104 protein-coding genes (1 of these 104 running past the window's edge) are annotated in these 113464 nt (G+C 73.5%); 49 read left to right on the top strand and 55 right to left on the bottom strand.

Annotated features, from left to right (window positions below; genetic code table 11):
• The 9 genes in view from ACA514_RS09295 to ACA514_RS09255 are tightly spaced (at most 9 nt apart) and all read left to right on the top strand, a layout consistent with a single transcriptional unit that may run on beyond the window.
• Positions 1–864: the 3' portion of an HAD-IIIA family hydrolase gene (locus tag ACA514_RS09295; RefSeq protein WP_375040618.1), read on the top strand. Its footprint begins 654 nt before the window's first position; only the last 864 of its 1518 coding nucleotides appear in the window; its start codon lies off the left edge, out of view; the stop codon is at positions 862–864.
• A complete protein-coding gene (locus tag ACA514_RS09290) occupies positions 861–1889 on the top strand; it encodes a glycosyltransferase family 9 protein (protein WP_375040617.1) in 1029 nt (342 codons plus the stop codon). Before ACA514_RS09295 ends, ACA514_RS09290 begins: the two co-directional genes overlap by 4 nt.
• Positions 1886–2881 carry a glycosyltransferase family 4 protein gene (locus ACA514_RS09285; RefSeq protein ID WP_375040616.1) on the top strand — a complete coding sequence of 332 codons (996 nt, stop codon included), beginning with the start codon at positions 1886–1888 and terminating at the stop codon, positions 2879–2881. Before ACA514_RS09290 ends, ACA514_RS09285 begins: the two co-directional genes overlap by 4 nt.
• Before the next feature lie 8 nt (positions 2882–2889).
• Positions 2890–4095, top strand: a complete 1206-nt coding sequence (locus ACA514_RS09280) for a glycosyltransferase (protein ID WP_375040615.1) — start codon at positions 2890–2892, stop codon at positions 4093–4095.
• Entirely contained in the window at positions 4095–4703 is a 609-nt protein-coding gene (locus ACA514_RS09275) for an SIS domain-containing protein (protein WP_375040614.1), read from the top strand. Before ACA514_RS09280 ends, ACA514_RS09275 begins: the two co-directional genes overlap by 1 nt.
• Positions 4700–6097 carry a PfkB family carbohydrate kinase gene (locus ACA514_RS09270; RefSeq protein ID WP_375040613.1) on the top strand — a complete coding sequence of 466 codons (1398 nt, stop codon included), beginning with the start codon at positions 4700–4702 and terminating at the stop codon, positions 6095–6097. The genes ACA514_RS09275 and ACA514_RS09270 overlap by 4 nt, the downstream gene beginning before the upstream one ends.
• The gene (locus tag ACA514_RS09265) at positions 6094–6771 is read left to right on the top strand and encodes an SDR family oxidoreductase (RefSeq protein ID WP_375040612.1); all 678 of its coding nucleotides are present in this window, start codon (positions 6094–6096) and stop codon (positions 6769–6771) included. The genes ACA514_RS09270 and ACA514_RS09265 overlap by 4 nt, the downstream gene beginning before the upstream one ends.
• Positions 6762–7706, top strand: a complete 945-nt coding sequence (locus ACA514_RS09260) for a glycosyltransferase family 9 protein (RefSeq protein WP_375040611.1) — start codon at positions 6762–6764, stop codon at positions 7704–7706. The genes ACA514_RS09265 and ACA514_RS09260 overlap by 10 nt, the downstream gene beginning before the upstream one ends.
• 9 nt (positions 7707–7715) lie before the next feature.
• The gene (locus tag ACA514_RS09255) at positions 7716–8672 is read left to right on the top strand and encodes an NAD-dependent epimerase/dehydratase family protein (protein WP_375040610.1); all 957 of its coding nucleotides are present in this window, start codon (positions 7716–7718) and stop codon (positions 8670–8672) included.
• Between the two features lie 22 nt (positions 8673–8694).
• On the opposite strand, the gene ACA514_RS09250 is transcribed toward ACA514_RS09255, so the two are convergent.
• The 6 genes from ACA514_RS09250 to ACA514_RS09225 form a co-directional block, all read right to left on the bottom strand.
• Positions 8695–9582: a polysaccharide pyruvyl transferase family protein gene (locus tag ACA514_RS09250; protein WP_375040609.1), complete on the bottom strand. Its 888-nt coding sequence runs from the start codon at positions 9580–9582 to the stop codon at positions 8695–8697.
• A gap of 7 nt (positions 9583–9589) precedes the next feature.
• A complete protein-coding gene (locus ACA514_RS09245; RefSeq protein WP_375040608.1) occupies positions 9590–10177 on the bottom strand; it encodes a DUF4142 domain-containing protein in 588 nt (195 codons plus the stop codon).
• 198 nt (positions 10178–10375) lie between these two features.
• Positions 10376–10738 carry a fluoride efflux transporter FluC gene (locus tag ACA514_RS09240; protein WP_375040607.1) on the bottom strand — a complete coding sequence of 121 codons (363 nt, stop codon included), beginning with the start codon at positions 10736–10738 and terminating at the stop codon, positions 10376–10378.
• A 70-nt stretch (positions 10739–10808) separates the two neighbouring features.
• Positions 10809–11294 carry a fluoride efflux transporter FluC gene (locus ACA514_RS09235; protein ID WP_375040606.1) on the bottom strand — a complete coding sequence of 162 codons (486 nt, stop codon included), beginning with the start codon at positions 11292–11294 and terminating at the stop codon, positions 10809–10811.
• A 184-nt stretch (positions 11295–11478) separates the two neighbouring features.
• Positions 11479–11940: an SRPBCC family protein gene (locus ACA514_RS09230; RefSeq protein WP_375040605.1), complete on the bottom strand. Its 462-nt coding sequence runs from the start codon at positions 11938–11940 to the stop codon at positions 11479–11481.
• Between the two features lie 148 nt (positions 11941–12088).
• Positions 12089–12529, bottom strand: coding sequence for a DUF6098 family protein (locus ACA514_RS09225; protein WP_375040604.1), 441 nt, complete (start codon positions 12527–12529; stop codon positions 12089–12091).
• Between the two features lie 159 nt (positions 12530–12688).
• Between ACA514_RS09225 and ACA514_RS09220 the strand changes: the two genes are divergently transcribed.
• Positions 12689–13504 (top strand): SigB/SigF/SigG family RNA polymerase sigma factor, encoded by an 816-nt coding sequence (locus ACA514_RS09220; RefSeq protein ID WP_375040603.1) that lies wholly within the window; start codon positions 12689–12691, stop codon positions 13502–13504.
• 6 nt (positions 13505–13510) lie between these two features.
• On the opposite strand, the gene ACA514_RS09215 is transcribed toward ACA514_RS09220, so the two are convergent.
• Positions 13511–14386 carry a serine protease gene (locus ACA514_RS09215; protein WP_375040602.1) on the bottom strand — a complete coding sequence of 292 codons (876 nt, stop codon included), beginning with the start codon at positions 14384–14386 and terminating at the stop codon, positions 13511–13513.
• A gap of 118 nt (positions 14387–14504) precedes the next feature.
• Here ACA514_RS09215 and ACA514_RS09210 point away from each other — a divergent pair, with 118 nt between their 5' ends.
• Positions 14505–15494: a Gfo/Idh/MocA family protein gene (locus ACA514_RS09210; protein ID WP_375040601.1), complete on the top strand. Its 990-nt coding sequence runs from the start codon at positions 14505–14507 to the stop codon at positions 15492–15494.
• On the opposite strand, the gene glpK is transcribed toward ACA514_RS09210, so the two are convergent.
• The 5 genes from glpK to ACA514_RS09185 form a co-directional block, all read right to left on the bottom strand.
• Positions 15470–16987, bottom strand: a complete 1518-nt coding sequence (gene glpK / locus ACA514_RS09205) for a glycerol kinase GlpK (protein WP_375040600.1) — start codon at positions 16985–16987, stop codon at positions 15470–15472. The genes ACA514_RS09210 and glpK overlap by 25 nt on opposite strands.
• Positions 16988–17026: 39 nt before the next feature.
• Entirely contained in the window at positions 17027–17875 is an 849-nt protein-coding gene (locus ACA514_RS09200; protein ID WP_375040599.1) for an MIP/aquaporin family protein, read from the bottom strand.
• A 155-nt stretch (positions 17876–18030) separates the two neighbouring features.
• The gene (locus ACA514_RS09195; protein ID WP_375040598.1) at positions 18031–18534 is read right to left on the bottom strand and encodes a MarR family winged helix-turn-helix transcriptional regulator; all 504 of its coding nucleotides are present in this window, start codon (positions 18532–18534) and stop codon (positions 18031–18033) included.
• A gap of 58 nt (positions 18535–18592) precedes the next feature.
• Positions 18593–20275: an FUSC family protein gene (locus ACA514_RS09190; RefSeq protein ID WP_375040597.1), complete on the bottom strand. Its 1683-nt coding sequence runs from the start codon at positions 20273–20275 to the stop codon at positions 18593–18595.
• Between the two features lie 77 nt (positions 20276–20352).
• The gene (locus tag ACA514_RS09185; protein WP_375040596.1) at positions 20353–20793 is read right to left on the bottom strand and encodes a nuclear transport factor 2 family protein; all 441 of its coding nucleotides are present in this window, start codon (positions 20791–20793) and stop codon (positions 20353–20355) included.
• Positions 20794–20991: 198 nt separating this feature from the next.
• Between ACA514_RS09185 and ACA514_RS09180 the strand changes: the two genes are divergently transcribed.
• Entirely contained in the window at positions 20992–21837 is an 846-nt protein-coding gene (locus ACA514_RS09180) for a siderophore-interacting protein (protein ID WP_375040595.1), read from the top strand.
• 66 nt (positions 21838–21903) lie between these two features.
• On the opposite strand, the gene ACA514_RS09175 is transcribed toward ACA514_RS09180, so the two are convergent.
• Both ACA514_RS09175 and ACA514_RS09170 read right to left on the bottom strand, forming a co-directional pair.
• On the bottom strand, positions 21904–23262 hold the full coding sequence (locus tag ACA514_RS09175) for an ABC1 kinase family protein (protein WP_375040594.1): 1359 nt from the start codon (positions 23260–23262) through the stop codon (positions 21904–21906).
• A 100-nt stretch (positions 23263–23362) separates the two neighbouring features.
• A complete protein-coding gene (locus ACA514_RS09170) occupies positions 23363–24031 on the bottom strand; it encodes a QsdR family transcriptional regulator (protein WP_375040593.1) in 669 nt (222 codons plus the stop codon).
• Between the two features lie 124 nt (positions 24032–24155).
• On the opposite strand from ACA514_RS09170, the gene ACA514_RS09165 reads away from it, so the two are divergent.
• Together ACA514_RS09165 and cphA are read left to right on the top strand one after the other, a co-directional pair.
• A complete protein-coding gene (locus ACA514_RS09165) occupies positions 24156–24989 on the top strand; it encodes a cyanophycinase (protein ID WP_375040592.1) in 834 nt (277 codons plus the stop codon).
• A 2-nt stretch (positions 24990–24991) separates the two neighbouring features.
• Positions 24992–27649, top strand: a complete 2658-nt coding sequence (cphA, locus tag ACA514_RS09160) for a cyanophycin synthetase (protein WP_375040591.1) — start codon at positions 24992–24994, stop codon at positions 27647–27649.
• Positions 27650–27659: 10 nt separating this feature from the next.
• Here cphA and ACA514_RS09155 read toward each other — a convergent pair whose 3' ends face one another.
• The 13 genes from ACA514_RS09155 to ACA514_RS09095 all read right to left on the bottom strand — a co-directional run bounded on the left by ACA514_RS09155 (position 27660) and on the right by ACA514_RS09095 (position 40068).
• A complete protein-coding gene (locus ACA514_RS09155; RefSeq protein WP_375040590.1) occupies positions 27660–28466 on the bottom strand; it encodes a phosphatase PAP2 family protein in 807 nt (268 codons plus the stop codon).
• Positions 28467–28567: 101 nt separating this feature from the next.
• Positions 28568–30808 carry an MMPL family transporter gene (locus ACA514_RS09150; protein ID WP_375040589.1) on the bottom strand — a complete coding sequence of 747 codons (2241 nt, stop codon included), beginning with the start codon at positions 30806–30808 and terminating at the stop codon, positions 28568–28570.
• A gap of 160 nt (positions 30809–30968) precedes the next feature.
• Entirely contained in the window at positions 30969–31562 is a 594-nt protein-coding gene (locus ACA514_RS09145) for a TetR family transcriptional regulator (protein WP_375040588.1), read from the bottom strand.
• Between the two features lie 138 nt (positions 31563–31700).
• Positions 31701–32861 (bottom strand): 4-hydroxybenzoate 3-monooxygenase, encoded by a 1161-nt coding sequence (locus ACA514_RS09140; RefSeq protein WP_375040587.1) that lies wholly within the window; start codon positions 32859–32861, stop codon positions 31701–31703.
• A gap of 65 nt (positions 32862–32926) precedes the next feature.
• On the bottom strand, positions 32927–33727 hold the full coding sequence (locus tag ACA514_RS09135) for an IclR family transcriptional regulator (protein WP_375040586.1): 801 nt from the start codon (positions 33725–33727) through the stop codon (positions 32927–32929).
• Positions 33728–33741: 14 nt separating this feature from the next.
• Positions 33742–34131, bottom strand: coding sequence for a 4-carboxymuconolactone decarboxylase (pcaC, locus tag ACA514_RS09130; protein WP_375040585.1), 390 nt, complete (start codon positions 34129–34131; stop codon positions 33742–33744).
• A complete protein-coding gene (gene pcaD, locus ACA514_RS09125) occupies positions 34128–34907 on the bottom strand; it encodes a 3-oxoadipate enol-lactonase (protein ID WP_375040584.1) in 780 nt (259 codons plus the stop codon). Before pcaD ends, pcaC begins: the two co-directional genes overlap by 4 nt.
• Positions 34904–36100: a 3-carboxy-cis,cis-muconate cycloisomerase gene (gene pcaB, locus ACA514_RS09120; RefSeq protein ID WP_375040583.1), complete on the bottom strand. Its 1197-nt coding sequence runs from the start codon at positions 36098–36100 to the stop codon at positions 34904–34906. Before pcaB ends, pcaD begins: the two co-directional genes overlap by 4 nt.
• Positions 36090–36641 carry a protocatechuate 3,4-dioxygenase subunit alpha gene (pcaG, locus tag ACA514_RS09115; protein WP_375040582.1) on the bottom strand — a complete coding sequence of 184 codons (552 nt, stop codon included), beginning with the start codon at positions 36639–36641 and terminating at the stop codon, positions 36090–36092. Before pcaG ends, pcaB begins: the two co-directional genes overlap by 11 nt.
• Positions 36641–37306 carry a protocatechuate 3,4-dioxygenase subunit beta gene (gene pcaH, locus ACA514_RS09110; protein ID WP_344276653.1) on the bottom strand — a complete coding sequence of 222 codons (666 nt, stop codon included), beginning with the start codon at positions 37304–37306 and terminating at the stop codon, positions 36641–36643. Before pcaH ends, pcaG begins: the two co-directional genes overlap by 1 nt.
• A gap of 145 nt (positions 37307–37451) precedes the next feature.
• The gene (locus tag ACA514_RS09105; protein ID WP_375040581.1) at positions 37452–38441 is read right to left on the bottom strand and encodes a sigma-70 family RNA polymerase sigma factor; all 990 of its coding nucleotides are present in this window, start codon (positions 38439–38441) and stop codon (positions 37452–37454) included.
• 143 nt (positions 38442–38584) lie between these two features.
• Positions 38585–38824 carry a DUF397 domain-containing protein gene (locus ACA514_RS09100; RefSeq protein ID WP_375040580.1) on the bottom strand — a complete coding sequence of 80 codons (240 nt, stop codon included), beginning with the start codon at positions 38822–38824 and terminating at the stop codon, positions 38585–38587.
• A 362-nt stretch (positions 38825–39186) separates the two neighbouring features.
• Positions 39187–40068, bottom strand: a complete 882-nt coding sequence (locus ACA514_RS09095) for a helix-turn-helix domain-containing protein (RefSeq protein WP_375040579.1) — start codon at positions 40066–40068, stop codon at positions 39187–39189.
• A 785-nt stretch (positions 40069–40853) separates the two neighbouring features.
• Here ACA514_RS09095 and ACA514_RS09090 point away from each other — a divergent pair.
• The 5 genes from ACA514_RS09090 (at position 40854) to ACA514_RS09070 (ending at position 45038) form a co-directional block, all read left to right on the top strand.
• Positions 40854–41360 carry a hypothetical protein gene (locus tag ACA514_RS09090; RefSeq protein WP_375040578.1) on the top strand — a complete coding sequence of 169 codons (507 nt, stop codon included), beginning with the start codon at positions 40854–40856 and terminating at the stop codon, positions 41358–41360.
• Positions 41361–41434: 74 nt separating this feature from the next.
• On the top strand, positions 41435–42868 hold the full coding sequence (locus ACA514_RS09085) for a B12-binding domain-containing radical SAM protein (RefSeq protein ID WP_375040577.1): 1434 nt from the start codon (positions 41435–41437) through the stop codon (positions 42866–42868).
• Between the two features lie 76 nt (positions 42869–42944).
• Positions 42945–43499, top strand: a complete 555-nt coding sequence (locus ACA514_RS09080) for a universal stress protein (protein ID WP_375040576.1) — start codon at positions 42945–42947, stop codon at positions 43497–43499.
• Positions 43500–43542: 43 nt separating this feature from the next.
• Positions 43543–44187 carry an adenylate kinase family protein gene (locus ACA514_RS09075; RefSeq protein ID WP_375040575.1) on the top strand — a complete coding sequence of 215 codons (645 nt, stop codon included), beginning with the start codon at positions 43543–43545 and terminating at the stop codon, positions 44185–44187.
• The gene (locus ACA514_RS09070) at positions 44184–45038 is read left to right on the top strand and encodes a 1-aminocyclopropane-1-carboxylate deaminase/D-cysteine desulfhydrase (protein WP_375040574.1); all 855 of its coding nucleotides are present in this window, start codon (positions 44184–44186) and stop codon (positions 45036–45038) included. Before ACA514_RS09075 ends, ACA514_RS09070 begins: the two co-directional genes overlap by 4 nt.
• A 55-nt stretch (positions 45039–45093) precedes the next feature.
• Here the strand turns inward: ACA514_RS09070 and ACA514_RS09065 are convergent, their stop codons facing one another.
• The 4 genes from ACA514_RS09065 to ACA514_RS09050 all read right to left on the bottom strand — a co-directional run bounded on the left by ACA514_RS09065 (position 45094) and on the right by ACA514_RS09050 (position 48317).
• Positions 45094–46167, bottom strand: a complete 1074-nt coding sequence (locus tag ACA514_RS09065) for an acyl-CoA dehydrogenase family protein (protein WP_375040573.1) — start codon at positions 46165–46167, stop codon at positions 45094–45096.
• On the bottom strand, positions 46164–47357 hold the full coding sequence (locus ACA514_RS09060; protein WP_375040572.1) for an acyl-CoA dehydrogenase family protein: 1194 nt from the start codon (positions 47355–47357) through the stop codon (positions 46164–46166). The genes ACA514_RS09065 and ACA514_RS09060 overlap by 4 nt, the downstream gene beginning before the upstream one ends.
• A gap of 124 nt (positions 47358–47481) precedes the next feature.
• Complete coding sequence (locus ACA514_RS09055; protein ID WP_375040571.1) at positions 47482–47922, bottom strand: nuclear transport factor 2 family protein; 441 nt, start codon at positions 47920–47922, stop codon at positions 47482–47484.
• Positions 47919–48317 (bottom strand): nuclear transport factor 2 family protein, encoded by a 399-nt coding sequence (locus ACA514_RS09050; protein ID WP_375040570.1) that lies wholly within the window; start codon positions 48315–48317, stop codon positions 47919–47921. The genes ACA514_RS09055 and ACA514_RS09050 overlap by 4 nt, the downstream gene beginning before the upstream one ends.
• A gap of 82 nt (positions 48318–48399) precedes the next feature.
• Between ACA514_RS09050 and ACA514_RS09045 the strand changes: the two genes are divergently transcribed.
• The gene (locus ACA514_RS09045) at positions 48400–49005 is read left to right on the top strand and encodes a TetR/AcrR family transcriptional regulator (RefSeq protein WP_375040569.1); all 606 of its coding nucleotides are present in this window, start codon (positions 48400–48402) and stop codon (positions 49003–49005) included.
• On the opposite strand, the gene ACA514_RS09040 is transcribed toward ACA514_RS09045, so the two are convergent.
• The 3 genes from ACA514_RS09040 to ACA514_RS09030 all read right to left on the bottom strand — a co-directional run bounded on the left by ACA514_RS09040 (position 48984) and on the right by ACA514_RS09030 (position 53009).
• Positions 48984–49874 carry a DNA-3-methyladenine glycosylase family protein gene (locus ACA514_RS09040; RefSeq protein ID WP_375040568.1) on the bottom strand — a complete coding sequence of 297 codons (891 nt, stop codon included), beginning with the start codon at positions 49872–49874 and terminating at the stop codon, positions 48984–48986. The genes ACA514_RS09045 and ACA514_RS09040 overlap by 22 nt on opposite strands.
• A 32-nt stretch (positions 49875–49906) precedes the next feature.
• Positions 49907–51910 carry a HelD family protein gene (locus tag ACA514_RS09035; RefSeq protein ID WP_375040567.1) on the bottom strand — a complete coding sequence of 668 codons (2004 nt, stop codon included), beginning with the start codon at positions 51908–51910 and terminating at the stop codon, positions 49907–49909.
• A 64-nt stretch (positions 51911–51974) separates the two neighbouring features.
• On the bottom strand, positions 51975–53009 hold the full coding sequence (locus ACA514_RS09030; protein ID WP_375040566.1) for a LacI family DNA-binding transcriptional regulator: 1035 nt from the start codon (positions 53007–53009) through the stop codon (positions 51975–51977).
• Between the two features lie 153 nt (positions 53010–53162).
• Here ACA514_RS09030 and ACA514_RS09025 point away from each other — a divergent pair, with 153 nt between their 5' ends.
• From ACA514_RS09025 to ACA514_RS09015, 3 genes are all read left to right on the top strand, one after another.
• Positions 53163–54443, top strand: coding sequence for an MFS transporter (locus ACA514_RS09025; RefSeq protein ID WP_375040565.1), 1281 nt, complete (start codon positions 53163–53165; stop codon positions 54441–54443).
• Between the two features lie 22 nt (positions 54444–54465).
• Complete coding sequence (locus ACA514_RS09020) at positions 54466–55161, top strand: alpha/beta fold hydrolase (RefSeq protein WP_375040564.1); 696 nt, start codon at positions 54466–54468, stop codon at positions 55159–55161.
• Positions 55162–55260: 99 nt separating this feature from the next.
• Positions 55261–56070, top strand: a complete 810-nt coding sequence (locus ACA514_RS09015; RefSeq protein WP_375040563.1) for an SDR family NAD(P)-dependent oxidoreductase — start codon at positions 55261–55263, stop codon at positions 56068–56070.
• Positions 56071–56076: 6 nt separating this feature from the next.
• On the opposite strand, the gene ACA514_RS09010 is transcribed toward ACA514_RS09015, so the two are convergent.
• Positions 56077–57435: an NAD(P)/FAD-dependent oxidoreductase gene (locus tag ACA514_RS09010; RefSeq protein WP_375040562.1), complete on the bottom strand. Its 1359-nt coding sequence runs from the start codon at positions 57433–57435 to the stop codon at positions 56077–56079.
• Positions 57436–57578: 143 nt separating this feature from the next.
• Here ACA514_RS09010 and ACA514_RS09005 point away from each other — a divergent pair, with 143 nt between their 5' ends.
• Positions 57579–58430, top strand: a complete 852-nt coding sequence (locus ACA514_RS09005) for an ATP-binding cassette domain-containing protein (RefSeq protein WP_375040561.1) — start codon at positions 57579–57581, stop codon at positions 58428–58430.
• On the opposite strand, the gene ACA514_RS09000 is transcribed toward ACA514_RS09005, so the two are convergent.
• From ACA514_RS09000 to ACA514_RS08980, 5 genes are all read right to left on the bottom strand, one after another.
• Positions 58363–61575, bottom strand: a complete 3213-nt coding sequence (locus ACA514_RS09000) for a carboxyl transferase domain-containing protein (protein WP_375040560.1) — start codon at positions 61573–61575, stop codon at positions 58363–58365. The genes ACA514_RS09005 and ACA514_RS09000 overlap by 68 nt on opposite strands.
• A 140-nt stretch (positions 61576–61715) precedes the next feature.
• Positions 61716–63089: a GH1 family beta-glucosidase gene (locus ACA514_RS08995; protein ID WP_375040559.1), complete on the bottom strand. Its 1374-nt coding sequence runs from the start codon at positions 63087–63089 to the stop codon at positions 61716–61718.
• Positions 63090–63162: 73 nt separating this feature from the next.
• The gene (locus ACA514_RS08990; RefSeq protein ID WP_375040558.1) at positions 63163–64047 is read right to left on the bottom strand and encodes a carbohydrate ABC transporter permease; all 885 of its coding nucleotides are present in this window, start codon (positions 64045–64047) and stop codon (positions 63163–63165) included.
• The gene (locus tag ACA514_RS08985; protein ID WP_375040557.1) at positions 64040–65083 is read right to left on the bottom strand and encodes a carbohydrate ABC transporter permease; all 1044 of its coding nucleotides are present in this window, start codon (positions 65081–65083) and stop codon (positions 64040–64042) included. Before ACA514_RS08985 ends, ACA514_RS08990 begins: the two co-directional genes overlap by 8 nt.
• A gap of 7 nt (positions 65084–65090) precedes the next feature.
• Complete coding sequence (locus ACA514_RS08980; RefSeq protein WP_375040556.1) at positions 65091–66503, bottom strand: ABC transporter substrate-binding protein; 1413 nt, start codon at positions 66501–66503, stop codon at positions 65091–65093.
• A 157-nt stretch (positions 66504–66660) separates the two neighbouring features.
• Here ACA514_RS08980 and ACA514_RS08975 point away from each other — a divergent pair, with 157 nt between their 5' ends.
• The 3 genes from ACA514_RS08975 to ACA514_RS08965 all read left to right on the top strand — a co-directional run bounded on the left by ACA514_RS08975 (position 66661) and on the right by ACA514_RS08965 (position 70320).
• Positions 66661–67980 (top strand): ROK family protein, encoded by a 1320-nt coding sequence (locus tag ACA514_RS08975; protein ID WP_375040555.1) that lies wholly within the window; start codon positions 66661–66663, stop codon positions 67978–67980.
• 84 nt (positions 67981–68064) lie between these two features.
• Positions 68065–68673, top strand: coding sequence for a TetR family transcriptional regulator (locus tag ACA514_RS08970; protein WP_375040554.1), 609 nt, complete (start codon positions 68065–68067; stop codon positions 68671–68673).
• 138 nt (positions 68674–68811) lie between these two features.
• The gene (locus tag ACA514_RS08965) at positions 68812–70320 is read left to right on the top strand and encodes an RtcB family protein (RefSeq protein WP_375040553.1); all 1509 of its coding nucleotides are present in this window, start codon (positions 68812–68814) and stop codon (positions 70318–70320) included.
• Between the two features lie 3 nt (positions 70321–70323).
• Here the strand turns inward: ACA514_RS08965 and ACA514_RS08960 are convergent, their stop codons facing one another.
• Positions 70324–71757 (bottom strand): aldehyde dehydrogenase family protein, encoded by a 1434-nt coding sequence (locus ACA514_RS08960; protein WP_375040552.1) that lies wholly within the window; start codon positions 71755–71757, stop codon positions 70324–70326.
• Positions 71758–71901: 144 nt separating this feature from the next.
• Here ACA514_RS08960 and ACA514_RS08955 point away from each other — a divergent pair, with 144 nt between their 5' ends.
• Positions 71902–73083, top strand: a complete 1182-nt coding sequence (locus tag ACA514_RS08955) for an acyl-CoA dehydrogenase family protein (protein ID WP_375040551.1) — start codon at positions 71902–71904, stop codon at positions 73081–73083.
• A gap of 58 nt (positions 73084–73141) precedes the next feature.
• Here ACA514_RS08955 and ACA514_RS08950 read toward each other — a convergent pair whose 3' ends face one another.
• The gene (locus ACA514_RS08950; protein WP_375040550.1) at positions 73142–74608 is read right to left on the bottom strand and encodes a class I adenylate-forming enzyme family protein; all 1467 of its coding nucleotides are present in this window, start codon (positions 74606–74608) and stop codon (positions 73142–73144) included.
• A 122-nt stretch (positions 74609–74730) separates the two neighbouring features.
• Between ACA514_RS08950 and ACA514_RS08945 the strand changes: the two genes are divergently transcribed.
• Positions 74731–75183, top strand: coding sequence for an SRPBCC family protein (locus ACA514_RS08945; protein WP_375040549.1), 453 nt, complete (start codon positions 74731–74733; stop codon positions 75181–75183).
• Positions 75184–75202: 19 nt separating this feature from the next.
• Here the strand turns inward: ACA514_RS08945 and ACA514_RS08940 are convergent, their stop codons facing one another.
• From ACA514_RS08940 to ACA514_RS08930, 3 genes are all read right to left on the bottom strand, one after another.
• On the bottom strand, positions 75203–76006 hold the full coding sequence (locus tag ACA514_RS08940) for an enoyl-CoA hydratase/isomerase family protein (RefSeq protein ID WP_375040548.1): 804 nt from the start codon (positions 76004–76006) through the stop codon (positions 75203–75205).
• Positions 76003–76977, bottom strand: coding sequence for an alpha/beta hydrolase (locus ACA514_RS08935; RefSeq protein ID WP_375040547.1), 975 nt, complete (start codon positions 76975–76977; stop codon positions 76003–76005). The genes ACA514_RS08940 and ACA514_RS08935 overlap by 4 nt, the downstream gene beginning before the upstream one ends.
• Before the next feature lie 76 nt (positions 76978–77053).
• Positions 77054–77803, bottom strand: coding sequence for a gamma-glutamyl-gamma-aminobutyrate hydrolase family protein (locus ACA514_RS08930; RefSeq protein WP_375040546.1), 750 nt, complete (start codon positions 77801–77803; stop codon positions 77054–77056).
• Between the two features lie 650 nt (positions 77804–78453).
• Between ACA514_RS08930 and ACA514_RS08925 the strand changes: the two genes are divergently transcribed.
• A complete protein-coding gene (locus ACA514_RS08925; RefSeq protein ID WP_375040545.1) occupies positions 78454–79566 on the top strand; it encodes a globin domain-containing protein in 1113 nt (370 codons plus the stop codon).
• Positions 79567–79575: 9 nt separating this feature from the next.
• On the opposite strand, the gene ACA514_RS08920 is transcribed toward ACA514_RS08925, so the two are convergent.
• The gene (locus tag ACA514_RS08920; protein WP_375040701.1) at positions 79576–80376 is read right to left on the bottom strand and encodes a helix-turn-helix domain-containing protein; all 801 of its coding nucleotides are present in this window, start codon (positions 80374–80376) and stop codon (positions 79576–79578) included.
• 430 nt (positions 80377–80806) lie between these two features.
• Here ACA514_RS08920 and ACA514_RS08915 point away from each other — a divergent pair, with 430 nt between their 5' ends.
• The 4 genes from ACA514_RS08915 (at position 80807) to ACA514_RS08900 (ending at position 85834) form a co-directional block, all read left to right on the top strand.
• Positions 80807–82000 carry an acyl-CoA dehydrogenase family protein gene (locus ACA514_RS08915; protein ID WP_375040544.1) on the top strand — a complete coding sequence of 398 codons (1194 nt, stop codon included), beginning with the start codon at positions 80807–80809 and terminating at the stop codon, positions 81998–82000.
• A gap of 83 nt (positions 82001–82083) precedes the next feature.
• On the top strand, positions 82084–83316 hold the full coding sequence (locus ACA514_RS08910) for an aminotransferase class I/II-fold pyridoxal phosphate-dependent enzyme (protein WP_375040543.1): 1233 nt from the start codon (positions 82084–82086) through the stop codon (positions 83314–83316).
• On the top strand, positions 83313–84569 hold the full coding sequence (locus ACA514_RS08905; RefSeq protein ID WP_375040542.1) for an ATP-grasp domain-containing protein: 1257 nt from the start codon (positions 83313–83315) through the stop codon (positions 84567–84569). Before ACA514_RS08910 ends, ACA514_RS08905 begins: the two co-directional genes overlap by 4 nt.
• Positions 84569–85834, top strand: coding sequence for an MFS transporter (locus ACA514_RS08900; RefSeq protein WP_375040541.1), 1266 nt, complete (start codon positions 84569–84571; stop codon positions 85832–85834). Before ACA514_RS08905 ends, ACA514_RS08900 begins: the two co-directional genes overlap by 1 nt.
• Positions 85835–85862: 28 nt before the next feature.
• On the opposite strand, the gene ACA514_RS08895 is transcribed toward ACA514_RS08900, so the two are convergent.
• The 3 genes from ACA514_RS08895 to ACA514_RS08885 form a co-directional block, all read right to left on the bottom strand.
• Positions 85863–86684 carry an alpha/beta fold hydrolase gene (locus ACA514_RS08895; protein WP_375040540.1) on the bottom strand — a complete coding sequence of 274 codons (822 nt, stop codon included), beginning with the start codon at positions 86682–86684 and terminating at the stop codon, positions 85863–85865.
• Positions 86685–87092: 408 nt separating this feature from the next.
• Entirely contained in the window at positions 87093–89144 is a 2052-nt protein-coding gene (locus tag ACA514_RS08890; protein ID WP_375040539.1) for a right-handed parallel beta-helix repeat-containing protein, read from the bottom strand.
• A gap of 302 nt (positions 89145–89446) precedes the next feature.
• Entirely contained in the window at positions 89447–89935 is a 489-nt protein-coding gene (locus tag ACA514_RS08885; protein ID WP_375040538.1) for a TetR/AcrR family transcriptional regulator, read from the bottom strand.
• Between the two features lie 292 nt (positions 89936–90227).
• Between ACA514_RS08885 and ACA514_RS08880 the strand changes: the two genes are divergently transcribed.
• Positions 90228–91061 (top strand): SDR family oxidoreductase, encoded by an 834-nt coding sequence (locus ACA514_RS08880; RefSeq protein WP_375040537.1) that lies wholly within the window; start codon positions 90228–90230, stop codon positions 91059–91061.
• 114 nt (positions 91062–91175) lie between these two features.
• Here ACA514_RS08880 and ACA514_RS08875 read toward each other — a convergent pair whose 3' ends face one another.
• Positions 91176–94052: a GH116 family glycosyl-hydrolase gene (locus tag ACA514_RS08875; protein ID WP_375040536.1), complete on the bottom strand. Its 2877-nt coding sequence runs from the start codon at positions 94050–94052 to the stop codon at positions 91176–91178.
• Positions 94053–94261: 209 nt separating this feature from the next.
• Complete coding sequence (locus ACA514_RS08870; protein ID WP_375040535.1) at positions 94262–94798, bottom strand: GMC family oxidoreductase; 537 nt, start codon at positions 94796–94798, stop codon at positions 94262–94264.
• 65 nt (positions 94799–94863) lie between these two features.
• Here ACA514_RS08870 and ACA514_RS08865 point away from each other — a divergent pair, with 65 nt between their 5' ends.
• A complete protein-coding gene (locus tag ACA514_RS08865) occupies positions 94864–95871 on the top strand; it encodes a LacI family DNA-binding transcriptional regulator (protein ID WP_375040534.1) in 1008 nt (335 codons plus the stop codon).
• A 59-nt stretch (positions 95872–95930) separates the two neighbouring features.
• Here the strand turns inward: ACA514_RS08865 and ACA514_RS08860 are convergent, their stop codons facing one another.
• Complete coding sequence (locus ACA514_RS08860) at positions 95931–96833, bottom strand: helix-turn-helix transcriptional regulator (protein WP_375040700.1); 903 nt, start codon at positions 96831–96833, stop codon at positions 95931–95933.
• Between the two features lie 197 nt (positions 96834–97030).
• On the opposite strand from ACA514_RS08860, the gene ACA514_RS08855 reads away from it, so the two are divergent.
• From ACA514_RS08855 to ACA514_RS08810, 10 genes are all read left to right on the top strand, one after another.
• Positions 97031–98065, top strand: a complete 1035-nt coding sequence (locus tag ACA514_RS08855; RefSeq protein WP_375040533.1) for a zinc-dependent alcohol dehydrogenase family protein — start codon at positions 97031–97033, stop codon at positions 98063–98065.
• Positions 98066–98117: 52 nt separating this feature from the next.
• On the top strand, positions 98118–98996 hold the full coding sequence (locus ACA514_RS08850; RefSeq protein ID WP_375040532.1) for an aldo/keto reductase: 879 nt from the start codon (positions 98118–98120) through the stop codon (positions 98994–98996).
• Positions 98997–99122: 126 nt separating this feature from the next.
• Positions 99123–99440: a hypothetical protein gene (locus ACA514_RS08845; protein WP_375040531.1), complete on the top strand. Its 318-nt coding sequence runs from the start codon at positions 99123–99125 to the stop codon at positions 99438–99440.
• A gap of 49 nt (positions 99441–99489) precedes the next feature.
• On the top strand, positions 99490–100245 hold the full coding sequence (locus ACA514_RS08840; RefSeq protein WP_375040530.1) for a carboxymuconolactone decarboxylase family protein: 756 nt from the start codon (positions 99490–99492) through the stop codon (positions 100243–100245).
• 56 nt (positions 100246–100301) lie between these two features.
• Entirely contained in the window at positions 100302–101144 is an 843-nt protein-coding gene (locus ACA514_RS08835; RefSeq protein WP_375040529.1) for an SDR family oxidoreductase, read from the top strand.
• 3 nt (positions 101145–101147) lie between these two features.
• A complete protein-coding gene (locus tag ACA514_RS08830) occupies positions 101148–101474 on the top strand; it encodes an aldo/keto reductase (RefSeq protein WP_375040699.1) in 327 nt (108 codons plus the stop codon).
• Between the two features lie 157 nt (positions 101475–101631).
• A complete protein-coding gene (locus ACA514_RS08825) occupies positions 101632–102039 on the top strand; it encodes a DUF2255 family protein (protein WP_375040528.1) in 408 nt (135 codons plus the stop codon).
• 119 nt (positions 102040–102158) lie between these two features.
• Entirely contained in the window at positions 102159–103751 is a 1593-nt protein-coding gene (locus ACA514_RS08820) for a Na+/H+ antiporter (protein ID WP_375040527.1), read from the top strand.
• Positions 103752–104221: 470 nt separating this feature from the next.
• Positions 104222–105808, top strand: coding sequence for a carboxylesterase/lipase family protein (locus tag ACA514_RS08815; protein WP_375040526.1), 1587 nt, complete (start codon positions 104222–104224; stop codon positions 105806–105808).
• 180 nt (positions 105809–105988) lie between these two features.
• A complete protein-coding gene (locus ACA514_RS08810; RefSeq protein WP_375040525.1) occupies positions 105989–107518 on the top strand; it encodes an MFS transporter in 1530 nt (509 codons plus the stop codon).
• On the opposite strand, the gene ACA514_RS08805 is transcribed toward ACA514_RS08810, so the two are convergent.
• Entirely contained in the window at positions 107502–108572 is a 1071-nt protein-coding gene (locus ACA514_RS08805) for a glutamate--cysteine ligase (RefSeq protein WP_375040524.1), read from the bottom strand. The genes ACA514_RS08810 and ACA514_RS08805 overlap by 17 nt on opposite strands.
• 468 nt (positions 108573–109040) lie before the next feature.
• Here ACA514_RS08805 and ACA514_RS08800 point away from each other — a divergent pair, with 468 nt between their 5' ends.
• Positions 109041–109208 carry a hypothetical protein gene (locus ACA514_RS08800; RefSeq protein WP_375040523.1) on the top strand — a complete coding sequence of 56 codons (168 nt, stop codon included), beginning with the start codon at positions 109041–109043 and terminating at the stop codon, positions 109206–109208.
• Here ACA514_RS08800 and ACA514_RS08795 read toward each other — a convergent pair.
• Positions 109154–109573: a hypothetical protein gene (locus ACA514_RS08795; protein WP_375040522.1), complete on the bottom strand. Its 420-nt coding sequence runs from the start codon at positions 109571–109573 to the stop codon at positions 109154–109156. The two genes, ACA514_RS08800 and ACA514_RS08795, sit on opposite strands and share 55 nt — an antisense overlap.
• A 51-nt stretch (positions 109574–109624) precedes the next feature.
• Here ACA514_RS08795 and ACA514_RS08790 point away from each other — a divergent pair, with 51 nt between their 5' ends.
• Together ACA514_RS08790 and ACA514_RS08785 are read left to right on the top strand one after the other, a co-directional pair.
• Entirely contained in the window at positions 109625–110692 is a 1068-nt protein-coding gene (locus tag ACA514_RS08790) for an HEXXH motif-containing putative peptide modification protein (protein WP_375040521.1), read from the top strand.
• Between the two features lie 31 nt (positions 110693–110723).
• Complete coding sequence (locus tag ACA514_RS08785) at positions 110724–111575, top strand: hypothetical protein (protein ID WP_375040520.1); 852 nt, start codon at positions 110724–110726, stop codon at positions 111573–111575.
• Positions 111576–111583: 8 nt separating this feature from the next.
• Here the strand turns inward: ACA514_RS08785 and ACA514_RS08780 are convergent, their stop codons facing one another.
• Positions 111584–113434: a hypothetical protein gene (locus ACA514_RS08780; RefSeq protein WP_375040519.1), complete on the bottom strand. Its 1851-nt coding sequence runs from the start codon at positions 113432–113434 to the stop codon at positions 111584–111586.
• Between the last annotated feature and the right edge of the window lie 30 nt (positions 113435–113464).

The raw sequence follows: 113464 nt of genomic DNA, 5'->3' as shown, positions 1-113464 counted from the left end.
GTCCTGATGTGGCGGGTCCACGGCGGCGGCTGGCGGGCCCGCGCGGGCGAGGGCAAGGGGATGCTGCGCCGCCACGCCATGACCACCGCGGCCGGCCTCACCGCCGCGGCGGCGGTCGCCGCGCTGCGCGGCGACCGCGCGGCCGCCGGCGTCGCGGCCGCGGCCGGAGGCGCGTGGGCGCTCTCGACCGCGCGCTTCACGGCCGACCGCGTCCGCCCCGGGCCCCGGACGCCCGGCGAGGTGCTGAAGATGGCGGTGACCAGCGCGGTCATCCCGCCCGCCGCCGTCCGGCACCGGATCAGGGGCCTGCTGCTGCACCGCGACGCCCAGCCGTGGGGCGGGCCGCGGGTCGTGCTGTTCGACCGCGACGACACCCTCATCCGGGACGTCCCCTACAACGGCGACCCGGCACTGGTCGAGCCGATGCCGGGCGCGCGCCGGGCACTGGACCGGCTGCGCCGCCACGGCGTGCGGATCGGCGTGGTGTCCAACCAGTCGGGCGTGGCGAAGGGGCGCATCACCGTCCGCGACGTCCGGCGCGTCAACGCGCGGGTCGAGGAGCTGCTCGGCCGCATCGACGTGTGGGAGTTCTGCCCGCACGACGGCGACGACGGCTGCGAGTGCCGCAAGCCCCGCCCCGGGATGATCGAGCGCGCCGCGCGGCGGCTCGGCGCGCTGCCGTCCGACTGCGCCGTCATCGGCGACATCGGCCGCGACATCGAGGCCGCGGCGGCGGCCGGCGCGCGCGGGATCCTCGTGCCGACCGGGCGGACCCGGCCGGCGGAGATCGCGCGGGCGCTGGAGACGGCGCCGACGCTGGAGGCCGCCGTCGCACTGGTCCTCGGCGGAAGGCGGGCGCGATGAGGGTGCTGCTGGCACGCCAGGACAACATCGGCGACGTGCTGCTCGCCGGGCCCGCGATCCGCGCGGTCGCCGCCCGCGCGGACGAGGTCGCGCTGCTGTGCGGGCCGCGCGGCCGGGCCGCCGCCGACCTGCTGCCCGGCGTCGACGAGGTCATCGAGTGGCGCGCGCCCTGGATCGACCCCGAGCCGGACCCGGTGGACCGGGCCGACATCGAGGGGGCCGTCGAGCGGCTGGCGGGCTTCGACCGGGCGCTGATCCTCACCTCGTTCCACCAGTCGCCGCTGCCGCTCGCGCTGCTGCTGCGCCTCGCCGGCACCCCCTGGATCGGCGGCATCAGCGAGGACTACCCCGGCTCGCTGCTGGACCTGCGGCACCGTCCCGAGGGCGACGTGCCCGAGCCGCTGCGGATGCTGTCGCTCGCCGAGGACGCCGGGTTCCCGGCGCCCGCCGACACCCGGCTGCGGGTGCGCGGGCCGCTCCCCGACACCGACCACCTCACCGGCGGCGCCGGCTACGTGGTGGTGCATCCGGGGACGTCCGTCCCGGCGCGGGCATGGCCGCCGGAGCGCTGCGCCGAGGCCGTCCGGGCGCTGCGCGCCGCGGGCCACCGCGTGGTGGTGACCGGGCACGGCGAGGAGAAGGAGCTGACCGCGCTCGTCGCCGGCGAGGACGGCCTCGACCTGGGCGGCCGCACCTCCCTGCCGGAACTGGCGTCGGTGCTGCGCGGCGCCCGCGCCGCCGTCGCCGGCAACACCGGCCCCGCGCACCTCGCCGCCGCCGTCGGCACGCCGGTCGTGTCGCTGTTCGCGCCGACCGTCCCCGCCGCCCGCTGGGCGCCGTTCGGGGTGCCGATGGCGCTGCTCGGCGACCAGGGCGCGCCCTGCAAGGACAGCCGCGCCCGCGAATGCCCCGTCGACGGCCACCCCTGCCTGGCCTCGGTGACCGCCGACGAGGTCGCCGCCGCGGTGGAGGTCGTCGCGACCGACCCCGAAGGAGCACGCCGAGAGGAGGTGCCCGCCCCATGAGAGTCCTGCTCTGGCACGTGCACGGCTCCTGGGCGACGTCGTTCGTCCACGGCCCGCAGACCACGCTCGTCCCCGTCACCCCCGACCGGGGCCCCGACGGCAGGGGAAGGCCCGACACCTTCACCTGGCCCGACCGCGCCGTCGAGGTGACGCCCGAACGGCTGCGGCACGAGGACGTGGACGTCGTCGTGCTGCAGCGCCCCCACGAGCTGAAGCTGGCCGAGGAATGGCTGGGCCGCCGGCCCGGACGGGACGTCCCGGCCGTCTACGTCGAGCACGACACCCCCCGCAGGACGCCCTCGGACGCGAGCCTGCCCGAGGAGGTCGTCCCCGACAGCCGCCACTTCCTGCACGACCGCGACGACATCCCGGTCGTGCACGTCACCCATTTCAACCAGCTGTTCTGGAACTGCGGCCGTGCCCCGACCACGGTCATCGAGCACGGCGTCGTCGACCCCGGATACCGCTGCACCGGCGACATGCCGCGCGCCGGCGTCGTCATCAACGACCCGCTGCGGCGCGGCCGCGTCGCCGGGACCGACCTGCTCGCCGGCCTGGCCCGCGCCGTCCCCCTGGACCTGTTCGGCATGAACGTCACCGGCGTCCCGGAGGCGCTCGGCATCGCGCCGGAGTCGCTGTGGACGTTCGAGGACCTGCCGCAGGCGCGGATGCACGACGAACTCGCCCGCCGCCGCGTCTACGTCCACCCCTACCGGTGGACCTCGCTCGGCCTCGCCCTGATCGAGGCCATGATGCTCGGCCTCCCGGTGGTGGCGCTCGCCACCACCGAGGCGGTCGAGGCGGTGCCGCCGGAGGCCGGGGTGCTGTCCACGCGCGTCGCCACGCTGGCCGACGCCGTGCGGACCCTGGCAGCCGACCCGCCGCGCGCCCGCCAGATGGGCAAGGAGGCGCGCGCGTACGCCGTCGAACGCTACGGCCTGCCGCGGTTCCTGCGCGACTGGGAGCGAACTCTCACGGAGGTAACGCGATGAGAATAGCCATGATCTCCGAGCACGCCAGCCCGCTGGCCGCCAAGGGCGGGCTGGGCGGCGCGGACGGCGGGGGCCAGAACGTGTTCGTCGCGGAACTGGCGTCCGAGCTCGGCCGCCAGGGCCACTGCGTCACCGTCTACACGCGGCGGGACTCGCCCGGCCTGCCGCGCCGGGTGCGGCTCGCGCCCGGCGTGACCGTCGAGCACGTCCCGGCCGGGCCCGCCGAGCACGTCGCCAAGGACGACCTGCTGCCCTGGATGCGCGACTTCGGGACCTACCTGGAGCGGCGCTGGGCCGCCGAGCCGCCGGACGTGGCGCACGCGCACTTCTGGATGAGCGGCCTCGCCGCGGTGCAGGCGGCCGCGCCGCCCTCGTCGCGGCGCGTCCCGGTGGTGCAGACCTACCACGCGCTCGGCACGGTCAAGCGCCGCCACCAGGGCGGCAAGGACACCAGCCCGGCGTCGCGGCTCCGGCTGGAGCGCTCGATCGGCCGCGCCGCCGACGCCGTCATCGCCACCTGCGCCGACGAGGTCGCCGAGCTGGCCGCGATGGACGTGCCGCGCGAGCGGATCTCGGTGGTGCCCTGCGGCGTCGACCTCGGGCTGTTCACCCCGGACGGGCACCGCTCGAACGGGCGCCGCGGGCACCGGCTGGTGGTGCTGTCGCGGCTGGTCGAGCGCAAGGGCGTGGACACCGCGATCCGGGCGCTGGCGCACCTGCCGGACGCCGAGCTCGCCGTCGCCGGCGGGCCGCCGCGGGGCGGCCTGGCCGGCGACCCCGAGGTGCGCCGGCTGCGGCGCGTCGCGCGGGACGCGGGCGTCGCGGACCGGGTGGAGTTCCTCGGCCGGCTCGGCCGCGACGAGGTCCCGCCGCTGCTGCGGTCGGCGAGCCTGGTGGTGACGCTGCCGTGGTACGAGCCGTTCGGCATGGTGCCGTTGGAGGCGATGGCGTGCGGCGTGCCCGTCGTGGCCAGCGCCGTCGGCGGCCATCTGGACACCGTCGTGGACGGCGTCACCGGCGTGCTGGTCCCGCCGCGCGACCCGGAGGCGGCGGCGGCCGCGATCCGCGCGTCGCTGGACGACCCGGCGGGCCGCGCCGCGATGGGGTTCGCGGCGGCCGACCACGCCCGCGACCGCTACTCCTGGGCGCGCGTCGCCGCCGACACCGCCGGCGTCTACGAGCGCGCCGCCGCGCTGAGCGGGGTGGCCGCCTGATGACGACGACCACGCAACGGATCGCGCGGACGCGGACCGCGACGGCGCAGGACCGGCGGCTGGAGGCGCTCGCCGAGGCGGCGCTGGAGTTCCGCGCGCAGGTCCCCACCATCGAGGCGTGGGGCCGCCGCCTGGCGGGCGTGCTGCGCGCCGGCGGGCGGCTGCTGGCCTGCGGGAACGGGGGCAGCGCCGCGGAGGCGCAGCACCTGACGGCCGAGCTGGTCGGCCGGTTCGAGGACGAGCGGCGGCCGCTGTCGGCGATCCCGCTGCACGCCGACACCTCGTCGCTCACCGCGATCGGCAACGACTACGGCGCGGTGCACGCGTTCGCCCGGCAGGTGCAGGCGCACGGCCGCCGGGGGGACGTGCTGGTGTGCCTGTCGACCAGCGGCCGCAGCCCCAACGTGATCGCGGCGGCGGACCGGGCGCGCGAGCTCGGGATGACCGCGTGGGCGGTCACCGGGCCCGGCCCGAACCCGCTCGCCGACGCCTGCGACGACGCCATCACCGTGCGGGCGGACACGACGTCGACCGTCCAGGAGATCCACCTCGCCGCGGTGCACCTGTTGTGCGGGGTGGTCGACGACGCGCTGGGGGTGACCAGATGAGCGCACCACTGGTCGTGGTGGGCGACGTCCTGCTCGACGTCGACATCGTCGGCACGAGCAGCCGGCTGTGCCCGGACGCGCCCGTCCCGGTCGTCGAGCAGGCGGAGGAGCGCCCGCGCCCGGGCGGCGCGGGCCTGGCCGCCCTGCTCGCGGCGGCGGACGGGCGGGAGGTCGTGCTCGTCACGGCGCTCGCCGACGACGATCCGGGGCGGCGGCTGCGCGCGATGCTGGAGCGGCACGTGGAGGTCGCCGCGTTCCACCTGCACGGCGGCACGCCCTGCAAGCTGCGCATCAGGTCGGGAGGCCAGTCGGTGGCGCGCCTGGACGCCGGGGAAGGGCAGGCCCTCGACGGGCCCGTCGGTCCGCGCGTCACCGACGCGATCGCGGGGGCGGGCGCGGTGCTCGTCTCCGACTACGGGCGGGGCGTGACCCGGCACCGCGCCGTCCGGTCGCTGCTGAGCGCGCTGCCGCGCGGCGTCCCGATCGTGTGGGACCCGCACCCGCGCGGCGAGCCGCCGGTGCCCGGCACCCGGCTGCTCACCCCGAACGAGGAGGAGGCGGCCCGGCTCGCCGCCGCGGACGGCGCCGACATCACCGGGTTCGGGCTGTCGGCGGCGGGCCGGCGCGGCCGGCATCTCGGCCGGTCCTGGGGCCTGGACGGGGTGGCGGTCACGCTCGGGTCCGAGGGCGCGCTGCTGTGCGACGGGTCGGAGGCGCCGTTCCTGGCGCCCGCCGAACCGGCGCGCGGCGACTCCTGCGGCGCGGGCGACAGCTTCGCGGCCGGGACGGTGGAGGCGCTCGCGGACGGCGGGACGCTCGCCGGCGCCGTCACCGAGGGCGTGCGGCGCGCGTCGGAGTTCGTCCGGGCGGGCGCCGCGGCGGCCGTCGCGACGCAGCTCGCCGAGACCGGCTCGGCCCGGCTCGTCCCCGAGCGCGGGGAGGACGCCTGGGACGTCGTCGAGCGGACGCGGCGCGCGGGCGGCACGGTCGTGGCGACCGGCGGCTGCTTCGACCTGCTGCACGCCGGGCACGTCAGCATGCTGCAGCAGGCCCGGCGGCTCGGCGACTGCCTGGTCGTGTGCGTCAACTCCGACGCGTCGGTGCGCCGCCGCAAGGGCCCGACCCGCCCGGTGACGCCCGCCGCGGACCGCGTCCGGGTGCTGGAGGCGCTCAGCGACGTCGACGCCGCGGTCGTGTTCGACGACGACACCCCGGCGCCGCTGCTGGAGCGGCTGCGCCCCGACGTCTGGGTCAAGGGCGCCGACTACGCCGGGACGATCCTGCCCGAGGCCGAGACGGTCCGGGCCCACAACGGCGAGGTGGTCCTGCTGCCTCTGCTGGAAGGGCGCTCGACCACGCGCCTGCTGTCCACCACGAAGGGAAACGCGTCATGAACGTCCTCATCACCGGCGGGGCCTCCGGACTCGGCGCGGCCGTCGCACGGAAGGTCGCCGACGACGGAGGACGGCCCCTCATCCTCGACCGGCACCCTCCGAAGGACGACTTCGAGCACATGCAGGCCGACCTGGCCGACCGGCGCTGCGCCGAGCGCGCCGTGCACGGCCTGGCGCGCTCGGCGGGCGGTCTCGGCGCGGTCGTCACCGCCGCCGGGACCGACGCGTGCGGCACCCTGTGCGACGTGCCCGCCGAGGACTGGGAGCGGGTCGTCCAGGTGAACCTGCTCGGCACCGCCGCGGTGATCCGGGCCGCGCTCCCCTACCTGGAGAACGAGCCGAGCGGGCGGATCGTCACGATCGCCTCGACGCTGGGGCTGCGGGCGGTCAGCGACGCCACCGCGTACTGCGCGTCCAAGTTCGGCGTCGTCGGGTTCAGCCGCGCCCTCGCCGCCGAGCTGGCCGGCAAGGTCGCCGTCACGATGATCGTGCCGGGCGGGATGGACACCGCGTTCTTCGAGGGGCGCACCGAGCAGTACAAGCCCGGCCCGGACGCCAAGCTGAACAAGCCGGAGGACGTCGCCGCCGCCATCGCGTTCGCGCTGGCGCAGCCGCCCGGCTGCGAGGTCCGCGAGATGGTGGTGTGCCAGTCGGAGGAGACCTCGTGGCCGTGACGGCCGCGCGCCGCGTGCTGGTGCTGCGGGCGCTCGGGCTGGGCGACCTGCTCACCGCCGTGCCCGCGCTGCGGGCGCTGCGGCGCGGGATGCCCGGCGCGCGCGTCACGCTCGCCGCGCCGCCCGCGCTGGCGCCGCTGGCCCTGGCCACCGGCGCGGTCGACGACGTCCTGCCGGCGGACGCGGGCCTCGGCCCACTGCCGCCCGCCGGGAACGTGGACGTCGCGGTCAACCTGCACGGCCGGGGCCCGCAGAGCCACCGGCTGCTGGCGGCGCTGCGGCCCGGCCGGCTGCTGGCGTTCGCGCACACCGGCGCGCTGCACACCGACGGCCCGGACTGGGACCCCGGCGAGCACGAGGTGGCGCGCTGGTGCCGGCTGGTGCGCGCCTACGGGTTCGACGCCGACCCCGGCGACCTGGACCTGGCGCCCCCGCCGGCCGTCTCGCCGGCGCCCGGCGCCGTCGTCGTCCACCCCGGCGCCGCGTTCCCGGCGCGGCGCTGGCCGGCCGAGCGGTTCGCGGCGGTCGCGGCGGCGCTGCGCGCCGGCGGCGAACGCGTCGTCGTCACCGGCGGCCCCGGCGAGGCGCCGCTCGCGCGCGAGGTCGTGGAGCTCGCCGGGCTGGATCCGCATGACGACCTGTCGGGCCGCACCCACCTGCCGGAGCTGGCCGCGCTCGTCGCGGCCGCCCGGCTGGTGGTGTGCGGCGACACGGGGGTCGCGCACCTCGCCACCGCCTTCCGCACCCCGTCGGTGCTGCTGTTCGGGCCGACGCCGCCCGCGCGGTGGGGTCCCCCCGACCGCGCCGAGCACCGGGTGCTGTGGGCCGGGCGGTGCGGCGACCCGCACGGCCGCGAGCCCCACCCGGGTCTGCTGGAGATCTCCGCGGACGAGGCCGTCGAGGCCGCCGGGAAGGCGCTCACGCTACACGCTTAGGAGGAACTGATGAGGCATCCCCGCGCCGTCGTGACCGGAGGGTCCGGCTTCCTCGGCTCGCACCTGTGCGAGGCGCTGCTGGCGCAGGACATCTCGGTGGTCTGCCTGGACAACCTGCTGACCGGGACGTCCCGCAACATCGCGCACCTGACCGACCGGCGGGACTTCCGGTTCCTCCGGCGCGACCTGACCGAGCCCGTGCACGTGCCCGGCGACGTCGGCTACGTGTTCCACCTGGCGTCGTCGGCGTCCCCGGCCGACTACCTGCGCTACCCGATCCAGACGCTGGAGGTGGGCAGCCAGGGCACCCGCAACGCGCTGGAGCTCGCCGAGGAGAAGGGCGCCCGGTTCGTGCTGGCCTCCACCTCCGAGGTGTACGGGGACCCGCTGGTGCACCCGCAACCGGAGACGTACTGGGGCAACGTCAACCCGGTCGGGCCGCGCAGCGTCTACGACGAGGCCAAGCGGTTCGGCGAGGCGCTGACGTCGGCGTTCCGGCACTCCCGCGGCCTGGACACCGCGATCGTGCGGATCTTCAACAGCTACGGGCCGCGGATGCGCCCCGACGACGGCCGGGCGATCCCGACGTTCCTGCGGCAGGCGCTGACCGGCGAGGACATCACCGTGACCGGGGACGGCTCGCAGACCCGGTCGATCTGCCACGTGTGCGACACCGTCCGCGGCATCATCGCGCTCGCCATGTCCGAGCACCCGGGGCCGGTCAACATCGGCAGCCCCTACGAGATCTCGATGGCCGAGCTCGCCCGGGTGATCATCGAGCTGACCGGGTCGCCGTCGCGGATCCGGTTCGTCGACCGCCCGCAGGACGACCCGAAGGTGCGGCGGCCGGACACCTCGCTCGCCGAGGAGGTGCTCGGCTGGCGTCCGCGGTTCGGCATCGAGGAGGGGCTGCGCTCCACCATCGAGTGGTTCTCCCGCGAACTGCTCGTCGCCCGCCCGGCCTAGCCGCCCGGCCTAGGCCGCGCGGCTAGGCGCGCAGGGCGGCCAGCAGGTCGGCGAGGAGGGCGTCGGACGGGGGACCCGCGGGGACCCGGCCGGCGCCCTCCGGCGACAGGCACCACCGCCACCACCGGTCCAGCTCCGCCGGATCGAGCAGCGGCGGCTCGTCCCGCTCGCCGCTGGTGACCAGCGCCGGCCACGACCAGGCGCGCGCCTGCGCGGCGACCTTGGCGCCGCCGGCCACCGGGTCCACGGCCAGCGCGGGGACGCCGTTCTTCAACGCCAGGACGAGCCCGTGCAGCCGGGTGGTGACGACCACGTCGAGGCGGCGCAGCGCGGACTCCAGCTCGGCGGCGGTGGAGAACAGCCGCCAGTCGCGCGGGTCGAGCCGGGTGTCGAGGGGCAGCCGCGCGCACTCGCGGCCGGCGAGCCACCCGGTGAGCTCGGCCTGGATGCGGTCGTGGCGGCGGCGCGTCCCGTACTCGCGCTGCCCCGGGGCGAGGACGACGCCCGCGACGGGCACCCGCGCGCTCTCCGGCAGCGCCGCCAGGTCGGGCCGCGGCGCGGCCCGCGGGTCGTCCCTCGGCAGGACGGCGTCGAAGCCGGTGACGGCGGGGTCGTCCGGATCGATGACGGACACCCCGACCGCGACGCGCCGGCAGCGCGCGTACCGGGCGTGCAGTTCCTCGATCTGGGCGCCGTGCAGCGGCCCGCAGGCGAACACCAGGTGGGTGTAGCCGGACGGCTCCGCCCGGTCGAGGTCGAGGCCGCCCGGCCGGAACACCGGGCTCCAGGCCAGGTCGCAGCCGATCCCGGCGCCGTCGAGGGCCCGCCGGACGGCCTCCATCGCCAGGACGTCCCCCGCCGTCGCCTCGCCGTGCAGGAAGCTCGGCCATCCGGTCACCAGTGCCCGCACGCCGCGCTCAGCCGCCCTGGGCCTTCTGCAGGTTCGCCAGATGCTTCTGCAGGGCCGGCAGCACGCTGGAGGCCAGGTTCTTCACCTCCGGGGACGATCCCTTGGCGATCTCCGTCCGGGTCTTGGCGATCGTCTGCTCGTGCCCGCCGATCATCGCGCTGAGCCAGTCGCGGTCGAACCCGCGTCCTGAGCCCCTCTTCAGGTCGTCCGCCTGCTGGAGCTGGACGTTGGACGGCGCGTTCGGCACCTCCACCCCGAGCCGGGACGCGGTCGCGGTGAGCTTCCCGTCGGCCGCCGTGTGGTCCTGCACGAGCATCGCGCCGAGCGACTTGATCTGGGCGGTCGTCCCCTTCTGCTGGGCGAGCCGGCCGGCGGAGATCTCCGCGAGGTCGGCCTGCCGGGCGTCGCGCAGCCAGGTCCGGTCCTGGTCCGACACCGGCGCGGTGGAGGCGTTCGGCGGCGCGGCGGGGACGGACGCCGGCGACGAGGCCGCGGCCGGCACGGCGTCGTGGCTCGTCCCGCCTCCGCAGCCCGCGGCGGCCGCGGCGACCGCGGCGGCGGCGAGCGGCGCCGCGAGCAGGCTCCTGCGAGTCATCTCGATCCCTCCCATCGGTGGTCCACTGATGCCTGCTACCCGGGGACGGCATTCCCATGTCAGGGGCAGTGAGACACCTGGCGGTTTACCGAATGGGCCGAGGGGGCACAGTTACTTCGCGGCCCACTCGCCGGCCAGGTTCTGCCAGGTCCTTCGGTCAGCGAGCCTGGGCCGCGCCATGGTCGCGGCGGCGGGCGGTTAGCCCGTGAACGCCTGCGCGAGGGCCATGCCGCAGTACGCCGCGCCGAGCCCGCCGGCGATGCTCGCGCCCGCGTTGAGGACCGCGAAGAAGCGGGCCCCGTCCTCGGCCAGCCGCAGCGTCTCGTAGCCGAACGTGGAGTAGGTCGTCAGGGCGCCGCAGAAGCCCGTCCCGGCGAAGGCCATCGGTCCCCCGGTCGCGGGCAGCGCCGCCAGGAAGCCCAGCAGCGCCGACCCCGCCACGTTGACGGTGAACGTCCCCCACGGGAACACCGAGTCGTGGCGCGCCTGGACGGCCCGGTCGGTGAGGTAGCGCAGCGGCGCGCCCAGCGCCGCCCCCAGCGCGATCAGCAGGACGGTCACGCCTCCTCGCACCCGCGCAGCACGCTCTCGCCGGCGGAGCCGGTCGGCCGCGGCGCCGTGCCCTGGACCCTCATGAGCGCTCCTTCCGGCGCGCGCGGACGGCGAGGCGGGTCAGCCGGACGCCCGCGAACACCGCGGCGAGCGCGGCCACGAGCGTCCCCCCGAGGTAGGACAGTCCCACGCCCGGCGCCCCGGCGGACACGGCCTTCTGGAAGTCGACGACGTGCGTGGAGAACGTGGTGTAGCCGCCCAGCACCCCGACGCCGAGGAACGGCCGGACGAGCCGGTGCGCCCGCCAGACCTCGGTGATCAGCACCATCAGCGCGCCGATCGCCAGGCAGCCGGACACGTTGACGCAGAACACCGGCCAGGGGAACTCCCCCGGGCGGTACGGCAGCGCCTCGGTGAACCCGTACCGGGCGAGGGCCCCGAGGACCCCGCCCGCCGCGATCGACGCGAGCGTCGCCCAGGGCGCCCGGCGCAGCTCGTACCGCTGGAGCGGAACGCTGAGATCGACGTCGGGATCGACGGGACGGCCTGTCACGGCGTCGGGCACGGCACACTCCCACCAGCGGGAACACAGGTCACCGGTAGGGACCGTCGGCGGCGCGCACCGCGGTTCTCCCCCGTCGCGGGGACGGCGGGCCCCACCGCCGTCGCGCCTCTCCCCCGAGAGCGCGGCGTCCAGTGTACCGATCACGCCAAGCGGCCCCGGCCAGGCCCCGGCGTTCCGTGCCCGGTCAGGGCCCGGGACGGTCGACCTTGCCGCGCCACCCGCCCGTCTGCACGCCGCGCGCCTCGATGAACGCCTTGAAGCGCTGCAGGTCGCCCTTGACCCGGTGGTTGAGCATGCCGATCCTGTCGCCGGCCTTCTCCGCGAACCCCTCGGGGGCGAACTCCATCTGCGCGGTGACGCGGGTGGTGTCGTCGTCCAGGCGGTGGAACGTCACCACCCCGGCGTGCGCCGGGCCCTCCAGCGACGTCCACGCGACGCGCTCGTCGGGCAGCTGCTCGGTGATCCGCGCGTCGAATTCGCGCACGGCCCCGGCGACCCGGACGGTCCAGTGCAGCGTGGCGTCGTCCAGCTGGCGGACCTCCTCGACGCCCTCCATGAACCGCGGGAACTCCTCGAACTGCGTCCACTGGTCGTAGGCGACGCGGATCGGGACGGTGACGTTGACCGACTCGGTGATCGTGCTCACGGGGCTCCCCTTCATCCGTCACCCGCCCGCTACCCGCGTCGCCGCCCTCTACACGGGCGACCTCCGCGCAGGCGCGTCCGCACGGGCGCGTCCGCACGGGCGCGTCCGCACGGGCGCGTCCGCACGGGCGCGTCCGCACGGGCGCCCGTCAGGGGTGCTCGCGGTCCAGCGGCCCCCAGACGCCGCGCCTCTCGCGTTCGATGACGCCGGTGGCCTCGTCGAGGACCTGCTTGCCGACGAGGGCGACCGGCGCCACGCGGGCGACCAGGGGCTCGTTGTCGGGGCCGCGGCCGACCTCCTCGCCCTCCAGCACCCACGGCCGGACGCCCTCGGCGCGCGCCCGCTTCAGGTGGGAGTAGTCGTGCAGCCGGCGGGCCACCCACAGGACGGTGGACCGGTCGCCCCACCAGGGCTCGACGGCGAGCGGGTTCGCCGACAGCCCCGGCAGTTCGGCGCCCGTCAGCCCGTCCGTGCTGTTGGGGGCGGACAGGTCGGCCTCGGGCCCGGCCGACCAGCGGACGAACAACCGGGGCCGTGCTTCCAGCAGTTCGGCGAGCCGGTCCAGGGTGGTGATCTCCTCGAGCGCCATGCGCCCCCTGTTCCCCGCTCTCCGCACTCGATTCCCCCTCGGCCTGCGCGGACGCCGGTCCCCGGTGTGAGGGGCGGATCGCCGGGTAAGGAGGTCGCAGCCGAAGCGATCAGCGCCTCCGACTCTCGCCGGCCCCGACAGCGAAGGAGGGCGACCCCCATGACGTCGGCGCGTCCGTCCGGCTCCGCCCCACCTGACGACCGGTCTCCCCGGTTCGGGGACGGTCAGGCGGAGCTGCTGCTGGCCGAGATGAACCGGCTGGCGGACGACGACCCGCGGCGCGAGGCGCTGCGGGCGCGGATCGTGGAGATGCACGTCCCGCTCGTGCGGGGCATCGCGCGCCGGTACGCCAACCGGGGGGAACCGCTGGACGACCTGCAGCAGGTCGCCTACCTGGGGCTGGTCAAGGCCATCAACCGGTTCGACCCCGAGGTGGGCGACCGGTTCGTCACCTACGCCTACCCGGTGGTGACGGGCGAGGTGAAGCGGCACTTCCGGGACAAGACGTGGGGCGTGCGGGTGTCGCGGCGCATCCAGGAGCTCCGCCCGGTGCTGCAGAGCACCGTCCAGGAGTTCACCCGCGCGCACGGCCGCTCCCCCACGACGCGCGAGATCGCCGCGCTCCTGGAGATCACCGAGGAGGAGACGGTCGAGGTCATCGTCGCCTGCGACGCCTACCGGCCGCTGTCGCTGGAGGCCCCGGCGGACGGCGGCGCCGGCGGCGACGCGGCGACGGTCGGCGAGCGGCTCGGCTCCGACGACCCCGCCCTGCAGAACCTCATCGACGGCAACGCGCTCCGGCCGCTGATCGACGAGCTGCCCGAGCGGGAGCGCACGATCCTGCTGCTGCGCTTCTTCGGCAACAAGACGCAGACGCAGATCGCCGAGCAGGTCGGGCTGTCGCAGATGCACGTGTCCCGGCTGCTGCGCGCGACGCTCGAGCGGCTGCGCGGCGGCCTGCTCGCGGAGGGCTGACGCGGGTCAGGGCCGCGGCAGGGCGCAGGACCTGCTCAGCACCACGTCGCCGCCCTTGCCGAGGCAGCGGGCGAGCAGGTAGGTCTGCTGGGCGTAGTGGGTGCCGTGCCGCACGGTCACGTTCCCCTTCCGGTCGACCTCGCACGGGTTGTTCAGCGTGCAGCGCTCACCGTCGTCGTTGCCGGTGTTGTTGACGGCGACCACCTGGCGCGTCCTGGCGTCGACGACCGGGGAGCCGGACGTGCCGTGGACCGTCTTGCACTGCGGCGCGTACCGGATGGAGTCCTTCCAGGTCCATCCGGCCTCCCGGAGCCGGTGGACGGTCCCGTCGATCTTGCAGCCGTAGACCGCCTTCCAGTAGCCCGACACGACCCGGATCTCGGTGCCGTCGTGCGGCCTGGCGGTCGACAGCGGCAGCGCCGGGGCGCCGTACCGCTTGCGGATGGCGGCGTAGCTCTCGTCCAGCCGGTACACGGTCACGTCGGTGTCGGTCATGGTGGAGTACTCGACGCGGGTCGCCTTCAGCGTGCCGAGCGCCGTGCGGCCCGTCCGGTCGAGGAGCGTGAACGTCCGGGCGGACGGCCGGTCGACGACGACCTGCCCCGGCTCGGGCATCCCGCCCTCCAGGCAGTGGCCGTTGGTCAGGACCAGGGCCCGGTCGGAGTCGCGCGACCGCGGCCCCCGCACGAGGGAGCCCGAGCAGTTGCTGAGCGCGACGATCCCGGTGAAGTCGACCTCGCCGCGGCCGGCCGGCCCGGACGTCCGCGCCGGCTCCGGCCGCACCGCCTCCGGCCGCACGGCGGCGGCCCCCGGGGCGGCCGGCACGGCCGCGCCGGCGACGGCGATCGTCGCGGCGGCGGCTCCGGTGAGTCGTCGGTTCATGGGGTTCCTCTCGGGCGGGCCGGCACGGACGGTGACCGGCCGGTGACGGCGCTGTCCCGGCGGATGCTAGATCATCTCGGCGGCGCGGTGAAGGACCGCCACCCCGTACGATCGGCCCATGACCGACTCACCGCTGCGCTGGGGGATCCTGGGCACGGGCGGTATCGCCGCCGTGTTCACCGAGGACGTGCTGCGCCTGCCCGACCACGAGGTCGTCGCCGTGGGCTCGCGCTCGCACGGCACCGCCGCCGCGTTCGCCGAGCGGTACGGCGTCCCCCGGGCGCACGGCTCCTACGCCGAGCTCGCCGACGACGACGGCGTCGACGTGGTGTACGTCGCCACACCGCACCCCATGCACTACGAGCCGGCGCGGCGGTGCCTGGAGGCGGGCCGGGCCGTGCTGGTGGAGAAGCCGTTCACCACCGGCGCCGCCGACGCCGAGAAGCTGGCGGCGCTCGCCCGCGAGCGCGGCCTGTTCGCCATGGAGGCCATGTGGACGCGGTTCAGCCCGCTCAGCCGGCGGCTGCGCGACCTGGTCTCCGAGGGCGCCATCGGTGACGTGACGGCCGTGTACGCCGACTTCTCCATCGCGGCGGCGTTCGAGGCCGAGCACCGGCTGTGGTCCCCCGAGCTGGGCGGCGGCGCGCTGCTCGACCTCGGCTGCTACCCGCTGTCGTTCACCTGGCCGCTGCTCGGCGCGCCCGCGTCCGTGCAGGCCACCGCGGCGCCCGCGCCGACCGGGGTGGACGCCAACACCGGTGTCCTGCTCGGCTACGCCTCGGGCGCGGTGGCGCTGCTGCACTGCGGCCTGATGGGCGACTCGCCGCACGCCGCGACCGTCGTCGGGACGCGGGGCCGCATCGACGTCGCGTCCCCGTTCTACCGTCCCGCGTCGATGACGGTCGTGCGGGCCGGTGGCGACCCCGAGGTCCTCACCGCGGACATCGAGGGGCACGGGTACACCTACCAGGCGCAGGAGGTGGCGCGCTGCCTGCGCGCCGGCCTCACCGAATCGCCGCTGATGCCGCTGGACGAGACCGTCGCGATCCTGCGGACGATCGACGAGATCCGCGCCCAGTTCACTCAGTCGACGTCCACCCAGCCGTAGGTGCGCTCGACCGCCTTCTTCCAGCCGGCGTAGCCCTTCTCGCGCTGCTCGTCGCCCCAGGTGGGCAGCCAGCGCTTGTCCTCGTTCCAGTTCCGGCGCAGCTCGTCGGTGGTGTCCCAGAACCCGACGGCGAGGCCGGCGGCGTAGGCGGCGCCGAGCGCGGTGGTCTCGGCGACCACCGGGCGCGACACCGGCACGCCGAGGATGTCGGCCTGCATCTGCATGCACAGCTCGTTCGCCGTCACGCCGCCGTCGACCTTCAGCACGTCCAGTGAGACGCCGGAGTCCTCGCGCATGGCCTCGACGACGTCCCGGGACTGGTAGCAGATGGATTCGAGGGTGGCGCGGGCCAGGTGGGCGTTGGTGTTGAAGCGCGACAGCCCGACGATGGCGCCGCGCGCGTCCGACCGCCAGTACGGCGCGAACAGGCCCGAAAACGCGGGGACGAAGTACACGCCGCCGTTGTCCTCGACCTGCCGGGCCAGGTTCTCGCTCTGGGCGGCGCCGGAGATGATGCCGAGCTGGTCGCGCAGCCACTGCACCGCCGACCCGGTCACCGCGATCGAGCCCTCCAGCGCGTACACCGTCGGGTGGTCGCCGAACTTGTAGCAGACGGTCGTGAGCATTCCCGCCTTGGAGCGGACGAGTTCCTCACCGGTGTTGAGCAACAGGAAGTTGCCGGTGCCGTAGGTGTTCTTGGCCTCGCCGGGCGCGAAGCACACCTGGCCGACGGTGGCGGCCTGCTGGTCGCCGAGGATGCCGGTCAGCGGCACCTCGCCGCCGAGCGGGCCGTTCGCCCGCGTCACGCCGTACGGGTCGGGCGCCGACGACGGCCTGATCTCCGGGAGCATCGAGCGCGGGATGCCGAAGAACGACAGCAGCTCGTCGTCCCAGTCCAGGGTCTCCAGGTCCATCAGCATGGTCCGGCTGGCGTTGGTGACGTCGGTGACGTGCACGCCCCCGTCCGTCCCGCCCGTCAGGTTCCACAGCACCCAGGTGTCCATGTTGCCGAAGACGGCGTCGCCCTTCTCCGCCGCCTCCCGCACCCCGTCGACGTTCTCCAGGATCCACTGGACCTTGCCGGCGGAGAAGTACGTGGCAGGCGGAAGGCCGGCGCGGTGCCGGATCGTCTTGCCCCGGCCGTCGCGTTCCAGCGCCGAGGCGATGCGGTCGGTGCGGGTGTCCTGCCAGACGATCGCGTTGTAGTACGGGCGCCCGGTGCGGCGGTTCCACACCAGCGTCGTCTCCCGCTGGTTGGTGATCCCGAACGCCGCCAGGTCGTCGTGGTGCAGGTTCGCCTTGTTCAGCGTCGTCTGGACGACCGCGCGGGTGCGTTCCCAGATCTCGGTGGGGTTGTGCTCGACCCAGCCGGCCCGCGGCAGGATCTGCTCGTGCTCGAGCTGGTGGCGGGCGATCTCGTTGCCGCCGTGATCGAAGATCATGAACCGGGTGCTGGTGGTGCCCTGGTCGAGCGCTCCGACGAAGTCGGCCATGCGGGCTCTGCCTTTCTGCGCGGGGACGGGAAGCGCCCGTCACTCAACGTCGTACTCGGGCCTCGGCTTGACGCCCCCGGGGCCCTCCTCCGGGATGTGCCGGCCGATGAACAGCAGGTACAGGCCGGCGCCCAGCACGCCGCCGATCAGCGGCCCGGCGATCGGCACCCAGAAGTACAGCTGTCCGTACTGGTCCCGCCAGGCGCCGTGGTAGCCGGTGACGAACTGCGCCAGGCGCGGCCCGAAGTCGCGTGCGGGGTTGATCGCGTACCCGGCGTCCGCCCCGAACGCCATCCCGATCGCGACCACGACCAGGCCGATGATGAGCGGCGCCATGTTGGCCAGCGGCGGCGAGTTGCGCAGGTCGGTGAGCGCGAGGATCAGGAACAGCAGGATCGCCGTGCCGATGACCTGGTCGCGGAACGCGCCCCAGGTGTGGATCGGCAGCGAGCCGTTGCCGGGCATGGTGGAGAACACGAACTGGCTCTTGGCGGTGTGCCCCGGGTCGAACTTGTGCAGGATCTCGCTGTAGTCCCAGCGGACGATCAGCGCCGCGACGAACGCGCCGAGGAACTGGGCGAAGATGAACGGGATCACCTTGCGCCAGGCGAAGCCCTTGAAGACGGCCAGCGCGACGGTCACCGCCGGGTTCAGGTGCCCGCCGCTGAGCCGCGCCGACACGTAGACGCCGAGCGTGACCGCGATGCCCCAGGCCCACGCGATGGCGTCGTGGCCGCCGAGGCTCTGCGGATCCCCGAGGCCGCTGCCCGCGACGGCCTGGGCGACGACGCCGACGCCGAACAGGATGAGGATGAGCGTCCCGGCGAACTCCGCGGACATCTCGACGACGATCTCCGGGAGCCTCCGGCCTGTCGGGGGCGCGGTCATCTCTCCTCCTCCGGGTGTGACGCACGGTACAGAAATGATCACTGTCCGCGTTCCTTCCCCGGCGGGCGGCCGCTACACGGACCGGGGCCGGTCGGCGTCCGGAAGGGCCTCCGCGAGCCACCGGGACGGCCGGTTCCGCGGGCCGAAGCGGTGCGCTATCCGATCAGCCCGCCGAGCCTTCCCTCCAGGACGACGAGCAGCTCGGCGAGCGCGCCCGCCAGCTCCTCGCGCCGCTGCTCCGGCAGCCCCGACAGCAGCGCGGACTCGTAGCCGACCTGCTCCGGCATGATCCGGTCGATGAGCGCCCGCCCGTCCCCGGTGAGCGCCAGGTGCTGGACGCGCCGGTCCCGCTCGTCGGGGCGGCGCTCGACCAGGCCGCGCTCCTGGAGCCGGCGGACCCGCTTGGTCACCGCGGCGCCGGAGGAGAACGTCTCGCGGGCGAGCCGGGTCGGGGTGACGCCGGGCCCGAGCCGGCGCAGCGCGGTCAGCACGTCGAACTCCGCCCGGACGAGGCCCTCGCGGCTCAGCGGGCCCTCCTCGGCCTGCTGCAGCAGCGCGGCGCAGCGGGTGATCCGCCCGATCACCGCCAGCGGGGCGGTGTCCAGCCCGGGGTGGACGGCCCGCCACTGCCGGATCACCTCGGCGACCACGTCCTCCACGCCCGGCTCCCCCTCGGCGCTGTCACATCTGCGTCCCGTCCGGGTGATCGTACGCCCGTCACGCCGCGCGGCACGCGGGGGCGCGTGCGGGGGCGCGTGCGGGCGCGAGGGCGGCGAGCGCCCGGTGCCCCTCGCGTTCGGCCCGCTCGACCCGCTCCTCGGGCAGCGCGCCCTGCCACCATTCGCCGGACGCGACGTCGACCGCGTCGCGCAGTTCCACCAGCGCGGACGTGAGACGCTCGCGCGCCCTCGCAAGCTGCGGCGGGTCCGCGGCGGCGGCGCCGAGCGTGCGGGCGGCGGCCGTCGCGGCGTCCAACCGGTCGAGCGCGGCGCCGATCCGGCCGGAGGCGCGGCGGTTGGGGACGAGCGCGCAGCTCAGCAGCCCGGCGGCCACGCCCACGCAGGTGTCCAGCCAGCGCTCGCCCGCCAGCCGCCCGGCGGGCTGGAGACCGGCCATCTCGACCATGAGCAGCGCCATCGGCGTCACGAACACGCTACCGAGCCAGTAGTTGCGGGCCATGGTCGCCTCGGTGCAGAACTGCAGCGCCATCACGGCGGCGACCAGCGCGAAACCGCCCGCGCGCGTCGTCGGGAGCAGGACGGTGAACAGCGCGAGACCGGCCAGGTTGCCGACGGCGCGCTGGAGGCCGCGGCGCCAGCTGAGCGTGATGTTGGCCTGGAAGATGGCGGCGGCGGTCACGACCGCCCAGTAGGGGCGGCCCACGCCGAGCGCCGCCGACGCCCAGCCGGCCAGCGCGGCGCCGACGGCGACGCGCGCGCCGATGGGCAGCAGCGGCGACCCGGGCCGCAGCGCCTCCAGCACGCCGCGGACCCCGCGCGGCGCGGCGGCGCGCTCGGCGGCGATCCCCGCGAGCTCGTCGTCCTCCCCGGGTCGGGCGGGCGGCCTGGGCACGGGCCGGTTGCGGCGCAGGTCCGCGGCCCAGCCGGCGAGCCGGCCGGGGTCGTCCGGGGCCCCGGCGACGACCGTCCCGGCGTGCGCGACGAGGCGTTCGAGGGCGCGGCGGTTCGCGGCGCGGGCCGGGGTCCGCGCACCGGCCCGCAGGAGCGCGTGCCAGGCGGCGTTGATCGCGGCGGCCGCGTCGTGGCGGGCCCGCGCCGCGCCGCCGGGCCCGGCGGCGGCGAGCCGGGCCGCGGCCTCCAGGGCGCGGGCCGCCGCCGTCCGCTCCGGGCCGTCCGGGCGGACGAGGCTGGGCGCCATGGCCACCAGCCAGGCGACCGCGCCGCCGGCCAGACCGAGGGCCAGGTGGAACGGGACGTCGGCGAGCCGCTGGTGCGGGACGAACAGGCAGCTCGCCGCGACGAAGGTGAGGATGAGGCCGCCGGGCGGGCCGGTGCGCGCCGCGTCGCAGAGGGTCTTGTGCGCGGCGGCGAGCAGCGCGCCGACCGCGACGCGGATCGCGGTGGAGTCGGTCGTCGCCGCCGTGACCAGCGCGATGCCCACGCTCGCGAGCATGCCGAGCACCACCCACGCCATGAAGCGGGCGCGGGAGGCGTAGGGCTCGCCGTGCGAGTAGATCGCGCACAGCGCCCCGGCGGAGGTGTAGAGCACGAGGTCGAGCCGGCCGAGCGCCAGCAGGACCAGCGCGGGGACGGCGAACGCGATGGGCGCGCTCAGCGCCGCCTTGTGCCAGATGTCGGCGGCCCTCCCGATCGTCAGGACGCCGCGCAGCGGAAGCGGCCGGATCCGGACGGCCGCCGCGCCGATGCTCTTCTCGCTCACCCCTAAAGCTTAACAAGTAATTTACTCGTGAAATATATGGCGGGCGTGTGGCCCCTGCCACGCCCTGCTCGGCGCCCCTAGCCCTTCAGCCAGGGATAACGGTCCGTGTCGCCGCTCGCGTAGTCCGGATCCAGGTAGATGAAGACCCGCTGGATCTTCCAGTCGCGGATCTCGAAGACGTCGCACCACCGGCCGGCGCCCCACTCGGGCACGCCCGCCCGCCAGGGCCCGTCCCGGTGCTCGCCGTGGCTGGTCCCCTCGACCACCAGCGTGTCCCCGCCGGAGAAGACCCAGTTGAACGTGGCGTAGTGGTGCTCGATGGACCTGATCGTCGCGCCGACGTCGCCGAACATCCGCCCGATCGCGTCCTTGCCGGTCGCCAGCCCCCACTTCGGGAAGTAGACCTGCGCGTCGTCGGCGAACAGGTCCAGCAGCGGGGAGCCGTCCGAGGTCACGCCGCCGTTGTCGAATCCCTTGAGGTACTCCAGCGCGACCGACTTGCGCTGCTCGTCCGTCATCGTCTGCCTGCTGACCGCCAACCGCCTCACCCGTCCCGTGCGCAGAGGGAGCCGCCCCGCAGACCGTACCCCGGCGCGGGTTCCGCCGTTAGCCCCGAGACCCGTGCCGCAGGCCCCGGGCGGGTCTCGCGGAACAATCCTGACGCGTCAGAGGTTAGGGTTACCTTATTAGCACTGATCGACTCAGCGGAGGTCCGCATGGCAACGGAACCGGTACGCAAGGGGCGCAAGCTCAACCGGGGGACGGTGCTGCGCACCGAGCGCCTCACCCCGCACATGATCCGCGTGGTGCTCGGCGGCGAGAGCCTCCGCGGGTTCGGCGCCGGCGCGTTCACCGACCACTACGTGAAGCTGCTGTTCCCGCGTCCGGACGTGGCCTACCCCGAGCCCTTCGACATGGAGACGGTCCGCGCCGAGCTGCCGCGCGACCAGTGGCCGAGCGTCCGGACCTACACCGTGCGGGCGTGGGATCCCGAGGCCGTCGAGCTGACCATCGACTTCGTCCACCACGGCGACAAGGGCATCGCCGGGCCGTGGGCGGCGAGCGCGCGGCCGGGTGAGGAGATCTTCTTCAACGGCCCCGGCGGCGCCTACGCGCCCCGCGCCGAGGCGGGCTGGCACCTGCTGGCCGGCGACGAGAGCGCCCTGCCCGCGATCGCCGCCTCCCTCGAGCGGATCCCCGAGGGGGCGCCCGCCCGGGTGTTCATCGAGGTGGCCGGGCCCGCGGAGGAGCAGGACCTGCGCGCTCCGGCCGGCACCGAGATCGTCTGGCTGCACCGCGACGGCCGGCAGGTCGGCGAGCTGCTGGTCGAGGCCGTCCAGAAGCTCGACTTCCCCGACGGCGAGGTGCACGCGTTCGTGCACGGCGAGGCCGGCTTCGTCAAGACGCTCCGCCGCCACCTGCGGGTCGACCGCGGCCTGCCGCTGGAGCAGCTGTCGATCTCCGGCTACTGGCGCCGCGGCCGCGACGAGGACGGCTGGCAGTCCAGCAAGCGCGACTGGAACCGCGAGGTCGAGGAGGAAGAGGCCAAGGCCCTCTCCTGACCGGCGGCCTCCGCCCGCCGGGCGGGTCGGCCGCTCGCCGGGCGGGTCAGTCGCTCGCCGGGCGGGTCAGGCGGTGACCGCGGTCTCGTCGCCGAGGTCGGGGCCGTCGCCGTCGGCGAAGCCGGGGAGCCAGCGCTCGGCCTCGGCGCGGTAGTCGCCCTCCGCCTCCAGCTGGCAGAGCACGCCGCCGCCGCCGGCGAGGGCGCGGCTGACCGCGAGGTACTGCGGCGGCAGCCGGAACTGGCGGGCGAGCGCGCCCGGCCGCATGTCGGCGGCGAGGCCGAGGCCGCGGGACGTCTGCTCGCGCATCCATTCGCGGGTGTAGCGGAACCGGCCGACGGCGAACGGGGCGGCATGCGGGGTGACCAGCGCGGCCACCTCCTCGGGGTCGACCTCCGCGTCCGGCGCGAGGAAGCCCTCCTCCCACAGCGCGTCGACGATCTCGTCCGGGTCGCCGAGCGTGCCGATGCGCAGCAGCCGCCCGATCGACCACTGCAGCTCGTCCGGGACGTGGGCGGCGCCGCCGAAGTCCATGACGCCGAGTCGGCCGTCGGCCAGCAGCCGGAAGTTGCCCGGGTGCGGGTCGATGTGGATCATCTCGCAGCGGGACGGGCCGGACAGCAGGAAGCGGAACAGCAGCAGTCCGGCGCGGTCGCGCTCCTGCTGGCTCCCCTCGGTGATCACCTTGGCGAGCGGGGTGCCCTCCAGCCACTCGGTGACCAGGACGTTCCCCGACTGCGCGACGACCGCCGGGACGACGAAGTCGGGATCGCCGGCGTAGGCGTCGTGGAAGGCGGTCTGGGCGCGGGCCTCGTCGACGTAGTCGAGCTCCTTCTGCAGCCGCCGCTTGAGGTCGGCGACCACCGGCTTGACCTCGATACCGGGGAACAGCGGCGTGATGACGCGGCTGAGCCGGGAGATCTGGTTGAAGTCGCTCATCAGAGCCTGGGCGGCGCCCGGGTACTGGACCTTGACGGCGACGGCCCGCCCGTCGTGCCAGACGGCCCTGTGCACCTGGCCGATGGACGCGGCGGCGGCCGGCCGGTCGTCGAACTCGGCGAACCGGTCCCGCCAGTCCGCGCCGAGCCCTTCGGCGAGGACCTTGTGCGTGGTCGCGGCGGGCATCGGCGGCGCGGCCTCCTGGAGCCGGGTGAGGCTCGCGCGGAACGGGCCGGCGACCTCCTCCGGCAGCCCGGCCTCGAAGATCGACAGCAGCTGCCCGACCTTCATCGCGCCGCCCTTGAGCTCGCCGAGCACCGAGAACAGCTGCTCGGCGGTCCGGCGCTGCACCTCGAGCGCGACGGCCTCGGCGGGCCGGCCGATGGTGCGCTTGCCGAACCCGAGGGCGGTGCGCCCGGCGAAGCCGAGCGGCAGCGCGGCCAGCTTCGCGGTCCGCGTCACCGCGCGGCGGGGTATGTCACTCACGGCCCGACCGTCCCTCGTTCGACAGCGCGTCCAATGATCTCCAGCCTCTCATGGCGGACTTATGCCACGAAATAGTCATTCCCGCTAAAAACATCAGCGCTCAGACGGGCTCGGAGATTCCCTCGCCGTCGCGCGGCCGGCGGCCCGGGCCGGCGGGCGCGTCGTGCCGGCAGGGCCGCAGCAGCAGCTCCACGACCTCGAGCGCCTGCTCGATCTCCGGCCGGTTCCCGCCGAGGTAGTGCGCGTACATGAACGAGTCGGCGATGCGGACGACGGCCTGGGCGAGCGTCCGGGTCGGCAGCGGCACCGCCAGCGCGCCGCGGTCGGTCTCCCGCTGCAGCTCCCGGGTCAGCAGCTCGGTCGCGCGGTCCTCGATGGTGCCCGGCATCGTGGCGAGCCGGATGAACAGCCGGGGCTCGCGCTCGGTGAACGCCTGGAGCGGCGCGGCGTCCACCACCGCCCGCATGAAGCGCTCCAGCACCGCGAGGATCCGCTCCGGCCCGGTGCCGCGCACCCCGCGCGCGGCGACCCGGTAGGTGCGCTCGGTCATCTCCGCCAGCACGGTGCCGAGCAGCTGCTCCCGGCTGCCGACCCAGCGGTAGAGGGTGGCGCGGCCGACGCCCAGCTCGGCGGCGAGCGCGGACATGTCGATCGGCTCGCCCCGCAGGTAGTGCGCGGACGCCGCGGCGAGCGCGGCGGCGGGTCCGGCCGGGCGCCGCGCGGGCCCCGGGGCGGGACGGCCGTTCGGGGGGACAGAGCTGCCGCTCATCCGCCCAGCATGACACAGCCGCCGGGATGCTCCAGCGGACGCCGGGAAGCGGTGCGAGACCCCGGGGCGGCCACGTGTCGCGATCGCGAGACTACCCGGAGTGATCAAGGGTAGTCGGATAGGTGTGAGGGATAAGAGCGGGGACGCCGGACGCAAGGGCCGGCTGCTGATCATAGGCGGGGCGGAGAACCGGACCTGCGGGTCCGGGCCCCTGGAGACGTTCGTCGAGCTGGCCGGCGCCGAGGACGCGCGGATCGTGGTGGTGACGACTGCGACCGAGGTTCCCGAGGAGGTCGCCGAGGAGTACACCGCCGTGTTCGGGCGGCTCGGCGTGCCGTCGGTGCGGGAGCTGCGGCTGCTCGGCCGCGCCGCCGCCGACGGCGCCGCGACGCTGCGCGCGCTCGACTCGGCGACCGGCGTGCTGTTCAGCGGCGGCGACCAGTCGCGGATCCGGACCCTGGTCGGGTCGCGGACCAACGAGCTGCTCAAGCGCCGGCTGCGGGAGGAGGGCCTGGTGATCGCCGGGACGAGCGCCGGAGCGACCGCGATGGGCCATTGGATGATCCTGGGCGGTCACGGCCACGAGGTCGCCGCGTCCAGCGTGAAGGTAGGGCCGGGCCTCGCGCTGCTGGACAACGTGCTGATCGACATGCATTTCAACGAGCGGGGGCGGCTGCCGAGGCTGCTCAGCGGCATCGCGCTGGACACCCGGCTGCTCGGCGTGGGGATAGACGAGGACACCGCGATCGTGGTGGGCGACGGGCAGTTCACGGTGGTCGGCACCGGGGTCGTCACCGTCGTCGACGCGGGCCAGGCGACGGTCGCCTACGCGGCCTCCGACGACGAGCCGATGGCGATGCTCGACGTCTCCCTGCACCTGCTGCCCGCCGGGTGCTCGTTCCAGATGAACGACCGGCTGCCGGCGATCGGCACGATGCGCGGGCCCGGGGAGGACTAGCCGTGCGGCTCGACCATGTGCGCCGCATCGGCGGCCCGAACGTCTATCTGAACCGTCCCGTCGCCGTCGCGCGGCTCGACCTGCAGGGCCTGACCGGCCACGAGACCACCGACCATCCCGGCTTCGCCGAGCGGCTGGTGGCGGCGCTGCCGGGGCTGCGCGCGCACCACTGCTCGGCCGGCCGGCCGGGCGGGCTGCTGGACGCGATGGCCCGCGGCACCTATTTCGGCCACGTCACCGAGCACGTGACGCTGGAGCTGTCCGGCCTGATCGGCCGGGAGGTGTACTTCGGCCGGACGGTCCGCGCGGGCGGCCCCGGCGACTACGAGGTGATCCTGGAGTGCCCGCGCGACGAGCCGTCCGGCACGGCCGTGGTGGAGAAGCTGATCGAGCTGGCGGTGCGGACGGTGACCGCGGCGCTCGCCGGGTCGGTCCCCGATCCGGCGCCGGATCTGGCCCCGATCGCCGCCGAGTACGAGGCCGGCCGGCTCGGGGTGAGCACGGCCGCGCTGGCCCGCGCGGCCCGCGCGCGCGACGTGCCGGTCCGCCGCGTCGGCGGCCTGAACCTGCTGCGGCTCGGGTACGGGCGGCACCGCCGGATGGTGTGGGCGGCGATGACCGACGGCACGTCCGCGATCGGGATGGAGATCGCGGCGGACAAGCGGCTGGCGCACCGGGTGCTGGCGGACGCGGGCGTCCCGGTGCCGGAGGGCCGGGTGGCGGCCTCGCCCGCCGAGGCGCTGGCGGCGCTGCGGGAGATCGGCGCGCCGGTGGTGGTCAAGCCGCTGTCGGGGCACCAGGGCGAGGGCGTGCACATCGAGCTGTCGGAGCCGCCGGAGGTGGTGGCGGCGTTCGCGTCGGCGACGGGAGGGGAGGGCCGGTCCGGTGACGGCGGCGTCCTCGTCGAGTCCTACATCCCGGGGCGGGACTACCGGGTGCTGGTGGTCGGCGGGCGCGTGGTGGCGGCGGCGGAGCTGACCGCCGCGCGGATCACCGGCGACGGGACGTCCACGGTCGCGGAGCTGGTCGAGCGGGTCAACGCCGACCCGGCGCGCGGCGAGGGCCACGACCGGCCGCTGACCCGGCTGGCGCTCGGCGCGACCGAGCTGGCGCTGCTGGCCCGGCAGGGCCACGGCCCGGACGCGGTGCCCGCCGACGGCGAGACCGTGTGGCTGCGCCGCAACGCGAACCTGTCCACCGGCGGCACCAGCCGGGACGTGACCGGCGACGTGCACCCCGAGGTCGCCGCGATGTGCGTGCGCGCCGCCGGGACCGTCGGGATGGACGTGTGCGGCCTCGACCTGCGGCTGCCCGACATCGGCTCGCCGCTGCCCGCCGAGCGCGGCGCCGCCGCGATCCTGGAGGTCAACGCCGCGCCGGGGCTGCGGATGCACCTCGCCCCGCACGAGGGCGAGGGCCGGGACGTGGCGGGCGACATCATCGACCTGATGTACCCGCCGGGGACGCCGTCGCGGGTCCCGGTCGTGTCGGTGACCGGCACCAACGGCAAGACCACCGTCGTGCGGATGATCGCGCACATGCTGGAGCTGGGCGGCGTGCGCACCGGCATGACCAGCACCGAGGGCGTGTACATAGGCGGCCGGCTGGTCCACCGGTCGGACGCGTCCGGCCCGCGCTCGGCGGAGATCGTGCTGGGCGACCGGTCGGTGGAGGCGGCGGTGCTGGAGACGGCGCGCGGCGGGATCGTCCGGCGCGGTCTCGGCTACGACCGCGCCGACGTCGCGGTCGTCACCAACGTCACCCGCGACCACCTCGGCATGGACGGCACCGAGTCGGTGGACGACCTGGTCGACATCAAGGCGCTCGTCGCCGAGGAGATCCACCGCGGCGGCCACCTGGTCCTCAACGCCGAGAACGCGCCGGCCGCCGGCCTGGCCGACCGGCCCGCGGTGCGGCGCCGCGACCCGCGGCTGTGCTACTTCGCGATGTCGGCGGACGCGCCGGTGCTCGCCCGGCATCTGCGCGACGGCGGCACCGGCTACTGCGTCGAGCACGGCTGGCTGACCGAGGCGCGCGGCGGTCGCCGCACGCGGGTGCTGCCGGTGGAGGAGATCGCGGGCGCGTACGGCGGGCGCGCCGGGCACGTGGTCGCGAACGCGCTGGCGGCGCTGGCCGCGGCCCGCGCGCTGGGCGTCTCCGTCGACGTCGCCGCCGAGGCGCTGCGCACCTTCGAGCCGCACACGCGCAACCCGGGGCGCGGCTGCGTGTACCGGGTCGGCGACAACCCGGTGCTGGTCGACTACGCGCACAACCCGGCGGCGGTCACCGCGGTCGGCGCGTTCGTGCGGGCGCGCTGGGGCGAGGGCGGCGTGGCCGCCGCGACGCTGCCCGGCGACCGGTCCGACGAGCTCGTCGCCGAGACCGCCCGGGCGCTGGCGGGGGCGTTCGGCCGCGTCGTCGTCTACGAGGACGAGGACCTGCGCGGCCGCCGCTCGGGCGAGATGACCCGGCTGATCGTCCAGGGGCTGCGGGAGGGCCGGCCGGGCGTGCTGCACCATCCGGCGGGCGACCTGAAGGGGGCGCTGACCTCGGCGCTGGACATGGCCGGGCCGGGCGAGCCGGTGCTGCTGCTGTACGAGAAGCTGCAGCCGGTCGTCGAGCTGCTCGACACGCTCGGCGCCGAGCCGGCGGCGCCCTGACCCGCGCCGGCTAGGGCGCGCCCGGTTCCGCGCGGGTCCCGCCGGGGGTCCGGGCGGGCACGGGGGGCCGCAGCAGCAGGACGGCGACGGCCAGCAGCGCCAGCACGACTATCCCGTCCATCCAGTAGTGGTTGGCGGTGCTGACGACGACGGCGATGGTGAGGACGGGGTGCAGCAGCCACAGCCATCGCCACCGCGTCCGGCAGGTGAGGACGAGCCCGATCGCGATGATCGCGGCCCAGCCGATGTGCAGCGACGGCATCGCCGCGTACTGGTTCGCCATCGTGTCGTGCTGCGGCGACCCGTACACCGAGGGGCCGAAGCGGGTGGCGGTGTCGATCAGGCCGGTGGCGGGGAGCATCCGCGGCGGCGCCAGCGGGACGAGCAGGTGTAGCGCGAGGGCCCCGGCCGTCAGCGCTACCAGTACCCGGCGGATCCACCGGTAGTGCCCGGGCCTGCGCAGGTAGATCCAGAGCAGGAACAGCGCCATCGCCGGGAAGTGGACGTAGGCGTAGTAGCAGTTGGCCACGTGCACCAGGAACTGGCTGTGCAGCAGCTCGTGCTGGACGTGCAGCTCGCTCGGCAGGTCGAGGGCCCGCTCGATGTCCCAGATCCGGTGCGCGTTGCCGAACGCCTCGCCCACCCGGTCGTTGGCCAGCAGCCGGCCGAGCTTGTAGACGGTGAACAGCACCGCGATCAGCACGAGCTCGCGGACGGCGCCGGGCCGCCCGCCCGGCCTCCCCCTCTCCGGCCGCCCCGGTCTGCGCAGCCGCGCGAACGGCGAGACCGGCCGGGACGGCTGTTCGAGGAGGCTCATGTTGCTGTCCTTTGGCGGGCGGGTCCGCCGCGCTCGGGCGAGCGGGCGGCTGCGGGAACGGCCCGGGCCGTCCCCGCGCGGAGGACGGCCCGGGCCCTGGATCAGGTCACGGCCGGGTCGAGCTCGCGCTCGCCCTCGCCGGGGCGCGGCGCGCCGCCGGCGCCGTCGCCGCGGCCGTCGCCCTGTCCGTCACGGAGCAGATGCCGAAGCCTCTCACCTTCGACGTCCACATTGGGCAGGACGCGCGCGAGCCATCCCGGCAGCCACCAGGCGGCGCGGCCGAGCAGGGCCATGACGGCCGGGACGATCGTCATCCGGACGACGAAGGCGTCGAAGGCGACGCCGGCCGCCAGCGCGAAGCCCATCATCTTGATCATCGACTCGGAGGAGGACAGGAACCCGGCGAACACCGCGATCATGATCACCGCGGCGGCGGTGACGACGCGGGCGCCGTGCCGGAACCCGGTGACCACGGCCTCGCCGGGGGCGGCGCCGTGCACGTGCTCCTCGCGCATCCGGGTGACCAGGAAGACCTGGTAGTCCATGGCCAGCCCGAACACCACGCCGATCATGAAGATCGGCATCATGCTCATGATCGGGCCCGTCGTGTCGACGCCGAACAGCCCCGACAGCCAGCCCCACTGGAACACCGCGACGACGGCGCCGAAGGTGGCCGCGACGGTGAGCAGGAAGCCGAGCGTGGCCTTCAGCGGGACCAGCAGCGACCGGAACACCAGCATCAGCAGGATGAACGCGAGGCCGACGACGAGCCCGAGGTAGGGCGCGAGGGCCCCGCTGAGCTTGGCCGACACGTCGATCGCCATCGCGGTCTGCCCGGTCACCATGGCGCTCGCGCCGGTCTCCGCCTTCAGCACGCCGCCCTTGTCGCGGATCGCCGAGACCAGGTCCTCGGTCTGCGCCGTGCTCGGGCCGCTCTTCGGGACGACGGTCAGCACCGCGGTGTCCCCCGCCGGGTTCGCCTGCGGCTGCGACACGGCGGCGACGTCCGGCAGCGCCTTGATCTCGCCGGCGAACCGCTGCCCGGCGGCCTGCGCCTCGCCGCCGTCCACGACGACCATGAGCGGGCCGTTGAAGCCGGGGCCGAAGCCCTTGTCGAGCAGGTCGTAGGCCTTGCGCTGCGTGGTGGCGGGCGAGGCGACCTCGTCGCCGGGCATGCCGAGCCGCAGGTCCAGCGCCGGCAGCGCGATCACGCCCATGCCGACGATGGCGAGCAGCAGCACCGGCAGCGGGCGGCGGACGATGAACCGGGCCCACCGCTCGCCGAAGCCCGCCCGGCCGCGCCGGGAGGCGCCGCCGCGCAGGAACGGGATCCAGCCGCCGAGCACCTTGCGGCCGGCGAAGCCGAGCAGCGCGGGCAGCAGGCTGAGCGCGATGAGGACGGCCACGACCACGGCGAACGCGGCGGCGAGCCCCATCTCGGTGAGCATCGGGATGTCCACGACGGCGAGGCCCGCCAGCGCGATGACGACGGTCAGGCCGGCGAACACCACCGCCGATCCGGCGGTCCCGACGGCGCGTCCCGCGGCCTCCTCGCCGGTGCGTCCCTCCCGCAGCTCGTGCCGGTACCGGGAGACGATGAACAGCGCGTAGTCGATCGCGACGGCGAGCCCGAGCATCAGCGCGAGCGTCGAGGTCATCGAGCTCATCTCGAACAGCCCGGTCGCCGCGGTGATCCCGGCCATCGCGATGCCGACGCCGAGGATGGCGTTCAGCAGCGGCAGCCCGGCGGCGATCAGCGACCCGAACGTGATGATCAGGACGACCGCGGCGATCGCGACGCCGATCACCTCGGTGGCGCTCTGCTCGGGCATCGCCTCGGTGGCGTCGCCGCCCATCTCCACCTGGAGCCCGGCGTCGCGGCCCGGCTGGGCGGCCGCGGTCAGCGCGTCGCGCGCCGCGTCGGTGATGTCGATCGCCGACACCTTGTAGGTGACCTGCGTGTAGGCGATCCGGCCGTCCTGCGAGACGGCCTTGGCCTGGTACGGGTCGACGACGGAGGCGACCTGCGGCGCGGTCTTCAGCCTGGCGACGACCTTCTCGACGCCCGCCTTGCCGGCCGGGTCGGTCACGGTCCTGCCGTCGGGCGCGGCGAACACGACGCGGGCGGTCGCGCCGTCCGCCGACGCCTGCGGCATCCGGTCCTTGAGCAGGTCGATCGCCTGCTGCGACTCGGTCCCGGGGATCGAGAAGTCGTTGGAGGTCGGCCCCTTGAGGGTGGCGGCGCCGACGCCGAAGAGCACGAGCAGCCCCACCCAGAGCAGTGCGACCAGCCGACGCCGCCGGAAGGAGAACCGGCCGAGCCGGTAGAGGAAGGTGGCCAAGAGAGCGTCCCATCGGTAACGGGGCGTGCGGACGTGGCCCCACGGCGGCCGGCCGTCGGGCTGTCACTTCGGTCAAGGGGTGGTGGGGGGTGGTGGCCGCCGTGTCGGGGCCCCCGCGCCGCCTGGCGGCGTCCCGGCGCGGGGGTCGGGAGCGCCCGGCCTAGGGGCCCGGCAGCCCGGCGCTCAGCTGGGCGAACGCCGAGTCGATCAGTTCGGGGAGCTCGGCCCCGGTCCGCCCGTCCACCCACAGGTCGAGGGCGGTGCGCATGGCGACGCCCGCCGCCCCGGCCAGCAGGTGCGGGTACAGGTCGCGGCCGGCGTGGGTGCCGGTGCGCGCGGCGACGACCTCGGCGATCTGCCGCTGCATCTCGCCGAGGCCGCACAGCTGCTTGCCGACGAGCGCCGGGTTCTGCTTGACCACGCGCAGCAGCGCGATGGTCTCGTCCCGGGTGTCGGTCGGCAGCAGGGCCTCCCGGACGACCTCGCGCAGCGCGTCCCAGATCGGCTCGGCCGCCGGGCGGGCGCGCAGGGCGTCGATCACGGCCTGCGCGCCGTCGGTGAACGGCGCGACGATCGCCTCTTCCTTGCCCGGGAAGTAGTTGTGGAACGTGCGCGGGGAGACCCCGGCCGCGTCGGCGACCGCCTCGATCGTGACGCCCTCGACGCCGCGTTCGACGGCGAGGCGGGCGGCGGCGCGGCTGAGCGCCTGGCGCGTCGCGACCTTCTTGCGCTCGCGCAGGCTCGTCTCGGTCATGCCCTCACGGTAAACCGAACTTGCGTGTCCGGCAAAATTTCAGGCACTGCCAGCTTGCGTGATGTGCATCTCATCGGCAGGGGGAACACATCCGGGCCGCGCGCCGTTCACCGCCGCACGCGCCCGTCCGCAGGAGGTCTAACCGAGCGGGAGGCCGGTGTAGTTCTCGGCCAGCGACGTCTTGGCGGCTTCCGACGAGGCGACGTAGTCCAGGTGCGAGCGCTGGAGCCGCAGCTCGAAGTCGTCGGCGGCCGGATCCACGTGCAGCAGCGTGGTCATCCAGTAGGAGAAGTGCTCGGCCCGCCACACCCGCCGCAGGCACGTCGCGGAATACGCGTCCAGCAGGGTGCCCGAGCCCGTCGCGTACCGCTCGGTCAGGGCCCTGGCCAGCACGATCACGTCGGACACCGCCAGGTTCAGGCCCTTGGCGCCGGTCGGCGGGACGATGTGGGCCGCGTCGCCGGCGAGGAACAGCCGGTCGTGCCGCATCGGCTCGGCCACGAAGCTGCGCATCGGCGTGATCGACTTGTCGGTGATCGGGCCCTCGTGCAGCTTCCACCCGTCGTCGGTGGCGAACCGGGCCGCGAGCTCGTCCCAGATCCGCGCGTCGGACCAGTCCGCGATGTCCTCGTCCGGGGACACCTGCAGGTAGAGCCGGCTGACCTCCGGGGACCGCAGGCTGTGCAGCGCGAACCCGCGGTCGTGGTGGGCGTAGATCAGCTCCTCGGTGGACGGCGGCACGTCGGCGAGGATGCCGAGCCAGGCGAACGGGTACTCGCGGGAGAACGTCCGCAGCCCCGGCACCGCCGGGCGGCTGACGCCGTGGAACCCGTCACAGCCCGCGATGTAGTCGCACTCCAGGGTGTGCGTCGCGCCGCCGCCGTCCCGGAACGTGACGCTGGGCGCCGACGCGTCGATGCCCACCACCTCGGTCTCGAACCGCACGTCGCCGCCGTCCGCCAGGCGCTTGGCGACCAGGTCCTTGACGATCTCCGTCTGCGCGTAGACCGTCACCGTCCGGCCCGACAGGTCGGTCAGCGGGATCCGGTGCCCCGCACCGCCGAACCGCAGTTCGAGACCGTGGTGGACGAGGCCCTCGCGGTCGAGCCGCTCCCCCGCCCCGCTCTCGCGGAGCACGTCCGTGGTGCCCTGCTCGAGCATCCCGGCGCGCTGCCGCCGCTCCACGTAGCCGCGGTCGCGGCTCTCCAGGACCACCGAATCGATCCCCTGCAGGTGCAGCAGATGCGACAGCAGCAGCCCGGCCGGGCCACCGCCGATGATCGCGACCTGGGTACGCATCGAGCCTCCTCGTCATCCGTTCTCGGGGTGTCCCCCCTGCGATGCTGGCGCGCGTACCCGCAGGTTCAGGCGCCGGTCTTCCGCTCGGTGGAAAACGTCTCCGGGTGTCCGCGCCAGTGCTGGGCGACGTCGCGCGACAGCGCCCGCGCCGCCGTCGTCAGCGGCGGCAGCAGCCGCCGCAGGTCGGCGCTGCGGGTGCGGGCGACCAGCGACAGCGCCGCCACCACCTCGCCCGTCCCGTCGCGGACGGGGGCGCCGACCGACGAGGCGCCGAGCGTCATCTCGTCGCGGGTCAGCGCGTACCCCGAGCGGCGGACCTGCTCCAGGCAGCGCCGCATCTCGCCGGTGTCGGTGATCGTGCGGGCCGCGTGCCGCACCAGGCCGGCGGCGAGCACGCGGTCCCGGTACTCCGGCGGCGCGAACGCCAGCAGCACCTTCCCGACACCCGTGGTGTGCAGCGGCAGCGTCGCGCCGACCTGCGTCACGACCGGCACCGAGCGCGTCCCCCGCAGCCGCTCGACGACCAGGACGCGGTCCTCGCGCAGCACGGCGAGCTGCACGTTGTCGTGCGTCGCCTCGTACAGGTCCTCCATGTGCGGCAGCGCCAGCTCCCGCAGCCCGGTGACGGCCGGGGCCTGGCTGCCGATCCGCCACAGCCGGGTGCCGATGCGGTACGTCCCGTCCGGCACCCGCTCCAGGAAGCCGCCACCGACCAGCTCCCCGACCAGCCGGTGGCCGGTGGCGAGCGGCAGCCCGGCGCGGCGGCAGACCTCGCTGAGGTTCAGGCGCACGTCGCCCTGGGCGAAGGCGTTCAGGATGGCCATCACCTTGCCCGCCACGCTCACCGGGCGCGCGCGCTCCGCCATGGCCCTCCCGCCGGTCACTCCTGTTCGGCCAGTACCCGCTGGGCGACGGCGAACGCCGAGTTCGCGGCGGGCACTCCACAATAGATCGCGGTCTGCAGCAGGACCTCCTTGATCTCCTCCGGGGTCAGCCCGTTGCGGAGCGCGGCGCGCACGTGCATCGCCAGCTCGTCCAGGTGGCCGCCGGCGACCATGGCGGTCAGCGTGATGCAGCTGCGGGTCCTGCGGTCCAGGCCGGGACGGCTCCAGATCTCGCCCCACGCGTACCGGGTGATCAGGTCCTGGAAGTCCTCGGTGAAGGCGTCCTTGCGGGCCTCCGCGCGGTCGACGTGGGCGTCGCCGAGCACCTCCCGCCGCGTCCGCATCCCCTGCGCGTGCCGTTCCTCGTCGCTGCCGCGCCGGGTCATTGGCGTCCCTTCCAGGTGTGGTCGAAATGGCCGATGATCGCCTCGGTGACCGGCTCCGGCCGTTCGGCGTTGGCCAGGTGCCCGGCGCCGTCGATCACGACCAGCCCGGCGCCCGGGATGCCGCCGGCGAGCCGGTCGGCGTGGCCGTGCGGCGGGGTCGGGCCGTCCTGCGCCCCGGCGATCACCAGGGTCGGGGCGGAGACGCCGCCGAGCCGCGCGGTGGCGTCGAACGCGGCGAGCGCGTCGCAGCAGCCCGCGTAGCCCTCGGGGCCGGTCGCGCGGAGCATCGCCACGTACGGCTCCGCGCCGGTGAACCCGGGCGTGAACCAGCGGGCGGCGGCCGTGTCGGCGACCGGGCCCACGCCTTCGCGGCGGACGAGCGCCGCGCGTTCCCGCCAGGGTCCCGGATCGCCGAAGCGCGGCGAGGTACAGCACAGGACGAGGCTCGCGACGCGTTCGGGGGCGCGGAGCGCGAGGGCGGTGCCGACGGCGCCGCCGAGCGACACCCCGGCGTACGCGGCCTCGCCGATCTCGAGGCGGTCGAGCAGTGCGACGATCCCGCCGGCGAGGTCCTCGACGGTGAACGGGCCGTCCGGGCGCGGCGCGCCGCCGTGCCCGGGCAGGTCGTAGCGCAGCACGCGCCACCTGCGGGTCAGCGCCGGCAGCTGCGGCAGCCACAGGTCCGCCGAGGTGCCGAGGGACGGGCCGAGGACGACGACGGGCGCGTCCGGCGGCCCGTCGAGGCGGTGCTGCGGGATGCGGGGGCTGGGGGTCACGCGCGGCTCCTCCGGTAGGCGTCGAGGGCGCGGTCGGCCAGCACGGCGGCGGCGCCGGTGCCCGGGTCGCCGCCGAGGACGTCCAGCAGGCCGGCGAGGTTCTCGCGCATCCGCTCCGCCGACACCTCCAGGCCGCAGACCAGTTCGGCGGCGGTCTCGGCGGCGCCGCCGGTCAGCCGCAGGCACTCGCGCAGCGGCTGCCACTCGGCGTGCCACTCCCCCGCCGGGCGCTCCAGCGGCGCGGCCTGCGCGGCCAGCACCACCTGGGCGTACGCCGGGACCTGCAGCGCCGCGGAGCGGACCAGGGCCGACAGCGCCGGGTTGCGCTTGTGTGGCATGGACGACGAGCCGCCCCGGCCCGGGCCGGCGGCCTCGGCGACCTCGTCCACCTCGCTCTGCGCGAGCAGCCACACGTCGGTGGCGATCTTGCCGAGGGCGCCGGCGGTCACCGCCAGCGCCGAGGCCAGGTCGGCGACCGGGGTCCGGCGGGTGTGCCAGGGCAGGACGGGGACGTCCAGGCCGGTCTCCGCGGCGAACGCGGCCACCAGGTCCAGCGCCCGGTCGCCGTAGGCGTCCAGCGTCCCGGCCGCGCCGCCGAGCTGGACGGGCAGCGCGACCGCGGCCAGCCGCTCGCGGGCCTCCAGGCAGCCGAGCAGCCAGTTCGCCGCCTTCGCGCCGAACGTGGTGGGCAGCGCCTGCCGGCCGAGGGTGCGGGCCGCCATCGGGGTGTCGCGGTACCGCGCCGCGATCCCGGCCAGCGCGTCCAGGGTCCGGTCCAGCTGGGCCAGCAGGCCCCGCCGGGTCCGCGCCGCGACGAGCATGGCGCCGGTGTCGGCGATGTCCTGGCTGGTGGCGCCCTTGTGGACGTGCTCGCCGGAGGCGCCGGCGAGGCGGCGGAGGTCGGCGACCAGCGGCACGACGGGGTTGCCGGACCCGCGGGCGCGCCGCGCCACGCCGGCCACGTCGATGCCGCCGGCCGCCGCGGCGGCGGTGATCGCCGCCGCCGCCGCGGCCGGGATGATCTCCAGGCGCGCCTGCGCGCGGGCGAGCGCCGCCTCGGCGTCCAGCATCGCCGCCAGGTACGCGGCATCGCCCGTGGCGGCCTCGGCCTCCGTGCCGGCGCGCACCGGCGACAGCAGCCCCGCGTCGGCGGACGTCCCGCCCGCCGGGGACGGCGGCGTCTCAGAAGGCAAGGAAGACCGTCTCCCCCTCGCCCTGCAGCCGCACGTCGAACCGGTAGGCGCGGTCGCCCTCCCGCTCGGCGACCAGCGTCCCGCGGCGGTCCGCCGGGACCTCCGCCAGCAGCGGGTCGGCGGCGTGCGCGGCCTCGTCCTCCGGGAAGTAGATCCGGGTCGCCACCGGCTTCAGCAGGCCCCGCGCGAACACCAGCAGCGCGATGTAGGGGGCGCCCGCTCCCACCGCGCCCGGCTTCACCGTGGTGAACCAGAACCCGCCCGCCGGGTCGGTGCCGCACCGCCCGAACCCGGAGAAGTCATGCCCCTCCCGGACCATGCCGCCGGGACGCCGCGGGATCTCGCCGTTCCCGTCGGCCTGCCAGATCTCCAGCAGCGCGTCCGGCACCGGCTCGCCCGCGCCGTCGAGCACCCGCCCCCGGACGGTGATCGCGTCCGGCCGCCAGCCCGGCACGACCCGGGGCCCGGCCTCGTACGGCAGCGCGTACCCGAAGAACGGGCCGACGGTCTGCGACGGCGTGGTCTTCGCTGACGTCGTCATCAGGCCTCCATCGGGGTGTCGCCGAGCACGATGTCCCACTGGAACCCCAATGCCCACTCCGGCTTGGTGAGATCCATGTCGAACCGCGAGATCAGCTTGTCGCGGTCCTTCTGCTCGGGGATCGACTGGAAGATCGGGTCGAAGGCGAACAGCGGGTCGTCCGGGAAGTACATCTGCGTGACGAGCCGCTGGGTGAAGGCGGTGCCGAACACCGAGAAGTGGATGTGCGCGGGGCGCCACGCGTTGTGGTGGTTGCCCCACGGATAGGCGCCCGGCTTGATCGTGACGAACCGGTAGCGGCCCTCGTCGTCGGTCAGGCAGCGGCCCGCGCCGGTGAAGTTCGGGTCCAGCGGCGCCGGATGGATGTCGCCCAGGTGGTCGTAGCGGCCCGCGGAGTTCGCCTGCCAGATCTCCACCAGCGCGCCGCGCACCGGGCGGCCCGCCCCGTCCAGCACCCGGCCGGTCACGATGATCCGCTGGCCGAGCGGCTCGCCGGAGTGCTGGACCGTCAGGTCGTTGTCCAGCCGGCCGAGCTCCTGGTGGCCGAAGACCGGCGCGCTCAGCTCGACGCTGTCCGGGCCGAGCTTCGGCATGATCAGGTCCTGCGCCGGGGCGCGGAGCACGGTGCTCTTGTAGCCCGGATACAGGTACGGAGGGTGGGTCATCCGCTCGTTCCTTCCTTGACGCGCTCCGCCGGCGGGGTGGGAACGGCGCCGCCGGCGGCACCCCGTCCGCGCTGCCTCCACCCTGGCAGCCGTCCCGGGGAGCGGCGCGCCCGGGTTTCCGTTGAGCGGAAGACCGGGGCCGCTGTCAGGCGGTGTCGGGCAGCCCGAACACCGGGAACAGCGTCGTGTCGAAGAACGCCGACACCTGCGCCACCCCGTCGCCGGTAATGCTGAGCACCTGGAGCTGGAACGGCCGGTGCACGCCGTCCGCGTCCCGCCGGTACATCCCGAACGCCGGCTGCCCGTTCGCGGCGGCGGGCACCATCCGCAGCTCGCCGGGCTCGGGGCCGCACTGCGCCTTGATGAGCCGCACGATGGCCTCGGCGCCGACGAACCACTGCGGGAACGGCGGCATCTCCCAGACCGCGTCCTTCCGGAACAGGTCCAGCAGCGCCTCCACGTCGGCGGCGTCGAACGCCCGCGCGTACCGTTCGAGCAGATCGCGCTGCGCCGGGTCGGTGGGCTCGACCAGCTCGTCGCGCAGCGGCGCGGCCTCCTCCAGCTGCGCCCGGGCGCGCTGGAGCGCGCTGTTGACCGCCGCGGTCGAGGTGCCGAGCAGCTCCGCCGCCTCGGAGGCCTTCCACTTCAGCACGTCCCGCAGGATCAGCACGACCCGCTGCTTGGCGGGCAGGTGCTGCAGCGCGGCGACGAAGGCCAGCCGCGTGCTCTCCCGCGCCGCGACGATGGTGGCGGGGTCGGTGGCGTCCGCGCCCAGCACCGCGTCCGGGGCGGGCTCGAGCCACGGCACCTCCGGCGAGGCGACCACGGGCCGCTCCGGCTCGTCGCTGGGCGCGCCCAGCCCGGACGGCATCGGCCGGTGGCCGCGCTGGTCGATCGCGGTCAGGCAGACGTTCGTCGCGATCCGGTAGAGCCAGGTCCGCAGGGACGAGCGCCCCTCGAAGTTGCCGTAGGAGCGCCACGCGCGCAGGTACGTCTCCTGGACGAGGTCCTCGGCGTCGTGGATCGACCCCAGCATCCGGTAGCAGTGCGCCAGGAGCTCCCGCCGGTACGGGTCGGCCAGCTGATGAAAGTCCTGGTCCGTCTCTTCGGTGGTGCTGTTCGCCATGGTGGTCATCACCTTCGCTGGGCGGCGTCACTGTGGCGGCGCTCACACGGCCGCCGTACACCCCGACCGTAGGCGACCCCACCGACAGAACACGTGCGATCCCACGATCCTACGCCCCGACCTGCGGTTTCACCCGCCCGCGGAGGCCCGCGTCAGCCCGCGCGCCCGCGAATCCCCGCCACCAGCCCCGCGAACGCCTCCCGCGTCATCGCCATGACGGGGCCCTCGACGTCCTTCGAGTCCCGCACGAGGACGGCCCCCATCGCCCTGGCCACCTCTACGCATCCGGAACTCCCGCTGGCGGACGCTTTGCGCCAAGGGCCGCCCTCCGGACGGCGAGCAAAGCCGGAGAACACGGCACCAACAAACGCGAAGCCGGACCGCAGGACCATAGCCACCAAATCCTTCCAGGCCAGGCCCTGCAAGGGACCCGTAGTTCTCGACCGTAGTGTCATGCGATGACTACCCGTGTGAGCGATCACCACTTGCAGCGGCCACTCATACGACAGCAAAGTTTTAGCACCTCCACCGGAACGGTGCACCCTGACGAACAACCCCGTTCCAGCAGCCTCCCGGTGCCGCCGGCGCCACTTTGAGGCCCGACCGAACCGGACACTCGACTACGCACCACACATAGACGTTAATTCCACCTATTAAGTCGAAATGGCGAAATATCCGGGATGGCCTGGATGCGAAGGCTCCCCAGCCGGCGCCCGCGACCGGGGGCGGTCCCCGGTCACGGGCCAACGAGCGGTCATGTCATCGAAGCGATGATCTCCTCGATGAAGGGGCCGGTCTCCTCGGGCGGCATGGCCAGCTGCCGCAGGTTCTCGTACGCGGCCCGGTATTCGGTGATCCGCGGATCCCGGTCCACGACGGTCACGTCCCACACTCCCGTCAACTCCAGGAAGAGGACGTCACTGACCCGCGGATCGGTGAATTCCAGGATGGTGAACTCGCCCTTCATACCGAAGTGAGCCCCCTTCGAGAAGGGGATCACCTCGACCGAGACGTTGGGCCGCTCCAGGACGTCGAGGATGTGCCGGAGCTGCCGGGGCATGACCCCGGAGTCGACCTGCCCGCCCACCCTGCGGCGCAGTACCGCCTCGTCCATCACCATCATGAGCTCCGGCGGATCAGCCCGGTTGAACACCTCCTCCTGCCGCTGCATCCGCACCTCGACCACGACGTCGCGCTCGGCCGGCGACGCAACGAGTTCGATGGTCACCGCATTGGCGTACTCCTCGGTCTGCAGGAGCCCGGGAACGAGTAACGGCTGGAAACTGCGGATGACCGACGCCCCGGTCTCGTATCCGAGATAACGCAGGAAATCGGATGCCAGCTCGTGCCGGTAGGGCGCCCACCAGCCCCGCTGCCGGGCCTCGCGGGCGATTTCGGTCAGCTTCGCGACTTCCGGGTCGCCGTCCTGAATCCCGTAGTGCCGCAGCAGGGCGTGCAGATCGGTCGTGGAGACGCCGACGGTCCCGCCCTCGATACGGATGAGTTTCGACGTCGACCAGTCGAGCGCGGCCGCGACCTGCTCCTGCGTCACCCCCTTCACCTGCCTGAGGCGCTGGAGTTCGCTGGTCAGAATCGCGCGCTGGACGACCGGCCCGAACTTCGAGGGCATGCTCATCGCGACCTCTTACTCACCCAGTGAAGATCACCCTTGACTCTTCCCGGCAGACCGGAACGTCGCTGTTCGCCGCCCTCCAGGGTGCTTCCATTAAATCAGCGACGTAGCAGTTTGCCAGACCCGTTTACACCAGGTCGCAGAATGCAGTCGGACAACGGCGGGAAGCGATCCGTCACCTTGCCGATGGCCGAGCGGCTCGTCCCGCCCGTACGGCAACGTCACGCGAGCCACACTGGTACCGCCCGCCGACGGGCAATCATCATGTGGCCGTTTGACAGAGGTCGCTCCGCCTGCTTCCACCGCGCCACTCGCCCGGGCGCCTTCCCGCAGGACGCGTGGCCCCGGTTTGCCACTTCTCGCGGCGACAGGTGGAGAAAAAGTTTCTTGCGATCTGCGGCAGGCAGATCTGCGCCAGGCAATCAGCCGACGGCACGGGCACTTCGGCGCGCGGTCGCATAATAGTAGACGACCGCGGAACCACCACCTCGCGGCGGCCGGGACGACACAAACCGGTCACCCGCTCCCAAGGTGGCGGGGCCCCTGCTGCGACAGGAGCCCCGCGGCAGACCTGCCGGCCATTCCCAGAAAGGCCTCGATCCTCTATGAGGATACGTCTTGCGCGCGACCGGATTCCAGCGTCACGGGACGCTTCCGTCACTCCCGCGAATTTCATCGGCCGCCGGACGCGCACGTCGCCGCATCCGGCGACCGCCCGGCTCCACACCTGCCTTCTCGCGGTGGATGTCGTCGCGTTCAGTGCATTGGGCAGGGACGAGGTGGTCCAGTTGGAGTTGCGCCACGCGATGTACGCGACCGTCCAGAGGGCTCTCGCCATGACGTGCATTCCCTGGCAGGCCTGTCACGCCGAAGATCGCGGCGACGGCATCCTCGTGGTCCTGCCGCCGGAGATCCCGGGGTACCTGCTCCTTGATCCGCTCGCGCATCATCTCGGCGCGCTGCTCCGCACGTGGAACCTGTACCGGAGCGAGCTCGCCAGGTTGCGGATGCGGGTCGCGGTGACCGCCGGCCCCGTCCGGTGGGACGAGTACGGCGTGTCCGGCCGCGTGGTGATCGAGCTTTTCCGGCTTCTTGAAGCGCCGTCGTTCAAGGAGGCCATCGACCTGTCCGGGGCCGACCTCGGCCTGCTCGCCGGCGAGCGGTTGTTCGAGGACGTGGTCTGCAGCGGTCCTTATGTCGAGCGGGAACGCTACCGGGCGGTCAAGGTGGCGTGCAAGGAGACCAAGGCCGTCGGCTGGCTGTGGCTGTCGCGGAGCGGCGCGGTCGCGGCGTAGCCTCCCGGTCGGCCTCCACGGGATCTCCACACCGGCGCCACAGGGCGTGCTCTTTCGGGCGGGAGCGTGGGGGCATGCGCGTGAAGATGATCCTGCCCGCACTGACCGAGGCGACGTCGCCGCTGTTCCGGCCGATCAAGTACTCGCTGTTCCCGCCCCTCGGGCTGGCCACGCTGGCGGCATACCTCGATCCGGACGACGAGGTGACGCTGACCGACGAGCACGTCCAGCGGGTGGACCTGTCCGACGAGCCGGACCTGGTGGTCATCCAGGTGTACATCACCTCGGCCCGCCGCGCGTACGAGCTGGCCGACCACTACCGCGCCCGGGGCGCGCACGTGTGCCTCGGCGGGCTGCACGTGACGTCGCTGCCGGACGAGGCCGCGGCGCACGCCGACACGGTCTTCTGCGGGCCCGGCGAGGACACCTGGCCGCGCTTCCTCGCGGACCTGCGCGCGGGACGGCCCGCCCCGCGCTACGACTCGTCCGAGCGGACGCTCGCCGCGCTGCCGCCGATCCGCCGTGACCTGATCTCGCGGCGGCTGTACCTCGTGCCGAACTCGATCGTCGTCTCCCGCGGCTGCCCGCACGTCTGCGACTTCTGCTACAAGGAGGCGTTCTTCGAGGGCGGCAAGTCGTTCTACACGCAGACGGTGGACGCGGCCCTCGCCGAGATCGACCGGCTGCCGGGCCGGCACCTGTACTTCCTCGACGACCACCTGTTCGGCAACGCCCGCTTCGCCGGGGCGCTGTTCGACGGGATGCGCGGCATGGGGCGGCTGTGGCAGGCGGCCGGGACGGTCCAGTCGGTGCTGCGCCCGGGCCTGCTGGAGAAGGCCGTCGCGTCGGGGCTGCGCAGCCTGTTCGTCGGGTTCGAGACCGTCAACGCCGGCAACCTCAAGGAGCAGCGCAAATGGCAGAACATCGACCGCGACTACGGGCAGGTGATCAGGCGCCTGCACGACCACGGCGTGATGGTGAACGGCAGCTTCGTCTTCGGCATGGACCAGGACGACCCGAGCGTGTTCGAGCGGACGGTGGAGTGGGCGGTCGGCCAGGGCATCGAGACCGCGACGTTCCACATCATGACGCCGTATCCCGGGACGCGGCTGTACGACCGGATGGAGAAGGCCGGACGGGTCCTGCACCGCGACTGGGACCGCTATGACACGCGCACCGTCGTCTTCAAGCCCGCCCGGATGACCGCGACGCAGTTGGAGGACGGCTACTGGCGCGCCTACCGCGACTTCTACCGGTGGAGCAACATCATGCGGGGCGCCGCGTCCAAGCCCACCCTCCGGGGCAGGGCGCGGCACGCCGCGTACGCGGGCGGCTGGAAGAAGTTCGAACCCGCCTGGGACCTGGTGATCCGCGCGAAGCGGGCGGGGGCGGCGCTGCCGGTGCTGGAGTCGGTCCTCGCCGGGTTCGGGACCCGGCCGGCCGGGGGCCGGGGCGAGCGGCCCGCCGGTGACCGGCCGCCGGCGATTGCGGAAACTCCACTTTCCTGAAGCGGAAACACTTCCGTCGGAACGGGTATGCCTGCACCCTAGAGTGCACATCAGTCCGTTGCCTTCAGGAGGGACCGTGATCGCGAGACCGGAGGGCGGCCCGCGCGTCGTCGTGGGGGTCGACGACTCCGCCGGAGCACGGTGCGCGCTCTCCTGGGCGATCGGCGAGGCGCGGCTGCGCCGGCTGCCGCTGCTGGTCGCCCACTCGGCTCCGCTGCCGCCGCACGTCTCGGCGGCGGGCCAGCTCGGCTGCGGCATCACCGACGCGCTGCGCGGGTCGGGCGCCGAGCTGGTCGCCCGGTTGCTGGACGAGGTCTGCGGCGGGCCTCCCGAGGGCGTGGAGATGACCGCGCTGGCCCTGGTCGGGGAGCCGGGCGCGACGCTGGTCCGGCTGGCGGGCGAGGACGACATCCTCGTCGTCGGCAACGGCACGCGGGGAATGTTCTCGCGGCTGCTGCGGCCGTCGGTGCGGCTGCACTGCGCGCGCCGGGCGCGGGCGACGCTGGTGTGCGTGCGCCCGCCGTCGTTCGGGACGCTGCCGGACTGCATGACGGTCCGCGACGAGCCCGAGCACGTGCCCGACCGCTCGCGGTTCCGGTGGCTGGGCCGCGCGCTGCGGCTCGCGCGCTGACCCGAGGAGCGGCCGGACGGGCCGCGCTGCGTAGGCTGCGGGCATGCGCAAGTACGTGATCCTCGGACCCCAGGGCAGCGGGAAGGGGACGCAGTCGCTCCTGCTCGCGCGCGACCTCGACCTGGTGCACATCGGCGTCGGCGACATCTTCCGCTGGCATGTGCAGAACCACACCAAGCTCGGCGCGCAGGTCCGGCGCGCGATGGCCGCGGGCGAGCTGGTCGGCGACGACCTGGTGGAGGGCGTCGTCCGGCAGCGGCTCGACCAGCACGACTGGAACTACGGGTTCATCATCGACGGGTTCCCGCGCAGCCGCCGGCAGGCCGAGTTCTTCCTGGAGAGCTACGACATCGACGGGGTGATCCACCTCGACATGCCGGACTCGGAGGTGCGGCGGCGGGTGCTGGCGCGCCGGCTGTGCTCGCAGTGCGGGATGGACTACAACCTGATCGCGGACCGGCCCACCGAGGAGGGCCGCTGCGACGTGTGCGGCGGCGAACTGGTCGCGCGCGAGGACGACACCGAGGAGGCGGTGGCGGAACGGCTCCGCCTCTACCGGGAGAAGACCGCCCCGATCCTGGAGCTGTTCGGCCGCAAGGAGTACGTGGTGACGATCGACGCGCGGCCCGGGATCGAGGCCGTGCAGCGGACGCTTCGGGACGAGCTCGGCCTGCCCGCGCCGCGATGACGCCCGGAGCCGCGCCCTCGCCGGTCGTGGAGCTGGACGACGACCGGATCGCGCGGCACGGCCTGCGGCTGTTCCTTAAACGGGACGACCTCGTCCATCCGGATCTTCCGGGCAACAAGTGGCGCAAGCTGCGGCACAACATCGGGCCCGCCCGCGAGCACGGGACGGTGCTCACGTTCGGCGGGGCGTACTCCAACCATCTGCGGGCGACGGCGGCGGCCGGGGACCTCTTCGGGTTCGCCACGATCGGCGTGGTGCGGGGCGAGGAGCATCTGCCGCTCAACGAGTCGCTGGCGTACGCCGAGCGCAAGGGCATGCGGCTGACGTACATGGACCGGGCGACGTACCGCCGCAAGCACGAACCGGACGTCATCGCCGCGCTGCGCGAACGATGGGGCGACTTCTACCTGCTGCCGGAGGGCGGCAGCAATGCCCTGGCCGTCCGGGGGTGCGCCGAGCTGGGCGCCGAGGCGGCGGGGTTCGACGTCGTCTGCTGCCCGTGCGGGACGGGCGGGACGCTGGCGGGCCTGGCCGCCGGGCTGCCGCCGGGCGCGCGCGCCCTCGGCTTCTCGGTGCTCAAGGGCGGGTTCATGGACGCCGAGGTGGAGCGGCTCCAGCGCGAGACGTACGGAGAGCGGCGCGGGTCGTGGAGCGTCGAGGACGGCTTCCACTTCGGCGGCTACGCCCGCACGTCGCCGGAGCTGGACGGCTTCATCGGCGATTTCGCCGAGCGGCACGGCCTCGTCCTGGACCGGGTCTACACGGCGAAGATGATGTTCGGCGTCTACGCGCTCGCCGGGCGCGGGGCGTTCCCGGAGGGCGCCCGGATCCTGGCCGTGATCACCGGCTGACCGCCCCGGCGGAGGACCCGCCGGGACGGCCGTGGCCGGCGTGCGAACGGTCGGCTCAGGCCGGGGGGAGATCGGCCAGGGTCGCCAGGGACGCGCGGTGGCGGTCGGCCGTGCCGAGCGCGATCGCGTCGGCCTTGGCGCGCTTGAGGAACAGGTGCGAGGAGTTCTCCCAGGTGAAGCCGATGCCGCCGTGCATCTGCACGCACTCCTCGGCGGCCTTCAGCGCGATCGTGGAGCAGTGCGCCTGAGCGACCGCGACGGCGACCGGCAGGTCCGCGTCGCCGGAGGCCGCGCACGACGCGGCGTAGCGGGCGACCGCGCGGGCCTGCGTGATCGAGGTCCACAGGTCCGCGAGCCGGTGCTTGAGCCCCTGGTAGGAGCCGACCGGGCGGCCGAACTGGTACCTGGTCTTGACGTAGGCGACGGTGTCGTCCAGGCAGCGCTGGGCGAGCCCGAGCTGCTCGGACGCCAGCATCGCCGCGCCGGTCAGCAGCCCGGCCCGGATCGCGTCGGTCCCTTCGGCGACGCGCCGCCCGGGCGCCCCGTTGAAGGCGATGTCGGCCAGGCGGCGGGTCATGTCCAGCGAGGTGACGGCGGTGCGGGCGGCGTCCGCGGCGTCCACCGCGTACAGGCCGCCCGCGGTGGGGACGAGGAGGACGTCGGCCGCCAGGCCGTCGGCGACACCGGCGACCTCACCGGTGAGCGCGCCGTCGACGACCTGGACGGTCGCGGCGACGTCGCCGGGCGGCGTCGCGAACGGGACGGCCGGCACGGCGATCTTCCCGCCGGACGCCAGGGACCCGAGCAGGTCCCGCTCCCCCGCCGCCAGCAGCGCGGCGGTCGCGACGACCGAGCTGGTCAGGAACGGGACGGGCGCGACGGCGCGGCCGAGCTCCTCCATGACGACGGCGGTCTCGCGCCAGGTGGCGCCGGCGCCGCCGAGGTCCTCGGAGACGGGCAGCCCCGCGCAGCCGAGCTGGTCGGCGACGGCCCGCCACAGCGCCGCGTCGTAGGGCTCGTCCTTCTCGGTGCCCTCGAGGACCGCGGTCCAGGGCGCCTTGTCGTCCAGCAGTTCGCGGACGCCGGCGCGCAGGTCGTTCTCGATCTCTGTGTAGAGGAGGTCGCTCACTTGGGCAGGTCCTTCCACGCCACGTCCTTGTCGACGCGGATCTCGCCGGGCAGGCCGAGGACGCGCTCGGCGATGATGTTGCGCAGGATCTCCGAGGTGCCGCCCTCGATGGAGTTGCCCTTGGCGCGCAGGTAGCGGTAGCCGGGCGAGCGGCGGGTGAAGTCCACCTCGGTGGGGCGGCGCATCGTCCAGTCGTCGTAGCGCAGGCCCTCGTCGCCGAGCAGCTCCAGTTCCAGGCCGGAGACCTCCTGGTTGAGCCTGGCGAAGGCGAGCTTGGCGCCGGACCCCTCCGGGCCGGGCTGACCGGCGGTGAGCTGCTGGCGCAGCCGCGCGCCGGTGAGCCGGGCCGCCTCGGTCTCCACCCAGGCGCGCAGGACGGCGTCGTGCAGGCCGGGGGTGCGCAGCTCGGGCCGGTCCCGCCACAGGGACGCGACGACGCCGATCATCCCGCTCTCACGCGGCGCGGCGGCGCCGCCGATCGCGACCCGCTCGTTCATCAGCGTGGTCGTGGAGACCTGCCAGCCCTGGCCGACCTCGCCGAGCCGGTGCTCGTCGGGGATCGCGACGTCGGTGAGGAAGACCTCGTTGAACTCGGCCTCGCCGGTGATCTGCCGCAGCGGCCGGACCTCGACGCCCGGCGCCGTCATGTCGCAGACGAAGTAGGTCATGCCGCGGTGCTTGGGCACGTCCGGGTCGGTGCGGGTGACGAGGATCGCCCAGCGCGCCTCGTGCGCCATGGACGTCCAGACCTTCTGGCCGTTGACGATCCACCGGTCGCCGTCGCGGACGGCGCGGGTGGCGAGCGCGGCGAGGTCGGAGCCGGCGCCGGGCTCGCTGAACAGCTGGCACCACAGCTCCTCGCCGGTCCACAGCGGGCGCAGGAAGCGGCGCTTCTGCTCCTCGGTGCCGAACGCCAGGATCGTCGGCGCGGCCATGCCGAGCCCGATGCCGTTGCGCTCGGGGTGGTTGGTCGGCGCGCCCGCCTTGGCGAACTGCCGGTCGACCGCGGGCTGCAGGGAGCGGGGGGCGCCGAGGCCGCCCAGCCCCTCGGGATAGTGGACCCAGGCGAGGCCGGCGTCGAACCGGGCGCGCAGGAACTCCAGCGGCTCGGTGGCGGACGGGTCGTGGGCGGCGAGGAACTCGCCGACCCGCCTGCTCAGCTCGTCGGCGTCGGGCGGTGCAGTGCTCACAGGGCGGACCTCCGCGCGGGGTGCAGGGGTGGCCGGGCGGGCCACCGGAATGAACATACCAACCGGTCGGTATGCCGTGTCCACCCTAGGAACCCGCGCGGCGGTCGGTCAACCGCGTCCGGCCTCAGGAGGCGGTGGTCATCGCCCGGGCAAGGCCCCGGTGGTCGTGGTAGTCGCGCGACTCGACGATCCGCCCGCCGCGGACGCGCAGCACCTGGACGTTGGAGACGCGGAACTCGTGCCCGGTGGCGGCGACGCGGCCGTCGTAGTCGAACTCGGCCACGATGACCTCGGGGTCGTCCGTCTCGTGCACCACGACGTCGCGGGCGCGCAGGTGGAGCGGTCCCGCGGCGGCCCGGCGGAAGTGCTCGGCGATCGTCGCGCGGCCCTCCAGGCGCGGCGGCGCCGGCGGGAGGGCGAACGGCTGCTCGACCACCGCGTCCTCGGCGTACAGGTCCGCCAGCTCGTGCCAGCGGCCCGCGGAGATGCCGGCGCTCAGCCGCTCGAACACCGCGCGCGGCGTGAGTGGCGTGGGCGGCGGCGTGGGCGGCGTGGGCGGCGTCATGCCATCGCCTCCTCGAACGCCCGGTGGTGGGCGTAGTCGCGGGACTCGACGATGTGGCCGTCCCGGATCCGCATGACGAAGACGTTCGGCACGACGAAGTCGCGGCCGGTCTCGGTGTTGCGGCCCGCGTACTCGAACTCGGCCACGATCACCTCGGGGTCGGCGGTCTCGTGGACGACCACGTTGCGCGCCTTCATCTCCACCGGGAGGGTCTCCAGCTGCGCGAAGTGCTCGCGCAGCGCCTCCCGGCCCTCCAGCCGGGACGCGGGGTGGGCGAACGGGTGCACGACCACCGCGTCCTCGGCGTACAGCTGCGGCAGGCCCTCGGGCCGCCGCGCGGTGACCCCGTCGATGAGCCGCTGGAACACGGTGCGGGGGGTGGCGAACTCGGACATGGCTCTCTCCCGTACAATCGGAGTTACCGCTCCGCATCCGAAAATATGGAGTCCGCACTCCATTTGTCAACGGGAGGCCGCGATGACGACGACCTCGTCCGGGAAGCCGCTGCGCGCCGACGCCCTGCGCAACCGCGCGAAGGTCCTGGCCGCGGCCGAGGACGTGTTCGCCGTGCAGGGCACCGCCGCCTCCACCGAGGAGGTCGCCCGCCGCGCCGGCGTCGGCATCGGCACGGTCTTCCGGCACTTCCCCACCAAGGAGTCGCTGCTGGAGGCGGTGCTCGTCGCGCTGCTGGAGCGGCTGGCCGCACAGGCCCGGGACCTGGCGTCGGCCGCCGACCCCGGCGAGGCGTTCTTCGGCTTCTTCGCCCGCGTGGTCGCGCAGGCGGCGACCAAGCAGGCCGTCACCGACGCGCTGGCCGAGGCGGGCGTCGACGCCCGCGCGGCCACCGGACGAACGGGACAGGACCTGAAGGCGGCGATCGGCGCCCTGCTGGAGCGGGCGCAGCGGGCCGGGGCCGTCCGCGCCGACATCGGCCCGTCCGAGGTCACCGCGCTGCTGGCCGGGATCTCCTACGCCGCCGGGCGGGCCGGCGGCAGCGACGACGTCCTCAGGATCGCCTTCGACGGCCTACGGCCGCAGGACGAAAAGGCGGACCAGGCGGATCAGGCGGCCGCGCGCAGGTAGTGCGCCCAGTAGCCCTGCCATGGGGCGTAGCCGTCGGCGATCCGCTGCAGGTCGGCGTCGGACAGCGGCCGTCCGTAGGCGCGGGACGCGGCGCCGCGCAGCGCCTTCTCCAGCGGCGGCTCGTCCATCCGGCCGAGGCCGCGGATGAGGATGAAGTTCGCCGACCACGCGCCGACGCCGGGGAGGGACAGCAGGAAGTCCTTCACCTCGCCGTACGGGCCGGTGCGCAGGAAGTCCTCGTCCGTCTCAAGCCAGGCGTGCAGGGCGCCGTGCAGGTAGCGGCCCTTGCGCTGGTTGCCGACGAGTTCGGCGATCCGTCCCTCGGGCAGGGTAGCGAGCTGTTCGATGTCGGGGAACGCGGTGTACTCGGCGCCGTCGACGCTGATCCGGTCGCCGAACTCGTCCCGCAGCGCGTGCTTGCCGCGCGCGGCGACGGCGAGCGGCGTGCGCTGGGACAGGATCGCCCACACCAGGTTCTCCAACGGAGTCGGGAACTTCACCTGGTGGTAGCCGTACAGGCGCTCAAGGACGGGCGCGAAGGCGGGATCCTCCCGCCCGATGGCGTAGAAGCCGGTGAGGTCGTCCTCCAGGCTGAGGTGGAAGGAGATCCGGTCGGCCGCGGCGCGGACGACGTCCTCGGTGAGCGGCTCGGTGGCGTGCACGGTCGCGCGCACGGTCGCGCGCACGCCGTCCCCCTCCTGGACGATCCGCGCGGCGACCGTGCGGCCGGCGGCGCGCAGCGCCTTGGTCAGCGTCCCGCCGTCGACCGACTGCTCGCCTGCGGTCGGCCCGAATCCGTCCATGAAGCGCAGCGCGGCGCCCAGGTCGAACGGCGGGGCGGCCGGCAGGACGACGGTCTCGGTGAACATACGGGCCTCCTGCGGAAAGGTGTCCGGGCCGGTCAGGACGCCAGCTCGGCGGGCAGGTCGTCGTGGTGCAGGACGGTCAGCGAGGTCACCGCGCGGGTCAGCACCACGTACAGCCGGGCCAGGCCGCGCGCCTCCGCGGCGGCGATCGCGGCGGGCTCGGCCACGATCACGTGGTCGTACTCCAGGCCCTTCGCCAGCGTCGCCGGGATGACCAGCAGCCGCGCGGTGCCGTCGGACTCGGGGCCGAGCAGCGCGGCGTCGAGCCCCGCCTCCGCCAGCGCCGCCGCGTGCGCGGCGGCCCGCGCGTCCGGCACGATCAGACCGACCGACCCGGGCCGGGCGAGCGCCTCGCGCGCGGCCTCGACCGCCGCCGCCGCGACGTCGGCCACGCGCCGCACGTCCAGCGCCCCGGCGCCGGCGCGGAGCGACCGCGGCCGCTCCAACTCCGGCGCGACGTGCGGAAGGAGCCGGGCGGCGTAGTCCAGCACGGTCCCGGGGACGCGGAAGCCGAGGGTCAGCTCGGTGACCTCCCCGTCCTGACCGAGATGGGTCAGGACCTCCTTCCACGAGCGCGCCGACCAGGCCGTCGTGCCCTGGGCGAGGTCGCCGAGGACGGTCGCCGAGCCCGTTCCGCAGCGGCGGCCGAGCGCGCGCAGCTGCATCGCGGACAGGTCCTGCGCCTCGTCCACGACCAGGTGGCCGAGCGAGGCGGTCCGCTCGATCAGGTCGTTCAGCTCGTCCAGCAGGGCGCGGTCGGCGGCGGTCCACTTCACCGAGCGGTGCGAGCGGGCGGGCCTGGCCCACAGCAGCGCGGCCTGCTCGTCCTCGTCGAGGACGCCCTTGGCGGCGGCGCGCAGGAAGTCGGCGTCCGACAGCAGCCGGTAGAGGACCTGTTCGGGCGTGACCTTGGGCCAGACCCGGTCGAGCAGCTGCTTGACGGGCTTGCTGCGCGCCACCTGGTCCTGGACGCGGTCGTCGGGGGCCTCGCCGCGCTGCTCCATCCGGACGAGGACCTGGTGGGCGAGCCGCTGGGCGAACGCCGCTCGGCCGCTGCCGTAGCGGGTGGTGCCGCGCAGCGCGGCGGCGATCTCCCGGATCTCGTAATCGGCGAGCCGGTACCGGGCGACACCGCGCGTGACCACGAGGCCCTCCTCCGGCTTGCGGACGTGCAGCCACAGCGCCTTGCGCAGCACGTCCGCCATCCGCGCCTCGCCCTTGGCCGCCGACACCGCCGCCGGCTCCTCCCCCAGCGGCTCACCGAGCAGGTCGTCGATGGTGGCCTGCTCGACCCGCACCTCGCCGAGCGCGGGCAGCACCGCCGAGATGTAGGCGAGGAACGCGCGGTTCGGCCCGACGATCAGCACGCCCGACCGCGACAGCCGCTCGCGGTGGGTGAACAGCAGGTAGGCGGCGCGGTGCAGGCCGACCGCGGTCTTGCCGGTACCGGGGGCGCCCTGCACGCAGACGGTGCGCGGCAGGTCGGCGCGGACGATCACGTCCTGGTCCGGCTGGATGGTGGCGACGATGTCGCGCATCGGGCCGGTGCGGGGCCGCTCGATCTCCTCCGTCAGGATGCGGGAGGGGCCGATGTCGGCGCCGCCGTCCAGCGGCTCGTCCTCGAAGGCGGTCAGCTCGCCGCCCTGGAAGCCGAAGCGGCGCCGCAGCCGCCAGCCCATCGGGTCGGCCGGGCCCGCCTGGTAGAACGCCCGCGACACCGGGGCGCGCCAGTCCAGCACCAGCGGTCGGCCCTCGTCGCCGTCGTGGACGTGCCGCCGCCCCACGTACATGACGGCGGGCAGGTCGGGGCCGCCCTCGCCGTCGCGGTCCATCCGCCCGAAGAACAGCGGGGTGCCGGGGTGGTCGGCGAGCGCGGCGACCCGCTGGTCGAGCAGCGACTCCAGGAACTGCTTGGACACCCAGTCCGCCGCGACGTCGGCGGACAGTGATTCCGCGTGCTCGCGCATCCGGCGCAGCGCGGCGCGGGACTCGGCCAGATGGGCGCGCTCGGCGGCGAGGGTCGACGGTTCGGCGGGCATGCCTGCGGACCTCCTGCGGTGAGGTGGTGGATGCGGGGCGGCGAAACCCACTACCTTACCGGCCTCAGGACGACTCGCGCGGCACCATTTCGACGCGGGTGAGCGAGACGGTGCCGGCGGGGTCGCGGTCCCGCTCGGCCACCATGCGGGCCAGCCGCACGGCGAGGCCCGCGGCCGTGACGTCGCCCGCGACCCGGACGGTGCTGAGCCGGGGCCGCAGGAACCGGCCGAGCGGCAGGTCGTCGGCGCCGACGACCGCCACGTCGCGGGGCACGTCGAGGCCGGCGTCCTGCAGGGCGCGCACCAGCAGCATCGCGTACTCGTCGTTGTAGGCGAAGACCCCGTCCGGGCGTCCGGGTCCGGCCGCCCACTCCGCGGCGAGCCGGGCGGCGGCGTCCTCGTCGAAGGGCAGGTCCACGCGCCGCGCCGCCGCGCCCGCCCGCTCCGCCGCCGCCGTCACGCCCGCGAGGCGGCGCGCGCCGAAGGCGTCCAGTCCCGGTTCGGCGGGCACGATCGCCGCGAGGTCGCGGCGGCCCCGGCCGAGCAGGTGGCGGGCGGCGCAGGCGCCGATGGCCCCGTCGTCGATGACCATGGTCGGGACGAGCGGCGACGGCGCGGGGCCGAGCCCGACGACCGTGGCGCATCCGCCGTCGTGCAGCCGGCGGACGGACGCGGCGGTGAGCCGGTCGGTCTCCACCAGCACGGCGGCCGGCCGCCAGCGCATCCAGTCGCGGGCGGCGGCGACGCCGCGCGACCGGGCGTCCCCGTAGAGGGCGAGCGTGAGCCGGTGCTCGCGCAGCCGCTCGACGAGCTCGTTCAGCAGGCTCAGGACCAGCGCGCCCATCGGGGTGGCGGGCAGCGGCATCAGCACGATGTCGCTGCGGCCGGTGCGCAATGTGCGCGCCGAGGCGTCCGGCGCGTACCCGAGCTCCTCGGCGGCGGCGCGGACCCGGGCCCGGGTCGCCTCGCTGATCGTGACGCCCGGGGCGTCGTTCAGCACGTACGACACCGTCGCCTGCGAGACCCCGGCCAGGCGGGCGACGTCCACGCTGGTGGCCGGGCGTCCCGAGGGGGCCGGGTCGCCGGTGTCGGTCGCCATGCCCGCAGTCTCGCGCATCCCGCACTTGACCGTCGGCCGGAGAGGGATGCTATACAGAATTTATACGTATAAGTGACTCGCGTCACCGACCCCCGAGGAGCCCCCCATGAGCCCCACCGACCGCCGCGCAGCGGCCGCGAACGGGACCGTCCGGTGAGCGCGGGGACCGGCGCGGCCCCCGCGCCCCCGGCCGGTGCACGCGCCGGCGCCGCGCGGCCCCGGCGGGGGCTGATGCCGCTGCTGCTGACCGGCAACCTCATGCTGTTGTCCCTCTACGGCGGCGTGGCGAGCATCCTGCTGCCGACGCAGGTCGAGCACATCGACAAGGCGCACAAGGTCGCGCTGCTCGGCCTCGTCACCGGCGTCGGGGCGGCGTTCGCGACGCTGCTCAACCCGATCGGCGGCGCCCTGTCGGACCGCAGCCGCTCCCGCTTCGGCCGCCGGAACCCGTTCCTGCTCGGCGGCGCGCTGCTCGCGCTGGTGTTCGCGGTCGCGCTCGGGAACATGACCACGATCGCGCTGCTGGTGGCCGGCTGGTGCCTGCTCCAGGGGACGGGCAACGTCTACCAGGCGGCGCTCACCGCGATCGTCCCCGACCGCGTGCCGGCGGAGCGGCGCGGCACCGCGTCGGCGATGGCGGGCGCGGGCACCACCCTCGGCCTGCTCGTCGGCATCGTCGTGGCCGGACGGTTCACGCACGCGATCGCGTGGGGGTACACGACGCTGGGCCTCCTGCTGGTCGCGGCGGCGGTCCTGCTGGTGACGCTGACCCACGACCCCCGCCCGGACGAGCTGCCCGCACGCGCCGCGCAGCGGGCCTCCTCGCTGCGGCAGGACCTCGCCTCGTTCCTGTCCGCGCTGCGCGTCCGCGACTTCATGTGGGTGTTCGCCGGGCGCGCGCTGATGATCCTGTCCTACTTCTGCGTCACCGGCTACCTGCTGTACATGCTCGAGGACCACATCGGGCTGCCGCACGGGATGAAGGGGGCGGACGGCGTCGCCCTGCTGACCCTCATCGCCGCGGTGACCTCGGTGGTGACCACGGTCGTCGGCGGGCCGCTGTCGGACCGGCTGGACCGGCGCAAGGCGTTCGTCCTCGTCGCCAGCGCCGGGATGGCGGCGGCGCTGCTGATGCCCCTGCTCTCCCCGCACTGGACGACCATGGTCGCCTTCATGGCGGTCGACGGCCTGTTCTTCGGCGTGTACATGGCCGTCGACACCGCGATGGTCACGCTCGTGCTGCCGCGCGGCGAGGACGCCGCCCGCGACATGGGCGTGCTGAACATCGCCAACGCGGGGCCCCAGATCATCGCGCCGTTCGTCGCGTCCGCGATCATCAGTACGCCCGGCGGCTATCCCGCCCTCTACATCGTCGCGGCGGTGCTCGCCGTCGCGGCGGCGCTCTCGGTCCTGCCGGTCAAGAGCGTCCGCTGAACCCCACCTGGAAGGAAGCCCCGTGAAACTGAAGGTCCACGAGACCGGCGGCGGTGACAGGACGGCCGTGCTGATCCACGGCATCATGGCCTCGGCCGGCACCTGGTGCCGGGTCGCCCCGCTGCTCGCCGCGCGCGGCTACCGGGTCCTCATGCCGGACCTGCGCGGCCACGGCGAGAGCCCGCACACCGCGGAGTACACCCCCGAACTGTTCGCCGCCGACCTGGTGGACTCGCTGCCGGCCGGCGTGGACGTCGCCATCGGCCACTCCCTCGGCGCGCTGTCGCTCTCCCTCGTCGCGGCGGAGCTGCGTCCCGGACGGGCCGTCTACAGCGACCCGGCCTGGAGGATCGGCGGTGACGCGCGCCCGGCGCAGCTGGCGGAGTTCGCGGCGTTCACCAAGACGGCGACCGCGGCACAGGTGCGGAAGATCGCCCCCAGATGGGCGGAGGAGGACATCGCCGCCGAACTCGACGGCTACGCGCGATGGGACGTCCGGGCGGTCTCGTGGCTGGGCGAGGCCGTCGACATGATCCCGGAGCGTCCGGTGGTGCCGTCGCTGGTGCAGGGCGCCGGCGACCGGCGGCTGGTGCCGGACGGCCTCGCCGCCGACCTGCGCGCCAAGGGCTTCACGGTGACGCGGGTCGAGGGCACCGGCCACTGCGTGCACCGCGACGACCTCGACGGCTTCATGGCATCGCTGGAGGGGTGGATCTAGCGGCCCGCCGACCGGACACGCCCCCGCGCCGCGGGCGGACCGCCGCCACGGCGGCGGTGCGCCTTGCCGCGCGGCGCGGGCGTGTGTGACGTTGGCGGCATGGTGAGTCTGACGGGAAAGTCGGCGTTGGTCACGGGTGCGTCGTCGGGCATCGGCGCGGTCGTCGCGGAGGCGCTCGCCGCCGCGGGAGCGCGGGTCGGGCTGGTGGCGCGGCGCGAGGAGCTTCTGGAGAAGACGCTCGCGCGGTGCCGCGAGCACTCCCCCGATTCGGCGATGTGGGTCGCCGACCTGGCGGACCTGGACGGGATCGCCGGGCTCGCGGCGGCCGTGGAGGCGCAGCTCGGCGGCGTGGACGTCCTGGTCAACAACGCGGCGATGCCGAAGCGGCGCCGCGTCCAGGACATGGCGCCCACCGAGAACGACGACGTGCTGCGGCTGAACTACCTGTCGCCGGTGCGGCTGACGCTCGCGCTGCTGCCCGGGATGATCGCGCGCGGGCACGGGCACGTGGTCGCGATCGGTTCGGTGGCGGCTCGGCTCGGGCCGCCGCACGAGGCCGCGTACGGCGCGTCCAAGGCGGCGCTGACCGCGTTCTGGGAGAGCATGGCCGTCGACCTGGAGGGGACGGGCGTGCAGGCGCACATCGTCCAGCCGGCGCTGGTCGACACGGACCTGTTCTCCCTGCCGGGCAACGAGCCGCCGCTCAGCGACCTGTCCGACGCGCTTCCGCCGCAGGAGGTCGCGACGGCGGTGCTGGAGCTCATCGAGAACGGGCGGTTCGAGCGGTACGTGCCGGACTGGTTCGCCGAGATGGCGTCCGGCAAGGCCGCCGACGTCGAGGGGTTCCTCGCGGGCGTGAAGGAGTGGACGCGCGACCGGCTCCGGACGCTCGGCGCCGGGCCGGCCTGACCGGCGTCACTGCAGGAAGCGCAGGGCGAGCCCGGTCAGCGGGCCGCGGCCGCCGTCGTCGGCGCGCTGCAGGACGCGCTGCGAGCCGTTGAGGACGAGCGCGCGCAGCGGGCCCGGCGGCAGCGGCACGGGCCGCCGGGCGGCCATCGGCAAATCCAGCAGTGCACTCTCGCGGTCGAGCAGCAGGTCCCGGGCGATCTTCGCGGTCAGGTGGCTCGGTCCGACGCCGTGGCCGGCGTAGCCGAGCGCGTAGCCGACGCGGCGCCCGCGGCCGAGCCGCCCGGCGTGCGCGAAGCAGTTGACGGTGCCGGCGACGGGACCGCACCAGCCGCGGTCGATCCGCACGTCGTCCAGCTGCGGGAACGTCCAGCGGAACGTCTCCTCCAGCCGCCGGAAGACGTGCGGCGACCGGTCCCGGCTCGGGTCGGGGCCGGCGGGCGCGAACGGCGCGTCGCGGCCGCCCCACAGGATCCGGCCGTCGGGCGTCGGCCGGTGGAAGTGCGGCATGATCCGCTTGTCCTCGACGCCGGCGCCGCCGTCCCAGCCGACGCGCTTCCACTGCTCGCCGGTGAGCGGCTCGGTCACGACGATCGAGGCGACGATGGTGAACAGCCAGCGGCGCAGCGCGGGCACCGCGTGCGCGTAGGCGTTGGTCGCCAGCAGCGCCCGGTCCGCCCTGACGTCGCCGCCGGGGGTGCGCGCCAGCACGTGCGTTCCGGGCAGGGCGAGGGTCTGGACGGGCGTCGACTCGAAGACCCGCACGCCCAGGCGGACGGCGGCGTCGCGCAGGCCGCGGGTGAGCGCCGCGGGGTCGACCAGCAGCGCGTCCTCCTCGAAGTGGCCGCACCGGATCCGGTCGGTGGCCACCAGGGCGCGGCATTCGGGGCCGCTGAGGTAGCGCAGGTCGTCCAGGCCGAGCCGCTGGGACGCCTCGAGGTCCTGGCGGATCCGCTCGTCCTGCTCGGGCCCGTTGGAGACGGTCAGCAGGCCGGGGCGGGTCAGGTCGGCGTCGATCCCCTCGTCGCGGACGAACGCGGCGATCTCGCGCAGGGTGCTCCGCATCGCCAGCCGGGTGGCGCGCGCACGCGCCGGGCCGGTCTTGCGGACGAGGTCGTGGAGGTTGCGGCCCACCATCGTCATCGCGAAGCCGCCGTTGCGGCCGGACGCGCCGTACCCCGCGACCCGCTGCTCCAGGACGGCGACGTCCACGGACGGGTCGGCGTGCTTGAGGTGGATCGCGGTCCACAGGCCGGTGAAGCCGCCGCCCACGATGACGATGTCCACGTCCAGGTCGCCGTCGAGCGCCGGCGCGGGTTCGTAGGGCTTGCGGGACAGCCACAGGCTCCGCGTCCTCCAGTCCGGCATGGCGTCCCTCCGCCCGTCGCCCGCGCGCGCACGCCCATTGCCCGCGCGCGCACGTCTCAGTAGGGTGATGATCCGTCAGTGATCCACATCACACAAGGCCCGCGACGCGGACCGGCGGGCACCGGACCGGCCGGGAGGCGCCGATGTCGACCGCTCAGGGACTGCGGGTCGCGGACGTCACGGTGCGGGTCGGCGGGGCGACCGCCGTCCGGGGCGCCGCGCTGACGGTTCCGCCCGGCACGGTCGCCGGGCTCGTCGGGCCGGACGGCGCCGGCAGGGCGACCCTGTGCGACGTCATCGCCGGGCTGCGGCGGCCCGCGGAGGGCACCGTCCATCTGGGCGACGACGACCTGACGGGCAGCGCCGCGCGGGAGCGCGCGCGGCGCGGGATCGCCCGGACGTCCCCGGAGCCGGAGCGGTGGGGGCGGTCGCGGACCGTCCGCGAGAGCGTCCGGGCCGCGGCGCGCAGGCACGCGGCCCTGCGGGACAACGGCGGCCGGACGGCCCGGGACCGGTGGGCGCGCAGCCGCCGCGCGCGCGGCGAAGCGGGCGGCCGCGCCGACGAACTGCTCGCCCGCGTGGGGATCGCCGAGTTCGCCGACCGTCCGGCGCGGGAGGTGCCGCCGGGCGTCGCGCGGCTGGCGGGCCTGGCGAGGGCGCTGGCCGCCGAGCCCGCCGTCCTGCTGCTGGACGAGCCGTGGACGGGCCTGCCGGAGCAGCGGGCCAGAGCGCTGGAGGTGCTGCTGCGCGACCTCGCCGCCGAGGGCGCCGCGGTGCTGGTCGCCGGGCGCGAGCTGGAACCGGTGCTCGGCGTCTGCGACGTCCTGCACGTGCTGGACGGCGGCCGGGTGATCGCGGCCGGCCCGCCCGCCGAGGTCCGCGCCGACCCGTGCGTCCGGGCCGCCTACCTGGCCGGCGCGGCCCCGGTCACCAGGTGTCCACCCAGCGCCGCGTCCGGTCCCCGATGGGCGGTGCGGACGCGAACGCCGTCGTGACGAGGCGGCGGGTGCCGGCGGGGTCGATGACGTCGTCCAGCTCGAAGACGGTGGCGGCGTTGAGCGCCTTGCCGTGCTCGTAGGCGGCGGCGACCATCGTCTCGAACAGCGCCTTGGGGTCCTCGGCCGCGGCCAGCTCCTTGCGGAAGCCGAGCCGGACGGCGCCCTCCAGGCCCATGCCGCCGATCTCCCCGGTCGGCCACGCGACGGTCGCGAGCGGCGCCTTGAACCCGCCGCCGGCCATCGCCTGGGCGCCGAGCCCGTAGCCCTTGCGGAGCACCACGGTGACGAGCGGGACGCGCAGGTTCGCGCCGATGACGAACAGCCGGCTGAAGTGCCGGACGGTCGCGGTCCGCTCGGCGTCGGGGCCGACCATGAACCCGGGGGTGTCGCACAGCGACACCACGGGCAGGCCGTGCGCGTCGCACAGCTGCAGGAACCGGGCGGCCTTGTCGGCGGCGTCGCGGTCGATGGCGCCGCCGAGATGCGCCGGGTTGTTGGCGATCAGCCCCATCGGGCGGCCCTCGATCCGCACCAGCGCGGTGATGACCCCGACGCCGAAGGCGCGGCGCAGCTCCAGCACCGACCCGGTGTCGGCCAGATGCCCGACGACGCGCCGGACGTCGTAGGCGCGCAGCCGGTTCTCCGGGATCACGTGCCGCAGGACCCGCTGGTCGTCGCAGGTCCAGTCGCCCGCCGGGCCCTGGAAGTAGGACAGGTAGCGGCGGGCCGCGTCGACGGCCTCCGCCTCGTCCTCGACGGCGATGTCGACGACGCCGTTCGGCTCCTGGTCGGTGATCGGGCCGATCTCCTCGGGGGCGAACACGCCGAGCCCGCCGCCCTCGATCATCGCCGGGCCGCCCATCCCGATGTTGGCGTCCCGGGTGGCGATGATGACGTCGCAGCAGCCGAGCAGGGCCGCGTTCCCCGCGAAGCAGCGCCCGGACGCGATCCCGACGGACGGGACGGCGCCGCTCAGCCGCCCCATGGCGTGGAAGGTGGTGACGTCGAGGCCGGACACCATCGAGGTGTCGGTGTCGCCGGGCCGTCCGCCGCCGCCTTCGGCGAACAGGACGACCGGCAGTCGGCGGCGGTGCGCGATGTCGAGCATCCGGTCGGTCTTGCGGTGGTTCTGATGGCCCTGCGTCCCGGCCAGCACCATGTAGTCGTAGGACATCACGACGGCCTGCCCGCCGTTGACCGCGCCGAGGCCGCAGACCATGCCGTCGGCGGGCGTGCGCTCGATGAGGTCGTCCAGTGACCGGCGCTGCCGCTGCGCGGCGATGGCGAGCGCGCCGTATTCCACGAACGTGCCGGGGTCGCAGAGGTCCTCGATGTTCTCGCGGGCGGTGCGATGGCCGCGCGCGTGCCGTTTGGCGACCGCCTCGGGGCGGGCCGCGTCGAGCCCGATCTCGTGGCGCCGGATGGTCTCGGCGAGGTCGGCGCGGATCTCGTCCAGGTCGGCCTCGGCCTCGTCGTCGGCGTGGTCGCCGTCCACCTCGGCGGGTTCGAGGAAGAGCAGCGGCGCGCCTTCGGTCACCGTGTCGCCGGGCGCGGCGGCGACGGCGCGGACGACGCCCGCCTCCCCCGCCCGCACGACGTGCTCCATCTTCATCGCCTCGAGGATCAGCACCGGCGCCCCCGCGCGGACGAGGTCCCCTTCGGCGGCCTCGACGCTCACCACCGTCCCCTGCATGGGCGCGGCCACGGCGACCGTGCCGGGCGGCGCGTCGGGCACGGCCTGCTCGGGCGCGGCCGACTCGTCGGCCGATGGCGTGTAGAAGCGGTGGTGCTCGCCGCGCAGCAGTTCGGGCAGGTGGTCGGCGACGAAGGACGTTGGGACGCCGCCGGCGGTGAAGTCCGGGTGCCGCAGGACGCTCTGCAGCAGCGGGATGCTCGTCGCGACGCCCGCGATCTCGAACTCGCCGAGCGCGCCGTGGGCGCGGGCGGCGGCCGACGGGAGGTCCTCCGCGCGGGCGATCACCTTCGCCAGCAGCGGGTCGTAGCGGGGGCTCGTGCGGTAGCCCGCCTGCCCGTAGGTGTCGACGCGGACGCCGGGCCCGGTGGGCGGCGCGAACGCGGTGAGCGTCCCGGCGTGCGGATGCGGGGAGCCGTCCGCGCCGATCGTCTCGGTGTTGACGCGGACTTGGACGGCGCAGCCGGACGCGGGCGGCGGCGCGGCCAGCCCGACGCCCGCCAGGTCCTCCCCCAGTGCGAGGCGGATCTGGGCCTTCACCAGGTCGACGCCGGTGATCTCCTCGGTGACGGTGTGCTCGACCTGGAGGCGCGGGTTGGCCTCCAGGAACCAGAACCCGTCATCGGAGACGAGGAACTCGAACGTGCCGAGGCTCGCGTAATGCACCCGCGCGGCCATCCGGACCGCCGCGTCCAGCAGCGCGTCCCGCACGCCCTGCGGCAGCGCCGGCGCCGGGGCGATCTCGATGAGCTTCTGATGGCGCCGCTGCACGCTGCAGTCGCGTTCCCACAGGTGGGTGACGGCGCCGGAACCGTCGCCCACGATCTGCACCTCGATGTGGCGAGCGCGCGGCACGTGCTTCTCGGCGTAGAGGTCGCCGTTGCCGAACGAGGCGAGCGCCTCGGAGCGGCACCGCTCGTACGCCTCCGCCATCTCACCGGGGTCGCCGACGACGCGCATGCCGCGTCCGCCGCCGCCCGCGAGCGCCTTCAGCATGACCGGGCCGTGCTCGCGCGCGAACGCCGCCGCCTCGGCGAGCGTCACCGGCCCCGGCGTGCCGGGCGTCACCGGGACGCCCGCCTCGCGGGCCAGTTCGCGGGAGCGGGTCTTGTCGCCGAACAACTCCAGCAGTTCCGGACGCGGGCCGACGAACGTGAGCCCGGCGGCGGCGCACCGCGCGGCGAAGGCGGCATTCTCGCTCAGGAAGCCGTAGCCGGGGTGGATCGCGGTGGCACCCGCGTCCTTGGCCGCGGCGATCAGCGCGTCGGCGTCGAGGTACCCCGCGACGCCCTCGCCGGGCAGCGCCCGGACGTCGTCGGCGCGGCGGGTGTGCGGGGAGCCGGCGTCGTCGCGGGTGTGCACGGCGGCCGTCCGCAGGCCGAGCTCCGCCGCCGCCCGGACGATCCGCAGCGCGATCTCACCGCGGTTGGCCACAAGGATCCCGCCCACCGGCTCCTCCTCACCCTCGCGCCCGCCCGTCGCGGGCCCGGTGGAGCCTCACTGTAGGCGGGCGGGACGGGCGGCCCGGGCCGGGGCCCCCATGCGGCGAAGGGCCCCGGCCCGGACGGTCAGCGACCGCGCCCGGACGGTCAGCGGCCGCTCGCGACCGCGCCCGCGGACAGCCCGCGGTGCGCGCGGATGATCTCGGCGTAGCGGTGCCCGCTGTCCTTGACGGTCCGCCTCTGGGTTCCGAAGTCGACGTGGACGAGCCCGAACCGCTGCGCGTACCCGTACGCCCACTCGAAGTTGTCCAGCAGCGACCAGGCGAAGTAGCCGTCCAGCGGGACGCCCCGCCGGATCGCCGCCGCGCACGCCGCCAGGTGTCCCTCCAAATACGCGGCGCGCTCGGGGTCGTGGACCGCGCCCTCGCCGGTCACGGTGTCGGTGTACGCCGAGCCGTTCTCGGTGACCATGACGCTGCGCGGCGCGTACTCCTCGGTGACCCGGACGAGGATCTCCGCCAGCCGGTCCGGGTGGATCTCCCAGTCCATCCCGGTGCGCGGCGTCCCCGCCGGGGTGATCTGCCGCGCGTGCGGCGGCGGGCCCTCGGGGTCGGCGACGTTGACCGAGCGGCGGTAGTAGTTCACGCCCAGCCAGTCCAGCGGAGCCGCGATCGTCTCCAGGTCGCCGGGCCGCACCGGCGGCTCGACCCCGTACACCTCGATCATGTCGGCGGGCAGGCCGCGCCCGTGGATCGGGTCGAGCCACCAGCGGTTGTGGTGGCCGTCCTCGCGGCGCGCGGCCGCCACGTCCTCGTCCCGGTCGCTGCCGGGCTCGCAGTCGGTGAGCAGGTTGACGACGCCGACGCGCGCGCCGGGCGCCGCGGCGCGGATCGCCTGGACGCCGAGGCCGTGCGCGAGCATCAGGTGGTAGGAGGCGGGCACGGCCTGCCGGACGTCGGCGGCCCCGGGGGCCATCACGCCCCGCAGGTGCCCGAGCCACGCCGCGCAGACCGGCTCGTTCAGCGTCGCCCACGACGTCACCCGGTCGCCGAGCGCCTCCGCGACCACCGAGGCGTACTCGGCGAACCGCTCGGCGGTGTCGCGGGACGGCCAGCCGCCGCGGTCCTGGAGCGCCTGCGGGAGGTCCCAGTGGTACAGCGTCGGATGCGGCTCGATCCCCGCCTCCAGCAGGCCGTCCACGAGCCGGTCGTAGAAGGCGAGGCCGGCCGGGTTCACCGCGCCGTCCCCGTCCGGCAGGACGCGCGGCCAGGCGATCGAGAACCGGTAGGCGCCGAGCCCGAGCGCCGACATCAGCGCGACGTCCTCGCGCCAGCGGTGGTAGTGGTCGCAGGCGACGTCGCCGGTGTCGCCGGCGGCGACCGCGCCCGGGACGCGGCAGAACACGTCCCAGATGGACGGGGCGCGGCCGCCCTCGCGGGCGGCGCCCTCGACCTGGTAGGCGGAGGTCGCCGCGCCCCACGCGAAGTCGGGGCCGAACGCGGTCAGGTCGTCGATGGGCACAGGTCTCCCTCGATGGTGAAGTGAAGCGCGGTGGTGAAGCGAGGCGTGGCGGTCGGGACTGCGGGCGGGACGGTCACTTGACGGCGCCGGCGGTCAGGCCGGTCACCAGGAAGCGCTGCAGCAGCAGGAACCCGGCGACGACGGGGACGCTCACCACGAGGGAGGCGGCCATCACCTGGTTCCAGTAGACCTCGTGCTGCGTCGAGTAGCCCTGCAGGCCGATCGACAGCGTCCGGGTCTGGTCGTTGGTCATCACCGAGGCGAACAGCACCTCGCCCCACGCGGTCATGAACGCGTAGACGGTGACCGCGACGATGCCGGGCAGCGACGCCGGGACGATCACGCGCAGCAGCGCGCCGACCGGGCCGCAGCCGTCCACCCGCGCCGCCTCGTCCAGCTCGCGCGGGATCGACTCGAAGTAGCCGACCAGCATCCAGATCGAGAACGGCAGCGAGAACGTCAGGTAGGTGAGGATCAGCGCGCCCCGGCTGCCGTACAGCGCGAGCCCGGTGGCGTTCCCGACGTTCACGAAGATCAGGAACAGCGGGAGCAGGAACAGGATCCCCGGGAACATCTGCGTGGACAGCACCGTCACGGTGAACGCCCGGCGGCCGGCGAACCGGTACCGGCTCACCGCGTACGCGGCGCCGATCGCGATGACGACCGACGCCACCGTGGCGCCGCCGGCGACGATGACGCTGTTGGTGAAGTAGCGGGCCAGCGGCACCGTCGACCACATGTCGACATAGGGGCGGAAGGTCGGCTCGGTGGGGATCCAGTGGAAGGCGCCCCGCACGTCCTTCAGCGGCTTCAGCGACGAGCTGATCATCGCGTAGACCGGGACGAGCGTGAACACCGCCAGCAGCGTCAGCACGATCCGGCGCGTCCAGCGGAACGACGCCGGCGGGTCGGTCGGCGCGCGGCGCCTCTTGGCGCGGGGCGGCGCGGTGTCATGCACGGGCGGACCTCCGGCGGGATGTGGCGATCAGGTACACCGCCGTGACCAGCAGCAGGAACAGCAGGAGCAGGACCGACATCGCCGATCCGGTGCCGAAGTTCCAGGTGAGGAACGACGCCCGGTAGATGTGCAGCGAGATCAGGTCGCCGCCGGCGGACGGCGCCTTCCCGAACAGCACGAACGGCGTGTTGAAGTCGTTGAACGTCCACAGGAACAGCACGAGGACGAGCACCTGGTTGATGGGGCGCAGCGCCGGCAGCGTGATGTGCCGGATCTGCCGCCAGATCCCCGCGCCGTCCAGCGCGGACGCCTCGTACAAGTCGCGCGGGATGTTCTGCAGCCCGGCCATCAGCACCAGGAACGCGAACGGCCACGACCGCCACACGATGACGGTGACCAGCGCCCAGAAGCTGTTGTCGCCGATCAGCCAGAACGGGCGGTCGCCGCCGGTGAGGTGCAGCTGGTCGGCCAGCACGTGGTTCACCATGCCCGTGTCGCGCTGGAACAGGAAACCCCAGGTCATCACGGCCGCGTAGACCGGCAGCGCGTACGGGACGAGGAAGGCGGCGCGCAGCAGCCCGCGTCCGCGGAACCGCTCCTGCATGAGGATCGCGGCGGCCGTCCCGAGCACCCACGACAGCCCGACGGCCAGCACCGTGACGCCGACCGTCACCAGGAACGAGGTCAGCAGGTCCTTGCCGATGGCGGCGTCGACGTCGACGGCGACCCGGTAGTTGCCGAGGCCCTTGCCGGGCGCCTTCGCCCAGTCGCGGATGTAGAAGAGGGTGAGCTCGCGGAAGCTCATCCAGACGCCGACCGCGATCGGCACGACGTGCACGATCAGCTCGGCGACCACGGCGGGGGCGAGCAGCAGGTAGGGCAGCAGGCGGGGCGGGAGCCGGAACCGGCCGCGCGGCCGGCGGGGGCGGCCCGCCGGCCGCTCCCCGCCGGCCCCCGGGCCGCCGGGCCGCCCGTGCCGGGCCCCCGCGGCGCGGCCCTCGCGGGCCGTGCCGGGCGAGACGTTGGCGGAGGTCATGCGCCGGTCACTGGCCCATCTGCTGCTGGGCCGCCTCGAGCTTGGCCTTGATCTTCTCGTCGGTGACCGGGCGGCCCGCCGCCGCGTCGGCGAACAGCTCCTTCATCGCGGTCCCGACGGCGGTCTCGAACTGGCTCTCGGCCGGGACCTGCGGCAGCGGCGCGGCGTGCGAGGCCAGGATGTCCTTGAACACCCGGGTGTCGGGGGTGTCGAAGGCGGGGTCGGCCTGCGCGGCGGTGACCGGCGGCAGCGACCCGTACGCCTTGTTGAGGATCTTCTGCTCGTCGTCGCCGGTCATGAACTTGGCGAACTTGAGCGCGCCGTCGCGGTTGTCGGTGTTCTTGAAGACCGCGAGGTTGATGCCGCCGACCATCGAGGTGATCGGCCGCCCGCCGGGCGGGGCGGGCGACGGCGCCGGGATCGGCACCACGCCCCATTCGCCGGCCTTCATCCCGAGGTTGGTGAAGCCGCTGGTGGTCGTCTGCCACATGAGCATCGCGGCCTTGTGCGTCGCGAAGTCGTTGATGGACTGGTTGGCCGAGTACTCGGCGTTGCCGGACGCGGCGACCTTGTCGGTACCGAGCAGGCCGACGTAGGACTTGATCGCGGCGACGGCCTGCGGGGTGGCGAACTGCGGCTTGCCGTCCGGGGTGAAGAAGTCGGCCCCGTACATCTGGCCGATGTTGAACGCGGCGTGCACGTTCTCGGGGATGCTGGCGCCCTCGATCGCGATGCCGTGGACCCCGCCCTTGGTGAGCCTGCGGCCGTCGTCGACCATCTCCTGCCAGGTCTTCGGCGGGTCGAGCTTGGCGTCGGCGAACATCTTCTTGTTGTAGTAGAGCCCGTAGGCGGTGGAGTAGAGCGGCACGGCCGTGGGGTCCTTGCCCTTGGCGCCGGCGCTGGCGAGCGCGGCGGGCACGAACCGCTGGGCGCCGCCGACGTCGGCCATCGCCTTGGAGTCGAACGGCATCAGCCCGCCGGTCGCCTGCAGGGACGCCGACCAGGTGTTGCCGATGTTCAGCACGTCCGGGCCCTGCCCGGAGGTGGTGGCGGCGAGGATGCGGTTGAGCAGGTCGGTCCAGGGGACGACCTCCAGCTTGACCTTGATGCCGGTCTGCTGCTCGAACTTGGCCAGCTCGGGGTTCAGGACGCGCTGGTCGGCGGCGATGTCGGCGCCCTGGTTGCTGGCCCAGTAGGTCAGCGTCTTCGGCGAGCCGTTCCCGCCGCCCGACGTTCCGCCGCCGCACGCCGCCGCGGCGGCCAGCAGCAGCCCCGCGGTCAGTCCGGCGGTGAGCCCCGTGGCGGTGCGCCCGGCGCGCCGCCGTACCGGGCGCCCCGGACGGCGGGACCGTGCGGCGGCGAGCGGTTCGCCGGAGGATGTCGCGCTGTGTCCGGACGCCGGTGAGGTGGGGTGGCGCATCGGCTCGGCCTTCCGCGTAGCAGTGAGGTGCGGTCGCTCCGGGAGAGTTACATCACACCTTATTTCAGGCCGTGATCTAAGCAGTGACATAATGACCGGGTCAAGACCTGAGAACCTTCGGGGACGCGGCCGCCCGGCCGCGCCGAAAGGGGGCCCGATGCCGGACCGGCGCCGCAGGACCGTGCGCGATCTGCGCCGTGCGAACCGCTCGGTGCTGCTGCGCCGGCTCTACTTCGACGGCCCGCTCAGCCGCCAGGACCTGGCCCGCGAGACCGGGCTCAGCCCCGCGTCGGTCAGCAACGTCGTCGGCGAGCTGATCGAGGCGGGCCTCGTCGTGGAGGCGGGCAGCGTGGAGTCCGACGGCGGCCGGCCGCGGGTGCTGCTGAAGACGGCGGCCGGTTTCGGCCACCTGATCGGCGTGGACGTCGGCGAGACGCGGGTGATGGTGGAGCTGTTCGACCTGGAGCTCACCCAGCTGGCCAAGGCCGACCTGCCGCTCGGCGACGGCGGCCACGACGAGCGCGCCGTGGTCCGGCACATCCTGGACGGGCTGCCCGCCGTGATCGGCGGCGCGTCGGTCGACCCGTCCACCATCATCGGCGTCGGGGTCGGCGTCCCGGGCGTCATCGAGCACCGCGTCACCGGCGGCGGGACCGAGGCCGTCGTGCACTGCCAGACGATCGGCTGGGACGGGGTGCCGCTGGAGCGGATGCTGCGGGCGGGCACCGGCCTGCCGCTGTTCGTCGACAACGGCGCCACCGCGCTCGGCCAGGCGGAGATGTGGTTCGGCGCCGGGCGCGGGCACCGCAACGCGGTCGTCGCGCTGATCGGCTCCGGCGTCGGCTCCGCGGTGATGATCGACGGCTCGCCCTACCGGGGCGCGGCGGGCAGCGCCGGCGAGTGGGGGCACACGACGTCGCAGGTCGGCGGCGTCCCGTGCCGGTGCGGTTCGCGCGGCTGCCTGGAGGCGTACGTGGGCGCGGCGGCGCTGCTGGAGCGCTACCGGGCGGCGGGCGGCCCGGCCGGCGCCGACGAGGAGGCCGCGCTCGCCGGGCTGCTGGACGACCCGTCGCCGGCCGCGGCGGACCTGCGCGCCGACGTCGCCGAGCACCTCGGCGCGGGCGTCGCGGACCTGGTCAACCTGTTCAGCCCCGAGAAGATCATCATCGGCGGGTGGGCGGGGCTGCTGGTGGGCGGCCGGATGCTCGGCGACATCGTGGCCGCGACGGCCCGGTACGCGCTGCGGCAGCCGTTCGCGCAGACCTCGATCGAGCTGTGCCACCTCGGCCCGGAGGCCGTCGCGGTGGGCGCGGCGACGCTGCCGCTCGCGCACCTGCTGGACAACGGCGGCGAGCCCGCCACCGCGCCGCCCGCCGCGACCGCCCCGACCGCGCCGCCGGCTCAGCCGCTGGCGGGCCGGGTCGCGCGCGGCGAGTACGTCAACGGGACGCGCGGACGCCCCTCCGGCAGCCGGTAGACCGCCCGGTCGAGCGCCCGGTAGTCGATTTCCGTCACCGGGCAAGGATAATGACGGGGTGACCGCCGGCCGGAAGGACGACTCATGAGCGGTGCGGAACGTCCGGTGCGCGAGTGCCTGCTGGACGCCGCCGCCGCGCTCCTGGTCGAGCGCGGCTACCGGGCGGTGCGCATGCAGGACGTCGCCGCCGCGGCCGGGGTGAGCCGGCAGACCGTCTACAACGAGTTCGGCGACAAGTGGGGCCTGGCGCAGGCGGTGGTGGTCCGCGACAACGAGCGCTACCTCGACGGGATCGACCAGGTCCTGTCCGAGCACGAGGACCTGTACTCGGCGGTGGTCGCGGCGGTGCTGTTCACGCTGGAGATGTCCGCCGACGACCAGCTAAAGAAGGCGGTGCTGACCGGCGCCGACGGCGACGACCTGCTGCCGCTGCTGACGACGCGGGCCGAGCCGGTGCTGTTCACCGCCAGCGCGCGCCTCGCCGAGCACGCGCTGCGCCAGTGGCCGGCCGTGGGCCGCGACGCGCTCGTGGAGATCGCCGACGCGGCGGTCCGGCTGACGATGAGCCACATCATGCTGCCGTCCGGCCCGCCGGAGCAGGTCGCGCACTTCGTCGCGCGGATGGTGACGAGCTACATCGGGGCCTACGGGAAATCCGGTGGCCCCGCCGGGGACCGCGCGGTACGGTCGTAACCGCCTCGCGGCTGCTGAACCCGAGGAACAGAGCGGGCCTTCTCGCCCCGCTCCCCCGCCGTCGCGCGCGTCCGCGCGAACGGCTCCCGTTCTCGTGCGCGTTCTGCGCGCTTTCCGGCAGCCCGAAGGACTCCCTCCATGTCCGCACGTCAGGACCGGCGGCTCGTCCGCACCGACGACCACTGGCTTCACCTTCCCAACCCGCACGGCGTCCCCGTGGAGATCTGCGCGGGCGGCGACGTCCCGCTCGAGCACGCGGCGGTCGAGGAGGCGCTCACGCTCCTGGACACCGCTCGCACGCTCCAGCGGCTCGCCGAGGCCACGCCCGGCTACGACGGCCCGGAGCCGCGCGTCACCCGCGTCGCGCTCACCCCCGACTTCCACAAGGGCGCCGGCATCCCCATCGGCACCGTCCTGGAGACCGAGCACGCGCTGCTGCCGCAGGCGGTCGGCAACGACGTCAACTGCGGGATGCGGCTGGAGGTGACGTCCCTGCGCGCCGACCGGGTGCGGCCTCGGCTGGACGCGCTGGAGCGGCGGCTGCGGCATCTGTTCTTCGAGGGCGGGCGGCGGATCGCGCTGACGCCCGTCCAGCGGGAGGCGCTGCTGCGCGACGGGCTGCCCGGCCTGCTGCTGGCCGGTGGCACGCCGTGGCAGGGCGTCCGGGACGAGGACGCCGACGACGCGCTCGACCGCATGCACGCGCCCGGGTTCCCCGTCGAGACGGCCGAGGCGTTCGCCGACTGGGTCGGCAGCGCGGGCGGCGCCAGCCACGACAGCGTCATCGGCGGGATCGGCGGCGGCAACCACTTCGCCGAGCTGCAGTACGTGGCGCAGGTGCACGACGCGGCGGCGGCGCACGCGTGGGGGCTGGCGCCCGGCACGGTCGTGACGATGGTGCACAGCGGGTCGCTGTCGCTCGGCCACCAGGCGAACACCACGGCGCTGGACGCGCTGCGCGCCGGCTGGCCCGCCGGGCTCCCCCGTCCGGGCAACGGGATCCTGCCGTTCCTGCTGGACGAGCGGTCCGCGCGGGCGCGGCGCCGGTACCTGGACGCGTTCGGCAATGCCGCCAACTTCGCGGCCGGGAACCGGTTCTTCCTGTCGCTGACCATGCGGGCCGGGCTCGCGGCGGAGTGCGGCGACGCGGATGCGCGGCTGCTGTACGACGCGCCGCACAACCTGTTCTGGCAGGACGGCGACCGGGTGGTGCACCGCAAGGGCGCCACGCCGGCGGGCGGGCACGGGGCGATGGCGGGCGGCCCGTACGCGATGTGGGGCGAGCCGGTGATCGTCCCCGGTTCGATGGGCGCGGCGAGCTTCGTGCTGCGCGGCCACGGCGACCCCCGCACACTGGCCAGCGCGTGCCACGGCGCGGGGCGGCGGGTCCCGCGCGGTGCGTCGGCGCGCGGGAACGACGCGGAGCTCGACGCGTTCCTGCGCGAGTTCCGCGTCGTGACGCCGCTGGACCACCGCGACCCGATGGTGGCGCGGCGGTCCGACGTGATGGCCGCGTGGCGCCGCGACCTCAAGCAGGAGGCGCCGTGGGCCTACAAGGACATCGGGCCGGTGGTGTCGAGCCTGCGCGGCGGCGGCGTCGCGACGCCCGTCGCGGAGCTGCGGCCGCTGCTGACGGTCAAGGGATGATCCTCAAGGGACGTCGGTCTGCAGGTGGACGACCTTCACCGCGGTCATCTCGTCGAGCAGTTCGGGGCCGTAGCCGAAGCCCCGGCCGCTGGCGCGGCGCGGGGTGGCGGCGCCCCCGGGCGCGCCGCCGAACACCGCGTTGATCTTCACGGTGCCCGCCTTCAGGGTGCGCCAGGCGGCCTGCGCGTGCGCCATGTCGCGGGTGAGGACGGTCGCGGCGAGCCCGTAGCGGGAGCGGTTCGCCGCGTCCAGCGCCTTCTCGAAGGAGCCTACGGCGCGGACCGGCGCGACGGGCCCGAACGTCTCCTCCGCCATGACCGCCATGGCGTCGGTGCAGCCGTCCAGGACGGTCGCCGGGTAGAAGCAGCCGGGCCCCTCGGGGATGAGGCCGCCGGTGCGCAGGCGCGCGCCGTCCGCGACGGCCTTCTCGACCTGCTCGTGGACCTCCGTGCGGTGCCGCTCGTCCACCAGCGGGCCGAGCTCGGTGGACGGGTCGCGGCCGGGGCCGGTCCGCAGCGCCTGTGCGCGTGCGGTCAGCGCGGCCACGAACTCCTTCGCGATCGACTCGTGGACGTAGATCCGCTCCACCGAGGTGCAGATCTGGCCGGCGTTGGCGAAGCAGCCGGTGGCGGCCTGCTCGGCGGCCCAGCCGGGATCGACGCCCGCGTCCACGATCAGCGGGTCGGCGCCGCCGTTCTCCAGCAGCGCCTTGGCCCCGGTGCCGGCGGTCAGCTCGGCGATGCGGCGGCCGGCGCGGGTCGAGCCGACGTGCGCGACCGCGTCGAGGTCGGGATGGCCGGCGAGCGCCTCGCCGGTCGTGCCGTCGCCGCTGACCATGTTGACGACCCCGCCCGGCAGGCATCCGGCGAGCAGTTCGGTCAGCAGCGCGCCGGTGTGCGGGGTCCGCTCGGACGGCTTGTGCACGACGGTGTTGCCCGTGGCCACGGCCGCGCCGATGAGCCCGCAGGCGATGGCGACGGGGTCGTTCCACGGGGTGATGACGGCGACGAGGCCGAGCGGTTCGCGGGCCATGAAGTCGGCGGCGCTCCAGCCTCCCTGGAGGCTGCGGCCCCCGTGCAGGGGGCCCAGCTCGGCGTACTGGCGCAGCGTCCCGACGCCGGCCTGGATACCGCCGAGCGCGTCGTCCGCGGGCTTGCCCATCTCGGCGGTGACCAGCGCGGCCAGCTCGTCCGCGCGCTCCTCGACGGCGCGGGCGGCGGCGTGGAGCGCGGCGCCGCGCTCGGCGGGCGCGGTCGCGGCCCAGCCGGGCGCCGCCCGGGTCGCGGCGGCCCCCGCCCCCGCCACGTCCACGGCCGTGCCGACGGGCACCTCGCCCACCGGGTCGCCGGTCGCGGGGTCGGTCACCGTGAACGCGCCGTCCCCGCCGCCGCGGCTCCATCGCCCGCCCGCCAGCGTCCACCTGTCGCCTGGTCGCATGCCCGTGAACCCCCTGTCCCGTGAGATCTCGACCGCGGTCACCTACCCGGAGAGCGGCGCTTCAATGACGCCGGGGACCTGCGTCAGTGCTCACTTACTGGATCGGCTACGGTGGATCCCCACGCGAGTTCGAGGGAGGCGCGGGTGGACTTCGATCTGCCGGAGAACGCGGCGGCGGTGCGCGAGGGCGTGCTGGCCATCGCGGGGAAGTACGACCAGGAGTACTGGAGCCGCTGCGACACCGAGAAGCGGTGGCCGGAGGAGGTCTGGCGGGAGCTCGTCCAGGGCGGCTGGCACAGCCTGGCGATCCCCGAGGAGCACGGCGGCGCGGGCCAGGGCCTGCTGGAGCTGGCGGTCGCGCTGGAGGCGCTCGCCGAGGGCGGCGCGGGCGGCGCCGCGTCGTTCATGTACCTGCTCACCCCGGCGTTCGGCGGGCTGACGATCGCCCGGCACGGCACCGAGGAGCAGAAGCGCGCGTTCCTGCCGCGGATCGCGGCGGGCGAGATCGAGACCTGCTTCGCGATCACCGAGCCGGACGCGGGCAGCAACGCGATGAACATCACCACGCAGGCCCGCCGCGACGGCGACGGGTTCGTGGTGAACGGGCAGAAGATCTGGATCTCCGGGGTCGAGCGCGCCGACCACCTGGTGCTGGTCACCCGCACGATCCCGGCCGCCGAGGCGAAGCCCCGCACGAACGGCTTCACCGTCCTGCTGGTCGACGTCAAGCAGGCCGTCGCCGACGGCACGCTGACCTACCGGCCGATCCCCAAGCTCGGCACCAACACCGTCGCGTCCAGCATGGTGTTCCTGGACGGGGTGCGCGTCCCGGCCGACCGCGTCCTCGGCGAGGTCGACCAGGGCTTCGCCGTGCTGTGGGACATCCTCAACCCCGAGCGGATCCTGGCCGCGGCGGGCGGCGTCGGCTCCGGCGGCCTCGTGCTGAAGATCGCCTGCGACTACGCCGGCGAGCGGGCGCCGTTCGGCAAGCCGATCGGGTCGAACCAGGGCATCGCGTTCCCGCTCGCCCGGATCAAGGCGCAGCTGGAACTGGCCCGGCTGATGACCTACAAGGCCGCGTGGCTGTGGGACCGGGGCCGCCCGTGCGGCTCGGAGGCCAACATCGCCAAGCTCACCGCGGCCGACGCCGCCTGGCAGGCCGCCGACCGCGCCTTCCAGACCCACGGCGGCATGGCGTACTCGCTGGAGTACCCGGTCGCCCGGATGTTCCGCGACGCCCGCATCGCCAAGAACATCCCGGTCGCCGAGGAGCTCGTGCTGGCCCACATAGCCCAGCACGAACTGGGCCTCCCCCGCTCCTACTGACCGCCGGCCCGCGGCGAGCCGTCCTCATGCCGCGCGCCACGGGGACGGCTCGCCGGTTCTAGCCGCCTTCGGGGAGGCGGACGGACCGCTCCGGGTCGTGGGCGGCGCGCAGCTCGCGCTTGAGGATCTTGCCGGAGTGGTTGCGGGGCAGGGCCTCGACCAGTTCGTACCAGCGGGGCCGCTTGAACCCGCCGAGCCGGGCGCGGCAGTGCTCGTCCAGGTCGGCGGGCGTCGTCCCGTCGCGGACGACGACGAGCGCCTTGACCGCCTCGCCCCACCGGCCGTCCGGGACGCCGATCACCGCGGCGTCCAGCACGCCCGGATGCCGGACGAGGACCTGCTCTACCTCGGCGGAGTACACGTTCTCGCCGCCGCTCTTCACCATGTCCTTGGCGCGGTCGACGAAGAAGAGGCGGCCGTCGGCGTCGCGGCGCATCAGGTCGCCGGTGCGCAGCCAGCCGTCCGCCATCGGGTCGGGCAGCCCGGCGTACCCGGCCATGACGCTGGCGCCGCGCAGCAGGAGCTCGCCCACCTCGCCGGGGGCGTCCGCGCCGTCGAGCGCCAGGTCGAAGGGCGGAAGGGGCAGGCCGACGGTGCCCGGATGCTCCAGCTCGTCGTCCAGCGTGGTGATCGTGACGAAGTTGCCGGCCTCGGTCGACCCGTACACGCCGCGGTAGTCGATGCCGAGGTCGCGCAGCGCGGTCAGGGTCGCGGCGCGCTCGGTGGCGGCCATGCCGAACACCAGCCGCAGCGAGCCGGGCGCGGCGGCGGGGTGCCGCAGCGCCCGCCCGGTGCCCATGGGGAAGATCGCGACGGTGATCCCGTGCTCGGCGACGAGCGGCCACAGCACCTCGGGAGACGGGCCGGGCGGCAGCACGACCGCCCCGCCCGCCGCCAGATGGCCGAGCGCCGCGCCGTACCCGGCGACGTGGAACAGCGGCAGCGCGCCGAGGAGGCGGTCGGCGCCGGTGATGCCGAACGCGTGCACCACGTTGGCGGTTGCGGCGACCCATCCGCGGTTGGTGAGCAGGCAGCCCTTCGGACGGCCGGTGGTCCCGGACGTGTAGAGCTGGATGATCGGCGCGTCCGGGGCGGGACGCGGAAGATCGTGCGGCGGCGCCCCGTCCAGGGCCCGGTCGAGGCCGGGACCGATCGTCCAGTGCGTCAGGTCGAGCAACCCGGACTCGCGGGCGAGCCCGTCGAGCGCCGGGTGGACGACCGCGTGCCGTGCGGCGGCGTCCTCGACCTGGAACCGGATCTCCGCCGGAGCCAGCCGGACGTTCAGCGGCACCACGACGGCGCCGATCAGCGACGCGCCGAAGGCGGCCTCGATCGCCTCCGGCGCGTTCACGGTCAGCAGCGCGATCCGGTCACCGGCCCGCACGCCCCCGGCGGCCAGCAGCCCGGCCCAGCGTTCGACGCGGGCGTGCAGTTCGCGGTAGGTGCGGGTCCGTCCGTCCCAGGCGAACGCCGTCCGCTCCGGCCAGAGCGCGGCGCCGCGGTGGGCGAGGTCACCGAGCAGCATCCCCCGATCCTTCCGAACCAGGTTCGGATCGGTCAATGTCCGGACCCGTCCGGCTGTTGCCGAGATCACAGAGCGCGGGCGAGCATGGGGGCAGCATCCTGCCGCAGCGCCGAGGAGAACCGATGCCGAGGTCGTACGCCAGCGCCGTGCTCAACGCCACCGCCGACGAGGTGTGGGCCTATCTGCGCGACTTCGGAAACCTGGCCGACTGGATGCCCGGCATGCAGGCCGGCGTGATCGAGGACGGCGGCCCCGGCGACCGCGTCGGCTGCGTCCGCAGGGTCTGGGCCACCGGCGACTCGGTGTTCCGCGAGCGGCTCGCCGGGCTGGACGACGCCGGGCGCAGCTACTGGTACCAAATCCTGGAGGCGCCGCTGCCGATCCGCGACGCCCGCGCCCACCTGCGCGTCGCGCCGGTGACCGGCACCGGGCAGGCGTTCGTCGAATGGTGGGGCGAGTTCTCCGCCGACCCCGGCGACGAGGAGGCCATGGACAAGACGCTGTCCCACGGCATCTACGCCACCGGCCTCGACGCCCTCGCCAGGCGCTTCGCCCGACGCCCCGGCCGCACCTGACGCCCCCGCCGCCGGGCGGTCAGCGGAACTCGGGCGGGCGCTTCTCCCGGATCGCCGCGACACCCTCGCGCACGTCCGGGCCGGCGAACCCGAAGAACTCCATGGCCAGCGACGCGTCGAAGGTCGGGCCGGCCAGCCGCAGCCAGTTGTTCAGCGCGTGCTTGGTGAACGAGATAGCCTCCGCAGGCCCGGCGGCGAGCCGCCCGGCGATCTCCAGCGCCCGCTCGTGCACCTCGCCGTCGTCCACGCACACCGAGACCAGGCCGATCCGCTCGGCCTCCTCGCCGGTCAGCACGTCGTTCAGCAGCAGGTAGTACTTCGCCTTGGCCATCCCGCACAGCAGCGGCCAGATGATCGCCGAGTGGTCGCCCGCCGCGACGCCGAGCCGGACGTGCCCGTCGATGATCTTCGCGGTGCGGCCCGCGACGGAGATGTCCGACAGCATGGCCACCGCCAGCCCGGCGCCGACGGCCGGGCCCTGGATCGCGCTGACCACCGGCTTGGCGCAGTTCAGCACGTTCATCACGATGTCGCGGGCCTCGCGCATGATGCGGCGCCGCGCCGCGTGGTCGTCCATCATCTCCTCGATCATGGACATGTCGCCGCCCGCGGAGAACGCCGTGCCCTCCCCGCGCACCAGCACCGCGCGGACCGCGTCGTCGGCGTCGGCGTCCCGCCAGATCTCCGCCAGCTCCCCGTGGCCCACCGTGTCCACCGCGTTCAGCCTGCCGGGCGTGCTCATGGTGACGCGCAGCACGCCGTCCGCCGCCCAGTCGAGCTTCAGCCGCTCGTACTTCCCGTACACCGCGTCCACGTCGCTCATGCCGCGCTGCCCTCCCGCGCTTGATCGCCGAATGCCGCGCGCAATCGTCGCACAGCGAACCCCATCGCCTCGGCGCCGGCGTCGAAGATCTCCGGGAGCAGGAAGAACGAGTGCACGACGCCGTCGTAGCGGCGCGCCTCCACCGGCACGCCGGCCTCGGCGAGCCGCCGCGCGTAGGCCTCGCCCTCGTCGCGCAGGATGTCGCACTCGGCGGTGATCACGGTGGCGGGGGCCGCGCCGGCGAGGTCGGGCGCGCGCAGCGGCGCCAGCCGCGGGTCCGCGGGGTCGGCGCCGCCCCGGTACAGCTCCATGAACCGGGCGAGCGTCGCCGCGTCGAGCCCGTAGCCGGTGCCGTACTCGCGCCAGCTCGGCGTGTCCATCGCCGTGTCCGTCACCGGGTAGACCAGCAGCTGGTGCGCCAGGGGCAGGCCGCGGTCGCGGGCCAGCAGCGCGACGCCCGCGGCCAGGTTCCCGCCCGCGCTGTCGCCGGCGACGGCGAGCGCGCCCGGCTCGGCGCCGTAGCGGTCCGGTTCGCGGGCCACGGCCGAAAGGACCGCCCAGGCGTCGTCCACCGCCGCCGGGAACGGGTTCTCCGGTGCGAGCCGGTAGCCGACGTTCAGCACGGCGCAGCCGGCACCGGCCGCCAGGTCGCGGCACGCGGCGTCCACGTTGTCGACACCGCCGAGCACCCAGCCGCCGCCGTGCAGGTAGACCAGCGCCGGCAGCGGGCCGCGCTCGAGCGGCTCGGGGCGGTAGAGGCGCACCGGCACGGGACCGCCCGGTCCCCGTACGGCCAGGTCAGCCACGTGCGGCAGCTCGCGGCGGTCGACCGGGAAGGCCTCGCCGATCCTGCGCCGCATCGCCTCGATGGTGGGCAGGGCGTCCGCCTCGACCGGCGGGGCGTCCGGGGGCGCGGCCGTCCAGGCGGACAGCAGCTCCAAGAAGCTCACGGTCTGCGGATGCAAGGGCATGCGGCGGCCTCCGGGGGGCGGTGTGCGCGGAATCTACCGCTTCGCCTTCCCCGGCACGCGGGGGATCAATCCCCCGTCAGCGGCCGGCGGCCTCGGCCACCAGCGCCTCGAACAGCCGCTTGTCGTCGCCGTCCTCGGGATGCCACTGCACCGCCAGGCCGAACCGGTGGCCCTGCAGCTCCACGGCCTCGACGACCTGGTCGTCCGCCCAGGCCACGGCCGACAGGCCCTTGCCGAGGCGGCTCACCGCCTGGTGGTGGTAGGTGGGCACGTCGGCGGCGTCGCCGAGGATCTTGCCGACGGCGCTCGTCGCGCTGATCTGCACCCGGTGCGTGCCGATCTTCCCGACCTCGGGGGCGTGCGCCTTGTGCCCCACCGCGTCCGGCAGGTGCTGGACGAGCGCGCCGCCGCGGGCCACGTTGAGCACCTGCATGCCCCGGCAGATCGCCAGGAACGGCAGGTCCGCGTCCACCGCCGCCCGCGCGAGCGCCAGCTCGAAGCGGTCGCGCTGCGGCTGCGGCGGCCCGGTCTCGGCGTGCCGCTCGGCCCCATACAGGTCGGGGTCGAGGTCGCCGCCGCCCGCCAGCACGAGCCCGTCCAGCCGGGACACCAGGGCGGCCAGCCCGCGCAGGCTCCCGGTCGGCGGCACCATGACGGGGACGCCGCCGGCCCGCTCGACCGAGCGGACGTAGGAGGCCGGCAGCAGCGCGGCCTCGCGCACCCACACGCCCCAGCGGGCCGGTTCCTCGTACGTGGTGATGCCGATGAGCGGCGGCGCCCCTCCCCCTGCGGCGGGGCCCGGAGCCCCTCGGATCGCCTCTGACATGCGTGGATTCCCCTCTGCTGAGCACTGGCCACGGGTCGGCTACCGAAATGTGGCAATTCACCACCGTTGCGTGCACATCATGGCGCATCACCCGCCCCCACGGGCCGCCCCGCCCCCGGCCTTCTCCCGGCAAGCTTGCCGCACGCCCCGGATCCGCGCAGGCCGAAGCCCCCACCCCGGAGGCGGCCCCCGACCTGGACGATCATGGTTCCGCGGCGGCGGCCGCGCCGCGTCCACCGCGCGGGGAACATTCCCTACCGGACGAGGAAATCTTCTACCGGGGCGTAGATCCGTCCACTGATGCCGTTCGGTTCCGTTCCGGCGACCGCCGCACCGATCCGAGGCGACCCGTCCCCGTACATCAGCGCCTACCGAAATACCGGCAATCCTTGACGATCATCCGGGGCAAAGTCGGTACCGATCAGTATTCACCCTATATGTCACGTTCATTTTGATCACACAGAATTGATGTCCGATCACCCATCGTGATATCGGCGGCCGGCCGGGACACGGAACCTTGAGGACGTGGGATTTCCGATGCGAGAATCTCACCGAGCCGGGCACCCGGCGGGCGCGGAGGGCGCCGAGTGGTCACCGGTGCCGGCCGCCATCGCCGAGGGGACGTGCCTGCCATGTCAACGGAACCCCGAATGCTCAAGGAAAGCTTCAACCGCCTCGAAAACCGCTCCGACAAGGCCGTCGGCTATTTCTACGGCCGCCTGTTCGCCGCGAACCCGCGGCTGCGCGCACTGTTCCCCGTCGCGCTCGGCGACCAGCGCGCCCGCTTCTTCCACGCGCTCACCCGCATCGTCTGGAGCCAGGACAACCCCGAGGAACTCGCCGCCTACCTGGCCGGCCTCGGCCGCTGCCACCGCAAGTACGGGGTGACGGCCGAGCACTACCGCGCGGTCGAGGACGCCCTCATCGCCACCCTGCGCGTCCACGCGGCCGACGTCTGGAGCCCGCGCGCCGAGGAGGCCTGGGTCGAGGCCTTCCGGTCCGCCTCCGCGACGATGATCGAGGCGGCCGAGCGGGACGCGGACGCCGCCCCGCCGTGGTGGACGGCCGAGGTCGTCGAGCACGACCGCCGGGCCGACGACCTCGCCGTGCTCACGCTGAACCCGGAACGCCCGCTGCCGTTCGCCCCCGGCCAGTACGTGACCGTGCAGACCTTCCGCTGGCCGCGCGTCTGGCGGCCCTACTCGATCGCCAACGCGCCCCGCTCGGACGGCCGGATCCGGCTGCACGTGCGGGCGCGGCCGGGCGGCTGGGTGAGCGGCGCGCTGGTGCGCGGGACCGCGCCCGGCGACACCGTCCTGCTCGGTCCCGCCACGGGCACGATGACCCTCGACCCCGACTCCGGCCGCGACCTGCTGCTGGTCGCCGGCGGCACCGGCCTCGCCCCGGTCAAGGCGCTCGCCGAACAGGCGGTCATGGCCGGCCGGGAACGGCGGGTGCGCCTGGTGGTCGGCGCCCGCACCGAGTCCGGCCTGTACGACCTGCCGGACCTGCGCCTGCTGGAGGCGGCGTACCCGTGGGTGCGGGTGCACCCCGTCCTGTCCGACGAACCGGGGTCCGGCGGCCCGCACGGCACGCCCGCCGACGTCCTGGGCGACCTGGAGGACTGGGACGGCGCCTGGGACGACCGCGACGCCTACGTCGCCGGCCCCGCCCCGATGGTGCGGCGGACGGTGGCCTGCCTCCAACGGCTCGGGGCGCCGCTTGAGCGCATCCACCACGACCTGCTGAAAGCCGAGGAGTGAGGGCGCGCCCTACCAGCCGGCGCGCTCGCGCAGGAAGGCGGTGGTCGCCTCGTCCGCCGGGTAGAACGACTCGATCGCCAGCTCGGCGACGGTGATGTCCACCGGCGTCCCGAACGTCGCGATCGTGCTGAAGAAGGAGAGTTCCCGGCCGTCGACCCGCATCCGCAGCGGGACGAAGACGTCGTGGTCCGCCGGCGGCGCCATCGCCTCCCCCACGTCCCCGGGGAAGCTCCGCAGCTCCTGGTACAGCTGCGTCAGCGCCGAGTCGGCGGTGAGCGCGACGTGGCGGCGCACCCGGTCGATCATGTGGGCGCGCCATTCCGCCAGGTTGAGGATGTTCTTGGCCATCCCGTCGGGATGCATGCTGAGCCGCAGCACGTTCAGCGGCGGCTCCAGCAGCTCCGGAGGAGCGCCCTCCAGGAACAGGCCCGCGGCCCCGTTGGAGTCGATCAGGTTCCAGAACCGGTCCACCACCACCGCCGGGTACGGCTCGTGGCCGTCCAGCACCTGCCGCAGCGCCGCCCGGACGCTGTCCATCCGGGGTTCCTCGATCGGCGTCTCGTCGAACACCGGCGCGTAGCCGGCAGCGACGAGGAGCAGGTTCCGGTCCCGCAGCGGCACGTCCAGGTGCTCGGCGAGCCGCAGCACCATCTCCCGGCTCGGCACCGACCGGCCCGTCTCCACGAAGCTCAGGTGCCGCGTCGACACGTCCGCCTCCGACGCCAGCTCCAGCTGGCTCAGCCTGCGCCGCTGCCGCCACGCGCGCAGCTGGTCTCCGATGGGTCGCACGTCGCTCAACGCCGTCGTCATTGTCGTCACGCCTCGACGCTACCGGTGCGGCATCATGCCGACGATTACGTCCCAGGTAATCCGTCCACCCACGCCAGCCGACCATGACGACAGCGTCGCGCTCCTGGGTGGAACGGGATGGAACGCGATGGAACGCCTTTTGGTAGGGGCGATGGCCGCCCGGCGACCGCCGGACATCGCTCCAAGGAGGGCGCGATGAAACCCATGCGGAGTTCACGGAAACGGTGCAGGTCGGCGGTGATGGCCGCCCCTCGATGGGGCGGCGCGGACATGTCCGAGCTTGAGGCTTTGTGTCCGTCGGCGTCCAGCGGACACATGGGGCAGGGGGCCCACCTCGCGCCGGGCGCCACACCGACCGGGTACGCCGGCAACTGCTCCCCCAAGATCAAGGTGCGGGGTTGCCCGGCGTGCGTCGATAGGAGGGCCGGCCATGACCGGTGAGGCGATCGACGCCTGGCTTCAGCCGGTGCGCCCGGTCCTGGATCCCACGGGCCAGGTCGACTGGGACCGGCTGGCGGCCCTGGAGACCGAACTGGACGAGGTGCTCGCCGTCCACCCTGTCGACCTGCCGGACGGACCCGAGCGCTCGCGTCGGCTCATGGCCGTCCGGCTGGCGATGGTGGAACGCGGTTTCCTGGACCACATGACCTCGCCTCTGTTCGGGGTCCTCGCGCAGTTCGTCTGCGGCTACCGGGACGTCGACCTGCGGGACGCGGTGACGCTCGGGTACGGCAGGCTGATCGCCCGGCACGGACGCCCCGCGCTCCGCGAGCGGTGGGGATCGCGCCTGGCGGCCGGCGCGCTCGTGGGCGTCGCCATCACCGAGCCGCACGGCGGTTCCCGGCCGGCCGCCGCGCGGACCCGCGCCACGGTCGGCCCGGACGGGACGTGGCTGGTCAGCGGCCGCAAGACGTGGATCAGCCGGCTCGACGAGGCCTCGGTGTTCGTGGTGTTCTTCCAGGCCCCGGAGGGCGGCCTGGCCGCGGCGGCGATCGACGCCGCCGAGCCGGGCCTGTACCGCGAGCCCGTGTCGCCTGAGGGCCTGGCCGGGTGGACGTGGGGGGTTCTGGACCTGGACGCCGTGCCCGTCCACCCCGACCGCGACGTCCTGCGCGGCCACGGAATGTCCCTGCTGCGCAGGCATTTCACCGCCTACCGGCCACTGGTGACCGCCACGGCGCTCGGCGCGGCCGCGGCCGTGTTCGACGCCGCCAGCACCCATCTCACGTACCGGAAGAGCAGCGGGGACCTGCCCCGGCTGCGCGACTCCGCACTGGTGACCCTCGGCCGGACGCACGCCCAGCTGACGGCCGCGCTGCTGGGCACCGCCGTCGCCGCGCAGCTGGCGCACGCCGAGGCCGACTGGGCCGAGCAGTGCGCCTGGGAGATGAAGGCGCACGGCGTCGATACCGCCTGCCAGGCCGCCACCGAGCTCGCACAGCTGCTCGGGGCCTCGGGGTACCGGGCCGACTCGCCGGTCGCCAAGGCCCGCCGCGACCTGGGCGCGCTGCAGTTCGCCGACGGCATCCACGACTCCCTCTACCGCAGCTCCGGTAAGCGCCACACGACTCCGCGGCCGGCGATGACCGAACCCCCGCTGCGGCGTCTGGCCAGGTCGGCGTGACCGCACCCGACCCGCGGGCACGCCGGGCTCCCCGCACGCCCGGCGCGGCCGCTTCCGCACCATCCAAGGAGACCAAGAGCACCATGCATCAGTTCCTCAACCTCAAGAAGTCCGTGCGCATCAGCACCGAGTTCTGGGACGTCACAGAGAAGGCGGGACTGTTCGGCGTCACGGTGGACGGGATCGGCGACGGCAGGCACCGCGTGCGCGCCGACGGCCACGAGTTCGTCAACATGTCGTCCTACTCCTATCTCGGCCTCGACACCCACCCCGGGCTCGTCCGGGCCGCGGCCGACGCCGTGCTCGCCCAGGGGGCCCTCAACTCCTCGGCCTCGCGCCTGAGGCTCCATTTCGGCGTGCTGCAGGACGCCGAGGCCGCGCTGTCGGACCTGTTCGACGTCGAGGCGGTCACGGTCAACTCCTGTGCCCTCGCGGCCTGGACGAGCCTGCCGCTGGTGGCCTCGGGTCTGCTCACCGGCGGGGTCCCGCCGCTGATGGTGTTCGACAAGAACGCCCACTTCTGCATGAACGCGATGAAGCCGAGCGTGGCCGACGAGGCGGAGATCGTCACGATCCGGCACAACGACGTCGAGGCGCTGGAGGACCTGTGCCGGCGGCACCGGCAGGTCGCGTACGTGGCCGACGGCGTGTACAGCACCGGCGGCGCGGCCCCGATCGCCGAGCTGCTGCGCCTGCAGGAGAGGTACGGGCTGTTCCTGTTCTTCGACGAGGCGCACAGCACCTCCACCGTCGGGCGGAACGGGCGCGGCGTGGTGCTGGAGACGATGGGCGGGCTCAACGACCGCACCCTGATCATCACCTCGCTGAACAAGGGGTTCGGCGCGTCCGGTGGCGCGGTCTTCCTCGGCCGCCGCGGCGCGCGGGAGTGGGTCGACATCGCGCTGCGCAGCGCCGCCCCGCTGATGTGGTCGCAGCGGATCAACACCGCGGGGCTCGGCGCCGTGCTCGCCTCGGCCGAGCTGCACCGGAGCCCGGAGCTGACCGGGCTGCAGGACCGGCTGCAGGCCAACATCGACCTTTTCGACGGCCTGGTCGACACCGCCGAGCGCGGCGACGGGCTGCCGATCCGGTTCGTGCAGGTCGGCTCGGAGGCGGGGACCGTCGAGCTGGCGCAGGACCTGATGCGCGCCGGCTACTTCGTTTCGCCGATCTTCTTCCCGGTCATCGGCCGGGGCCAGGCGGGCCTGCGCGTGATGCTGCGCTCGAACATGACGGCCGGGGAGATCGAGGGGTTCTGCGGGCTGGTCAACAGCCTGGAGCGGCGGGAGACGGCCGGGGCGGGGGCGGCGCGATGAAGCCGACCCTGTTGTTCGTCGCCGGCGCCCGCGCCCTTCCCTTCAGCGTGAACATGGCCGAGGCGGTGCTCGCGCAGACCGCCGCCCGCGGGATCCGCACGATCGTCACCACCACCGCGCCCGTCCTGGCGGCCACGCCCTCGATCGTCGCCGCGGCCGACGAGGCCTCGGTCGTGGACTACGCCGATCCGCGGGAGAACGCGGAGTGGGCGCGGCGGCGCGTCGCGGCCGGTGAGCCCATCGCGGCGGTGTTCGCGCTGCTGGAGATGGCCCAGGTCGCGGCGGCCGAGACGGCGGCGGCCATCGGCGTGCCGGGCAACCCGCCCGAGGTGATCCGCCGGATCCGCACCAAGGACGCCTGCCGGACGGCGCTGGCCGCGGCGGGATTCGCCCAGCCCGCCGTCCGGCTGTGCACGAGCGCGGCCGACGCGGAGGACTTCATGCGGGACGCTCCGGGTCCGTGCATCGTCAAGCCGCGCGACGCCATGGGCAGCATCGGGGTGACCGAGGTCTCCTTGTCCGCCGACCTGCCCGCGGCGATGGCGATGCTGCCGGACGCGGGCACGTTCCTGATCGAGGAGTTCGTGCCCGGGACGGAGTTCAGCATCGAGGGGATCTTCCTGGACGGCCGGCCGCACTTCCTGGCCATCACCACCAAGGAGAAGACCCCGCCGCCGCTCTTCGTCGAGACCGCGCACGAGTTGCCCGCGGACCTGCCCGAGCCCCGGCGTGAGGAGATCGAGGAGGTGGTGTCCGCCGCGCTTCTCACCCTGGGTCTGCGCGTCGGGGCCTTCCACGTCGAGTTCTGGCTGACGCCGGGCGGCGTCGTGCTCGGCGAGGTGCACGGCCGCCTCGGCGGCGACTGGCTCTACCTGATGCTCGAGTACGCCATCCCAGGTCTCGAGATCTTCGGGCTGGTCATCGACGACATGCTCGGCCTGCCGCGCGCACCCGGCCCGCCCCGGCCCGCCCGCGGAGCGGCGATGCGCTTCCTGACCCCGCCGCCGGGCACCCTCGTGGCGGTCGAGGGATGGGACGAGGTCCGCGCCCATCCGGCGGTGCTGCACGCGGAACTCCTGATCGGCCCCGGGGCGGAGATCCCCCCGGTGCACAGCTCCCGCGACCGGGCCGCGGTCATCGTCACCGGTGCGGAGACCTCGACGCGGGCGCGCGAGATCGCCGAGGAACTCGCGCTGTCGGTCCGGTTCGTGACCGCGGCCGACGGGGCCGGGCCCGGGGAGTCGGCGGCCTGATGATCGCCGGTGTCGGCGCGCGCCGACGGGCCGCGGGAGTACTCCCGAAGGGCGGCCGTCCCGCCCGCCTGCTCGCGTTCGCCACGCTGGTGAGCACGGTCGGCTACGGCGTCTACCTCACCGCCGGGGTGCTGTACTTCACCCGGGCGGTGCACCTGCCCGCGGCCGAGGTGGGGATCGGGCTGACCCTCGCGGGGGCGGTGTCGCTGGCGGCCGGGATCCCGTTCGGTCACCTGGCCGACCGGAAGGGCGCCCGCTCGGTGTACGCGCTGACGCTGGGGTTGGGCACGGTGTCCATGGCGGGCCTGTGCCTGGCGCGCGGCTTCTGGACGTTCCTGCTGTTCGCGAGCCTCGGCGCCGCCGCGCAGTCGGCGGGCCAGGCCGCGCGCGGCCCGCTCGTGCAGGAGTACGGCGGGGAGCGGCCCGCCGAGTTCCGCGGGTACCTGCGCTCGGTCACCAACGTCGGGATCTCGGTGGGCGCGCTGCTGGCGGGCTGGGGCGTCGCCGTCGACACCCGGCACGCGTACGTGCTGCTGCTCGCGGGCAGCGCCGTGTCGTACGCGGCGTCGGCGCTGGTCGTGCTGTTCCTGCCGTACCTGACGCCGGTGCCGCGGGGCGATGGGCGGCGATGGGCGGCGCTGCGGGACCGCCCCTATCTCGTCCTGACCGTGCTGGACGGCGTGATGGCGATCCAGTACCGGGTGCTGACCGCGGCCGTGCCGCTGTGGCTGGTGAACCGGATCCTGGCGCCGACGTGGTCGGTGACGGTGGTGATGCTGATCAACACCGTCATCGTCGTCCTCTTCCAAGTCCGGGCGAGCCGCGGCATCGCCACCCCCGCCCTCGGCGGCCGCGCGCTGCGCCGCGCGGGCTTCGCCTTCCTGGTCGCCGCCGCGCTGCTCTCGCTCATGGCGGGCGCCCCCCTGTGGATCGCCATGCTGCTGCTGCCGATCGCGGTGATCATCCACACGGTCGGCGAGGTCTGGCAGGCCGCGGCCGGCTTCGAACTGTCCTTCGCGCTGGCCCCGCGGCACGCCGTCGGCCAGTACCAGGGCCTGTTCGGCATGGGCCTCGGCCTGGGGATCACGCTCGGCCCCGCCCTGCTGATCACCCTGTGCATCGAATGGGGAGTGCCGGGATGGTGGCTCGTCGGCGGCCTGTTCGCCCTGACCGGCCTGGCCGTGCCCCCGGCCGTCCGCTGGGCCGAACGCGACCGTCCGCACCTGCGGGGCCGGACGGGAGACCTCGAGCCGACCACGTCGTAGCACCGCCGCGTCCACGCCCGGCCGCTGATCAGCTCTGCAGGAAGTTCAGCAGGTCGGCGTTGACCTGGTCCTGGTGCGTGGCGGTGAGGCCATGCGGGGCGCCCGGGTAGTAGAGGTCCCTCGCGTCCTTGATGAGCCGGGCCGACTTCCTCGCCGAGTCCTCGACGGGGACGATCTGGTCGTCCTCACCGTGCAGCACCAGGGTCGGAACGTCGAACTTGGCGAGGTCTTCGGTGAAATCGGTCTCCGAGAAGGCCTTGATGCTGAGGTAGGCGTTGAGGAGGCCTGACTGCATGCTCCACAGCCAGAACTGGTCGAGGATGCCCTGCGAGACCTCGGAGCCGGGCCTGTTGGCACCGTAGAACTGAGTGGCCAGATCCCGGTAGAACTGCGAGCGGTCCTTGAAGAGCGCCTCGCGCATGTCATCGAAGACGTCGATCGGCAGTCCCTCGGGATTGGCGTCGGTCTTCAGCATGAGCGGCGGCACCGCGGCTATCAGGATCGCCTTGGCGACTCGTGCCGTTCCGTAACGCCCGATGTAGCGGGCGACCTCGCCGCCGCCCGTGGAGTGGCCCACCAGGCTGACGTCGTGGAGATCGAGCGCCTCGATCACGGCCGCGAGATCGTCGGCATAGCCGTTCATGTCGTTGCCCGAGGATGCCTGGCTGGAACGACCGTGGCCGCGCCGGTCGTGCACGACCACGCGGAAGCCGTGCTGCACGAGGAACAGCATCTGTCCGTCCCACGCGTCGGAGCTCAGCGGCCAGCCGTGGGAGAACGTCACGACCGGTCCCTCACCCCAGTCCTTGTAATAGATCTCGGTGCCGTCCTTGGTCGTTATGGTGCTCATGACTGTTGCCCCTTGTAGACGTAGGTCACACGGTCGAATGTCGCACCATTGCGGTACCTATCGAGTCCGTGAAATGTTCCGTTCCTGTCCCCCGGGTCGCAGGGGACTAAACTGGCGCGACCAGGAGCGCGAGAGATCGGCATTGCCGGACTGCAGCGGTTTTGCCATTGCCAAATCGGCTACACCCGCTGCCTGTCATGCACTGAAGGCCGCCACGCGGCATCGGGATCTTCCGCGAGTTGGCGCCAAGTTTCGAAATCCTTTAATCAATCCGATGATTGGCGGTTCAAGGGGCGGGTTCTTGGCCGGGGCGCGAGGACCGGCAACGCCGCCGCTCCGCACACCGGATCGAGGCCGCCGCGGAACAGGCAGAGCGCAACGACGAGGAGGATCAGTCCCTTTGAGCCGTTACGGGAGTTGCATAGGGAAGGCCGCCGCTCGGGCGTAGAGCTTGTAAAGCTTGAACGGGCCCGCGAAGGACAGCCCGCAGGCATTGTTGAGCATGCTGGTCGCGTTCTGGTTGCTCAGCGTCGTGCCGCGTGCTCCCGGATGGTCGATCTGGCCGCCCATGAACAACGCCATCTTGCCCAGCATGTGGTCGCGCTGGCCGGTCGTCATCTCCTGCCAGGAGTGGCAGGTCATCGCGGCGAGCATCGCGTCGTCGAGTTCGCTCGTCTCGGGGTGGCCGGCTTCGCCGGGGGGCGCCGTCCTGGATGCGGCCGGGGCTGTGGCCTTGGGAGTCGTGAACCAGGGACACGGGCCGCCGGGCTTCAGGTTGGCCATGCAGGTGAGCAGTTCGAGCTCGTTGCCCAGGTTGCCGAACCCGATGCTGAGGAAGGGCGCCTTGCCGTTCAGGCAGTCCGGCAGGCCCGTGGGCGAGCTGGTGACGGCGCCGTTGGAGTACCAGCAGTTGCCGGAGTTGCCGGGGAAGGCGTCCCACCAGAAGTCCACGCCGTTGCCGGCCATCCTGTTGCCGTAGAACTGGTTGCGGTGCGAGGTGGACAGCTTCAGCGGGTCGCAGCCCGTCAGGGGCTGGTCGGCGCAGACGAACGCGTCCGGGACGGCGAAGAGCATGGCTCCGCGCCGCCGGTTGTCGCGGAAGCTGTTGTTCCGGACGACGTTGTCGTCACCGCCGGCGATCCACATCCCGCTCCCCACCGGGACCGGCACGGTCGGCACCACGTCGCTGTCCGCCACGTACGGGTTGAAGTTGTTGGAGTAGAAGTCGTTCTTCTCGACGAGGTCGCCCTGCTGCGGGAAGCCCGGATGCCCGGCGGCGGTGAACACGTCGGTGGTGAAACCGAGGGCATTGTCGTAGAAGTTGTCGTGGTGCACCCAGGTGGCGCTGCCGTCGGTGCCCGAGTAGCCGCTGGTGTTGTGGTGCGAGTCGCAGTAGCGGACCTCCTGGCTGTAGCGCGCGGTCGGGTAGACGCCCTCGTCGCGTCCGGCCCCGGTCTTCGCGCCCGCGCCGGGATACAGCCCGGAGTCGCCGTTGCCGGCCGCCTCGCAGTTCTGGATCACGCCGTGGTCCTCGACGAAGGTGAGCACGCCGTACTCGCCCGCGTAGAAGGTCTTGAAGCTGTCCAGCAGGTAGCCGTTGCTCTCCAGCACGTAGATGTCGTGCTCGTCGGCGTGCCGGACGGTCAGGTTCCGCAGCACGAAGCCGTCGGCCCGGTCGGCGCGGATGCCCACGTCCTTCGCCGAGTTGCGCGGGCCGCCGTTGCCGGACGACGGGTCACCGGCGTCCACGACGACGTCGTCAGCGCTCACGCCCGCCCCTTCGAGCTGGAGGTTGCAGCGCAGGCACGACCCCCGGTTGGGGATGCCGTGCCGGTCGACGAGCGGCGGGTCCGGGTCCTTGCCGGTGCCGGGGGTCCGGCCGAGCACGGCGATCAGGTTGGCGTCGTTCTGGCAGGTGTACTCGCCGAGGTAGGAGTACGCGCCCGTGCTCAGCTTGTACCGGTCGCATGCGGGGTCGTGGGTCGGCTTCTTGCGCGCCGTGGGTTCGGTGTAGACGCCCGGCAACACCACGACCCGGTCGTTGTTCCGCGAGTCGTTCACCGCGGGCTGGATCTCCTTGTACCGGCACCGGGCGAACAGTGCCCGGTTGATCCGCTGCAGCTCCCGCGCCTGGGCGGCGCCGAGCGTCCGGTGGTCGTGCGGGCGGACGTCGTAGCCCGACTTCAGCGCCCGCTTGATCGAGGCCTCCAGCCGTTGCGGCGAGTCCGGCCGGCACACCACGCGGGTCGTGCTCCCTGGGACGGTCTGGACGGCCGACGCCAGGCTCCGCGGTGTCGGCACCGTCCCGCCCGCGCACGGGCTGACGGAGCAGTCGGGACCGGGCGAGGGCCAGTACGACGGCCGCTCGATGTGCGCCTGCGCCGCCAGCGCCATGCTGAGGACCAGCACGACTGCGGCCGCCAGGGGCACCCACAACCTCCCGGGAAAGCGCAGCCCCATCCGGTACTCCCTCGCTCAGCGCTCCGCGTTGGTCCCCGAACGCTTGCTCGGTCCCCATGGAAGCACGGTCCTCAAATCCGAGGAAGTCTCACAATGAGACTGTTATCGATCTTCCGCCGCCCATGCCGCGAAGATTTTTCACGGCCGGGTGATGTTCCCGGTGGTCAGGCGGTGGCGTCGAACATTCCTGCGTGGATGGGGGGCGGTGGTCTTTCCAGGGCATGGCCTGCTCCGGCCAGCCGGAGTGCACACGAGCACCTCCCGACCGAGGCCGACAGATCCGGTGGAGGACCCAAGGTCAGTCAGTCGGCGGCCCACATGGCGTGGTACTGCCGGGGGTCTGGTGGGGCGCCCGGGAGCGGGCCGGCGTTGTGGGTTCTGAGGCCGTCGAGGACGATCGCCAGCAGGCGGGACCTGGTCTCTTCCTCGGCGCGCCGGGACGGTGCGGGACCTGGCCGGCTGAACCGCCCGATGAGCAGATGGATGTCCATGGCGGTCACGTCAGTGCGAAGGGCTCCCGCGTCCTGGGCTCGGGCGATCAGTTCGTCGGTGGACTGCTGGGCTTGTTCAGCGGCTTGCTGTATCTGCGGTGTGACATCGATGGTCCCCGCCGGGGGGCCAGAGCACCGAAGCCGAATCGGGCGCACTCGACGATGTAGTGGGCGAGTCCCTGCCACGGGTCGTCGATCGCCAGGCCAGCGTGGGCCGTCTCTGCGAGGCGCTGCATGGAGTCGGCGCACAGCCGCTGGAGCAGTTCCTCCTTGGCGGTATCGGCGGTACAGGCTGCCCATCCCCACCCCGGCCCGCTCGGCGACGGCCGACACCGGCGCGTCGAACCCCTGCCACCTGCGTCCGCGCCACAAGCAACGACCGCACCGGCGACAGCCAACCCGGGGAGCCGGAGGCGGCCACACCGGTCATGTCCCACTGACCCGGGCCGCACGGACCCGGACCACGGGCCCGGGGCCGAGTGGAGACTCCCAAATCACCGCCAGTTTCACTCCAACTGCTTCGTGGAGCCCTGCGGTGCGGCCGATCCCCTGGGTAGGGCCATCAGCACTTCCAACGGACAAGGAAGATCGAATGAACAGCGAAGTACTCGTCGTGATCGGAGCCGGAGGGATCGGCCAAGCCATCGCCCGGCGGCAAGGCTCGGGCCGCATGGTCCTGCTCGCCGACCTCGACCCGACCGCGCTCGCCGCAGCCGCCGAGGCCCTCGAAGCGGCCGGTCACACCGTCAGCACGCACCCGGTGGACGCCGCGTCCCGCGACTCGGTGCACGCGCTCGCGCAAGCCGCCGCGCAGTTCGGCGACGTCGTCAACGTGGTGCACACCGCCGGGCTGTCCCCCGTGCAGGCATCGGCGGAGGCGATCCTGGCCGTCGACCTCGTCGGCGTCGCGATCGTGCTGGAGGAGTTCGGCCGCATCATCGCCCCGGGCGGGAGCGGACTCGTCGTGTCCAGCATGGCCGGGCACATGCGCGCACTGGCGCCATTGACAGCCGAGCAGGAGCACGCGCTGGCGTACACGCCCACCGACGAGTTGCTGGCACTGCCGTTCCTGAGGCCCACCGCCGTCACAGACTCCGGCGCTGCGTACGCGCTGTCCAAGCGGGCCAATCATCTACGTGTGCAGGCTGCCGCCGTCACCTGGGGGGACCGGGGCGCCCGGGTCAACTCGATCAGCCCCGGCATCATCTTGACCCCGCTGGCCAAGGACGAGATGTCCGGGCCCGGCGCGGCCGGCTACCAGGCGATGATCGAACACTCCGCGGCCGGCCGGGTCGGTACCACCGACGAGGTCGCCGACGCCGCCGCCTATCTGCTGGAGGCCGGCTTCGTCACCGGTAGCGACCTGCTCATCGACGGCGGGGTCATCGCCGCGATCAACGCCGGCCGGCTCGGGCTGGGCCAGTAGGACCACAGATCGGTTCTGGGCCGCGGCCTGGCCGCGCGCGGAACGCGCGGCCAGGCACAGGTACTCAGGGCGAGCCGGCCGGTGCTGCGCCGGCTCAGGCAGACGGGCTCCGTCTCATCTGCGGCGACGAGAGTTCGCCCTTCCCGGGATGGGGTCGAGGGCGTCGACGAGCTGCCAGACCGAGCGGGCTCGGGCGTAGGCGGCATACCGGGAGATATTGACGTTGTCGACGAACCAGGCTTCCGGTGTGGCGAACGCGTGGCCCTTGGTCGTGGCGCCGTCGTCGTAGATCCGGTTCGCCACGACTTCACTCATCTTCATGGCCTTGGCGATGAGCGTCCGGTCGCGGGTCCGGCGGCCGATGTGGACGGCGGCCGCGGTCGCCATCCAGGTGGTGCCCGGCCACACGTCGGCGATCTCCGCGACGAAGCGGCCCGGGGACTGGATGTAGTCCATCGGGTAGTGGTTCAGATTCTCGTCCAGGACGATGGGCGGGCCGGTGGGCTTGCCGTCGGCGTCCTTGGGGGCCAGGAAGGCGTCCAGGGTGTTGTGCCAGTGCGTCCGGGCGTGTTGCAGGTCGATCAGGTCCGGCAGCCGGAGTTGGGAGGCGACGCACTGGGCGTAGAAGGAGTCCAGGAAGACCGCGTCCGGCGGCAGTACCGGCTTCTTGTTGCCGAAGATGTCACCGGTCCGGCCGTCGATGCCGCCGGTGCCGTCGCAGAAGCGGTAGCGCCCGGTCTTGGGGTTCCAGAAGATCCGCTCGAACTCGGCCTTCGCCGCCGCCAGCTCGGCGTCGATCTGCTTTTGGACAGCGTGCGTGGCCTCGGGAACGCCGAGGGAGCGGGCGGTGGGGGTGAGCGTCGAGAGGATCTGGAGCGAGAGAAGGTACAGCTGGCAGTTGTAGATGCCGTGGCCGTTGACGATGACCTGGTCGTAGGTGTTCGGCGGGTTGTTCGACGGCGGGTCCGCCGGGAGGTGGGAGCCGGGCGGGCGGAAGAACTGCGAGTGCTGCAGCGTCCTCAGCATCGAGGCGTACCCGTAGGTCACCAGGCTCTTGTCGCCGGTCTCCTTGTACAGCGCGTACACCCGGTAGATGAGCTTGTGGAAGCAGTCCCGGAACGAGTCGCCGCCCGCGGGGTCGAAGAGTTTACCGAGGTCGGTGGTATTGGGAGGCGGTGCGCCGAAGACGGGTTCGGAGGTCGCGGAGGGGGCGCCCTGGTCGGCTGCTGTCGCGCTGATGTAGGGCCCCGTGTCGAACATGATCTGCTGCGGCACCCTCCCCCACTTGTCCTGCTTGGTCAGTTGCAGCCAGGCGCGCAGGCGGCCGAGTTCCAGGTTGGGGAACAGCTTGGCGTAGGACAGGTATCCGAAGCTGTCGACGTCCATCTCGTTGGCGGGTGCGCCGCCGCTCCCGGCGTCGATGGTGTAGAAGAGGTGCGTGCCGGGGATCTCCGCGCCCAGCCGGGGTCCGCCGGGGGCGGGAGTGATGGTGTTGCTGACCAGGCCCGCCTCCCAGAACGAGGCGTCGAAGACCATCCCGAACAGTTCGTTGAGGGCGGCCTTGCGCAGCCACGCCGGGTACCGGGGGTTCGTGGCGATCGGCTTCCACCACGCCTCGACGGCGGCGAGGGAGTCGTCGTGGCGGGCCAGTTCGCGCTTGGCGATCGTGAAGGCCTGCTTGAACGGGTAGGAGTCCGCGACGTAGTCGTTGGTGGGGGTCGACCTGCCACCGAGGAACCCGGTGTACCGACGCATCCAGACCGCGCGGCCCGCCGGTGCGCCGTCGTAGTACACCTGGGGGAAGTCCCACGACAGCGCGTATCGGACCGTGGTCTTCTGCCCCGGTGCCAGCCGCACCTTCACAGCGACGGCGCCTGCGGAGTTCGAGCCGTCGAGCGCGGTGTTGGGCAGCTCGCCCCGCGAGGCGAACGGAGCGTAGATGTCGCTGCCGTCGCCGGCGGCGTTCCACGAGGTGACGTGGGTCAGCTTCTGGCCTGCTTGCGGCAGCGCGGCGATCGTCCACTCCGACTTGAAGGCGTCGGGGGTGTTCGTCGGGTGGTCCGACCCCAGTGTCACACCGGCGACGCCCGACCGGTCGGCGTCGAACCGGCTGTAGAGGCCCGTGCGCGTCGTGCCCGTGGAATGCGGAGCGGCGTTGGGGAAGGTGAACATCACCGACAGGTCGATCGTCTTCGTGGTGGGGTTGGCCAGGTCCACATCGAAGAAGGCCACGGGCATCGAGGTGCGCTCGTCCTCGCCGGCCACGATCGGCGACCAGAACCGCATGGACACCTGCGACCGGAACACGTTGTAGGTCGTCCAGCCGAACGGGTACAGCGCGGCATAGGAACCGTCGCCGGGGCCCAGTTGGTTCCACCGCGGCAGGACCCCGTCGAAGTCCCGCTGCGGAGCGACGTTGTCGTGCCGCGTGGCCAGAGTCTTGACGGTCGCGCCGCCCCCGGTACCGGCGACCTCCTCACGGACGTGGAACGCCGCCTGAGGGAGCGTGCGCATCTCCCACCAGTTCGACGCCTGGGAACCGCCCATGTTCCACGGCCCGAAGGTGCCGAACAGGTTGTAGTGGAAGGAGCCGGCGCCGACGCCGCCGAGCGGGATGCCCAGACCGGGCACGCTCATGCCGCCGGCGATCCCTCGCAGGCCCGAGGGCTGGCCGGTGCCGCACTCGGGGTCGGCCGCCGCTTCGCAGGGGCCCGCCGGCGCGAGACCCCAGTCGCGCACGTACGCCGCGTCCGGGACGTTCCACTGCTTGGGCGGTGCCGCGGCGCCGGGCAGGGCCGACGCCGTGCGGGAGCCGAGGGCGGTACCGGCGACGATGCCGGCCACCGAGGAGGCACCGGCCAGCAGAACCGTTCGCCGCGGGAGGCCCCTGCCATCGTGCGTCGCCTTGGGCTCGGAGCCGTTCTGCCTGGGCAGGGCGCTGTTCGTGGTCTGCTCTGGTTCTGGTGGGAGTCCCTGGCTGTGGTCGCTCACGTTCGGGTCCTTCCAGCCTCGTCGGTTCTGTGGGGAGACGAGGCGGCTTTCGGGGTGGATGGGGGTGGGATGCCGGACAGTGGTGCCACTCACGCGCATTAGTGACGCGCGTTACTTGGTCGTGGCGAGGACGTTATCAGTAGCTAAGGCGATGCCGGCAGGCACGGATGCGCAGGTGCATCGGCCCCTTGGCAGCCAGAGTCTTCGGCTTACCCTGCGGCGGCCGCACGGGTGGCGGTGCGCCAGGCGAGGGCCATGATGGTCAGGACGGGGTTGGCGCCGCCGTTGGTGACGTGGAGGCTGGCGTCGGCGATGAAGATGCGGTCGGTTCCCCAGAGTTTCCCGTGCGGGTCGGTAGCGCCATAGCGGGGCGAGTCGGACATTCGCGCGGTGCCGGACTGGTGCTGGTCACCCGACAGCTCCCTTTTCCGCAACGCGTCCGAAGTCCAGGTGCGGGTGGCTCCGGAGGCGCGCAGCCATTTCTGGGCTTGGACGGACAGGAAGGCGAGGGTGCGGAGGTCTTCGGGGTGCTGGCGACCTTTGAGGCGGGCGACGGGAAGCCCGAGGTGATCGGTGACCGTGGTGGCGGTTCGGACGCGTGCGTCGCGGGTGGGTATCTCCTGGACGGGCGCCCAGACGTTGATGGTGCGCCGGTAGGTCTCGGCGACGGCTCGTCGGGCGCCGGGCACGGTCCGGTCGACGCCTGGGGGCGATGCCGACGGGGCGGCAAGACGCAGCTTCGTCACGAACGGACAACGCGACCGGCGGGCGGAAGGCCCGGCGCTAACGCGCGTTAAGGCGGACCGGTAGCATGAAGCGTGATCGACGGACCGGCGATGAGAGAAGCATGACAGCCGCCAAACGTGTGACCAGCGCGGACGTCGCCCGCGCCGCCGGCGTCTCCCGGACCACCGTGAGCTTCGTGCTCAACGACCGGCCCGGCCAGTCGATCCCCGAAGAGACCAGGCAGCGCGTCCTGGACGCGGCCCGCCGCCTGGACTACCGCCCCCACGCCTCGGCCCGCGCGCTCGCCGCCGGGCGCAGCGACATCGTCCTGTTGTCGGTTCCCGACCTCCCGATCGGTGCCGGAATCAGCCGGTTCATCGAAGAAACGGCGACCGCGCTGGCCGAGCACGGCCTAACGCTGGTCACCCACCTGGCCGGCGCGCATGGACGCCCGCTGCCGGACGTGTGCGCGGCGGTCAACGCATCAGCGGTGATTGGGTTCAGCCCGTTTCCCCCGGACGTCGTCCAGAGCCTGCGTCGGGCGGGGGCGAGCGTGGTGCTGCCCTCCGACGGCGACCAGGCCGCCGCGATGCGGCCGATCGGCCGCATGCAGGGCGAACACCTGCTCGGCCGCGGGCACCGGCGTATCGGCTACGCGCTGCCCGCCGACTCCGGCCTCAAAGCAATGGCCGAAGAACGCCTCATCGGCGTCACCGAAGCCTGCCGCCGGGCCGGCGTCGAGCCGCCGGTGGCGGTGACCACGGCCCTGGAGGCCGGAGATGCCGCAGGAGCCGTGCGGCAACTGGCCGACGAGTCCGTCACGGGCGTGTGCGCTTTCAACGACGAGACCGCGATCGCGGTACTGGCCGGAATGCGCGAGTGCGGCCTGGTCGCACCCGCCGACATCGCCGTCATCGGAGTCGATGACATCCCCACCGCCCAGCTGGCGGTACCGGCCTTGACCACCATCCATTTCGACCTGCGCGAAGTGGGCCGCAAACGCGCTGAGGTCGTCGTGGCGGGCCTGTCAGGCCGCGAACCCGCTCGCCCGACCTGGAGCATCCCCCAACTGGTACAACGCTCCTCCACCTGAGCAAGCCGCTTAACCCGCTGCGGTGGAGGCACTGCTGGTAGCAGGATCGGGCGGAGCTGTCAGGGATGCTGGTCTTCGTGGTGGTGGGTGGGTGTGGGCTGGTCTTGGGTGGCGGCCCAGGTGGCCAGCAGGCGGAGGTTATCGGCGCTGGGAGTGTCGGGTGCGGCGGTGTAGATGAGGAGGGTGAGCGCCGGATCAGAGGTCAGCGTCATGGCCTCGAAGTGGAGTTCCAGGTCGCCGACGGCGGGATGGTGGAATCTCTTGGCGCCGGTGCGGTGGTAGCGGACGTTGTGGTCGGCCCAGCGTCGGCGGAAGACCTCGCTGCGGGTGGACAATTCGCCGATGAGGTCGGTGAGGTTGCGGTCGTAGGGGTTGCGGCCGGCTTCGGCGCGGAGCATGGCGGCGATGTCGTCGGCGGCCTGGTCCCAGTCGGTGAAGAAGTCCTTGGCGGCGGGGTCGAGGTAGATGAAGCGGGCGGTGTTGGCCGGACGGCGCGGGTCGGCTTGCTGGTGGGCCAGGATCGGCGCGTACAGGGCGCGGGCGAGGCGGTTGGTGGCCAGGATGTCGTGACGGTCGTTGCGGATCCAGGCCGGTGCGTCGCTGATCGCGTCCAGCATGTGCTGCAGGACCGGCGGCGGAGGCTTGGTCGGGGACCTGCGGCGGGTGGCGGGCGCGGGGCCGGTGGCCCGGCGCGCGAGCTCGAACAGGTGCTCGCGTTCGGCGTCGTCGAGGTGCAGGGCGCGGGCGACGCCGTCCAGGACGCTGTCGGAGGCGCCGGACAGGTTGCCGCGCTCCAGCCGGACGTAGTAGTCGACCGAGACCCCGGCGAGCATGGCGACCTCCTCACGGCGCAGGCCCTTGACGCGCCGGTTGCCGCCGTAGGCGGGCAGCCCGGCCTGCTCGGGGGTGATGCGGGCCCGGCGCGAGGCGAGGAACTCCTTGATCTCGGCGCGGTCGTCCATGCCCTTCTCGTCCATGCCTTCACGGTATGCGGGTGCCGGCCGGCGAAGCAGGTACTGGCGTTACCTGTAACGACAGGCACTGCCGGGGCCCGGCAAAAGAACGTTTGCTGGGGATGGGCCGCCTTGACGGCCTCGCCCGCTCCGGCCGTGGTCCGGCCGGGTAGGGCTCCCACCAGCAACGATGAGAGCAGAACGAGATGCGAGCGACGTTCATGTACACGGCCGGGGACGTGCGGGTCGACACCGTGCCCGATCCGGTCCTGACCGAGCCGACCGACGCGCTGGTGCGGGTGGTGACCGCCTGCATCTGCGGGTCGGACCTGCACCCCTACCACTCGATGCCCGCCGGTGCCCCGTCGCCGATGGGGCACGAGTTCATCGGCGTGGTCGAGGAGACCGGCGCAGACGTCTCCACGGTGAAGCGGGGCGATCTGGTGATCGCGCCGTTCGCCTGGTCGGACGGCACCTGCCAGTTCTGCCGCGAGGGCCTGCAGACCTCGTGCCTGCACGGCGGATTCTGGGCCCGGGACGGGATCGGCGGCGCCCAGGCCGAGGCGATCCGGGTTCCGCTCGCCGACGGAACGCTGGTCAAGGCGCCGGTCGGTGAGGACTCCGGGCTGCTGCCGGACCTGCTGACCCTGTCGGACGTGTACGGCACCGGCCACCACGCCGCCAAACGCGCGAACGTCGGCCCGGGCGACTCGGTCGTGGTGATCGGCGACGGCGCGGTCGGGCTGCTGGCGGTGCTGTCCGCCCGGCAGTTGGGCGCCGAGCAGATCGTGCTGATGGGGCGGCACAAGGACCGCACCGACCTGGGACGGGAGTTCGGCGCGTCCGACGTGGTCGCCGAGCGCGGCGCCGAAGGCATCGCCAAGGTCCGCGAGCTGACCGGTGGGCACGGCGCCCGCAAGGTGCTGGAGGCCGTCGGCCACATGCCCGCCTACGAGCAGGCGGCCGGCGTGGTCCGGCCCGGCGGGGTGATCTCCCGGGTGGGGGTACCGCAGTACGAGGAGGCGCCGGTCGGGTTCGCGAGCCTGTTCGGCCCGAACGTCACCCTGACCGGCGGGCCGGCACCGGCCCGCGCCTACATCGAGGAGCTGATGCCGGCGGTGCTGGACGGCTCGGTGCGGCCCGGCAAGGTCTTCGACCGCACCGTCGACCTGGACGGCGTTCCGGACGGTTACCGGGCCATGGACCGCCGCGAGGCGCTGAAGGTCCTCGTCCGCCCGTAGCCGCCCGGGGACCGGATCGACCTGTTCACGATCGTGCTGGGAGGCGCGAACCATGAATCTGACCTTGAACAACGGCGTCTCGATGCCCGCCCTGGGGTTCGGGGTGTTCCAGACGCCGCCCGACGCCACCACCGAGGCGGTGCGGACCGCCTTGGCGACCGGATACCGGCTGATCGACACCGCCGCCGCCTACGGCAACGAGCGCGAGGTGGGCGAGGCGATCCGCCGCTCCGGCCTGGACCGCGACGAGGTGTTCATCGAGACCAAGGTGTGGATCAGCGACTTCGGCTTCGAGAAGACCCTGCACGCGTTCGACAAGAGCGCGGGCAAGCTCGGCGTCGACCGCATCGACCTGTTCATCCTGCACCAGGCGCTGCCGACCCGGTTCGAGTCGACCCGGGGCGCCTACCGGGCGCTGGAGGCGCTGCTGTCCGACGGGCGCGTCCGCGCCATCGGCGTCAGCAACTTCATGCCCGAGCACCTCGACGCGCTGATGAAGGAGGCGGGCGTGGTGCCCGCGGTGAACCAGGTGGAGGTGCACCCCTACTTCACCCAGCCCGACGTGCAGGCCGCCGACGCCGCGCGCGGGATCGTCACCCAGGCGTGGTCGCCGATCGGCGGCATCACCAGTTACCGGGGCACCGACGCCGCGACCAGCACCTTCGACGACCCGGTGATCACGGAGATCGCCGAAGCCCACGGCAAGACGCCCGCTCAGGTCATGCTCCGGTGGCACCTGCAGGAAGGACGGTCGGCCATCCCCAAGTCGGTGCGTCCCGAACGCATCGCCGAGAACTTCGCGGTGTTCGACTTCGACCTCACCGACGCCGAACGCGCGGCCCTGGACGCCCTCGACACCGGCGTCCGCCACGGTCCCGACCCCCAGGACATCACCTTGGAGAACTACGGGATGCCCATCCCCGAAGCCTGACAGAACCGCCTCTCCGGCAACGCCGTCTACGCCTCGCCTGGCGAGGAGCACTGGCGCAGTGACGAGGGGATGCACGATGCCGATGGCCTCCACCATGGCCGCGTTGACGGTCGGGCCGGAATCGACGTGGAAACTGCGGGAGGTGCCGGTACCCGAGCCCGGACGGCCGCCAAGACCACACTGCTGCGCGACGCCGGAGCCGACGCCGTGCTCGTCACCGGGAACGACGACCTGACCGAGCAGATCCTGAAGGCCACCGGCGGAGCGGGCGCCGACCTGGTCCTCGACTGCGGGGCGTGTCGTTCGGGTTCACCCGCCCCGACGAGCTCGGCGACGTCATCGCCGCCGCGGGCGAGCAGGTGCTGCCGGCGGTCGCCGACGGCGGCAGCCGACCGGCTCCGCTCCCACCATGCCACCGGGAAGGTCGTCCTCACGCTGCCCTAGGACCGATCACGCCCCAACGCACCGATTTCATCTCACTCAGGAGGACGACATGGCGATCAGTGACGCCGCGCGCCGCAACCACCGAGAGCTGTTCCCCGACGACGTCTCGACGTTGGCGCGGACCGACCCCGAGCTGATCGAGGTCTTCGACAACTTCGCCTTCGACCAGGTCATGGCCGAAGGCGGTTTGGACGCCCCGGAGCGGCTGATGGTCCAGCTCGCCTCGCTGATCGCCTGCCAGGCACTCAGCGAGTACCGGGTCATGCTGGGGGCGGCGCTGACGGCGGGGGTGACGCCGGTGCAGGCCAAGGAAGTGCTGTACCAGGCCGTCCCCTACGTCGGGATGGCCAAGGTGTTCGATTTCCTGCACGCCACCAACGACGTGCTGACCGAGCACGGTGTCGAGCTACCGCTGCCGGGCCAGTCCACCACTACGCCACAGACGCGGGCCGAGCGGGGCCGCGCGGTGCAGGAGCAGATCGTCGGCGCAGACACCGTGAAGGCGCTCTACGCGAACGCACCGGACGACCAGCAGCACATCCAGCGGTTCCTGACCGAGAACTGCTTCGGCGACCACCTCACCCGCGACGGCCTCGAATTGGCGACCCGAGAACTGGTGACCTTCGCGATGCTCATCTCGCTCGGCGGATGCGAACCGCAGGTCAAGGGGCACATCGCCGGGAACCTGAACGTCGGCAACACCCGTGCGGACCTGATCGCGGTCGCCACCCAGTTGCTGCCGTTCATCGGCTACCCCCGCACCCTCAACGCCCTGCGCGTCCTGGACGAGGCCACCCTCGGCTGAACCAGGCGGCGCCCACTCCAGCAGGCCGGTCACAGTACTGACGAAAGGACTTCTTCATGGCATCCCGCACCTGGCTCATCACCGGCGTGAGCAGTGGTTTCGGCCGCGAGCTCACCGAGCAGCTGCTGGGGCGCGGTGACCGTGTGGTCGGTACCGTCCGCGATACCGCCAAGGTCGCCGACCTGGCCGGCGAGTACCCCGGCGCCTTCCGTCCCGAGGTCCTCGACGTCACTGACACCGCCGCCGTCCGCGACGTGGTCGATCGCGCGTTCGCCGACCTCGGCCGGATCGAGGTGATCGTCAGCAATGCCGGATACGGCCTGTTCGGCGCCGCCGAAGAGCTCACCGACGCCCAGGTCGACCACATCATCGCCACCAACCTGACGGGCTCGATCCAGCTCATCCGCGCCGCGCTACCGCACCTGCGCGTCCAGGGCGGCGGCCGGATCGTCCAGATCTCCTCCTACGGCGGGCAGGTCGCCTTCCCCGGCAACTCCATGTACCACGCCACCAAATGGGGCATCGAAGGCTTCTGCGAAGCGGTCGCCGCCGAGGTCGCGCCGTTCGGCATCGGTGTCACGATCGTCGAACCCGGCGGCGCCCGCACACAGTTCCGCTACGGCAGCGCCCAAGTCGCCGACCTCATGCCCGAATACGACGGCAATCCCGCGCATGCCTTCAGCGCGATGCTCGACCCCGCCAACGGGCTGGCGCCCGGCGACCCGGCCCGGATGGCCGCCCGCATCATCGACAGCGTTGACGCCGAACCCGCGCCGCTGCGCCTGGTGCTCGGCTCCCAGGCACTCGACAGCACCATCGCGACACTGCGCCGACGCATCGACGGCTTAGAGGCCCAACGTGACCTGGCCGGCTCCACCGACTTCCCGCCCGGCGAGTGATTACTGCCCCATCTACGCACCGCCGTCGAGGGGTCCCTCAAGCGACTCGGCACCGAACACATCGACCTGTACTACCAGCACCGCGTCGACCCGGGCACCCCCATCGAAGACACCGTGGGCGCGCTGGCCGACCTGGTCGCGCAGGGAAAGATCAGGGCGATCGGGCTGTCGGAGGCGGGGCCCGACACCATCCGCCGCGCCCACGCCGTCCACCCGGTCGCCGCCGTCCAGTCGGAGTACTCGCTGTGGACCCGGGGCGTGCAGGACTCCCCGGCACCAAGCGCGTCAGCCGGGTCGAGGAGAACATCGCCGCCGACAGTGTCCAACTGACCGACGAGCAGCTCACCAGGCTGTCCAACCTCCCCCAGCGGCCGGCGACACCCACAACGAGGCCGGCATGCGCATGCTCGAACGCTGACCGGCCGCCACGGTGGCGGCAGCGCCACCACAGGCCGACCACCACGACCGACCACCGAGGAGAACGACGATGCCTTCGCCCGCAACGACCTGGAACGACGACGAGCTCACCCGCATCAACGGCGCCGACGAACTGCAGATCGCCTCGCGCCGCGACGACGGCTCGCTGAGCAGCCCGCGCACCATCTGGATGGTCGAAGTCGACGGCGACCTGTACGTCCGCTCGGTGAACGGGCCCGGCTCGGCCTGGTTCCGCACCACCCGCACGCGCCACCAAGGTCGCATCCAGGCGGGCGGCGTCACCAAGGACGTCGCCTACACCGACATCGGCGCCGACGCCGACCCGCGCCTCAACGACCGGATCGACGCCGCCTACCGCACCAAGTACCGCCGCTACTCGGCTCCGGTGGACAGCATCACCAGTCCGCAGGCGGCGAGCACCACGATGCGTCTCACCCCGCAGCCCGCCCAGGGATGAGGCGCCGGGCTCCCACCGAGATCACTGATGGTTCGGGTGCATGATGCCGCGGGGATCACCTCTGGCAGGGACGGCCGGTCAGGGGCCGCGCCCGGCCGTCCGGTCGACAGGGGTGTCAGGTGTTCGGGCTAGAGCTGGTGGTGGTCCTCGGAGCGGCCATCCTGGTCTGCGCCGTCGTCGCGTCCCGGCTGCGGGTCGCCCAGCCGGTCCTGCTGCTGATCGCCGGGCTGCTGCTGGGCTTCATCCCCACACTGCGCCAGGCGCAACTGCCGCCCGCGGTCGTGCTGCTGCTGTTCCTGCCGCCGCTGCTGTACTGGGAGAGCCTGACCACCTCGCCCCGGGAGATCCGCAAGTACATCCGCGGCATCGCCCTGACCGGTACCGTCCTGGTCGTCGTCACCGCCGGCGCGGTCGCGGTGACCGCGCACGCGCTCGGGCTGCCCTGGGGTCCGGCATGGGTGCTCGGCGCCGCCATCGCGCCGACCGACGCCACCGCCGTCGGTGTTCTCGGCGGAATGCTGCCGCGCCAGAACATCACCATCCTGCGCGCCGAAAGCCTGGTCAACGACGGCACCGCCCTGGTCATCTACGGGTTGGCCGTCGGCATCACCGTCGGCGAGGAGCAGCTCAGCGTCCCGCACGTCGGCCGGCTGTTCCTGCTCGCCTACCTCGGTGGAACCCTCATCGGGGCGGTCATCGCCTGGCTCGGCGTGCAGGTGCGCCGCCGCCTGACCGACCCGCTGCTGGGCAGCACCACCATGCTGCTCATCCCCTTCACCGCCTACCTGCTCGCCGAGACCGTCGGCGCCTCCGGCGTCCTGGCCGTCGTGGTCTGCGGCCTCATCATGAGCCAGACCGGCCCGCGCATCGGACGAGCCGACGCGCGCCTGCAGACCATCGAGTCCTACGCCCTGGCGACCTTCCTGCTCAACGGCGCCCTGTTCGTCCTGGTCGGCATCGAGGTCCAAACGGCGGTCCGCGGCCTGACCAGCGACCGCCTCGCGCACGCCCTGCTCACCGTCGCCGTGGTGTTCGCCGTCCTGGTCGCCGCGCGATTCGCGTTCCTGTTCGGCTCGGCCTACCTCATCCGCCTCCTCGACCGGCGCCCCAAGCAGCGCCTGCTGCGCGTCAGCAACCGCTCGCGCGTCGTCAGCGGCATCGCCGGCTTCCGCGGCGCGGTCTCCCTGGCCGCCGCCCTCGGCGTCCCCACCACCCTGTCCTCGGGCGCACCGTTCCCCGACCGCGACCTCATCATCTTCGTCACCTCCGGCGTCATCGTCGCCACCCTCGTCGTCCAAGGGCTCCTGCTGCCCGGTGTCGTGCGCTGGGCCCGCTTCCCCCGCGACACCGGCATCGACGCCGAACGCCGCCTCGCCGAGACCACCGCCACCCAGGCCGCCCTCGACGCCCTCCCCGACGTCGCCGGCGAGCTGGACGTCGATCCCGAAGCCGTCGACCGGCTCCGCCGCGACTACGAGACCCATCTGCTGATCCTGAACGCCGACGACGCATCCGCCGACGATGACGCGGCCGCCACCGCCCGCATCGACCACGACTACAACGCGCTGCGCCTGGCCCTCATCGACCGCAAACGCGCCACCGTCCTGCAGCTCCGCGACCAGCGCCGCATCGACGACACCGTCCTCCGCCAGATCCAGGCCCGCCTGGACATCGAAGAACTCCGCCTCTCCCACCGCCCGACAGCCGAATGACTCCGGAGCAGCTGTTTACAAACAGACAAAGGGACCGCCCTAAAGATCACCCGTGCGGTCTTTCCAACCTCAGTTGGCGTGAAACAGCGGGCCTTGTGCAGGATGCGCCAGGCCTTGAATGTGGCGGCGCCCTGCTGGCCCGAGTGCCCGGACCTGGGCTTGGTGCCGGTTGAACAGCTACTTGCGTTTGCCGAGCCGGCGGCGCTTTCGGCGCTTGTAGGGCGCCCCGATCGCGCCGCCCGCACCGACATACCCCTTGTCGGCGATGACGTAGGCCTTGCGTGCCGCGATCCGCATCGCCCCGCGCAGTGACGTAGCGGTGCGCGGGGCGATGCCTACGCCGAACGCGGCGGCCAGACGGGCGAAGGTCCTTGCAGCGGCCTCAAGGGGCCTTGTCTTCCGTCCTAGAAAAGGGTTCTAATTTGATGGGCGGCTCGGGGCGCCGGAAGCAGGTTCGCGGAAGGAGACCCATGAGGCTGAAAGGCGTCGCGATACCGATGTCCGCGCTGGTCGTCGCCGGTGGCTTGGTGCCGGCGCCGGCGTCCGCCGCGCCGAGCACGCCCGCCGTCGTCCGGACGGACACCGGACTCGTCCGCGGAGAGGTACGGCAGGACGACCGGCTCTTCCAAGGCGTACCGTTCGCGCAGCCCCCGACGGGCGCGTTGCGCTGGAGACCACCGCAGCCCGCGCGGCCGTGGAGCGGCACCTACGACGCGACGTTCCCGCGCAGCCAGTGCGCGCAGATCGCCCCCGTCTACGGCGGCGAGACGACGTACGCGGAGGACTGCCTCTACCTGAACGTCACGACGCCGAACCGCGCGCCCAAGGGCCGGCACGCCCTGCCCGTCATGGTGTGGGCGCACGGCGGCAGCAACCTCACCGGCACCGGCAGCGCCTACAACGCCTCCAAGCTCGCCGTCCGCGGCGGCGTCATCGTCGTCACCGTCAACTACCGGCTCGGGCCCCTCGGCTGGCTTGCGCACCCGGCGCTGGAGACCGGCGCCGACCGGCGCTACCAGGCCGGCAACTACGGTCTGCTGGACCAGCAGGCGGCCCTGCGGTGGGTGCGGCGCAACATCGCGGCGTTCGGCGGCGACCCTCGCAACGTGACGCTGTTCGGCGAGTCCGCCGGCGCCGCCGACTCCTGCGCCAACCTCGTCTCGCCGTCCGCCGCCGGGCTGTTCGACAAGGTCATCCCCGAGAGCCTCAGTTGCGCCGCGCCCGCACGGACCGAAGCCGGCGCGGAGGCCGACGGAGCCGGGCTCGCCGACGCCGTCGGATGCGCGGGCAAGGCCTCACCGGCCGAGACGGCCGCCTGCCTGCGCGCCGTACCGGTGCGGACCCTGCTGGAGTCGTTCCAGGCCAAGAACATGACCGCCGGTCCCGTCGCGGGCGGCGACCGCGTCCTGCCGCTGCAACCCGCCCAGGCCATCGCGCAAGGCCGTTTCAACCGGGTCTCGGTGATGCACGGCAACACCCTGGACGAGATGCGCCTGTTCGTCTCCCTCTCCTATCCGCAGCCGATCACGGCGGCGCAGTACGAGGGCATCGTTCACTCCATGTACGGCGCCGATGCCGACAAGGTCCTGGCCCGCTACCCGGCGCGGAACTACCCCGACCCGCGGATCGCGCTGTCCACCATTGAGACCGACTTCGGCACGTCGCTCTCCACCTGCCTGCACCAGGACGCGTTCCAGGCACTGTCCCGTGCGGGTGTCCCGGTCTACGCCTACCAGTTCGCCGACCGGACGGCGCCGCCGCTCGTCGATGTCCCCGGATTCGACGAGGGCGCCGAGCATGCGACGGAACTGACCTACCTTTTCCCCGGCCTGCTCGGCGACCTGAACGCCCAACAGCGGCAACTGTCGGACGCCATGGTCGACTACTGGACCTCGTTCGCCCGCACCGCACACCCGACCGCCGCCAACGCACCGCACTGGCCGCGTTTCCGCTCCCCCAGCGACGTCCTGTCCTTCGCACCCGGCCCCAACGGCATTCACCCGACCGACACCGCGGTGCAAAGCAACTGCGCATTCTGGAAGTCACTGTCGTCCTGAACGGGCACGGCCCTCCGACTCGCAGGGGCGGCCGTGATCGACGAGCGGAGGCACCCGGCTCCCGCGAGTGCTGGTCAGGAGGTTCCATCGCGGGTTGAGGGTTGCCGGGTCCTGGGCGTGGCCGGCGCGCCGTCGGCGGCGAAAAGTCTCCGGAGCGAGTTCAACGGAACGCTGGAGACCATGGATGTCGAAGAGAACGAACCATGGGTGGCGGGGCCGTCCAATGATGCGGCCGACGGCGGAGAAGGACGCGCGCATGCGCGGTGGTGGACGCTGGCGGTGGTGAGCGCCGCGCAGCTGCTGGTGGTCCTGGACGGGACGATCGTGAACATCGCGCTGCCGTCGGCGCAGCGGGCGCTGGGGATGTCGGACGGGAACCGGCAGTGGGCGATCACCGCCTACGCGCTGGCCTTCGGCGGGCTGCTGCTGATCGGCGGCAGGGTCAGCAGCGCGCTGGGACACCGGCGGACGTTCGTCATCGGTCTGGTGGGCTTCGCCGTCACGTCCGCGCTGGGCGGCGCGGCGGTCGATTCCCTGATGCTGTTCGGGGCGCGGGCGCTGCAAGGGGCGTTCGCCGCCGTGCTGGCACCGGCCGGGCTGTCGCTGCTGACGGCCACCTTCACCGAGGGACGCGAACGCGGCCGGGCGTTCGGGGCGTTCGCCGCGGTCGGGGCCGCAGGCTCGGCGGTCGGCCTGATCGCCGGTGGGCTGCTGACCGAGTACACCAGCTGGCGGTGGTGCCTGTTCATCAACGTGCCCATCGCGCTGCTGGCCGTGCTGGGGGCGACCCTGGTCCCGGCGGATCGGCCGATCGGTGGTCGAGGCCGGCTGGACGTCGCCGGTGCGCTGCTCAGCCTCGCGGGGTTCGCCGCGGTGGTGTACGCGTTCAACCGGGCCCAGCCGCTCGGGTGGGGCTCGACGGAGGTGGTGGCGCTGCTGGCCGGCGGGATGATGCTGCTGGCCGCGTTCGTCGCCGTCGAGATCCGCGCGCCTCATCCGCTGCTGCCGATGCGGGTCGTCCTGCACCGCCTCCGCGCCGGCGCGTTCGTCGCCATCACGCTGATGTTCGTGGCGATGTTCGGCTTCTACCTGTTCATGAGCTACTTCACCCAGACGGTCCTGGGCTACTCGCCCGTCCAGGCCGGGCTGACGCTGATCATCAACGCGCTGGCCGCGCTGGCCGGGTCCATGCTCATCGCCGGGAAGCTGCACGGCCGCGTCCCGCCCTCGGCGCTGATCGTGCCGGGTCTGCTCACCGCGGCCGCCGGGATGCTGATCCTGACTCGTCTGACGGCGGGCAGCTCGGACGTCTTCGCCCTGTACCTGGTTCCCGCGCTGGTGCTCACCGGGCTCGGCCTCGGCTGTGTCATGCCGCCGACCGCCGGCCTCGCCACCGAGGGCATGCGCGGGCACGACATCGGAGCCGCATCGGCCGCCTACAACGCCGCCCAGCAACTCGGAGCCGCTCTGGGCACCGCGCTGCTCAACACGTTGGCAGCCAGCGCCGCCGCGACCTACCTGGCCTCCCATCGGACCGCCCCGGCCAACGCTGCCGCCGTGCACGGCTACACCACCGCGTTGACGGTCGCGTTCGCCATACTCCTGGCGGCCGCATGCCTCACCGCTCTGCTGACCATGGTGCGGCGTGCCCGGCGACGCGGACCAGGTCTGCGGGAAGGCGCGGCGCCAAAGTTCAGCAGCCGTCGGTGATGGTGCGCAGCAGGCGGTCCTTGCCTCCGGTGGCGACGGCATGGCGCTGCCGCTGGGCACCGTTGCCCTGGTCCAGGAGCCGGTGGATCTCGGTACTGACATCGGGCCAGGCGGGATCGTCGGTGCGGGAGCCGAGGTGTTCCAGGAGCGCCCTGGTGAGGTCGCGGACCGGACGGGGCCGGTCGGTGAGGGGGGCGGCCAGTTCGGCGTCCAGGCCGTGCCGCGCCGCGAGCCACGTGGTGCCCTGCAGGATCTCGGGGTGGTCGAACCGCCGGTCCGGGGCGCCCTCGGTGAGGCAGGCCGTGGCCAGGGCCCGGGTGAGGCCCGCGAGGGCGACGGCCGTGTCGGGGTGGAGCTGGACGTCCAGCACCCGGACCTCCAGCGTGGGGTAGCCCTCGGACGGCCGTGCGTGCCAGTACAGATGCGATCGGTCGGGCACGACGCGCGCGTCGATCAACCCGGCGACGCGCGCGTCGTAGTCGGCGGCGCTGGTGCAGGCGGGCGGCGGGCCGCTGACCGGCCACCGGCCGAAGATGAGCGTGCGCCAGCTCGCGTACCCGGTGTCGTCCCCTTCCCAGAACGGGGAGTTGGCGCCCAATGCCAGGAGCAGCGGGAGCCAGGGGCGCAGGCGGGTCAGCACGCTGACCGCCACGTCCCTGTCGGGTATGCCGAGGTGGATGTGCATCCCGCAGATGAGCTGCTCGTCGGCGAGGAGGCGCGAGTCGTCGCGCATGGCGTGGTAGCGCTCGGTCGCGGTGACGGGGACGGGCTGCGGCGCGCGGTAGGGGGCGCAGCCCGTGCAGGCCAGCCGGTGCCCCGCCGCGCGGGCCGCCTCACCGACGTTCCCGCGCAGCCGCCGCAGGTGGTCGCTGAGTTGGTCGAGGGTGTCGCACACCGGCGTCGCGATCTCGATCTGGGCCTGGAGGAGCTCGAGCTGGACCTCGTCCCCGGCCGGGTCGCACATCCGGCGGGCGGCCTGCCTGACCCGGCGGCTGTCGGCGGCCGGCAGGCCCGTCCGCTCATCGATCAGGAGGTACTCCTCCTCAACGCCCATGGTCAACACGTAGGCCTCCAGACACTCCGTCGGAGAGCCTGCCCCCGCCGGCGTGCCGGGTACAAGGGGGTCGGCGACGTCGGTGCGGCACGCCCGCGAAGACCACCTGGACCTTGTCCCGCTGGAAAGGGCTCGCCACCTTCCTCTTCTCCCCCTTCTCCCGGAAAGGGACACTGGCCTCACAGCACCCTTGGCGTCACAGCGGAGTAACGCCTCGATTGCCCCGGGTGACGATCAATGGCGGCGGGTGCGGCCTCGGCCATTCGAAGGCTTCCGAGCCGATATGTCCGATTCCATTTGGATCACTGGGCGGATCCTGACATCGGGAGCCGGCGCCGGAAGTGGCCAATATCGTCATTGACACCGCTCGACACGCCGACTTACGCTCATACTCCCGAGAGAGGGCGGAAAAGCGATACCGCAGGAAATTCCGCGACTCCTCTCCGGCCGGTCCAAGGAGGCGGCACGATGCCCGACAATTCCCCTCGCAGCGGTCGCCGGCGCGTATTCCTCACCGACGAGCAGCTCGAGAAGCTGCAATTGTCCGCCGAGGAGCTGTCGCTGGCCGAGCGCGACGCCGGTCACCACCACCACGACGACGAGGCCGAGACCGAGCCGGAGACCGAACCGGCGTGAAGCCAGGAGACCAAGGAGAAAAGGCCGCCGGTTTCGGCGGCCTTCCGGTGGATCCGGTCGCCCGCGACCTCGAAAAGGCCTTCGCGAGCGACCCGGGTTTCGGTGACAGCGCCTACATTCGCGGTCGGCAGCGCCATTCCTACCTGCGCCGCCTGGAGAAGATCGCCACGGAAATCCCGGCCGCCGAGCGGCTCCGTCGAGAACTCGCGGGCACGGACATCGCGAAATTCGACCTGTTCGATGATCCCGTGTTGAGATGCGCGATCCAGCACGCCTTCGCTCGCATCACGAACGGCGCCACGCGCGGCTTGCCCCTGGAACAGTGCGCCGCACTTCTCGAGAGCGTCCGCGACACGGGCGCGCAACCGACTCGCAAGGCAGCGCAGCCGCTGCGGACGGCGAATTTCGGCGGCGCGGTGTGGCGTGAGGACGCGCCCGACGACGCCTTCGGAAGTGCCTTCCGGCTTCTGGTGCGCAACGAGTACGAGGGCTCCCTTTGCACACCCGGCGAAGCCGAGACGGCGGTCCTGGAGGGCGCCGTCCGCCTGCTCGGTGAACTGCTTCCGGAGCTCGCGCGCAGCGCCCTGTCCCACACGCATCTGATCGCGGTGTTCCCTCCCGAGGGCGCTTGGAAGGGGAAGGCGTCCAGCTCGCAGTTCCAGCTCAGCGGCGTCATCTTCCTGAACCGGGCGAAGCTGAGGAATCCCTGGTGGGCGGCCGAGCACCTGTTGCACGAATCGCTGCACCAGAAGCTCTACGACATCCGCCGCGGGCATGCCCTCCTGCGCCCGGGCGCCGCGGCGAAGATCCGGTCGCTCTGGAACACGCCCGGTACCGGCGAGCACAACCTGTGGAACACCGACCGCGCCCTCGCGGCCTTCCACGTCTACGTGCAGCTCGCGCTGTTCGCGCGAGTCGCCGAGAGCGCACCGGCGGCGCTGGACCTGGCCTACGGGCCGCGGACGGCCGCCCCCCGGATGATCGACGCCGGGCGAGCGCTGGCGCGCGCCCACTACCTCGGGGAGCAGCTCCAGGACCGGCCGGACCTCGGACCGGCCGGGACGGTGATGGTCGAATGGCTGCTCGCCCTGCTGGAGGACATGGACCCGGCTCCTCCCCCACCAGGCGCCTTCGTGCATCACCTCTTGGACCGGTATCGCAAGGAGGCCAGGCTCACCGCACGCGCGGGCCCTGGTGGCGGCACCGGCCTCCTCACCGCGCTGGCCGTCGAGGAACTGGACGTCGCGCGCCACATCCTGGCCGCGCTGCCCGGCGCGGAGGACGGGCCGTCCATCCAGGTGCGCTGGCCGGCGGGCGAACTCGGCGGGCATTTCCGCGAGGTTCGCGAACACATCGCCGGGACGCTGGCGGACGCCTGCGCGGACGGGTTCACGCTCGCCGGGCCGGCCTCGCGGGCGGACGGACTGGCGCGGGCGATGATCGAGCGGTCGAGCCGCCGCCTGGGCGCTCTCCCGCCCGTCTGACGCCGTGCGGATCCTCGCGACGGTGTCGAACATGCGCAGCCTCGCCGTCGTCGTGGACCTGCGGACCCGGGAGGTCGGACACATCGACGCCCGGTCCGGCTTCTTCGACCCGACCATCACCGAGCGCGCGCAATGCCGCCCCTTCGGCATCACCTGGAGTCCCAGCGAACTTTTCATCGTCAACAACCGCCAGCTCCTGGCGTTCGAACAGGACCTGAGCTTCGGCCGGGCCGTTCCGGTGCGCCTGCAGGTCAACACGCACCAACTCGCGTATGACGCCGGGCGCGTCTGGACGGTGAGCCCGTGGACCAACTCACTGATCGGGGTCGGCGACGATGACACGGTCGAATTCGACCTCGCCGCACAGGCCGTCCGGCCGTACGTGGAACGCGATGCCTCGCCGGCCGACGACCGGTGGCACTACAACTCCCTGCTGTGGCACGGTGACCGGCTCTACGTGGCGGCCCACGCCTTCGGTCCCGCGAGCTTCATCAAGGTGTACGACCGAGCGACATTCCGCCTCGTGGACGTGCACCCGAACGCCGGGCATTCCATTCACGGGCTGGCCTGCCGCGGCGGGGAACTGTTCTGGATAAGCACCAGGACCAGGGAGATCCGCTCCGACCGGGGCCGCCGTGTGCCGCTGCCCCGCGCCGGGTTCGCCCGCGGCTTCGCCATGACCGAGGACCACTTCATCGTCGGCGTCTCCGTCCCCTCGTCCCGCGACAAGCGGCACCGCGGTGACTCGTGGATCCAGGTCATCGACCGTTGCGACGGCCGGCTGGTCGAGGAGATCTCCCTTCCCGGCACGGGGAACGTGAACGACCTGCGCCTCCTGGACGGCCACGACCACGCCCATCCCGTCCCCCCGTTCTGGACCTGACGGTCCGGTCAGTTCGAGCGGGAGTGGTGCGCGGTGGCGTATTTGCCGGTCCGCCGGTTGTAGGCGACGGTCCACTGGACGCCGTCCGAGTCGACCACGTACAGGGTCTTGGTGAACCCCTGAGCGCGCAGGCCGTCGTCGTCGGTGTTCACCTCGTCCACGAAGGTCACTTCTCCCTCCACCTGGCCGACCGCGGCCTCCGGGGTGTCGTACTGATCGACGACGGCGCCGCCCTCCGACCGCGGCGCGGGACGATCGAGGCGGTCGACCTCGGCCTGGGCCCTCTCCCAGTCGCGCTCGGCGGCGGTCATGCCGGACTCCTCCTCCGGCTTGGCCGCCGGGCTCGGCTTCGGCGCGGGCCTTGGCGCCGGCTTCGACGGGCCGCCGGGCGGCTTGCCGCCCGGCGGGCGGCCGCTCGCCGTCGCGGCCGGTCGCAGGTCGTGGCGCGGTCCCGTCGAGGCGCCCGGCGGCACTGCGGGCCCGCCCGCCGGCGTGGACGGGACCTGGCGCGCCGGGGGCAAATGCGTGTACGTCTGCTGCTCCGGCGGCACGGCGTTCCCCGGCGGCGCAACCCGTGGTTCAAGGTCGCGGCCGAATCCGGCGACGGGCCTGGTCCCGGCGGGGGGCTCGACGGCCGTCGTCTCACCCTGCCGGGACGGCGGCAGGAAACCGATCCGGCGTCGCGTCCCGGCGGGCACCGCGGCCTGCCGGACGGCGCCGGCTTCGGCCAGATCGGTCCGGATCACCACCGATTCCGTGGACGTCACCGCTTTGGCGAGGGCCAGGTCGCCTTCGGTGAGGACTCCCTGGGACCTGAGCGCCCGCCGTTCGAGCATTCCGATCTCGCCCTCCAGTTCGGCGGCGTCCCCCACCCGGTAACCCGCGCCGGTCCCGGCGAAGGCCATCTCGATGGCGAAGATCTCGTCCCAGCCCGCCGTGAACGCGGCGACCGCCTGGGTGACCGAAAGGCCACGGCGCAGGTAGACGCGCATGTCCCGGTTGAAGATCTCGTTCGTCGACACCGGGTACGTCTCGACCACGGCGCGGCTCCGGGCGTCCTTGACGCCGATCCAGACGAATTGACCGGCGACCTCGTACGGGCCCCAGGGCAGGCGCGTGAACGCCTCGCCGCGCGTCATTCCCAGCGCCGGAACGAACTGCCGCTCGTACTCCTTCCATTGGCCGGCCTTCTTCGCCTGTTCGGCCTTCCACGCGGCGACCTCCTCGTCCGTCGCGTCGCCGCCGAGCAGCGCACGGTTCGCCAGGACCCGGCCGTACGGGGAGAGGAGCCCGAGGAAGGTCGCGGCGAAGTCGACGGAACCCTGCTGGACGCGGCTCCGGTAATCACCCCACGACAGTTCCCAGGACGGGCTGAGCAGCGCGTCCTTCGGGCGTCCCGTGAGGTGGAACCCCTCCGGCAGCCCGCCGTCGCGGAAGAGCCATTTCGCCACTTCCTCTTTTCCCACCCACGTGGGGAATTCCAGGTGCCATCTGGAACGGCCTGGAAGCGGGAACACGCGAGCCGCGGGCGGGGCCTTTTCCGGTCGTCCACGCGAATCGCTCTTCGGCGGCCGGGCGGCGCCGCCCTGAGGGGCCGGGGCGGCTTTGGACCCGCCCCCCGCGGGGGCTCGGCCCAGCGGTGTCCCGCTCGCGGTGGACGGCGCCGGCGGCGTGTTCCCCGCGCGCAGGGGCGCTCCGGGCACGGGGTGGCCGGCGTGGTCGGGCGCGGCGCTGCGCACCCCTCGGGCGACGCCGGACAGGACGGTCGCGATCAGGTCGCGGGCGGCCTGCCGGGACCTGCCGTCGGTGACGGCGTCGGTGCCGCCGACGGCGCCGGGGAGGTTGTACTGCCGGTCCATCGAGGTCTCCGTTCGGTCGGCCTGGCCGGG

It is taken from the genome of Actinomadura sp. NTSP31, assembly GCF_041951385.1.
Classification (GTDB): Bacteria; Actinomycetota; Actinomycetes; order Streptosporangiales; family Streptosporangiaceae; genus Spirillospora; species Spirillospora napierensis.
Note: the sequence above shows the minus strand (reverse complement) of the source record. Positions and strands in the feature narration are given on the sequence as shown.

Bases quoted from the DNA above. Each gene is read 5' to 3' on its own strand.
- ACA514_RS09290 (WP_375040617.1), top strand. From the start codon at position 861: ATGAGGGTGCTGCTGGCACGCCAGGACAACATCGGCGACGTGCTGCTC.
- ACA514_RS09285 (WP_375040616.1), top strand. From the start codon at position 1,886: ATGAGAGTCCTGCTCTGGCACGTGCACGGCTCCTGGGCGACGTCGTTC.
- ACA514_RS09280 (WP_375040615.1), top strand. From the start codon at position 2,890: ATGATCTCCGAGCACGCCAGCCCGCTGGCCGCCAAGGGCGGGCTGGGC.
- ACA514_RS09275 (WP_375040614.1), top strand. From the start codon at position 4,095: ATGACGACGACCACGCAACGGATCGCGCGGACGCGGACCGCGACGGCG.
- ACA514_RS09270 (WP_375040613.1), top strand. From the start codon at position 4,700: ATGAGCGCACCACTGGTCGTGGTGGGCGACGTCCTGCTCGACGTCGAC.
- ACA514_RS09265 (WP_375040612.1), top strand. From the start codon at position 6,094: ATGAACGTCCTCATCACCGGCGGGGCCTCCGGACTCGGCGCGGCCGTC.
- ACA514_RS09255 (WP_375040610.1), top strand. From the start codon at position 7,716: ATGAGGCATCCCCGCGCCGTCGTGACCGGAGGGTCCGGCTTCCTCGGC.
- ACA514_RS09245 (WP_375040608.1), bottom strand. From the start codon at position 10,177: ATGACTCGCAGGAGCCTGCTCGCGGCGCCGCTCGCCGCCGCCGCGGTC.
- ACA514_RS09225 (WP_375040604.1), bottom strand. From the start codon at position 12,529: ATGGCGCTCGAGGAGATCACCACCCTGGACCGGCTCGCCGAACTGCTG.
- ACA514_RS09220 (WP_375040603.1), top strand. From the start codon at position 12,689: ATGACGTCGGCGCGTCCGTCCGGCTCCGCCCCACCTGACGACCGGTCT.
- ACA514_RS09215 (WP_375040602.1), bottom strand. From the start codon at position 14,386: ATGAACCGACGACTCACCGGAGCCGCCGCCGCGACGATCGCCGTCGCC.
- ACA514_RS09210 (WP_375040601.1), top strand. From the start codon at position 14,505: ATGACCGACTCACCGCTGCGCTGGGGGATCCTGGGCACGGGCGGTATC.
- glpK (WP_375040600.1), bottom strand. From the start codon at position 16,987: ATGGCCGACTTCGTCGGAGCGCTCGACCAGGGCACCACCAGCACCCGG.
- ACA514_RS09200 (WP_375040599.1), bottom strand. From the start codon at position 17,875: ATGACCGCGCCCCCGACAGGCCGGAGGCTCCCGGAGATCGTCGTCGAG.
- ACA514_RS09185 (WP_375040596.1), bottom strand. From the start codon at position 20,793: ATGACGGACGAGCAGCGCAAGTCGGTCGCGCTGGAGTACCTCAAGGGA.
- ACA514_RS09180 (WP_375040595.1), top strand. From the start codon at position 20,992: ATGGCAACGGAACCGGTACGCAAGGGGCGCAAGCTCAACCGGGGGACG.
- ACA514_RS09170 (WP_375040593.1), bottom strand. From the start codon at position 24,031: ATGAGCGGCAGCTCTGTCCCCCCGAACGGCCGTCCCGCCCCGGGGCCC.
- ACA514_RS09155 (WP_375040590.1), bottom strand. From the start codon at position 28,466: ATGAGCCTCCTCGAACAGCCGTCCCGGCCGGTCTCGCCGTTCGCGCGG.
- ACA514_RS09145 (WP_375040588.1), bottom strand. From the start codon at position 31,562: ATGACCGAGACGAGCCTGCGCGAGCGCAAGAAGGTCGCGACGCGCCAG.
- ACA514_RS09140 (WP_375040587.1), bottom strand. From the start codon at position 32,861: ATGCGTACCCAGGTCGCGATCATCGGCGGTGGCCCGGCCGGGCTGCTG.
- ACA514_RS09135 (WP_375040586.1), bottom strand. From the start codon at position 33,727: ATGGCGGAGCGCGCGCGCCCGGTGAGCGTGGCGGGCAAGGTGATGGCC.
- pcaC (WP_375040585.1), bottom strand. From the start codon at position 34,131: ATGACCCGGCGCGGCAGCGACGAGGAACGGCACGCGCAGGGGATGCGG.
- pcaG (WP_375040582.1), bottom strand. From the start codon at position 36,641: ATGACGACGTCAGCGAAGACCACGCCGTCGCAGACCGTCGGCCCGTTC.
- pcaH (WP_344276653.1), bottom strand. From the start codon at position 37,306: ATGACCCACCCTCCGTACCTGTATCCGGGCTACAAGAGCACCGTGCTC.
- ACA514_RS09105 (WP_375040581.1), bottom strand. From the start codon at position 38,441: ATGACCACCATGGCGAACAGCACCACCGAAGAGACGGACCAGGACTTT.
- ACA514_RS09100 (WP_375040580.1), bottom strand. From the start codon at position 38,824: ATGGTCCTGCGGTCCGGCTTCGCGTTTGTTGGTGCCGTGTTCTCCGGC.
- ACA514_RS09095 (WP_375040579.1), bottom strand. From the start codon at position 40,068: ATGAGCATGCCCTCGAAGTTCGGGCCGGTCGTCCAGCGCGCGATTCTG.
- ACA514_RS09085 (WP_375040577.1), top strand. From the start codon at position 41,435: ATGCGCGTGAAGATGATCCTGCCCGCACTGACCGAGGCGACGTCGCCG.
- ACA514_RS09075 (WP_375040575.1), top strand. From the start codon at position 43,543: ATGCGCAAGTACGTGATCCTCGGACCCCAGGGCAGCGGGAAGGGGACG.
- ACA514_RS09070 (WP_375040574.1), top strand. From the start codon at position 44,184: ATGACGCCCGGAGCCGCGCCCTCGCCGGTCGTGGAGCTGGACGACGAC.
- ACA514_RS09055 (WP_375040571.1), bottom strand. From the start codon at position 47,922: ATGACGCCGCCCACGCCGCCCACGCCGCCGCCCACGCCACTCACGCCG.
- ACA514_RS09050 (WP_375040570.1), bottom strand. From the start codon at position 48,317: ATGTCCGAGTTCGCCACCCCCCGCACCGTGTTCCAGCGGCTCATCGAC.
- ACA514_RS09045 (WP_375040569.1), top strand. From the start codon at position 48,400: ATGACGACGACCTCGTCCGGGAAGCCGCTGCGCGCCGACGCCCTGCGC.
- ACA514_RS09040 (WP_375040568.1), bottom strand. From the start codon at position 49,874: ATGTTCACCGAGACCGTCGTCCTGCCGGCCGCCCCGCCGTTCGACCTG.
- ACA514_RS09035 (WP_375040567.1), bottom strand. From the start codon at position 51,910: ATGCCCGCCGAACCGTCGACCCTCGCCGCCGAGCGCGCCCATCTGGCC.
- ACA514_RS09030 (WP_375040566.1), bottom strand. From the start codon at position 53,009: ATGGCGACCGACACCGGCGACCCGGCCCCCTCGGGACGCCCGGCCACC.
- ACA514_RS09015 (WP_375040563.1), top strand. From the start codon at position 55,261: ATGGTGAGTCTGACGGGAAAGTCGGCGTTGGTCACGGGTGCGTCGTCG.
- ACA514_RS09010 (WP_375040562.1), bottom strand. From the start codon at position 57,435: ATGCCGGACTGGAGGACGCGGAGCCTGTGGCTGTCCCGCAAGCCCTAC.
- ACA514_RS09005 (WP_375040561.1), top strand. From the start codon at position 57,579: ATGTCGACCGCTCAGGGACTGCGGGTCGCGGACGTCACGGTGCGGGTC.
- ACA514_RS08985 (WP_375040557.1), bottom strand. From the start codon at position 65,083: ATGACCTCCGCCAACGTCTCGCCCGGCACGGCCCGCGAGGGCCGCGCC.
- ACA514_RS08980 (WP_375040556.1), bottom strand. From the start codon at position 66,503: ATGCGCCACCCCACCTCACCGGCGTCCGGACACAGCGCGACATCCTCC.
- ACA514_RS08975 (WP_375040555.1), top strand. From the start codon at position 66,661: ATGCCGGACCGGCGCCGCAGGACCGTGCGCGATCTGCGCCGTGCGAAC.
- ACA514_RS08970 (WP_375040554.1), top strand. From the start codon at position 68,065: ATGAGCGGTGCGGAACGTCCGGTGCGCGAGTGCCTGCTGGACGCCGCC.
- ACA514_RS08965 (WP_375040553.1), top strand. From the start codon at position 68,812: ATGTCCGCACGTCAGGACCGGCGGCTCGTCCGCACCGACGACCACTGG.
- ACA514_RS08960 (WP_375040552.1), bottom strand. From the start codon at position 71,757: ATGCGACCAGGCGACAGGTGGACGCTGGCGGGCGGGCGATGGAGCCGC.
- ACA514_RS08950 (WP_375040550.1), bottom strand. From the start codon at position 74,608: ATGCTGCTCGGTGACCTCGCCCACCGCGGCGCCGCGCTCTGGCCGGAG.
- ACA514_RS08945 (WP_375040549.1), top strand. From the start codon at position 74,731: ATGCCGAGGTCGTACGCCAGCGCCGTGCTCAACGCCACCGCCGACGAG.
- ACA514_RS08940 (WP_375040548.1), bottom strand. From the start codon at position 76,006: ATGAGCGACGTGGACGCGGTGTACGGGAAGTACGAGCGGCTGAAGCTC.
- ACA514_RS08935 (WP_375040547.1), bottom strand. From the start codon at position 76,977: ATGCCCTTGCATCCGCAGACCGTGAGCTTCTTGGAGCTGCTGTCCGCC.
- ACA514_RS08930 (WP_375040546.1), bottom strand. From the start codon at position 77,803: ATGTCAGAGGCGATCCGAGGGGCTCCGGGCCCCGCCGCAGGGGGAGGG.
- ACA514_RS08925 (WP_375040545.1), top strand. From the start codon at position 78,454: ATGCTCAAGGAAAGCTTCAACCGCCTCGAAAACCGCTCCGACAAGGCC.
- ACA514_RS08920 (WP_375040701.1), bottom strand. From the start codon at position 80,376: ATGACGACGGCGTTGAGCGACGTGCGACCCATCGGAGACCAGCTGCGC.
- ACA514_RS08915 (WP_375040544.1), top strand. From the start codon at position 80,807: ATGACCGGTGAGGCGATCGACGCCTGGCTTCAGCCGGTGCGCCCGGTC.
- ACA514_RS08910 (WP_375040543.1), top strand. From the start codon at position 82,084: ATGCATCAGTTCCTCAACCTCAAGAAGTCCGTGCGCATCAGCACCGAG.
- ACA514_RS08905 (WP_375040542.1), top strand. From the start codon at position 83,313: ATGAAGCCGACCCTGTTGTTCGTCGCCGGCGCCCGCGCCCTTCCCTTC.
- ACA514_RS08900 (WP_375040541.1), top strand. From the start codon at position 84,569: ATGATCGCCGGTGTCGGCGCGCGCCGACGGGCCGCGGGAGTACTCCCG.
- ACA514_RS08895 (WP_375040540.1), bottom strand. From the start codon at position 86,684: ATGAGCACCATAACGACCAAGGACGGCACCGAGATCTATTACAAGGAC.
- ACA514_RS08890 (WP_375040539.1), bottom strand. From the start codon at position 89,144: ATGGGGCTGCGCTTTCCCGGGAGGTTGTGGGTGCCCCTGGCGGCCGCA.
- ACA514_RS08885 (WP_375040538.1), bottom strand. From the start codon at position 89,935: ATGGGCAGCCTGTACCGCCGATACCGCCAAGGAGGAACTGCTCCAGCG.
- ACA514_RS08880 (WP_375040537.1), top strand. From the start codon at position 90,228: ATGAACAGCGAAGTACTCGTCGTGATCGGAGCCGGAGGGATCGGCCAA.
- ACA514_RS08865 (WP_375040534.1), top strand. From the start codon at position 94,864: ATGAAGCGTGATCGACGGACCGGCGATGAGAGAAGCATGACAGCCGCC.
- ACA514_RS08860 (WP_375040700.1), bottom strand. From the start codon at position 96,833: ATGGACGACCGCGCCGAGATCAAGGAGTTCCTCGCCTCGCGCCGGGCC.
- ACA514_RS08855 (WP_375040533.1), top strand. From the start codon at position 97,031: ATGCGAGCGACGTTCATGTACACGGCCGGGGACGTGCGGGTCGACACC.
- ACA514_RS08850 (WP_375040532.1), top strand. From the start codon at position 98,118: ATGAATCTGACCTTGAACAACGGCGTCTCGATGCCCGCCCTGGGGTTC.
- ACA514_RS08840 (WP_375040530.1), top strand. From the start codon at position 99,490: ATGGCGATCAGTGACGCCGCGCGCCGCAACCACCGAGAGCTGTTCCCC.
- ACA514_RS08835 (WP_375040529.1), top strand. From the start codon at position 100,302: ATGGCATCCCGCACCTGGCTCATCACCGGCGTGAGCAGTGGTTTCGGC.
- ACA514_RS08825 (WP_375040528.1), top strand. From the start codon at position 101,632: ATGCCTTCGCCCGCAACGACCTGGAACGACGACGAGCTCACCCGCATC.
- ACA514_RS08815 (WP_375040526.1), top strand. From the start codon at position 104,222: ATGAGGCTGAAAGGCGTCGCGATACCGATGTCCGCGCTGGTCGTCGCC.
- ACA514_RS08810 (WP_375040525.1), top strand. From the start codon at position 105,989: ATGGATGTCGAAGAGAACGAACCATGGGTGGCGGGGCCGTCCAATGAT.
- ACA514_RS08805 (WP_375040524.1), bottom strand. From the start codon at position 108,572: ATGGGCGTTGAGGAGGAGTACCTCCTGATCGATGAGCGGACGGGCCTG.
- ACA514_RS08800 (WP_375040523.1), top strand. From the start codon at position 109,041: ATGCCCGACAATTCCCCTCGCAGCGGTCGCCGGCGCGTATTCCTCACC.
- ACA514_RS08785 (WP_375040520.1), top strand. From the start codon at position 110,724: ATGCGCAGCCTCGCCGTCGTCGTGGACCTGCGGACCCGGGAGGTCGGA.
- ACA514_RS08780 (WP_375040519.1), bottom strand. From the start codon at position 113,434: ATGGACCGGCAGTACAACCTCCCCGGCGCCGTCGGCGGCACCGACGCC.